The sequence below is a fragment of the Hydrogenophaga sp. genome (assembly GCF_026125825.1).
Classification (GTDB): Bacteria; Pseudomonadota; Gammaproteobacteria; order Burkholderiales; family Burkholderiaceae_C; genus Hydrogenophaga.
The window spans coordinates 1-86350 of record NZ_JAHCKK010000008.1 but is presented as its reverse complement, the minus strand read 5'-3'; the positions used below and the strand labels follow the sequence as shown (position 1 = coordinate 86350).

Sequence of the window (86350 nt, the reverse complement as noted above, 5' to 3'; positions counted from 1 at the left end):
CGCCGGCTACGGCGCCTTCCTCGTGCTGCGCGGCATCCGGCTCGACATCCAGCCCGGCCTCACCGTCGTGCTCGGCCCCAACGGCGCGGGCAAGACCACGCTGCTCAAGGCGCTCAACGGCCTCATCCCGCGCAGCGGCACCGTGCTGCTCGACGGCCAGGAACTCGCCGAGAAAACCCACGAAATCGTGCAGGCCGGCGTGGCCCTGGTGCCCGAAGGCCGGCAGCTCTTCCCGCAGATGACCGTGACGGAAAACCTCGAACTCGGCGGCTGGCTCTGCCCCAAGGCCGAGCGCGCCCAGCGGCTCCAACGGGCCTTTGCCGACTTCCCCAAGCTCAAGGAACGCGCCACGCAACTGGCCGGCACCATGAGCGGCGGCGAGCAGCAAATGGTCGCCGTGGCCCGCGCCATGATGTGCGCGCCGCGCCTGCTCATGCTCGACGAACCCTCGCTCGGCCTGGCGCCGCGCATGGTCGACGAACTGCTCGCCATCGTGCGCCGCATCGCCGACGCCGGCACCACCGTGCTCATGGTCGAGCAAAACGTCAAGAAAGCCCTGGCCGTGGCCGACCGCGGCTACGTGCTCGAACGCGGCACCCTGGTCGCCAGCGGGCCGGCCCGGCTGCTCGCCCGTTCCACCGTCATCCGCGAAGCCTACCTCGGCGCCGACAAAGACCCCGCCAGTGGCACCACCAGCGCGGCCGACGCCGTGCAGCGGCGCAAGCCCGTCGCTACCCACTGAACACCCCAAGCAACCCAGGAGAAACCCCGATGTCCGACTTGTCCATGCTCATCAACGGCCTCAAGGTCACGGCCGAAAAAGGCGCCACCTTCGAGCGCCGCAACCCCCTCGACGGCAGCGTGGCCACCCGCGCCCCTGCCGCCAGCCCGGCCGACGCCGTGATGGCCGTCGAAGCCGCCGCCGAAGCCTTCAAGACCTGGAGCGAAACCGGCCCCAACGAGCGCCGCGCCCTGCTGCTCAAGGCCGCCGACGCCCTCGAAGCCAAACTGCCCCAATTCATCGAAGCCGTGGCCGCCGAAACCGGCGCCACCGGCATGTGGGCCGGCTTCAATACCATGCTCGCCGCCAGCATGATCCGCGAGGCCGCCTCCCTCACCACGCAGGTGGCCGGTGAAGTCATTCCGTCTGATGTGCCCGGTTCGCTCGCCATGGGCGTGCGCCAGGCCGCTGGCGTGGTGCTCGGCATCGCGCCCTGGAACGCGCCCATCATCCTGGGCGTGCGCGCCATCTGCGTGCCCCTGGCCTGCGGCAACACCGTCATCTTCAAAGGCAGCGAAAACTGCCCGCGCACCCACCAGCTCATCGTCGAAGCCTTCCAGGACGCGGGCTTCCCGCCCGGCGTGGTGAACTACATCACCAATGCCCCGGCCGATGCCGGCGCCGTGGTCGAGGCCATGGTGGCCCACCCCGCGGTGCGCCGCGTGAACTTCACCGGCTCCACCAAGGTCGGCAAGATCATCGCCATGACCTGCGCGAAATACTTGAAGCCCGTGGTGCTGGAGCTCGGTGGCAAGGCGCCCATGGTCATCCTGGACGACGCCAACATCGAAGACGCCGTCAACGGCGCGGCCTTCGGCTGCTTCGCCAACAGCGGCCAGATCTGCATGAGCACCGAGCGCCTCGTGGTCGACCAGAAAATCGCCGACGAATTCGTGAAGAAATTCAGCGACAAAGCCAGGGCCCTGCCGCTGGGCGACCCGCGCAAGCCCGAGCCCGTGGTGCTCGGCTCCGTCATCGGGCAGGGCACCGTGGACCACTGCAACGCCCTCATCGACGACGCGCTCGCCAAAGGCGCCAAGCTGCTCTGCGGCGGCAAGGCCGACAGCACCCTCATGCCCGCCACCGTGCTCGACCACGTCACGCCCGCCATGCGCATCTACCACGAAGAAACCTTCGGCCCCGTGAAATGCGTGGTGCGCGTGAACGGCGTGGAAGAAGCGATTGCCTGCGCCAACGACAACGAGTACGGCCTGTCCTCCGCCGTGTTCGGCGGCGACATGGCGCGCGCCTTCAACGTGGCGCGCAAGATCGACAGCGGCATCTGCCACGTCAATGGCCCCACCGTGCACGACGAGGCGCAAATGCCTTTCGGCGGCGTGAAGGGCTCGGGCATCGGCCGCTTTGGTGGCAAGGCCGGCATCAACGAATTCACCGAGCTGCGGTGGATCACGATGCAGACCACGCCGCGCCACTATCCGTTCTGAGTCGCCTCCAGCAGGTCGGGCGCCGCGCAAGGCCAGATTCGGCATAGCAGCGCGGCCCCGCCCACATTGGCCTTGCGCGCCGTGGCCCCACGCTCCCCGGGGTGGTGCCCATCGCCGGGCCGTTCCCGGCGCAGGCCCGGCCGGCCTCAGAAACGCCGGCTCGCGGCCGCTTCGTCTTCCGCGAACGCTTCCCGCCACGCCTGCCGCACCCGCGCGCGAGCGGCCTTCAGGGCCGCGAGCTGGCTGCAGATCTTGTCGCGGTCGTCCAGACCAATGTCAAAGCCAGAATCGCGAAACTGGCTCTCGGCGGCCTCGAGTTCTCGCTCGGCCAATCTCCAGGCTTCAATCTTCGGCGATCGCGTCGACAAACAGGCACTCCTTTCAGGTGCGCCAGCCAAGGTCCTTTTTCCACAGCATGCATCCATGGGCGATCGCGGCACCACGGCGATCTGCAAGGCACAAGCCCCATCTTCGCCACGCCCGCGTGCTCTGCGGGTAGGACAGGGCGACGGCTTCAAACGTTTACAAATGGGGAGGACACCGCCTACACCGCCGCTGCGCGCGGGCCTACATGGCTTCGGCCACCACGACGACGGCTCGCCAGCCCACCCGGGCTCACACTGGGTGGCCGGACAGATCACCTGTCCCCACGCATCGGAGCCCCCCATGAACCACCCCCTCAACCAGATCGCACCCGACCCTCCGGGCCAGACCCCCGGCAAGCCCCTGGCCCCACCGCCACCCGGCGACCCCCGCCCGCCCGCCCCCCCGCCAGACCATCCCGATCGCGCGCCGCAGACCCGCCCGGGCGACACACCGGGGCCTGGTGTTGCGGCGGCGGCGAAGAGGTGATGCAATCGACACCCGCGTGAAGCCGCCTGACCCCGTTCGCAGAACTCACCATGTGCTACTCGGCCCAGATCTGGGCGGACTATCGAAGGTACAAGCGGGCCTACGGCGCGGAGATCGACCTCGCCACCTTCGCCGCGCTCTTCTGGTCGCGCCTGGCCCACCCGGCCATCCACATCCCCAAAGCCGTCGAGGCCTCGTTCGAGCATCCCGCGAGCGACGAGGAGCAGCGCATCCAGGCCCTCATCCAGCAGCACAGGGCCGCGCAGGCCATGGCCATCGAGCAGGAGCTGTTCAAGCAGAAGGCACGCCTGGCCGATGCCCAGCGCAAACTCGCCAGCCGGCCCAGCCATGCGGCGCGCGAGAGCGAGCGCATCGCCCTGGACAAGATCGCGCGCGGCCACAACCGCCTCAAAGACCTCAGCCGAGCCGAGCTGCAACCGCGCGACTCGCGCATCTTCCCCGGCCACTGGGCGCCGGTGATGGTCATGGAAAACGGGCGCAAGCAGATCCGGCTCATGCGCTACCAATGCCGGCCCGCCGGCATGCCCGCGGCCTCCGACCAGAAGTACCCCGGCACCTACAACGCGCGCAAGACCAGCCTCACGGGCTTCTGGCGGGAGCAGTTCGGCCACACGCACGCGCTGATGGTGGTGGACATGTTCTATGAAAACGTGAGCAGGCCCGAGGGCCATGTGGTGCTCGAATTTCACCCTGAACCGGCCGAGCCGATGCTGGTGGCCTGTCTGTGGTCCCGATGGACGGCACCCGGCCAGGACGACCTGCTCTCCTTCGCCGCCATCACCGACGACCCGCCGCCCGAGGTGGCCGAGGCCGGGCATGACCGCTGCATCGTTGCCATCAAGCCCGAAAACGTCGATCGCTGGCTGCAGCCGGACGCGGCGCGCCTGGACGAGCAGATGGCCATCCTGGAAGATCCGCAGCGGCCCTACTACGCGCACCGGCTGGCTGCATAGGCGCTGCGGCGCGGCTCACCAACCCAGCTTTCGTCTCGGGCATTCGGGCCGGGAAACCCGGGCAGGGCGAGGTCGGTGCCCAATAACGAAGCGCTCGGTGTCCGGGTTAACTTGAATGCTTTCGGGTTAATGCCATGGCTATACTCCGCCGTCGCGCCAAAAAAAGGCGCGGCCTGGTTTGACGGCCAGAAAGAAACCGATGCGGCGCGAGTCGCGTTTTTTCGGCGCAGCCGAGCGACTTGTCGTCCGTGCCCGTTTTATGGCGGCTCGGATGGGGAGCCGCGAGGCTCGCCGGTTTTTTCCGCATGCGGTTTCCCGGTCCGTCAACCCGTCCGAGCTGCCGCCCTCATGACCAGTGAAGGGCGGCGGTGGTGTACACCCAACCGAACGCAGCGAGCCCCCGTCATGGACCGACCCACCAAAGCCAAAGCCGCCCGCCCTTCCTCCCGTCGCCTCAAGAACGAAGGCCTCCTCACCCACCTCCTTGTGCTTGCCGTGCAGGCCAACGAGCAGATGGGCCAGCTCGCGCTGCTCATGGACACCCGCTCTTCGCTGGACGATGCCCTGGCGACCCCGGCAGAGCAGGGCGTGCTGGACACCGCGTCCCCGGTGGTGCAGCGCGCTGTGCTCAAGCACACGCTCAATGGTGAAATGCGCCGTCAGCTTCGCGTGCTCTCGCACACGGTGGACGCGCTGTACGACTGCGCGGACCAGCTCACGAGCCCGGCCAGCTGATCGCGCGGGCCAGGGCGCCGCGTTCGCCGGCGGCGCAGCGCGCTGTCCTACACGGCGGCATGGCGCACGCTGACAGGCCAGAGGCTCCAGGCTCCCTACGATGGGGCATCGTCACAAGGAGCACACTCATGAACACCATCATCTACATCGTGGGCCTGGTCGTCGTCATTGGCGTCATCCTGAGTTTCTTCGGCCTGCGCTGAAGCGGCCGCAACCAGCCACGTGCGGGCGCTTGCGCGAGGCTGTAGGACAAGACCGCGCTGGCCTGCGGCCCGGGGCGACCTGCTACCGTGTGGCCATCCGATTGCTCCGAAAGCCCGCCATGCGCCCCTGCCTCGCCCCCAGCCTCCTGCTGCTCGCCGCCGCCCTCACCACGGCCACCCATGCCGAAGAGATCGGCTCGGTGGACACCGTGTTCAAGTTCATCGGGCCGGACCACAAGATCGTGGTGGAGGCCTACGACGACCCGGGTGTGGCAGGCGTGGCCTGCTACATCTCGCGCGCCAAGACCGGCGGCATCAAGGGCGCCTTCGGCCTGGCCGAGGACAAGTCCGAGGCGTCCATCGCGTGCCGGCAGGTCGGCCCCATTGCCATTGCCAAGCCCATCAAGGAACAGGAGGAGATCTTCAGCGAGCGCACCAGCCTGATCTTCAAGCGCCTGCGCATCGTGCGCATGGTGGACGCCAAGCGGCATTCGTTGGTCTACCTCACGTACTCCGACCGCGTGATCGAAGGCTCGCCGCAGAACTCGGTGGCGGTGGTGGCGGTGGATCGGGCGACCCCCATCCCGGTGAGGTGAGGGGGGGTTATCCTTGGTCGCATGACTGCTGAGACCCAAGACCCCATTCACGAAGCCCGCGTCTGGAGCGACGAGCACTGGACGGCCCGCGTCGTCAAGAACGAAGACGATGACGGCTGGGCCGTCGCCATGTACCTGGACAACGGGGCCGAGCCAGCCCTGGTGGGCCCCTGGACGATGGGGCGCGACAAGAAGAACCCCAAGCCGCTGGACCCCGCGGCTTTCAACACCCTGGTGAAGACCGCCAAAGAGGTGATCCGCCGCTCCGAGCAGCAGCGGCACGCAGAGCTGAACAAGAACGTGACGGTGACGGTGGACGGGCAGCGCATCCGCGTGGCCCTGGCCATCGTGCCGGACGAAGAGGGCGCCACCGCCACCTTGCGCGCGCTCGATGAGTTCGATGCCGAGCTGGCCTGCGTGCCGGTGCCGCCGACCTTCAAGCTGAACGTGGACAGCGCGCAGGCCTGGATCGCCGCCGGGTTCGAGAGGCCCGCGCGATGATCGACGGCCTGGTCGCTGGCCGCCTCATGGGCGAGGCCTCGCGCCGCGTGGACAAGGCCGGGCGCGGCTACATCGTCGCCCGCGTGCTGGCCCGCAACCGGGCAGACGAGGAGTTCATCGTCAATGTGATCGCGTTCGACGAGGCGGCCGGCCAGGCGCTGGTGGCCTTGCGCGACGGCGAGTCGCTCAGCCTCTCGGGCGGGCTCACGCCCAAGGTCTGGACGGACAAGCAGGGCATCGTGCGCCCCAGCCTGGACATGGTGGCCACCCACGTGCTCTCGGCGCACCTGGCCGGCGGGGGTTGACCCCGCGTTCCCCAAGGGCGCGCGCCTCTGCGAAAATCGCCCGGATGAACGCGACCAACACCACCGAACTCATGAACACCCTGGGGCTGCAGGCCAAGGCGGCCTCGGCGCTCATGGCCAAGGCCAGCGCGGCCACCAAGATCGCGGCTTTGCGCGGCCTGGCCGCGCTGCTGCGGGCCAACGTGGACGCGCTGCAGGTGGAGAACGCGAAGGACCTGGAGCGCGCCCGCGCCAACGGCCTGAGCGAGCCCATGGTGGACCGGCTCAAGCTCACGCCCAAGGTCATCGAGACCTGTGCCCAGGGCTGCGAGCAGCTCGCGGCCATGCCCGACATCATTGGCGACATCAGCGGCATGAAGCAGATGCCCAGCGGCATCCGCGTGGGCCAGATGCGCGTGCCCATCGGTGTGTTCGGCATGGTCTACGAGAGCCGGCCCAACGTGACGATCGAGGCGGCCTCGCTGTCCATCAAGAGCGGCAACGCCGCCATCCTGCGCGGCGGCTCGGAGGCCATCGAATCCAACCGCGCGCTGGCCGCCCTGGTGCAGCGCGCGCTGACCGACGCGGGCCTGCCGGCCGATGCGGTGCAACTGGTGCCGACGACGGACCGCGCCGCCGTGGGCCAGCTCATCACCATGCCGCAGTACGTGGACGTGATCATCCCGCGCGGTGGCAAGGGGCTGATCGAGCGCATCAGCGCCGAGGCCAAGGTGCCGGTCATCAAGCACCTGGACGGCAACTGCCACACCTACGTGGACGACCCCTGCGACATCGCGCTGGCGGTGAAGGTGACGGACAACGCCAAGACGCAGAAGTACAGCCCCTGCAACGCCACGGAAAGCCTGCTGGTGGCGCGCGGCGTGGCGGCCGCGTTCCTGCCGAAGATCGGCGCCATCTTCGCGGCCAAGGGCGTGGAAATGCGCGCCTGTGCCGAGAGCCGGGCGATCCTGGCGGCGGTGCCGGGCGCGAACCTGAAGGAGGCGACCGAGGCCGACTGGTCGGAGGAATACCTCGCGCCGGTCATCAGCATCAAGCTGGTGGCGGGCGTGGACGAGGCCATCGCCCACATCAACCGCTACAGCAGCCACCACACGGACGCCATCATCACCACCGACCACGTGCACGCGCAACGCTTCCTGCGGGAAGTGGACTCGGCCAGCGTCATGGTGAATGCGAGCACCCGCTTCGCGGATGGATTCGAGTTCGGCCTGGGGGCTGAAATCGGCATTTCCACCGACAAGTTCCACGCCCGCGGCCCGGTGGGGGTGGAGGGCCTGACCTCGCTCAAGTACGTGGTGCTCGGCGAAGGCGAAGTGCGCGGCTGAGACCGGCGGCACACCGGCGCAGCCTGGGCGGCAGCTGGCGCCGGCAACGGCTTGAAATCGGGGTCATGCGCCCCCATTACACTGGTTGCCTCCCCCAGCCGCCAATACCCCTGCCCCTATGGTCCCGCACCTCGTCACCGCCCTGACCGGCCCCATCAACGAGCTCGAGCAGCGCATCCTCGAGTCCACCCCGGTGATCGAGCGCTGGTTCCGGCTCGAGTGGATGGAGCACACGCCGCCGTTCTACACCTCGGTGGACGTGCGCAACGCGGGCTTCAAGCTGGCGCCGGTGGACACCAACCTGTATCCCGGTGGCTGGAACCACCTCACGCCGGAGATGCTGCCGCTGGCGGTGCAGGCCGCGATGGCGGCGATCGAGAAGATCTGCCCCGAGGCCAAAAACCTGCTGCTGGTGCCCGAGAGCACCACCGACATCTTCTACCTGAGCAATCTGGCGCAGCTGCAGCGCATTTTCTACATGGCCGGGCTCAACGTGCGCCTGGGCTCCCTCTCCAACGACATCAAGGCGCCCACGACGATCGAGCTGCCCGGCGGCGACAAGGTGGTGCTGGAGCCGCTGCTGCGCAGCAAGCGCCGCCTGGGCCTGAAGAATTTCGATCCCTGCACCATCCTGCTCAACAACGACCTGAGCGCGGGGGTGCCCGGGATTCTGGAAGACCTGCACGAGCAGTACCTGCTGCCGCCGCTGCATGGCGGCTGGGGCACGCGGCGCAAGAGCCACCACTTCAAGGCGTATGAGGAGGTGTCCAAGCGCTTTGGCAAGCTGCTGGGCATGGACCACTGGCTCATCAACCCGATGTTCAACCAGTGCGGGCAGGTGGATTTCAACGAGGACGCCGGGCTGGAATGCCTGCGCAGCAACACCGATGCGCTGCTGGGCAAGATCCGCCGCAAGTACAAGGAATACGGGATCAACGAAAAGCCGTTCGTGGTGGTCAAGGCCGACAACGGCACGGGCGGCATGGGCATCCTGACGGTGCGCGACGCCAAGGACATCGACAACCTCTCGGCCAAGACCAAGGCCCGCATGGCCGTGGGCCAGGCCGGCCAGGAGGTGCACGAGGTCATCATCCAGGAAGGCGTGCTGACCAACGAGCGCATCAACAGCGCAGTGGCCGAGCCGGTGGTCTACATGATGGACCGCTACGTGGTGGGGGGCTTCTACCGCGTCCACGCCGACCGGGGCGTGGACGAGAACCTCAACGCGCCGGGTTCCAGCTATGTGCCGCTGGCCTTCGAGCAGAGCGCGCAGCTGCCGCAGCCCGGTCAGAAGCCCGGCGCGAGCGTGCCCAACCGGTTCTACATGTACGGCGTGATCGGCCGCCTGGCCATGCTGGCGGCGAGCTACGAGCTGGAAGCCACCGACCCGGATGCCGAGGTCTACGAGTGAGTTGCTGCGGCGCAACATTTCTCCGGGGCGCCGCCGTTTAGAGCGCTGAGCCGGCAGACAAGGCCCGGCCGGCGGGCGCACAATCGCGTTCCCTCGACAACCGAACCCCGTGTCCAAAGGCCGGGGTTGTTTTGTGTCCGCTTCCAAATCGTCCCTGGCTGCGCTCACCCTCGGCGCCATTGGTGTGGTGTATGGCGATATCGGCACCAGCGTGCTGTACGCCGTCAAGGAGGTCTTCGGCTCCGGCCACGTGCCTTTCACCCACGCGAACGTCTACGGCATCCTGTCCATCCTGTTCTGGACGCTGACCGTCATCGTCTCCCTGAAGTACGTGGTGCTGGTGCTTCGCGCCGACAACAACGGCGAAGGCGGCCTGATCGCGATGCTGGCGCTGGCCTCGATGGCGGTGAAGGAGCGGCCGGCCCTGCGCCAGACGCTGCTGGCCATCGGCATCTTCGGCACCGCGCTGTTCTATGGGGACGGGGTCATCACACCGGCGATCTCGGTGCTCTCGGCGGTGGAGGGGCTGGAGGTGATCTCGCCGCACTTCAAGCACTACGTGGTGCCGATCACCCTGCTGGTGCTGTTCGTGCTGTTTGCGGTGCAGAAGCGCGGTACGAGCGGCATCGGCCGCTTTTTCGGCCCGATCACCCTGGCGTGGTTCCTCACCATCGCCGCGCTCGGCGTGTCGAAGATCGTGGGCCACCCCGAGATTCTGGGCGCGCTCAACCCCTTGCATGCGCTGCGCTTCATGTGGGGCCAGCCCGGCACGGCCTTCATCATCCTGGGCGCGGTGGTGCTGTGCGTGACCGGTGCCGAGGCGCTCTACGCCGACCTCGGCCACTTCGGCAAGCGGCCGATCCGCCTGGCCTGGTTCTCGGTTGTCATGCCTTGCCTCACGCTGAACTATTTCGGGCAGGGCGCGCTGCTGCTGGAAGACCCGTCGGCGGTGAAGAACCCGTTCTTCAACATGGCTCCCGAGTGGCTGTTGCTGCCGCTGGTGATCATGGCCACGATGGCCACGGTCATTGCTTCTCAGGCCCTGATCACCGGGGCTTTCAGCGTGACCAAGCAGGCGATCCAGCTCGGGTACCTGCCGCGCCTGAAGGTGCAGCACACCAGCGTGAAGCACACCGGCCAGATCTACATGCCGTTCGTGAACTGGAGCCTGTTCACCGCCATTGTGCTGGCGGTGGTGATGTTCAAGTCGTCGTCCAACCTCGCGGCGGCCTACGGCATCGCGGTCACGCTGGACATGCTCATCACCACGGTGCTCACGTTCTTCGTGATCCGCTACAGCTGGAAGTACCCGCTGTGGCTGTGCGCGCTGGCCACCGGTTTCTTCTTCGTGGTGGACCTCGCTTTCTTCAGCTCCAACCTGCTCAAGCTGTTCGCGGGCGGCTGGTTCCCGCTGCTGATCGGCGGCGCGGTGTTCACGCTGATGATGACCTGGAAGCGTGGCCGCTCGCTCATGACCGCGGCGCAGCATGCGGAGTCGATCGAGCTGGGCGGTTTCCTGGACGCGCTTTTCATCGCTCCGCCGGTGCGCGTGGAGGGCACGGCGGTGTTCCTCACGGCCGACATCGGCACCGTGCCCAACGCCATGCTGCACAACCTCAAGCACAACAAGGTGCTGCACCAGCAGAACCTCTTCGTGACCGTGCGCAGCCAGGAGGTGCCTTGGATCGGGCTGAACAAGCGGCTGGAGATCGAGCCGCTGGGGCATGACTGCTGGCAGGTGGTGGTGAACTACGGCTTCAAGAACGACCTGGACCTGCCGGAGGCGCTGTCGGCCATGCGCGGGCGCGGCTGCGACATGGGCCCCATGACCACCAGCTACTTCCTCTCGCGCGATGTCGTGGTGCCCACCATCGGCAGCGGCATGGCGCCCTGGCGCGAGAAGCTGTTCGCCCAGATGCACCACAACGCGAGCGCGGCGGCAGAGTTCCTCAACCTGCCGAGCAACGCGGTGATCGAGCTCGGCTCCAAAGTCGAGATTTGAGCGTCAGCCCTTGCCGCGGCCGACGTCGGTTGTCAGGGCCTTCATGGACGCCTGGTTGTCCGAGAGGATCTTGTCCAGCTGCTTCATTCGCTTGGTCTGCTGGGCCTCGGCCTGCGCGGTGTCCTCGGGCTTGTTGCGCGGCACATGGGGCGGGTAAGTGCCGGAGGCGTTGTCGGGCGAGAGGGACCAGTGGTACGCCAGGGCCAGGAAGGAGCCTTCGTCGGCAATGACTCCCTCGTCGCGTGTGTACCGGTAGCCCCGGTCGTCCATGATGTCCGCGATATTGGGTACCGTGCAAGGCATGAGGCCGGCCTCAAGCAGAAGTTTGGCCACCTCGCTCAACCTCAGCTCGCTGACCGGTTCGCGCAGGGTCGGCAGGTCTGTGCAGCCGCCGGCCTGCAGGCAGCGAAGGGTGTAGGTCGCGCAGTTGTTGGTCCATGCCCCGGCGCTGGAGGGGTTGTGCTCGCCGGGCGGAAGCATCAGGGGTTCGTGCGGGAAGCGCCGGCCGGGCACGAGCGGGGTGTGCGTCTGGCCGTGCAGGAACGCGCCCTTTTTCTCCAGCAGGTGCTGGTCGGGGTCGGTGCCGTAGATCAACGCCTTGGCGTTCACGAAGCTCTCGTGCGCGGTGCGGTCGTTGAAGTCGCGCAGGGCGGTGTGGTTGGTGAGGTGGGTGAACTGCACCATGGGTGGGCCGGAGCGGTTGTAGGAGTTCCGGATCGGCAGCGTGCTCGGCATGTCCTTTTGCTCGCCCAGCACCCGCTTGTGAAGGGATAAGGTGTCGTAGGTGTTGGACGGCACCCCGACATGGCTGGGCATCAGGTTGCTCAAGTTGGTGTTTCGGGACACCTGGATGGACTCGTGGTGGCAGACCGATACCTGGCCATCCGGGGCAAACGCCATCATGGACACGTGGGTGACGTTGCCCGGGTAGGTGTTCTGGTGGTAGCAGATGGCCGCCACGGCCTCGTTCGGCTGGCACGCCCGCAGCCGCTGGCCGAGCCCGCCGAAGAAGCTGGTCCCCCAGGCCTCGTCGCGCTCGAACACCTCGCCGAAGATCAGGCCCTTGGCCGAGAGCTCGTCGCACATCGTGTCAAAGACCTCGCGGGACAGCCCGGACGCTTCCAGGAACTTGCCGTACAGCGGCTTAAGCGACAGGGGCTGGGGGGTGGGCCCGCTCGTGCCCGGCACAAACCGCATGGTGCCCTGCTCGTCCGCGCGAAAGTGCGCCGTGGCCAGCGCTTGGACGTTCTGGGTAAAGCGGCAATCGGCCAGAGCGGCGGCGAAATGCATCACGGCCTCGGGCGTGGCCTGCAGTCGGGCCCATGCCAACAGGACCGCCTTGAGGAAGTCGACGCAGTTGGGGGCGTGCCGGGGCGCCTGGCCAAGGGTCAGGAAGGCCCGCAGGTCTTCGGCGGTGAGCGACTCAGGCTTGATGGGCTTGTCGCCTTGCAGGGAGTACACGTCGAACGACCCGTCCTGCGCGACCCGCGCCAGCGCCTCGAGGTGCTGCGGCGTCAGTTCCCCGAGGTCATCGGTCCGGGGCCTGTCATTGAACGCCTGGGGGGCCCACCGGTCCAGCGCGGGCCAAGTGGTGTTGAGGTATTCGAAGGGCTTGCCCTCGTATTCGGATTGAATGTCGTCGCTGCGAATCTCCGGCAATTTGCGGTTCGGCTGATGGCCGAGTTGCTTCGGCGTGTCGCCGTCGGGGAGGGGGCCGATCAAGGGCATTAACCCGTCGCCTTCTTTGGCGCTCAGTTGCAAGGCGATGTGGCCGGGCTTCAGGTAGCCAGTCTGGCTGAGGCCTGTGGCGACATGCAGGACCTTGACAAAAGGTTTGGAATGGGTGTTGATGAATGCGCCGCCGATAGAGGGGCGGCCGACGGCGAAGAGGTGCTTGAGGCTGGAGTTGAGGGAGTTCACGGCGCTTGTGCGGTTGGGGTTGGGGTTGGCGTTGGGGGATCAGGCGCAGGCCGGCTCGGCCCACCATGGGGTAGTGCAAGGCTTGTCGATTCGGTTCGGTCGGCTCCATGGCGCTGTGTGGCCTTGGTGTGGCGGTTGGTTCCAGCGGCGCCCGCTGCCTTGCGTTCTGGGGCAATTGGGGGTGGCGCCCGCGGGGCGGCCCGTCGAACGGCACAATCGCCCGATGCCTTCTCCCGCGCGCCCCTCTTTCTTTCGAGATGTGAACCTCTCGGCGGCCACCGCCGGCTTCGTGGCCGTGCTGGTGGGCTTCACCAGTTCGGTGGCCATCGTTTTCCAGGCCGCGCAGGCCTTTGGCGCCACGCCCGCGCAGATCACCTCGTGGATGTGGGCGCTGGGCCTGGGCATGGGCCTGTGTTCTGCCATTCCCTCGCTGGTGCTGCGCCAGCCGGTCATGATCGCCTGGAGCACGCCGGGCGCGGCGGTGCTGGCCACGGCCGGGCTGGCCGGCGGTTTCACCATGGCCGATGCCGTGGGGGCCTTTCTCATCAGCGCCGCGCTCATCGTGCTGGTGGGCGCCACCGGCTGGTTCGAGCGCGTGATGAACAGGATTCCCATGGCGATCGCCTCGGCCCTGCTGGCCGGTGTGCTGGCGCGCTTTGGCCTGCAGGCCTTCGCCGCCGCGCAGACGGCGCTGCCGCTGGTGGTGCTGATGCTGCTGGCCTATCTGGTGGGGCGGCGCCTGCTGCCGCGCTATGCCGTGCCGCTCACGCTGGCGGTGGCCATTGCCTACGTGGTGGCGCGGGGCCAGTTCAACGGCGCGGCGGTGAGTTTCGAGCTCGCCATGCCGGTGTTCACCCTGCCTGCCTTCAGCCTGGCCGCGTTCACCAGCCTGGCGCTGCCACTCTTCGTCGTCACCATGGCTTCGCAAAACCTGCCGGGCGTGGCCGCGATCCGTGCGGCGGGGTACGACATGCCGATCTCGAGGATCATCACACTCAGCGGCGCGGCCACACTGGTGCTCGCGCCCTTCGGTGCCTTTGCGTTGAACCTCAGCGCCATCACCGCCGCCATCTGCATGGGCCCCGAAGCCCACGCCGACCCGAAGAAGCGCTACACCGCCGCCGTGGTGTGCGGTGGCATCTATGTGCTGATCGGGCTTTTTGGCGCGGCCATCACCGGCCTGCTGATCGCGTTCCCGCGCGAGCTGGTCATGGCCATCGCCGGCATCGCGCTGCTGGGCAGCATCGGCGGTGGCCTGCATGCCGCCCTCAAGGACGATGCGCACCGCGAGGCCGCGCTCATCACCTTCCTCGTCACGCTCAGCGGCGTGGTCATCGGCGGTATCGGCTCGGCCTTCTGGGGCGTGGTGGCCGGCGCCATCGCGCTGCTTGTGCAACAGTACGGACTCATCTCGAAAAAGCCCTGAACGAACCACGCCATGAAAAAAATCCTCGTCGTCGCCGATCCGCTCGAAGCCTTCAAGATTTACAAGGACACCACCTTCGCCATGATGCGCGAGCTGCAGCGGCGTGGCCACACGCTGGCGGCCTGCGAGCCCGAGCACCTGCAGTGGCAAAGCGGCCAGCCGGTGACGGCGCAGGTGCGCCACGTCTCGCTCACCGGCGACGCCGAGGCCTGGTTCACCACCACGCGCGAGGGCCGCGAGCCGCTGCACAGCTTTGACGCGGTGCTCATGCGCAAAGACCCCCCTTTCGACAGCGAGTTCTTCTACGCCACGCACCTGCTGGAGCAGGCCGAGCGCGAAGGCGCTCGCGTGTTCAACAGCCCGCGCGCGCTGCGCGATCACCCGGAAAAGCTGGCGCTGATGGAGTTCGCGCAGTTCGCGCCGGCCACGCTGGTGACGCGCCGGCCCGAGGCCATCCGCGCCTTTCACAACGAGCACAAGGACATCATCCTCAAGCCGCTCGACGGCATGGGCGGCATGGGCATCTTCCGGGTCGGTCCCGATGGCATGAACCTGGGCTCCATCATCGAGACGCTGAACCAAGGCGGCGCCACCAGCGTGATGGTGCAGCGCTACCTGCCCGACATCGTGCTGGGCGACAAGCGCCTGCTGCTGATCGGTGGCAAGGTCGCGCCCTTCGTGCTCGCGCGCATCCCGCAGGGCAGCGAGGTGCGCGGCAACCTCGCGGCCGGCGGCAAGGGCGTGGCCCAGCCGCTGAGCGACACCGATCGCGCCGTGGCCGAGGCCATCGCCCCCACGCTGGCCGCGCGCGGCCTGCTGCTGGTGGGGCTGGACATGATCGGCGACAAGGTGACCGAGATCAACGTCACCAGCCCCACCTGCTTCCAGGAGATCCAGCAGCAGACCGGCTTTGACGTGCCCGCGATGTTCGTCGACGCGCTGGAGGCAGCGCTCGCATGACGGCCGATGCACCGGGCCCGGGCGCCCCGGTACCGCAGCAACAGCCGCGCAACCCGCTGCACGGCCTCACGCTGGAGGCGATCCTCACCGCGCTGGTGGACCACTACGGCTGGGACGGCCTGGGCGAGCGCATCCCGGTGCGCTGCTTCAACATCGATCCGAGCATTCCGTCCAGCCTGCGCTTCCTGCGCAAGACGCCATGGGCGCGCGAGAAGGTGGAGGGGCTCTACCTCTTCATGCTGCGCGAGGAGCGGCGCGCGGGGCGCTGAAGGGCATCGGCGGGTTGCCGATGCGCCTCACCCGCCGGCCATGACCTTGCGCACCGCCGCGCGCTCGCCCACGGCCTTGAGCCAGCGATCGGTCGCCGGCGTCTCGCCCAGCGCGCCGTTCGACAAGTCCTTCACCCGCCGCAACCAGCCCGCCGTGGAGCAGAACGCCGGGATGTCGGCGATGGAGTAGGCGCCTGCGAGGAACTCCACTTCGCTCAGGCGTTTTTCCTGCACCTTGAACATGCGCACGCAGTCGCTGGTGAAGCGCTCGATCGCCGAGGGCAGCTTCTCGGGCGCGTCCACGAAGTGGTGCAGCTGCGGCAACGCGCCACCCAGGCTGCTGGTGCCCCAGATCAGCCACGCCATGGTGTTGGCGCGCTCGGCCGGCTCTTCGGGCAGCAGGCGCCCGGACGACTCGGCCAGGTAGAGCAGGATCGCGGCGGTCTCGAACACCGCCACCGGCCCGGCGGGCGTGTGGTCCACGATGGCCGGTATCTTGTTGTTGGGCGAGATCTTCAGGAAGGAGGGCGCGAACTGTTCGCCCTTCGTGATGTCCACGGAGCGAACGGTGTAGTCGGCGCCGGCCTCCTCCAGCATGATCTGGGCTTTGCGGCTGTTGGGCCCCGGGTAGGTGTAGAAGTCGATCATGGCGGCGTCCTTCAGGCCGCCACGGTCTTGGCGTCGATCAGTTCGATCTTGTAGCCGTCCGGGTCCTGCAGGAACGCGAGGTGCAATGTGTCGTTCTTCATCGGGCCGGCCTCGCGGATGATCTTCGCGCCCTGTGACTTGAGGCCCTCGCAGACCGCGTAGATGTCTTCCACCGCGATGGCGATGTGGCCATAGCCGTTGCCGATCTCGTAGTCGGTGGGCTGGTCCCAGTTGTGGGTGAGTTCGATCACGGCGTGGTTGATTTCCGGGCCGTAGCCCACGAAGGCCAGCGAGAAGCGTCCTTCAGGGTAGTCCTTGCGGCGCAGCAGCTTCATGCCCAGCAGGCGCGTGTAGAAGTCCAGGGATTTGTCGAGATCGCGCACACGGATCATGGTGTGCATCACGCGGTGGGGAGTGGTCATGGTGGTCTCCAGGCAGGGTTCGTGTTGAATCGGTGATTGCTTTTGAGTTGCAGTATCAACTCAAAGACTATCGGCCAACGGTTGCAATGTCAACAGTATTTCGACTGACTTGTTATTTGTGGTTGCTATGTCAACAATGGAATCTTTCTTGTGTCCGAAAGAGGAGATTCCATGACGCCATCCGAACGGTTCCAGATCGAAGTGCCTCAGGCCACGCTCGACCGCATCGCGCAGCGCCTGGCCGACTTTCCGTGGCCGCAGCTGCCCCAGGGCGAGCCCTGGAAACTGGGCATGGACGAGGCCGGCCTGCGCACGCTGGTGGATCACTGGCTGCACCGCTTCGACATGGCGGGCCAGCTCCGGCGCCTGAACGGGCAGCCGCAGTACCGCGCCCAGGCCGCTGGCCTGGGCCTGCATTTCGTGCACCACCGCAGCGGGGGCGCTTCGGCCCTGCCGCTCGTGCTGATGCACGGCTGGCCGAGCAGCTACCTGGAGTACTTGGATGCGGCTGCCTCGCTGGCCCAGGGGCGCGATGTGGTGGTGGTCTCCCTGCCCAACTGCGGCTTCTCCGACAAGTCCACCACCTTGCTGGGGCCGCGCGCCATGGCGCACGCGGTGCATGCCCTCATGACCGAGGTGCTGGGCTACCCGCGCTATGTGGCGCACGGGTCGGACTGGGGGGCCATCCTCGCCAGCTGGCTGGGCAATGATTTCCCCGGACCGGTTGCGGGCATCCACATGAGCATGATCAGTCCCCGCTTTGTGGCTGGCGCGGTGCAGGGCCCCGAGGAACAGCAATGGCTGGCGGGATTCCGTGAGCGCTTTGAGGACGATGGCGCTTACTTCCGCCAGCAGACCTCGCGGCCGCACACGCTGGCCTTCCTGCTCGCCGACAGCCCGGTGGGATTGCTGGCCTGGCAGGCCGAGAAGTTCATGGCCTGGTCCGACCCGGCGCTGGGCAGCCCGGGCGAGAAGATCGGTCAACCCGAGTGGCAGGACCGCCTGGTGCTCAACACCTTGTTGCAGCTGGTCAGCGGCACGGCCGCGTCGTCCACGCTGATCTACCGCGGGCTGGCCGTGGAGGGCGCACCGGGCTTTCCGGCCGGCGGACGCGTGAGTGTGCCGGTCGCCGTGGCCGCGATGCGCGACCCCGCGTTCCCCGCGCCGCCTCGCTCGCTGGTGGAGCGCGTGTACCGCGTCGAGCGCTGGACCGAATACGCGCACGGCGGCCACTTTCCCGGGTACGAGGCGCCCGATCTGCTGTGCGCCGATCTCGCCGCCTTTGCCCAGTCGCTGTAGCGCGCCCGGGCAGCGGGCCCTGCGTGGGGGGAAGGTACAGTACGGCCTTGGTTCAATCACGCGGAAAGTGGATTCACGATGGCGACTCGGCGCGGCAACACGGTGGTGCGACAAGGGCGCAAGGTGCTCAACCTCTCCGGTTACGTCACCTTCTATTTCACGGTGCTCGCCAACAAGCTCTCCAGCGGGGCTTCGCGGCTGTACCTCAAGCGTTACGACATCGGCATCATCGAATGGCGTGTGATGGCCATGCTGGCGGTCGAGCCCCGCATTTCGCCCGTGCGAATCTGCCAGATCATCGGTCTGGACAAAGGCGCTGTCAGCCGCGAGATGCGCAAGCTCGAGGCCAAGGGCTACCTCACGGTGGAGGAAGACCCCGAAAGCACCCGCCGGCGCACGCTGGAGCTCACGCCCCAGGGCTACACCATCCACGACGAGATCATCCGCACCGCGCTGGAGCGCGAGCGCCGCCTGCTCAAGGGCCTGTCGGCCGAGGAGGTGGAAACGCTGCTGGGGTTGCTGGTGCGCACCACCGCCAACATTCCTTACGTGAACGAATACGATCCACCGCTGGACAGCCCCAGCCCGGCCGCTTCGCGCAAGAAGAAGACCGCCTGAGGGCCTACGCGAGCAGGTGCCTGGCAAAGAGCGCATGCAGGCGGCTCCAGTGCCGCTCGGCGGCGATGGCGTCGTAGATGCCGGTGCGCAGGGGGAACACGAAGCCATGCTGCGTGCCCTCATACCACTCCACCTGGTGCGGTGCGCCGCTTTGCCTGAGCCCGTCCTCCAGCTGGGCAATCACCTCGGGGGCCGCCCATTTGTCGTTCGTGGCGCAGCCCACGTAGACCTCGCACCGCAACTTGCTTGCCAGCCGATGGGGTGAGTCGGCCTCGTCGGTGACGAGCTTGGCGCCATGGATGGCCGCGATGCAGGCCAGTGAGTCCGCAAAGGCCGCGGCGGCGGCGATGACGAATGGGCCGCTCATGCAGTAGCCGACAGCGCCCACGCGCGTGGCGATGGCGTCGGCCTGCGACGGCAGCCAGTCGAGCACCGCACCGGTGTCGCGGGTGACCCCGGCGTTCGTGAGGTGGCCCATCATGTCAAACAGCCGGGCCATCCCCTCGGGCGAACTGTCGGTGGCGAAGTGGGGCGTTCGGCGGTAGTAGAGGTTGGGCGCCACCACGAAGTACCCGGCCGAGGCCAGGCGCCGCACCATCTCGTAGAGCTCCTCGCGCAGCCCGAACGCGTCCATGTAGAACAGCACGGTCGGGAACGGCCCACCGACACCCGGGCGGGCCGTGAAGGTGTTCATGCGGCCCTCGGGCGTGGCGACCTCGAACCAGCGATCGAGAACCCTCACCGCGTCACCGCGATGGGAATCTCGTGGCGCGTGGGCGCACTGACGGGGGCGGACTGGGTCTGTTCCTCGTCGTACATGCGCTTGATGATGCGGCGCAGCTGCACGCGCGTGGCGTCGGAGACGATGTCCACCAGGTGCTTCTCGCCGCGCTCATGGATGCGCGCCTGCTGGCCTTCACAGAAGATCTTGTCTTCCATGAACGCCTCGGCGATGTGGTCGAACAGCAGCTCGGTGGCTTGCGGGTCGTCCTGCTTGTAGCCATTGGCCGGCGTGAAGAAGTAGAAGCAGGTGTCGTCGGTCTCGGGTGTGAGGCCGTGAAAGATGCGCAGCGAAAAGCCGCCGTCGCGGTGGCCGTGCTCGCGCGCGCCGGTACCGGTCTTCACCGCGCCGCTCCATTGCAGGATGTTGCTGGGGGCGGAGAACGCGAACTCCTGCCAGCGGTCCACGTTGCTGCCGCCGAAATCCACCGCCTTGGTGTAGGTGGGGGGCGGCACGGAGTTGATCATCCAGCGCACGTACTTCAGGCTCTTTTCGTCGCGCGTCACGTCCATCTCGGCCTTGACGTGCGTCATCGGGTTGCCGCCAATGGTGGTCTTGTGCACGTAGCCCAGGTGGGTGAGGTCCATCAGGTTGTCCACCATCAGCATGTAGCCTGCCTTGATGTGATAGAAGCCGTGCTTGTGGGGCCAGTTCTGGTGGTCGTCGTTGTACGGGTAGTCGACGATCTGGCGCTCGTCGGCCAGGGCCGGGTCGCCCATCCAGATCCAGATGAACTCGTTTTTTTCCACCACGGGGTAGGCGCGCACCTTGGCCTTTTCGGGGATGCGGTCCTGTCCCGGGATGTGCACGCACTTGCCGGAGCAGTCGTGCACCACGCCGTGGTAGCCGCACTCGATGCCCTCTTCGACCACCGTGCCCAGCGACAGCGGCGCGCCGCGGTGGCAGCACATGTCGGCGAGCGCGGCGATCTTGCCCGATTGCTTGTCGCGGAAGAAGACGATGGCCTCGTTGCAGATGCGGCGGGGGAAGGGTTTGTCGGTCACATCTTCCGCCCATGCGGCGATGTACCAGGTGTTGAGGACGAACATGGCTTTCTCCTGTCTCGTGGGGGGCGGGGGGCGTCAGGCGCCGCTCTTGGAATGCTTGGCGATGAGGCTCTTGGCGGAGGCCAGCAGCCTGGGGCCGTCGTAGCCGCGCTTGGTCATGTCGGCGGCCCATGCCTCTTCGACGTGCGAGGACTGCTTGATGAACTCCTGCGTCTCGGCCGCTCCGATGGTGATGATGGTGTTGCCGCGGTCCTTGGCGGCCTTCAGGCCGATGGCATCGCTGTCCTGCGTGATCTTGCCGAACAGCGCCGAGGTCTCGATGCCGGAGTTCGCGTCGATCACCTGCTTGAGGTCGGGCGGCAGGCTGTCGTATTTGGCGCGGTTCATCGCCATCACGAAGGTGCCGGTGTACAGCGCCGGGCTGGTGGCCGGGAACTCGCTGTGGAACTTGGTCAGCTCGTGCACCTTGACCGAGGGCACCACGTCCCACGGCATGGCCAGGCCGGTGATGACGCCCTTGGAGAGGGCGTCGGGCGTGGCCGGCAGGGGCAGGGGCACTGGCGTGGCACCGAGCGAGGCCAGCATGCTCGTCACCGGGCGGCTGGGCGCGCGCACCTTCATGCCCTTGAGGTCGGCCGGGGACCGGATCTGCTTGTCGGCCGTGTGGAACACACCCCGGCCATGCACGTGCAGGGCGAGCACCTTGGTGTCCTTGAATTCGTCGGGTGCGTTGGTCTGGATGTACTCCCAGTAAGCCCGCGACGTGGCCTTGGCCTCGGTCATCATGAAAGGCATCTCGAACACCTCGCCGCGCGGGAAGCGGCCGGCCGAGTAGCCCGGCAGTGTCCAGATGATGTCGGCCACGCCGTCGCGGGCCTGGTCGTAGAGCTGCGGCGGCGTGCCGCCCAGCTGCATGGCCGGGTACACCTCAAACTTGATCCGGCCGTTGGAATCCTTCTCCACCTTCTCCATCCAGGGTTTGAGCATCAGGGTCCAGACGTTGGACGTGGGCGCCATGAAGGTGTGGAACTTGAGCGTGACCACCTGCTGGGCATGGGAGAGGAAAGCAGGGGCGCCCAAGGCCATGGCGGTGCCGGTCTTGAGCAGGGTGCGTCGTTGAATCATGTCGGTCTCCTGGGGTGGATGAAACGGTGTCGTCGAACCGGTCGCACCGCATTCGCTTCTCTGAGAAATGTCGGTGCTAGATGGTTGCAATAGCAACTCAATTCGGACAATGCCAGTATTGAGTTGATGTTGCAACATGTCGGAACCTCGCTTGACGCGATGCCGGTGCGGTGCTATTTGTCATGCCGCTTCGGGAACGGATTGCGCTCCCACGTCGACCGACAGCGCGTCGTACTCGAACAGCCAGTCGTATCGGGCGCGCACTTTGTCGGCCGCCCATTCGGTTTCGATGTAGGTCTGCGCCCCCTCGGCCGATGCCAGGGCCGGGTTGTGGAAGCGCCGGGTGTTCTCGGCCGACTTGAGCACGATGGCCGACGTGCGCGCGTGGCGCAGCCGCTCGTAACGGCGCAGCGCGGTGGCCGGATCGTCGGGGCAACCATCGAGGCAGCGCGCGAGGACCACGCCGTCTTCGATGGCCATCATGGCGCCCTGGGCCAGGAAGGGCAGTGTCGGGTGGCAGGCATCGCCCAGGAGCGTCACGCGCCCGCGCCCCCATTGGGCCAGCGGCGTGCGCCCCATCAGCGCCCATTTGAAAGGGGTGCCGAGGCGCTCCACCAGGGTCAGCACGTCGCCGTGCCAGCCCTGGAAGTCGGCGCGGCATTCGTCGACCGTGCCTTGTTCGGTCCACGACTCCTTCTGCCAGGTGGTGCGCTCGACGATGCCGACGAAGTTCATCAGCTCGCCATTGCGCAGCGGGTAGGTGATGACGTGCGCGCCCGGGCCGACCCAGTTGGTGCCGACAGGGCGGCGCAGGTGCTCCGGCAGGGTGGCCGCAGGGATCACGCCGCGCCAGGCCATGCAGCCGGTGTAGCGCGGGTCGTCGTCGCCATGCAGCACCTGCCGCACGCGGGAATGCACGCCGTCGGCGCCGATCAGGGCATCGGCGCGGCGCACCGAACCGTCTTCCAGTCGAAGCTCCACGCCGTCGCCGTCCTGCGTGAGTTCAAGGAGCCGCGCGCCCAGGTGCAGGGCTTCGGGCCGGATCGCCCGGATGGCGCGCACCAGCACGGCGTGCAGGTCGGCGCGGTGCATCATCAGGTAGGGTGAGCCGTAGCGCTGCACGGACTCTGCGCCCAGGTCGAACAGGCGCCATGTGTTGCCTGTGCTCCAGTGGCGGATCTCCTTGGCGCTGGGCTGGCTGGCGCTGCGCAGCACGTCCTGCTGCAGCCCGAGCGCAAAAAGGCAGCGCGTGCCATTGGCGCTGAGCTGGATGCCCGCGCCCACCTCGCCAAACACGCTGGCCTGCTCGTAGACCTCCACCTGGAAGCCGCGTTGCAGCAGGGCCAGCGCGGCGGTGAGTCCGCCGATGCCGGCGCCGGAGATGGCGATGCGGGTTTTTCGGTCCATGGGGCGGCGTCTTTCTTGGTAAGGTTGCAACATCAACTGAATTGCATCACCATGCGCTCCGTGTGTGAAGTTTGTTTGTGAAATGGATTGATAGGCATCTCTTATGAATGTGAGTACCCGTCAATTGCAGGCCTTCGTGGCGGTGGCGCAGCTGCTGAACGTGACGCGCGCGGCCGAGCGGATCCATCTCTCCCAGGCGGGGCTGAGTCTGCTGCTGCGCGAGATGGAGTCGCAGCTGGGCGTGCGGTTGTTCGACCGCACCACGCGCTCGGTGACGCTCACCGAGGGTGGCCGCCAGCTGGTGCCGGTGGCCGAGCGGATGCTGCGCGAGTGGGCCGAGGTCTCCGACCGGTTGCACAGGCTTTCGGTTGACGTGGCGCGCTCGCTCTCCGTGGCCGCCACGCCGCTGGTGTGCTCCAGTGTGATGCCGGTGGTGCTCCAGGCGCTCAAGCGCACGCACCCGGACATCGAGGTGGTGGTGCGCGACGTGGAGCGGAGCCAGATCGAGGCCATGGTGCTCTCGGGTGAGGTCGACATGGCGCTGGGCATCCTGTTCAAGGCCGGCTCGGGCATCCGGCGCCAGCGGCTGCTGTCGCTGCCGCTGGTGTGCGTGAGCCCGCGCGAGTGGCCCACCGGGGCGGGCAGGTCCCGCCGCCTGCCGCGTGGCCGCGTGAGCTGGGCCGACCTGGCCGAGCTGCCGCTCATCGGCCTGCCGGTGGCCAACCCGATCCAGCAGCTGATCGACCAGCGGCTGCGCGACATGGGTCGCGCCGGCGAGGCCCGCACCACGTTCAACAACTTGCACAGCGTGGTGGCCATGGTGGAGGCCGGATATGGCGCGGCGGTGATGCCGGCCTTCGTGCAGGGCGCCTGCAGCCGCTACGCGGTGAACGTGGCCGTGATGACAGGCCCAGAGGTCCCGCTTGATTTCTTTTCCATCACCCGCCAGGGCACGCAGGCCGGTGATGCGGCCCGCGCATTCCTCTCGGCGTTCACCGCCCAGCTTCGTGAATACCCCCAACTCGACACCTGAGGAGATCCTTTTGAGCCAGAGCCCCATCCTGCACAGCGAACGCACCGAAGGCACCGGCCTGCCGCTGATGCTGGTGCACCCCATCGGCGCTTCGCTGCGGTTCTGGGACGCATTGCGGCCCCACCTGGACATGCCGCTGCTGTGCGCCGACCTGCGCGGCCATGGCGGCAGCGCGGCGCCCGGGGGCGACTACCGCATCGACGAGCTGGCCGACGACCTCCTTGCGCTGGCCGACGCGCTGGGCGTGGCGCGCTTCGATGTGTGCGGCGTGTCCCTCGGCGGCATGGCTGCCCTGGCGCTGGCCGAGCGCGCCGGGGACCGCGTGCATCGCGTGGCGGTGAGTTCCACCGCACCGCGCGTGGCGCCGCCGCCCACGGGCTGGGACGCCAGGCGCGATGCCGCCCTGCGCGACGGCATGGCGCCGTTGGCCGGCCCGATGGTGGAGCGCATGTTCAGCGCCGGGTTTCGGGCGACGGGCGATCCGGTCATCGGCACGCTCAGAACCGTGTTCGAGACCATGGACCCTGTGGGCTACGCGGGCGCGGTGGCGGTGCTGCGCGACGCGGACCTGGGCGAGCGCCTGGCCCGGGTGCATGCGCCCACGCTGGTGATGGCGGGTCAGCAGGACCCGCTGTGCCCCTTGGAGGCGCAGCAGGCCCTGGCTCGGGCGCTGCCGCAAGGGCGGATGGTGGCGCTGGATTGCGGCCACTTCCCGCCGGTGGAGCGGCCGGGCGAATTCGCGCGCCTGCTCAGGGCGCACCTCAAGGGCTGAGCGCCCGATCAGCCCCTGGTGCGTGCCTCGTCGCTTTCGGCCGGCCGGGGGACGACGTGGCTGAGCGAGGGCGGAATCTCGCCCTCGCCGGGGTTGCCGATGCGGCGGCGGAACAGCTCGGTGCGCGCCAGCAGGATGGTGGTGACCGGCACCGTGAGCGAGAGGAAGATGATGATCAGCCAGGCGTGCAGCGAGAGCCGCTCGTCCTGGGCCGAGAAATAGACGATGCTGGCCAGCGTCACGCACCAGGCCGAGAAGCTGAACGCCAGCGCGGGCGGGTGCATGCGCTGGAAGAAGGTCTTGAAGCGCACCACGCCGATGGCGGCGGTGAGCGTGAAGATGCCGCTGAGGATCAGCAGCAGCGCCACCGGGATTTCGGCCCAGAGCGAGACACCGGCGGGCATCATCATTCGATCACCTCGCCGCGCAGCAGGAACTTGGCCATGGCGGCCGAACTCACGAAGCCGAAGACGGCGATCAGCAGCGCGGCCTCGAAGTACATGGCGCTGCGGTAGCGGATCGCCAGCACCATGAGCACCAGCATGCCGATGGTGTAGATCAGGTCCATGGCAAGCACGCGGTCCTGTGCGGTGGGGCCGCGGTACAGGCGCAGCAGGCCCAGCGCCATGGCGAGCACATAGCAGGCCAGCGTGAAGACGATGGCACCGAAGAGGAAGGGACTCATTCAAAGATCTCCATCAGGGGACGCTCGTAGCGCTGCTTGATCAGCGCGATCTCGTGCGCCGCGTCCTTGAGGTCGAAGATGTGCACCAGCAGCGCACTGCGGTCCAGCGCGATCTCGGACCAGATGGTGCCCGGGATCACGCACATGATGGCGGCCAGCACCGCCAGGCCGTTGGGGTCGCGCAGGTCCAGCGGCACGGTGATGAAGCCGCCCTGGGGCATGCGCTCGCCGCGGCCCAGCGTGCCGCGCAGCACGCGCCAGTTCCACTCGATCACGTCCACGCCCACGCGCAGGAACAGCTTGAAGGCCACCCAGGGGTGTCTGAAGCGCACGGGCGTGGGGCGCAGCGATTGCGTGAGCAGCGGCACCGCGAAGCCCAGCACCAGGGCCATGAGCCAGTGGCCCAGGCTGTAGGGGTTGTTGAGCACCAGCCACAGCGCAACCAGCGCCAGCGACAGCAGAGGGGCGGGAAACAGGCGCCGCATCATGGCTGCTTCTCCGGCACGGGCACGCCCAGGCGCTCGGCGTTGGTGGCGGTGGGCAGCGGCCTGGCCGAGAACACGGCGTCGATGTAGCCGCGCGGGTGGTAGAGCGAGCTGGCCGTGGCAGCGGCGTAGCGCATCACCGCCTCGCCGCGCACCGTGAACAGCACGCACAGGCCGATCAGCACGGCGATGGGCACGTACTCGGCCACACGCAGCATGTGCCCGCCACGCTCCATCGGCGCCCAGAAGAAGCGAATGCCGGTGCGCGAGAGCGCCACCAGCGCGAACAGGCCGGAGGTGATGACCAGCACCATCAGCGTCCAGCTGGCCGCGCTCACGGCCGGGGTGCCGCTTTGCAGCGGGAGCAGCGCCGAGAGCATGGCGAACTTGCCGATGAAGCCCGAGAGCGGCGGCAATCCGGCCACGAGCACCGTGCAGCAGATGAAGGCCAGGCCGAGCAGCGCGGTGGTCGCGGGAATCGCGCGACCGATCAGCACCTCCTCGTCCTCGTCGAGGTTGGCGGTCCGGGCGATCTCCAGGTCGGCCAGGGCGAACGGCAGGTGGTCCTCTTCATCTTCCGGCGCGCGCTGGCTCGCCGGGTCGGTGCGCGAGCGGTCCATCAGTTCGGCCAGCAGGAAGAAGGCCGCGACCGCCAGGGTGGAGCTGGGCAGGTAATACAGCGCGCTGGCGGTGAGTTCGGGCCGCGCGAAGCCCAGCACCGCGAGCAAGGTCCCGGAGGACACGATCACCGAGAAGCCCGCCAGCCGCGCGGGCCGTTGCGAGGCCAGCATGCCGATGGCGCCAAAGGCCAGCGTGGCCATGCCGCCCCAGGCCAGCCACTCGCTGCCAAAGCCCGCCGAATGGCCGGCCTCGGGCGAGAAGAGCAGGGTCGAGAGCCGCAGCAAGACGTAGATGCCCACCTTGGTGAGCAGCGCGAACATCGCCGCCGAGGGGGCGCTGGCGCTGGAGTAGGCGGGCACCAGCCAGAAGTTGAGCGGCCACATCGCGGCCTTGGCGAGGAAGGCCACCGCCAGGATGGCGCAGGCGGCGTGCAGCAGCGCGCGGTCGGCCGAGGCCACGTCGGGAATGCGCGCGGCCAGGTCGGCCATGTTGAGCGTGCCGGTGACGCCGTAGATCATCGAGGCGCCCACCAGGAACAGCGAGGAGGCGGCCAGGTTGATCGAGATGTACTGCAAGCCGGCCTTCACGCGCGAAGGCCCCGAACCGTGCAGCAGCAGGCCGTAGGACGCGGCCAGCATGACCTCGAAGAACACGAAGAGGTTGAAGAGGTCGCCCGTGAGGAAGGCGCCGTTCAGGCCCATGATCTGGATCTGGAACAGCGGATGGAAATGCGCTCCGGCCTTGTGCCAGCGCGCCAGCGCGAAGAGCAGCGCCATCAGGGCCACCATCGCCGCCAGCAGCAGCATGAGGCCCGAGAGGCGGTCGAGCACGAGCACGATGCCGTAGGGCACGTCCCAGTTGCCCGGCAGGTAGACGCCGAACGCGCTGGGCCCCTCGCCCTGCTTGCTCCAGACCAGCAGCGCCACGGCCACCGCCAGGTTGATGACCGTGGCGCTCAGGCTGATGGTGGCCTTGGTGCGGTGCTGGCGATCGCGCAGGAACAGCAGCACGCAGGCCGTGACCAGGGGCAGCAGAATGGGCGCGATCATCAAATGCGGCATGAGCGCCGCGGTGATCGCCTGGATCGGTCCTCCCGTCACTCCGCGTCCCCCTGTCCGTCCACGTGGTCATTGCCGAAGAAGCCGCGCTGCGCAAGCAGCACGACCAGGAACAGTGCGGTCATGGCGAAGCCGATCACGATGGCGGTGAGCACCAGGGCCTGCGGCATCGGGTCGTCGTACTGCAGCAGCGTGGCTTCCAGCCCGGGTGTGAGCACGGGTTCGCTGTCCACGGAGAGCCGGCCCATGCTGAAGATGAACAGGTTGACGCCATAGCCGAGCAGGCACAGGCCCATGATGACCTGGTAGGTGCGCGGGCGCAGCATCAGCCACACGCCGCAGGTGGTGAGGGCGCCGATGGCGATGGCCATGACGAGTTCCATCAGGGGGCTCCTTCTTGCTGGGTTTCCTGCTCGGCGACTTTGGCCTGGCGGTGGCCGCGCACCGACTGGTGGCCCAGCGCGGTGAGGATGAGCAGGGTGGCGCCCACCACCAGGGTGAAAACGCCGATGTCGTAGAACAGCGCGCTGGCGACGTGGATTTCGCCCAGCAGCGGCAGGTGCAGGTGGGCCGTGTGCGTGGTCAGGAACGGGTAGCCGAACCAGAACGAGCCCAGGCCGGTGGCGGTGGCGGTGAGCAGGCCGGCGGCGATCCAGCGCTGCGGCATGAGCTGCATGTGGGCCTCGACCCACTGCGTGCCCGAGACGATGTACTGCAGGATGAAGGCGGTGGAGAGCACCAGCCCGGCCACGAAGCCGCCGCCGGGCTCGTTGTGGCCGCGCATGAAGAGGTAGACCGCGATCACCGCCGCGATCGGCAGCAGCAGGCGCACCAGCACCGCCGGCACCATGAGGTAGCCCTTGGCGGTGTCTTCGGCCAGCTGGGGGTTCACCAGGTCGGTGTCCAGGTCGGCCGGCAGGGCCAGTTGTTGCGGTGGCAGCTCGGTGCTCTCCGGCGCGGGCCGGAAGCGCCGCAGCAGCGCGTACACCGTGAGCGCCACGATGCCCAGCACGGTGATCTCGCCCAGCGTGTCGAAGCCCCGGAAGTCCACCAGCATCACATTGACGACGTTGGTTCCACCGCCTTCGGGCAGCGCGCGTTCCAGGAAGAAGGGCGAGATGCTCTGCGGGAAGTCGCGCGTCATCACCGCGTAGGACAGGCCACTCATGCCGGCGCCTGCGGCCAGCGCCAGCAGCAGGTCGCGCGAGCGCCGCGCCCGGGCCTTGGTGCGTTCCCACAGCGGTTCGCTGTGGTCCTGCACCTCCAGCCGCTTGGGCAGCCAGCGCAGGCCGAGCAGGATCAGCACCGTGGTCACCGCTTCGACCGAGAGCTGCGTGAGCGCGAGGTCGGGCGCGGAGAACCAGGCGAAGGTGATCACCGTGGTCAGGCCCGACACGCTCATGAGCGCCAGCGCGGTGAGCCGGTGGTACTTGGCCTGCCAGACCGCACCGACGGCCGCGCCCACGCCCACCACCCACAGCAGGGCGAACATGGGCGAGAACGGCAGCAGCGTGCGCTCGCCAGGCGACAGCACCGGGTTGGGCACCGCCATGCGAAAGGCGGCCACCGCGCCGGCCACGGTCACCAGCACCAGCAGGAACAGCTGGGGCTGCAGGCGCCGCGTGCCCAGCAGGCGCAGGGCGCTGCGGGCGGCGGCGGTGAGCCGGGCCATGGTGTGGTGGAACAGGCGCTTGCCATTGAACAGGCCCACCAGCGGCGCGCGCCGGATGCGCCCGCTCTGCAGGGGCCTGCGCAGCAGCAGGTACAGCGCGATGCCGCCGGCCAGCGCGAGCAGGCTCATCCACAGCGGCAGGTTGAAGCCATGCCAGACGGCGAGGTCGAACTCGGGCAGCGCGCCGCCCACCACGGGCGAGGCGGCCGTGCCCAGGATGTGCTGGATGGACCATTGCGGCACGATGCCCACCACCAGGCAGGCCAGCACCAGCACCTCGATCGGCACGCGCATCCAGTGTGGCGGCTCGTGCGGCACGCGCGGCAGGCTCGCGCAGGTGTCGGGGCCGAAGAACACGCGCGCCGTGAAGCGCAGCGAATAGGCCACGCTGAACATGCCGGCGATCACCGCCGCCGTGGGCAGCACGCGCTGGAACCAGGGCGCTGCGCTCACGAAGACGGCCTCGGTGAAGAACATCTCCTTGGAGATGAAGCCATTGAGCAGCGGCACGCCGGCCATGGCCGCGCCGGCCACCACGGTGAGCGTGGCGGTCACCGGCATGTAGCGGGCCAGGCCCGAGAGGCGCCGCATGTCGCGCGTGCCGGCCTCGTGGTCGACGATGCCCACCGCCATGAACAGCGAGGCCTTGAACGTGGCGTGGTTGATGATGTGGAACACGGCGGCCACCGCGGCCAGCGGGCTGTTCATCCCGAGCAGGGTGGTGATCAGGCCCAGGTGCGAAATCGTCGAGTAGGCCAGCAGGCCTTTGAGGTCGTTCTGGAAGATGGCCGCGAAGCCGCCGATCAGCAGCGTGATCAGGCCCGAGCAGGTGACGATCCAGAACCACTCGTCGGTGCCCGCGAGCACCGGCCAAAGCCGGGCCAGCAGGAACACGCCGGCCTTGACCATGGTGGCTGAGTGCAGGTAGGCCGAGACCGGGGTGGGCGCGGCCATGGCGTGCGGCAGCCAGAACTGGAACGGAAACTGGGCGCTCTTGGTGAACGCGCCCAGCAGGATGAGGATGAGCGCTGTGCTGTACAGCGGATGGGCGCGCACCACGTCGCCGGCCAGCAGCACCACGTCCAGGTCGTAGCTGCCCACGATGTGGCCCAGCACCAGCACGCCGGCCAGCAGGCACAGGCCACCCGCGCCGGTCACGGTGAGGGCCATGCGCGCCCCGCGGCGCGCGTCTCGGCGGTGGTGCCAGTAACCGATGAGCAGGAAGGAGAAGAGGCTGGTGAGTTCCCAGAAGAGGACCAGCTGGACCAGGTTGCCCGAGAGAACCACGCCGCTCATGGCGCCCATGAAGGCGAGCAGGAAGGAGAAGAAGCGCGGCACCGGGTCGTCGGGCGACATGTAATAGCGCGCATACAGCACCACCAGGGAGCCGATGCCGAGCACGAGCATGGAGAACATCCAGGCGAAGCCGTCCATGCGCAGCACGAAGTTCAGGCCGAGCGAGGGCAGCCAGACGAACTCCTGCCGGATCACGCCACCGGCGGCGACTTCAGGGAAGTACATCGCGGCCTGCACGGTGCAGAAGAGGGCGATGGCGCCAGCCAGTGTGGACTCGGTGTTGCGCGCGTTCGCGGGCAGCAGCGCGGCGAGCAGGCTGCCCAGGAAGGGGAGGGCGACGAGGAAGATCAGGGAGACGTGCATGGGCCTTTGAGTTTAGTGGCATGAGTTTGCAGTGCCTCCAGGGTTCCTCTCCCCGGGACTTGTCTCGCGGTTTTTTCTCTTTTCGGTGTCGCGGCGGGCCGGGGGTGGGGCAGCAACAGATCGGCGCACTCCAGCCTCGCGTGCGCCCGGTGAGCCGGGCGCGAGCGGCCAGCGACCGAATGACCGGCGCACCCGACCTCGCCGCCCCAGTGGCCAGAGGCTTTGTGGCACCATGCCCGGTTGCCTTTCGCCAAGACCCAGACCCATGACCGCCCCCCGCCACGGCGCCCTGATCGCCAACCTCGTCGCGCAACTCGCCTTTGGCCTGCTGGCCATGACCATCTGCATCCCGTCCATGCAGGGGTGGGGCGCGATCTTCGGCTCCAACCAGGCCGCGGTGCAGCTCACCTTCAGCGGCTACGTGGTGGCGTATGGCGGGCTGCAACTGCTGTACGGTCCCTTGTCCGATCGGCTCGGGCGCAAGAAGATCCTGCTGCTCGGCATTGCCCTGGGCGGGCTGGGCTCGCTGCTGGCCGCGCTCGCGGGCGATCTGCTCATGCTCACCGCTGCGCGGGTGCTGCAGGGCGCCGGCTGCGCGGCCGGGATGGTGGTGGGCCGCGCCATGGTGCAGGACCTGTTCGACGGCCCCGAGCGCACCCGTGTGATGGCCTACATCGGCATGGCCATGGGCCTGGTCCCGCCCCTGGCCACCATCATCGGCGGGCAACTCCACGTGCGCCTGGGCTGGCAGGCCAACTTCGTGCTGCTGACGGGGCTGGCCCTCGTGCTGTTCGTCGCTGCCTGGCGCGGCCTGCCCGATCACACCGCCCCGGCCGATGCGCAGCAGACGCACTGGCTGCGCGACATGGCTTCGTCCTACGCGCAACTGGCGCGCGCGCCAGGCTTCCTGCTTTACGTGGCCCTGCTCTCCATGACCACCGCCACCTTCTACGCCTTCCTTGCGGGCGCCCCCATCGTGCTCGGCAGCTACGGTGTGGGCCCGGCGGGCATCGGCTACCACATCATGATGGTGCCGCTGGCCTACATCGTCGGCAATTACCTCACCACCCACCTGGTGCACCGCATCGGCGAACGCACGGTGATGCGGCTGGGCCAGGGCAGCTCGTTGCTGGGCATCGGCCTCATGCTCGCGCTCGCGCTGGCCGGGGTGGACACGCCGCTGGCGCTCTCGTTGCCCCTGCTGCTGCTGGGCATGGGACACGGCCTGCTGGTGCCGCCCACGCTCATCGGCACCGTGGGCCTGCTGCCGGCCCTGGCGGGTGCGGCCGCCGCCGTGGCCGGCCTGATGCAGCAGCTCATGGGCGCGGTGGGCGGCTTCGTGGTGGGCCTGGTGCCGCACGACGGCGCCGTGAACCTGGGCTGGCTGATGTTGGCGCTCTCGGCCTGCGCCGCCCTGGCCATGGCACGGTTGCAGCACGGCCAGGCCGCGCGCCGCGCTGCGGCCCGCTGACCACACGTTCGGGCAAGTGCGCCGGTATACTGGCCCGACCATGCGCCCTTGGCTTGCCGCCGTCTTCGCCCTGCACCTCTTCCTGAGTGCGGGTGCGTGGGCATTCGGGCCTTCGCATGGGGGGGAGGCCCTCGAGGCCGCCCACGCGCAAAGCCTGGTGATCGAGGCGGCCGCCGCCGCCGCCCAACCGGCGACCGACGAGGGCCTGAGCGCCGATCACTGGCCTGAGCATGGCCTGGCCGACGCCCAGGCCGACCTGCCCGAATGCCTGGACGTGCCCATTGCCACGTCCGCCCCGGGCGAACACCTGCGCACGCCTTCGCCGCCCGCGGCGCAAGACCTCACGCCGCCCGTGCTCGACGGGCTTCAGCGCCCGCCCCGCGGCCTGCCCGCCCTCGCCTGACCGTTTCCGCCGCGCGGCCCTGAGGCCGCTGCGGCACCCAGGTGTCCCTTTTCCGCCAGACCGCTGGCGCCCCGTTCCATGGAACTGCTCTCCGACCCCAACGTCTGGATCGCGTTTGCGATGCTCACCGCGCTCGACATCGTGTTCTCGCTCGACTCGGTCATCACCGCCGTGGGCATGGTCGACCAGATCAGCGTGATGGTGGCCGCCGTGGTCACCTCGGTCGGCGTGATGCTGGTGGCGGCGCGGCCGATCGGCAATTTCGTGGATGCCCCCCCCTCCGTCGAGGTGCTGGCCCTGGCCTTCCTGGTGATGGTCGGCATGGCGCTCACCGCCGAAGCCTTCGACCGCGAAGTGCCCAAGGGCTACATCTGCGCCGCCATGGCTTTCTCGCTGGCGGTCGAGGGGCTCAACATCCGCGCCCGGGCCAGGCGGCAGGCCCTGGTGGCCCGCCCGGGCGCCTGATCCCGCTTTCTCTTTCTTTCAACCACCCTTTGTTTTTTCAAGGACTCCCATGAACCCGCATTTCGACCTTTCTTCTCCCGCCGCCGCTGGGCAGGCCGTGGCCGTAGAACGCAACCGCGTGCTGCGCAACACCTACTGGCTGCTCGCGCTGTCCATGATCCCCACCGTGCTGGGGGCCTGGCTGGGCGTCGTCACCGGCATCACCGCGCCGCTCACCGGCTTCCTGGGCATCGCGGTCTTCCTGGGGGGCGCCTTCGCCTTCATGTTCGCGATCGAAAAGACCAAAAACTCCGCCGCCGGCGTGCCCGTGCTGCTGGCCTTCACCTTCTTCATGGGCCTGATGCTCTCGCGCCTGATCGGCTCGGTGCTGGGCCTGGCCAACGGTGCGGGCCTGATCATGACCGCCTTCGCCGGCACCGGTGCGATCTTCCTCGGCATGGCCACGCTGTCCACCGTCATCAAGCGCGACCTGGGCAACATGGGCAAGTTCCTGTTCATCGGCATGATCATGCTGATCGTGGCTGGCATCGCCAACGTGTTCATCCAGTCCAGCGCGCTCATGATCACGCTCTCGGTGCTGGCCATCGGCATCTTTTCGGCCTTCATCCTCTATGACCTCAAGCGCGTGCGCGACGGCGAGGAGACCAACTACATCACCGCCACCCTGGGCGTGTACCTGAGCCTGTTCAACATCTTCCAGAGCCTCTTGGCCCTGCTGGGCATCGCCGGCGGCCGCGAAGAGTGAGGCGGGGGCTGCTGCTGGCGCTGGCTGCGCTGCTGGTGGCCTGCGCCGACGGCTACCCCAGCGAAGATGGCGCGCTCCATCTCAGCCACGACATGGCGCTGGACAAGGCCCTGGGCGCCATGCACCACCTGGGCCACCGGCGCCAGCTCGACCACCACTGGCATTACGAGCTGCTGCCGGGCTGCGTGCTGCAGGCGCAAGCCCGGCGTTTCCTGCGCGACCGCGAGCCGGTGCAGGTGGCGTTGCAGCGTTCTGCGGCCGTGGTGGAGAAGGACGCCACCACCGGCAACCACGCGGTGCGCGTGGCGCCTGCCGGGGACGCGCAGGGCGTGCTGGTGCTCGATGGCGTGGACGCGCACGACGCCGTGCAGATGAAGTGGCTGGTGGACTTCCTGCCGCGGCACTGCGCGGCAGGCGCCTGAGCGCCTGGCTCAGGCGTCGAGGATCACCTCGAAGCCCCGGAAGATCATGCGCTGGCCAGCGGCGTCTCTATTTGGGTGTGCGGCAGCCCTTCGGTGATCGGGGTGCGTCTCGTTGCCTGGAGTGGGCGGTTCGTTCTCATTGCTGGTCACCACGGATAGACATCTTCCTCGTTGCCCGCGCAAGGCGAATACTTGCCGGATGATGAAAAGTGCCAATCTCTCTGCTTCGAATTTAAACCCGGTCGCTAGCGCTGCCCCGAAGGGGGTGAATCCTGGTGCCCGGCTGACACCGCCTGAGCTGGGCGTCGGCACCGTGTACAAAGCATCCACGGATCAAAAGGCCGCCTATCTCAGGCAATTCCCTGACCTGGGCGCGGTGCTGGAAGCCTTTGCGTCCGGCAGGAAGGATGAAGCCGTCAAGCGCTTGGCGGACCACCGACCACCCGTCAAGATTGTTTTCCTCGCGCTCGACGCACACGGGGTCATTCAGAGCACCACGACCGTGGCGTACTCGGCCGAGAAGGGACGGCTTGTGGCGGAGGTGGCCGACCAACACGGGTTCCAGTCCATTGACGATGTCACGGCCGATCGGTTCTTTGAGTGGTCGAGCTGGATGCGGGATTGGCTGCACGCTCAGCACGAGCCACTGTCGTCGACGAACGTGGCCTTGGTCCAGGACGTGGATTGACGTCTCCCGTGGCTCAGGCGCGCGCCAGGTTGCTCGACCAGGATGTCGAGCCAGTCTGGGGCCGCATGCCCCGGCACGGGGGCGAACGCGGGTCGCGCTACTTCTTCTGCTTCGCGACGGCCCGCCCGAAGTCGACGGACATCTTGTCCATGTGATCCAGCGCGGCCTTGTGCTGCTCGGCATGGAACTGCATCAGTTTCTCGAACTGATCGGCGGCCACCTCGAACGGCAAGCCCACCCCTCGCATGGAGTCGAGCAGCGCCTTCTGGGATTTCAGCACCATCCACCACGCCTCATGGGCCTGCTGGGCAGCCGCCTTGGACTGGTCCCAGAGTGTTTTGGCCATGTCGGCCTGAGCCTTGTCGATCATGTGGGTCTCCTGCGTGGTTGTCGGGAAAGGCGGGCGGGCGGCGGCAGTGCCGGGCCCTGACGAAGAATATAGGCAATGCCGCGCGCTGGATACCCTCGCGCGCCTGGCGGGTCAGCTGGCTCGCCCCGTCCACATCGCCCAGATGTCTTCCGAGAGGGGGAGGTAGCGCTCGCGTGGGCCGGCCGTCTCGGCGCCAAACCAGCGCACGAACTCTTCGTGCAGCACGTTGGCCACTTCCCCGGCCGACGCACAGTCCTTCAGCCTGGGGATCACCGTGCCCGCTTCCGCGTCGTATTCGTCGGTGTTGAAGTGGTAGTTGATCTCGACCGGATCGCGGTGGAACATGGCCGCCGACACAGCGGCGAAGAGCTCGGGATGCGCCTGCCGCAGGCGCTCGCGCTCGGCCTGCGTCTGCCGGATGGCCTGCACCAGCTCGGGTGGGATCTGGTCGGCGCTGCTGTGGTCCACCATGGTGCAGTCCCTCCCGTTGGATGGCGGTCATGCCAGTCTATGCGCGACGGCCCGCAGACCGATGCACAGATGGGGGAGGTGCCGGGGTCAGGCGTGCGCGTCGAACACGAACTCCGGCAGCATCAGCTGCGCGGCGATGCGCCAGCCTTCCTGCGCGCGCACGAAGCGCGTGTGCACGACCGAGAACTTGTGTGGCCCGGGGATGCGCCAGGGGGGCGCCTGGTCGGCGGGGTCGTCGAAACGGTAGGCGGTGAGGTAGTGGGAGGTGAACACGCTGTCGTGGGCAGCCCCGATGGCCAGCGCCTCGGCATGGGCCTGCCACACGGGGTCCCGTTCGTCGTCGTCGCACACGACGTTGGTCACCGCGTGGCGCACGCGCATGCCGGCATGGCGGCCCTGCAGGGTCTGCAGCGCCTGCTCGCGCCCCCGCAGCGGCTGGCCCTGGCGCAGCCAGTAGGCGTCGGGCGTCATCAGGTCGAGCAGGCGGTCGTAGCGGCGTGCGTCCAGGAAATGGAAGAAGCGCACGAGTTGCTGTTCGGGCGTGTGCGGCATGCGGCGCTCAGTCCATGCGGATGTGGTTCTGCCGGATCACGGCGGCATATTTGCCGATGTCCGTGCGCAGCATGGCCGTGACCTGTTCGGGCGTCATGGCCTTGCTGGTCACGCCCAGCGAGAGCAGGCGTTCGTTGAGCTCGGGCTTGCGCAGCACCTCGTTGAGCGTTTCGTTGAGTTGCGCGGTGATGGCTTTGGGCAGGTTGGCCGGGCCCATCAGCGTGTACCAGATGGACACGTCGAAGTCCTTCACGCCGAGCTCCTGCATGGTGGGCACCTCGGGCAGTTGCGGGTTGCGCTCGCGGGTGGTCACGGCAAGGGGTTGCATGCGGCCTTCCTTGATGTAGCCGGTGACGGAGGTCATGGCATCGAAGTTCATCGAGACCTGGCCGCCCAGCAGGTCGGTGATGGCAGGGCCGCTGCCCCGGTAAGGCACGTGCGTCATCGAGATCTTCGCGGCGTTCATGAACATCACGCCCGCGATCTGGTTGGCGCTGCCCACGCCGGGCGAGGCGAAGGTGAGTTCGCCGGGCTTGGCCCGGGCGAGTTCGGTGAGTTCCTTCAAGGTCTTCACCGGCGTGACCTTGGGGTTCACCACCAGCACGTTGGGCGCGAAGCCGATGTAGCCGATGGCGGTGAAGTCCTTGAGGGCGTCGTAGGGTGGCTTGGACGAGGCCGGTGGTGCGATGGCCAGCGCATTCACATGCCCCAGCAGGAGGGTGTAGCCGTCGGCCGGTGCCTGCGCGACGGCCGACCCGGCGATGAAGCCGGATGCACCCCCCTTGTTCTCGATCACGAAGGGCTGGCCCAGGGCCGCGCTCATGTGCGTGCCGATCAGGCGGGCCACCACGTCGGCACCGCCGCCGGGTGGAAAGCCCACCACCAGCTTGACCGGCTTGGAGGGGTACTTGTCCTGCGCCATGGCGCCGGTGGCCAGCAAGGCAAGGGTGGCGAGTGCGATTGCTCGAACCAGTTTCATGGAGGTCTCCTGTTGTTGTGGAATGAAAGAACGAAGGGCGGGCGTGGGTCAGAAGCCGTACAGCCGCGCGGGATTGGCCACCAGGATCCGATGCCGGGTGGCTTCGTCGGGCACCCAGCGCGCGAGCATGTCGGCCAGGTCCCCGTCGTTGGGCATCTGGTGGCGCGCGCTGGGGTGCGGCCAGTCGGTCCCCCAGAGCAGGCGATCGGGAGCGAGGGCCACCATGGCCCGGGCCAGCGCGTCCACGTCGGCGTGCTGCGGGAAATCGCTGGAAATGAAATACGGCCCCATCAGCTTGGCCCAGCAGTGGGGCCGGGCGAGCAACGCCAGCAAGGCCCGCGCGGCCGGCGACTCCAAGCCGCCGCTGGCGGGCACCTTGCCGAAGTGGTCGATCACGATGGGGATGTCCAGGTCGGCGAGTTGTTCGGCCAGCTCGGGCTGGCGCTGGAAGTCGACGAAGAACTGCAGGTGCCAGCCAAGAGGGCGGATGCGATCGGCCAGGGTGGGCACGTGCCGCAGCTGCAGGCCGGGCGTGGCGGAGGCGGTATTGACGCGCACGCCGCGAAAGCCCTGGTCGTGCATGACCTGCAACTCGGCCGTGGAGATGCCGGGATCGACGACGGCCACGCCGCGCAGCTCGAAGCCGGGGTGGCGCAGCGCCTGGGCGATCAGCGAGTGGTCGGTGCCGTACACGCTGGGTTGCACCAGCACCGCGCGGTGCACGCCGAGCACGCGCAGCATGCGCAGGTAGTCGGGCAGCGGACATTCGTGAGGCCGGAAATGCGTCTGGGGCAGCAGGCGCGCCCATTCGGGCGGGCCGAAGACGTGGGCATGGCAATCGCAGGCGCCGTCGGGCAGTCGCACGCGGGGCGATCGGGTGGCGGCGATGGGGGGCGCAATGTCGGGCACGAAGCGCGCGCCCTGGTCGTCGGTGGCTGAGGTCACCTCTGCCGTCTCCTGGTGTGGGGTGGTGTGTCCGGGGGTACCGTGCGCAATGTAGAGACGAAACGGGGCCTCGATCGACGCCGAAGTTAAGGCGCCGTTAACCCCAGCGACACAATCGCGCCGGGCAGCCCTCAGGTGGTGGGTTTGCTGCGCCCGCTCGCGATCTGCTGAGAGAAGGAGAGGGTGACGAAGTCGACAAACGCGCGCACGCGCGCGGCCAGCTGGTGGCGCTGGGGGTAGACCGCGTGGATGGAGGCGTCGGGCGTGAAGTACTGCGGCAATACCTGCACCAGCCGTCCGTTGCGCAGGTAGCGCTCGATGTCCCATTCGGCGCGCATCAGGATGCCATGGCCATCCAGCGCCCAGTTGACGGCGATTTCGCCGTCGTTGGTGGTCAGGTTGCCGCGCGTCTTCACGGCCTCGGTGGTCACGCTCTTGCCGCGCCCGCTCGACAGGCGCCACACGCCATAGGCCTCCTCGCCCTGGCGGATGCCGATGCAGTTGTGCCGGGTGAGGTCGTTCGGCACCTTGGGCAGCCCGTGCCGGGCCAAGTAGGCCGGCGAGGCGCAGAGCAGGCGCCGGTTGGGTGCGATCTGGCGCGCGATCATGCGCGAGTCGGGCGGCGCGCCGAAGCGGATGCAGACGTCGAAGGCGTCCTCGGTGAGGGGCGGCGGGTTCACCGAGAGCTGCAGCTGCACTTCCACCTGCGGGTGCTTGCGCACGAAGCGCGAGATGAGCGGCGCCACATGGCTGCGGCCAAAGCCCAGCGTGGCGTTGACGCGCAGCAGGCCGGTGGGGGTGGAGCGCGAGACCCCCAGCAGCTCTTGCATGTCGTCGATCTCGCCGAGGATGCGGCGCGCATGCTGCAGATACACCTCGCCCTCGGGCGTGAGGCTCATGCGCCGCGTGGTGCGGTTGAGCAGGGCCACGCCCACGCGCGCTTCCATCTGAGCCAGGTGCTTGCTCACCGCCGGCGTGGTGATGCCGAGTTCGCGCGCGGCAGCGCTCAGGCTGCCGGCGCTGGCGAGCACCGAGAAGAAGCCGAGGTCGGCGGGCTGGATGGCGGAACTCATGGGACGCTCACTGTTGAATGCAGGTTAACGATGGATTCACTTTAGCGGTGTTTCGTCGAACCGTCGATTCCCTACAGTCCCTGCATCGACCCCACCCACCTGAGAAAGAGCCATGAAAACCTACGCGATCGCGACCATTCCCGGCGACGGCATCGGCAAGGAAGTCGTGCCCGCCGGCCAGCAGGTGCTGCAGGCGCTGGCCGCCACCAGCCATGCCTTCCGATTCCAGTTCGAGGACTTCGATTGGGGCGGGGACTACTACCGCCAGCACGGCGAGATGATGCCGGCCAATGGCCTGGACGCGCTGCGCGAGAAGGACGCGATCCTGTTCGGCTCGGCGGGCGATCCGCACATTCCGGACCACATCACGCTCTGGGGCCTGCGCCTGAAGATCTGCCAGGGCTTCGACCAATACGCCAACGTGCGGCCCACCCGCATCCTGCCCGGCATTGACGCGCCGCTCAAGCGCTGCAAGGCGCAAGACCTGAACTGGGTGATCGTGCGCGAGAACTCCGAAGGCGAGTACGCCGGCGTGGGCGGCCGCGTGCACCAGGGCCACCCCATCGAAGCCGCCACCGACGTGAGCATGATGACCCGCGTGGGCGTGGAGCGCATCATGCGCTTCGCATTCAAGCTGGCGCAGTCGCGCCCCCGCAAGCTGCTGACCGTGATCACCAAGAGCAACGCCCAGCGCCATGCCATGGTGATGTGGGACGAGATCGCGCTGCAGATCGCCCAGGAGTTTCCGGACGTGACCTGGGACAAGGAACTGGTGGACGCGGCCACCGCCCGCATGGTGAACCGCCCCGCCACGCTGGACACCATCGTCGCCACCAACCTGCACGCCGACATTCTGAGCGACCTGGCCGCCGCGCTGGCCGGCAGCCTGGGCATCGCGCCCACCGGCAACATCGACCCCGAGCACCGCTATCCCTCGATGTTCGAGCCCATCCACGGCTCGGCCTTCGACATCATGGGCAAGGGCCTGGCCAACCCGGTGGGCACCTTCTGGAGTTGCGTGATGCTGCTCGAGCACCTGGGCGAATTCGACGCCGCGCAACGCCTCATGCAGGCGATCGAGCAGGTCACGGCCAACCCCGCGCTGCACACCGGCGACCTGGGCGGCAAGGCCACCACGGCACAAGTGACCCAGGCCGTGTGTGAGCTGCTGGGCGCCAGCCTGCAGCGCAAGGCCGCCTGAGGTGGGCGCCCCCTGCGCCGCTGCGCGATCGCTGAGCGGTGCATGGGATCTCTGGCTTGATTTCGCGCATCCCGCGCAACGACCTGGCGGTTCGCCCGGCGACACACAGGCACACAGTGCCAACAGGAGACCGACATGACATTCCTTCGCCCCTTCTCGCGCCGACGACTCATGCAGGGCGTGGCCCTGGCTGCCACGCTGAGCGCGACGGGCGCCATGGCCCAGGCCTGGCCCGCCCGCCCGATCACGCTCATCGTGCCGTTTCCGGCCGGCGGCACCACCGACGTGCTGGCCCGTGCGCTGGGCGAGCGGCTGCAGCAGAGCCTGGGGCAGCCGGTGGTGATCGAGAGCAAGCCGGGCGCGGGCGCCACCATCGGCGCCGATTTCGTGGCCAAGTCCCGCCCCGATGGCTACACGCTGCTGGTGGGCGCGGTGCATCACACCATCGCGACCAGCGTCTACAAGAAGCTGCCCTACGACTTCCAAAAAGACCTGGCGCCCCTCACCACCATCGCCATGGTGCCCAATGTGCTGGTGGTCAACGCCACCACGCCGGTGAAGAACGTGAACGAACTCGTGGCCCTGCTCAAGGCCGACCCCGCGAAGGCGAACTACGGCTCCAACGGCAACGGCACCGCCCAGCATCTGATCGGCACCCAGTTCCAGAACAACACCGGCGCCAAGCTCACGCACATCGCCTACAAGGGCAGCGGCCCGCTGGCGACGGACTTGCTGGGCGGCCAGATCCTGATGACGTTCGACACCATCACGCCGGTGCTGCCCCACATCAAGGCGGGCAAGCTGCGCCCGCTGGCCGTGACCACCGCGACGCGCTCACCCGCGCTGCCCGATGTGCCGACGCTGGACGAGGCCGGGCTCAAGGGGTTCAACATCGGCACCTGGTTCGGCGTGCTGGCCCCGGCGGCCACGCCCAAGGACATTCAGGCACGACTGAACAGCGAGATGGTGAAAATCATCAAGTCGCCCGAGTTCCGCCAGCGCATGGCCGACATTGGCGCCGACCCGATCGGCGACACCCAGGAGCAGATGGCGCAGACCATCAAGGCCGAAACCGAGAAGTTCGGCAAGCTGGTCAAGGACGCGAACGTCGTGATCGACTGATCGGTGCTGGCGCCACGCGGATGGACTCCACCGTGCCGCCGTAGCGCGCCAGGCCCGCAAGCAGCACCTGCGCTGCCTCGGGGCCAATGTCTTTGAGCAGCTCCCGCTCGGCCTTTTTCACCGCCAGGCCGAAGGCCTTGAGCCACTCGCGGCCCGCCTCGGTGAAGCGCACCGTGCGGGCGCGCTTGTCGGCCGGGTCGGCCTCGCGCACCACCAGTCCCATGCGTTCGCACTGGTCGATCAACTCGGTCATGGCCGCGTTGGTCATGCGCGCGCGGCGCGCCAGCTCGGTGATGCGCGTGCCCGCCAGATCGAGGTGGCGGGTCAGGTTCACGTGCGAGAGCCGCGTGTCGGCATGGCCGGCGGCGGCCATGAGTTCGAGCACGCGCGACTCGAAGCGCGTGACGGCATTGCCCAGCACGCGGCCCGCGTTGTCCAGGCGCCAGGCATCGGGCGTGCGTCGCCCAGGTGGAGGATTCTCGGTTTTCATTCGTACAATGGATTTGCTTAGGTTACCTAATTAAATCGACGATGGAGACAGGCGTGGCGGATCAATTGACATTGGAGCAGGCGCAGGCCGACGGGGGTGAACTGCGGGTGGATGTGCTGATCGCGGGCGCGGGGCCGTGCGGGCTGATGCTGGCCAACGAACTGGGCTTGCGCAATGTACCGTGCCTGGTGGTGGACCCCAAGGCCACCACGGCCTTCAACCCGCAGGCCAACGCCACGCAGGCACGGACCATGGAGCATTTCCGCCGCATTGGCCTGTCGCGGCAGATCCGCGCGCTGGGCCTGCCGGGCGATCACCCGACCGACATCGCGTACTTCACCCGCTTCGCGCGGCACGAACTCGCGCGCCTGCGCCTGCCCACCGCCGCGCAGGCCACGGAGCAGATCAAGCGCCTGGCCGGTTCTTGGAGCGCGGCCGAGTTGCCGCACCGTGTGTCTCAGAAGTACGTGGAAGGCGTGCTGCGCGAGCACGCCGAGCAGCGCACCGGCCGGCGCATCGGTTTTGGCTGGCGGCTGCAATCCTTCGATGACACCGGCGACGAGGTGCTGGCGCGGGTGGCGCCCGCGGCGGGCGGCGAGGCGGTCACGGTGCGTGCGCGCTACCTGGTGGGGGCCGATGGTGCACGCAGCGGCGTGCGCGGCGCGCTGGGCATCGAGATGGGCGGCGCCACCGGCCTGCAGCGCCAGTTCATGGGCGGCAAGATGTTCGCCATCTACCTGCGTGCGCCGGCCTTCTATGAGCGGTATCCGCACGACATCGCCTGGATGTACGTCTCGGTGAACCACGAGCGCCGCGTGTTCATGGCCTCGGTGGACGGGCGCGGTGAGTTCGCCTTTCACGCGGCCGTGCACCCGCACGAGACGCCGGAGGACTGGACGCACGACGACGCGCGCCGCATCTTCGCCGAGGCCAGCGGCATGGACATCGACTTCGAGGTGCTGTCCACTGGCGTGTGGATCGCCGGCCATTCGCTGGTGGCCGAGCGCTACCAGCACGGGCGCGTGTTCATCGCCGGCGATGCCGCCCACCTCTTCACGCCCACGGGTGGCCTGGGCTACAACACGGCGGTGGGTGACGCCGTGAACCTGGGCTGGAAACTCGCGGCCGTGGTCAAGGGCCAGGCGCATGCCTCCCTGCTGGACACCTACGAGCAGGAGCGCCGCCCCATTGGCTTGCGCAACACGGCCTATGCGCGCGAGTTCGCCGACTCGGTGGGCCTGTTCGAGGTGACGCCGGCGCTGGAGGCCGAGGGCGCCACCGGCGATGCCCTGCGCGCGCAGGCCAGCGAGGTGCTGGGTGCGCACGTGCGGCGCGAGTTCAACATCCCTGGCGTCACCTTCGGCGAGCGGGTGGACGCCTCGCCCATCGTGTTCGGCGACCCGGATCGGGTGCCGCCCGACCAGGCCAACGCCTACCACCCGTCCACCCAGCCGGGCGGGCGCCTGCCGCACCGCTGGCTGCGCGGCGAGCGCTCGCTGTACGACCTGCTGGGCTTCGAGTGGACGGTGCTGACCCCGGCCCACGCGGTGGCCGAGGCGCAGCGCCTGGCCGAGGTGGGCCGCGCGGCGGGCCTGCCGGTGGCCGTGCTGCCGCTGGCGGAGGACGAAGCCGGTGATCTGCTGGACGAGGGCCTGCTGCTGGTGCGGCCCGATCAGGTGATCGCCTGGCGCGGCGCGAACGTGCCCGAGAACGCCGCCGCCATCTGGGCCCGCGTGGCACGCGCCTGAGCCTTGGCAAGCGTTGCCCGACCAGTGGCAGGGCCAAGGTCGCCTGGGCGACTGGCACCGGGTATTCACTATGGGGCCGGGCGATCTCCAGTCGCATAACCGACTCCCTGCTCCGCCATGCGCGGGCAGGCATCGGTTCCCAACAACGACAGGAGACAAGCTTGAAAACACCTATCAGACTTCGTTTGGCGGTTTTGGCGGGCACGGCATGGCTCGCGGCGTGTGGTGGCGGAGGCGGCGGCAGCGAGCCCGCGCCGCCGGTGCCGGTGCCCGTGGTTCCGGAAGAAACCCGTGCCCAGGACAGCAAGGTCTACACGCCGGCCGCGCCGGGCGCCACCACCTTTGCGGTGATGCCCGGGGTGGTGGCCGGGACCGACCGTTGGGCCGGTGTGCTCAATGGGGCGGCCTACCAGATCGAGGTGCCGGCCACGTGGAACGGCAAGCTGGTGATGTACGCGCATGGGTATGCGGGCGAGGGTGCGACGCTCAACGTGGGAGCGCCCTCCATCCGGCGCTACCTGATCGAGAACGGCTACGCCTGGGCCGCGTCGAGCTACTCGAAGAACTCCTACGACGTGCGCGCGGGCGTGGAAGACACCAACGCACTCGCGCTCGCCTTCAACCAGATCGCCGCGGCGCGGGGCCGCCCGCTGCCGGCCCCCACCAAGCTCTACATCACCGGTCACTCCATGGGCGGGCACATCACCGGCGCCGCGATCGAGGACGAGACCTACGCCACCGCGAACAACAAGGTGCGCTACCACGGGGCCGTGCCCATGTGCGGCGTGATGGGCGACGTCCAGCTCTTCAACCGCTTTGCGGCCATGCAGGTCACCGCGCAGGCGCTCGCCGGGGTGCCCAGCTACCCGACCAACAAGTGGTCGGAGATCCAGGCGCTGGTGACCAACACCCTGTTCACCACGTTTCCGTCGGCACCCACCGCCACGGGCTTCAAGTACCTCTCGGTGGTGAAGAACCTCACCGGCGGCGAGCGGCCCATGTTCAACGAGGGCATCGCCTTTGGTGGCAGCTTTCCTTCGGCCTACGGCACCTTCGGCAGCGACGGCACGGTCAATGGCATCCTGAACCGCAACGTGCTCGACACCAACGCCTTCACCTACGTCATCGACGGCGATGTGCCCGGCTCGGCCACGCTCAACGCATCGGCGCAGAAGCTCACGGCCACGCCCGATGCCAACCGCCTGCGCCGCGACGGTTTGCGCTGGATTCCGGTGATCAACGGCGAGTTCAAGATCCCGGTGGTGTCGATCCACACGCTTGGCGACCTGTTCGTGCCGTTCAGCATGCAGCAGATCTACCAGCAGCGCGCGACCGCCAAGGGCAACGGCAACTGGCTCGTGCAACGCGCGATCCGTGGGGCAAGCCATTGCGACTTCACCGTGGCCGAACAGGTGCAGGCGTTCAGCGACATGGTGGCGTGGGCCGAAGGCGGAGTCAAACCCGCGGGCGATGACGTGACCACGCCGGCGACGGTGGCCGCCGCCTCCTACGGTTGCACCTTCACCAACAACACGCTGGGCGCGGACGATGGGGGGACGGTGACCGCCCTGCGCGCGGGCATTGCCGCCAACCCGGCCAACACCTGCCCGCCCTGAGGACCCCACGCCCCGGCCTCGGTGCGTCATCGCACAGACGGCCGGGGCGTGCCCGAAAAATGATGCCCTCTCTGTTTTGAGAGAGGCATCAGATGAACATCAACCTGAGCGTCGGCCCGCTGGTCGCCCTCATCGCGGGCATCCTCATCCTCGTGATGCCGCGCATGCTGAACTACATCGTCGCGATCTACCTGATCGTCATCGGGGTGATCGGGCTGTTGGGCAACCGCCTGTGAGCCCGGGGCCGCTCAACCGGCCTGGCTGGACCGATGAGCGGTTGAATTCGCGCGCCCGGTGAAGACATACCAGGCGGGGTGACTCGATAGGATGGAACGTGGGGACGCACCGGGTGCGATGCCCCTCGCTCGACACCGATCCATGGAGCCCCCCTATGCAGCCGTCCCCGCCCACGTCCGGCCTCTCGCGCCGCCAATTCCATGGCCTTGTGGCCGGTGCCGCCCTGCTGGGCGCACCCGCCTTGCGCGCGCAGTCGGGCAACCGCATCGTGCTCGGCCAGTCGGCCGCGTTCACCGGCGCGGCGGCGCAGCTGGGCATCCAGTTCCATGCCGGGGCCAAGCTGTTCTTCGACCAGATCAACGCCCAGGGCGGCGTGAACGGGCAGCGCATCGAAATCGTGCAGCTCGATGACGGCTACGAGCCCGACCGCTGCGCCGAGAACACCACCAAGCTGCTCGCCAGCGAAGTGTTCGCCCTGTTCGGCTACATCGGCACGCCCACCAGCCTGGCCGCGCTGCCGCTGGCCACCAAGGCGCAGACCCCGTTCTTCGCCCCCTTCACCGGTGCCATGGGCCTGCGCCAGCCGTTCAACCGCCTCGCCTTCCACCTGCGCGCCTCGTACAACGACGAGACCGCGCTGATCGTGCGCCAACTCACCAACCTCGGCCTGAACAAGGTGGCGGTGTTCCACCAGAACGACGCCTACGGCAAGGCCGGCCTGGATGGCACGGTGCTTGCGCTGGCCGCGCGCAACCTCAAGCCCGTGGCCACGGCCACCGTCGAGCGCAACTCGGTGGACGTGGCCCAGGCCGTGGCCACCATCAACGCAGCCAAGCCCGACGCGGTGGTGCAGATCAGCGCCTACAAGTCGTGCGCGGCCTACATCCGCGCAGCGCGCGCGGCCGGGTATGGCGGCACCTTCTACAACGTGTCCTTCGTGGGCACCCAGGCGCTGGCCGACGAGCTCGGCAAGGACGGCGCAGGCGTGGTGGTGTCGCAAGTCGTGCCCACGCCGTACAGCGCGTCGCGCCCCATCACGCGCGAATTCATCGAGGCCATTGGCAAGGGCGGCAACAAGGTGCAGCCCAACTTCTCCAGCATGGAGGGTTTTCTGGCCGCGAAGTTGTTCAGCGAAGGCCTGCGGCGTGCGGGCTCGCGGGTCACGCGAGACAGCTTCATCAACGGCATGGAAGCCATCGGCGAACAATCCTTTGGCGGCTTCCAGGTCTCGCTGGGCCCCAACGACCACGTGGCCTCCAGCTTCGCGGAGCTGTCCATGCTCACCGGCGACGGCAAGGTGCGGACCTGAGCCCTGCTCAGCGGATCGCCGCGTAGCGCTGTTCCATTTCCTGGCGCATGGTCTTGCGCAGCGTGGCCGCCGCGTGCCGGCGGTGCTCGTCGGGGGTGCCGGGCTCCAGCGGCGGCACGGCCTGCGGCTTGCCATGGTCGTCCACCGCGATCATGGTGAAAAAACAGCTGTTGACATGCCGCTGCGCCTGGGTGCGGATGTTCTCGGCGATCACCTTGATGCCCACTTCCATCGACGAGGTGCCGGTGTGGTTCACGGCCGCGAGGAAGGTCAGCAGCTCCCCGACGTGGATCGGCTGGCGGAACATGACCTGGTCCACGCTGAGCGTGACCACATAGGACGCGGCGTAGCGGCTGGCGCAGGCGAAGGCCACCTGGTCGAGCAGCTTGAGCACGGTGTCGCCGTGCACCTTGCCTGAAAAATTGGCGGTGTCCGGGGTCATCAGCACCGTCATGCTGAGTTGGTGTCGAGGAAGTTCCATGGGTCGGTCCGTGGGTCGTTGGGCGTGGGTGCAGGCGGTCGATTTTGCCGGCACTCAAGAAGCAGTTTCGAATATCCGGATTTTCAAGTTAATCTCGGGCTCCCCCACTGACGCAGGAGCGCATCATCAACCCCCGACTTGTCCCCCTGGCGCTCGCCGCCGTGCTGAGCACCGCCGCCTGGGCTGGCCCCCAGGACCCTTCGCCCTTCGACGGCACGCGTTACGCGCCGCAGAAGGCGCTCTACGACTTCAACTTCGCCAAGCCCCTCGAAGGCAAGGCGGCGTTCGGCTACATCAAGAACCACCTGCGCGCGATCAAGGAATACGGTGATCCGGCCCAGTCGCACATCGTGATCGTGGCCCACGGCAACGAGCTGCACGCCTTCTCGCGCCTGAACCGCGCGGCCTACCCGGACATGTACGAGGAGCTCAAGGCGCTGAAGGACGCGGGTGTGACCATCCGGGTCTGCAGCAACGCGGCGCGCTCGCGCGGCTACAAGCCCGATGAGTTCTACGACGTGATCACCGTGGTGCCGGCGGCGGTGATCGACCTGGCCAAGTGGCAGAACGAAGGCTACAGCTACATGTACGCCGAGAGTTTCCCGCGCCTCACGCGCGAGGAACTCGTGAAGCAGACGGTCGAGCTGCAGTAAGCCAAGTAAGCCACCGCCGGCTCAGGCCGGGGCGGCGTCCTCTGCGGCGGGGGGCGCCGGTGTCAGCGCGTCGGCCGCGCGCAGCCCGTCGGCCTCGGTGCGGTAGAGGTGCAGTCGCGGTCCCGCTTCGAGGTGCCCGGCCAGGCGCAGCACGTTTTCCACCGGCAGCTTGATGCCAACCAGGTGCAGTTCGATGCGCTGGTCGTCGAGCTGCTCGCGCAGCCGCCCGAAGGCTTCGGCGCCGGTGGCGTCGATCCAGTTGATCGGGTGAGCGATCAGCATCACGTGGCGCGTCTCGGGGTGGGCGGCGATGTGTTCGGACACCGCGCGCTCAAAGCCGTTGGCGGTGGCGAAGTCCAATGCCGCGTCCATGCGCAGCGCGTACAGGTTCGGTGCCAGCGGTGGCAGTTTCCAGAGGTGGCGGTCGCGCAGGCTGCCGTCGGGGTGCAGGCCCACTTCGATGATGCGCGGGTGCAGCCGCAGGTAGAGGAAGTGCGACAGCGCCATGAGCACGCCCGCCAGCACGCCCCAGTACAGCCGCGGCGCGGCCAGCACCGTCACCGCAAAGGTGATGCCAGCGATCACCGTCTCCACGCGCGAGAGCTTCCACAGCTGGCTGAAGGCGCGCGGCTTGATCAGGCCCATCACCGCCACCAGCACGATGGACGCCAGCACCGCCAGCGGCACATGGTGCAGCAGCGGAATGAACAGCAGCAAGGTGATCAGCACCACGATCACCGAGAAGATGGTGGCCCAGCCGGTCTTGGCGCCCGCATACAGGTTGAGCGCCGAGCGCGAGAACGAGGAGCTGGTGGGGAAGGCACCGCTCAGGCCCGAGGCCAGCTTGGCCAGGCCCTGGCCGATGAGGTCCTGGTCCTGGTCCCAGCGCTGGCCGCGCTGCCCGTTGTCCACCTTGGCGCTGGACGCGGTTTCCAGAAAGCTCACCAGGGTGATCACCAGCGTGGGCACCACCAGCTGGCCCAGCGTGGCCCAGCCAGGCCAGCCGGGCCAGTACGGTGCGGGCAGGCCTTTGGGCAAGGCGCCGATGACCGAGCCGCCCAGCGCCTCGAAGCCCACGGCGTAGCTGATGGCCGCGCTCGCCACCACCACGGTGAGCACGGTGGGAAAGCCCGGCCGCCAGCGGCGCGCCAGCACCAGCAGCGCGAAGCTGGCCACCCCGAAGGCCAGAGACGGCCCGTGCACATGGGGCTGGGTGAAGAGCGTGTCCCAGGCGGCGAAACCCAGCAGCGCGGGCAGTTGCGAGGCAATGATGAGCACCGCCGCGGCCTGCGTGAAGGCCATGAGCACGGGCGAATTCACGAGGTTGAGCAGCCAGCCAAAGCGCGCAAAGCCCAGCGCGATCTGCAGCAGGCCCGAGAGCAGGGCGAGCCACACCGCCAGCGCCACCCATTGCGCGCTGCCGGGTTCGGCCAGCCCGCTGAGCGAGGCGCCCACCAGCAAACAGGTCAGGGCGGTGGGGCCGACGGAGAGCCGAGGCGAGGCGCTGAACAGCACCGCGATCAGCGCCGGCAACAGCGAGGCGTAGATGCCCGTGACGAGTGGCATGCCTGCCAGCGCGGCGTAGGCCACGCCCTGGGGGATCACCATGAGGCCGACCGTCAGGCCGGCCAGCGCTTCGCCGCGCAACAGAGCGGCGCTCGGGCGGGGCCAGCGGAGGAAGGGGAACAGGCGGTGCGAACGTGACATGCCCCGATCCTACTGAATCGACCTTGGCCCGCCAGCGGACCGGGAGAGGTTCGTGCACGCCATCCCTCGGTTCGTTCCCGATTGGGTGCGGACGGACACACGGCGCGAACCCCGGCGTGAGGGTGGGTCACTCCATCGCTGTCCTATCGACTTGCCCCAAGGAGGCGCGTCATGCTGTCCCTCATCGCTGATCTCATTCACGGCGCCTTCGTGCGCACTGAAGCCAGGGTCGATCCTGCCGCCGGCTTGAGTCAGCGCCTGGCGTGTGCGCCAGCGCATCAAACCGAGGCCCTCACGGCCAACGACCACCTGCGAGGTTTTCTGACGGCGGTGATGCGGCACCGCGACGAAGGCCGCATTGCAGACCGCGAGTGGACGGCGGTCGCCCTCTACTTGACGGGCCGGCGCGAAGCGCTGCCCGGCTCGGTGGCGCACCTGGGATCTCAGTGGCCCCGCGCCCGCGAAACCTCGTCGGTGCTGGCCGAACTTCTCCCGTCCGAGCAGGAGGAGGCGCACGGATCGCCCGAGAGCACCAGGGCCCGGCTCCATGCCTTGCTGGCTTATCTGAAAGAGCGGGCGCAAGGCGAATCGTGGTTGTCGCATGGGTTCAAGGTGGAATTCCAGGACCTGTGCCGCGACCCGGCCATCGGCCCGCTGGACCGCATCGAGGTGGTGGACGTCGTGGAGCTCAAACTCGGCCCGCTGGATGGCGAACAGCTTCGGGACTGCGTGCAGCGCATTGCCCGCCTCCAGGCCCTGCTGCCTGCGGATGCGTACCCTTGCATTCACGACGTGTTGACCCGGATCGCCAATGAGGCGAGCTGGCAGCTGGATCTGTTCAGCCGGCCGGACGATCCCTCGATGCCGGGTCAACGCTGCGGCATGTCCTTGGCGGAGTAACCCAGGCTCACTGTCGCGTCCGCCGGAATCGGCGGCACGCTGGCATCCCAGGCCACCCACTGTTGGCGCATGCGCGCCAGCCGGTCGGGTTCGCGCGCGGCGAGGTTGGCGCGTTCGCGCTCGTCCTTGCCGATGTTGAACAGGTACTCGTGGCCGTCCACCTGCAGGTACTTCCAGTCGCCCTCGCGCAGCGCGCGCTGGCCACGGTGGTTCATCCGCCAGTAGAGCGGGCGCTCGAAATGCTGGGTGGGGTCTCGCAGCACCTGGAGCAGGCTCACGCCGTCCAGGGGCCAGTCCGGGTCGGCCTGGCCGCCGCCGGCTTCGAGCATCGTGGCCGACCAGTCCATGGTCATGCAATGCTGGGTGCTCACCGTGCCGGCCGGGATGGCGGCGGGCCAGTGCGCGATCCAGGGTACGCGGATGCCGCCTTCGGTCAGGTCCATCTTGCCGCCAACGAGCGGCCAGTTGTCCGAGAAGCGCTCGCCGCCGTTGTCGCTGGTGAAGACGATCAGGGTGTTTTCTTCCAGCCCCTCTTCGCGCAGCGCGGCCATCAGGCGGCCGATGCCTTCGTCCATGTGGTGGATCATGCGGCGGTAGGTCTGCACGTCGCCGCCGTGCAGGTGGAACAGGTTCTTCGCCACGTCCGGGGCCACATGCGCGTCGTCGCGCGTTTCCCAGGGCCAGTGCGGCGCGGTGTAGTGCAGGCTGAGCAGGAAGGGCCTGCCGGCCCTGGCGTCGGCCGCGCGCTGGTGCACGTGGTCGACCGCGCGCTGCGAGAGCACGTCGGTGAGGTAGCCCACCTCGTGGTGTTCCTGTTCGTCAATGTAGAGGTCGTGTTCGCCGCTGGACGAGCAATGGGTGAAGTAGTCCACGCCGCCGGCCATGATGCCGAAGAACTCGTCGTAGCCCGAACGGCGCGGGCCGAACGAGGGCGGGTAGCCCAGGTGCCACTTGCCGATGAGGGCGGTGTGGTAGCCGGCCTTCTTCAGCAGCGAGGGCAGGGTGGGCACCTCGGGCGGCAGCCCCAGGGTGGTGCTGCCCTTGCTGCGGCTGTTGATGGGCTCTTCCATCGCGCCGCGCAGCCGGTACTGGTAGCGCATGGTGATGAGCGCGAAGCGCGTGGGCGAGCACACCGGCGAGTTGGCATAGCCCTGGGTGAACTTCACGCCGCCAGCGGCCAGGCGGTCGATGTGCGGCGAGACCGGGCCGAAGTCGGCCTCGCGCCCACCGTAGCAGCCGAGGTCGGCGTAGCCGAGGTCGTCGCAGACGATGTAGATGAGGTTGGGGCGTTGGGGGGCGGGTGCCATGGTGTGCTCACTCCACCTTCATGCCGGTGGCTTTGACGATGGGGCCGTAGCGGTTGTACAGCGCATCCAGGCGCTGGCTGGCCTGCGCGCCGGTCAGGCCTTCGAAGAACAGGTCCAGGTTGGCCATGCGGGCCTGCACGTCGGGGCGCTTGAGCGCGTCCACGATGCCCTTCTGCAGCGTTTGCGCCACCGCATCGGGCGTGGCGGCCGGCACCATGACGATGTAGAGCACCTCCTGCTCCAGGCTCTTGAGGCCGGCTTCGGCCACCGTGGGCAGCTCGGGCGCCAGGCGCGAGCGCTGGCGGCTGGTGACGGCCAGCGCGGTGATCTTGCCGGTCTGCACGTGGGGCAGCATGCCGGGCGTGGCGAGCACGCCCCCATCCACTTCGCCCGCCAGCACGGCGGTGACCGCCGGGGTGTTGCCGCGGTAGGGCACATGGGTGAGCTTGGCCTGGGTGGCTTCCTTGATGACTTCGATGGCGAGGTGGCCCGGGCTGCCGCTGCCGGCCGAGCTGAAGTTCAGGCCCCGGTTCTTGCCGGCCTCCACCATGCCGGCCAGCGTCTTGATGCCCGTGGCCGGGTTCACGCCCACCAGCAGTCCCGAGGAGGCCATCACCACCAGTGGCTTGAGCTCGCCGCGCTTGAACGGCATGTTACCGTAGAGGTGCGGATTGACGGTGAAGGTGGTGTCGATGCCGAACAGCACGGTGTGGCCGTCGGCCGGGGCTCGCGCCACCTCGGCTGCGCCGATGTTGCCGGCCACGCCGGCTTTGTTCTCCACCACGAAGGGCTGCTTGAGCGTTTCCTGCAGCACGGCGGCGACCGAGCGCGCCAGCAGGTCCGAGGGACCGCCGGCGGGGAAGTTGTTGACAAAGCGCACGGGCTTGTTCGGGTAGACGTCCTGGGCGGCGGCAAAGGGAACGGCCGTGGCCGTGAGCAGAGCGAGGGCGAGGCGAAAGGAGGTGATCTTCATGGGACCAATCAAGAAAAGGAAGTGGGTTTTGTCACCCTGCTGGATGAGCAGAAGCGGCGCAGGGGGTGTTTCATGTCTTCACGGCTGGTAGCCCGACTTCTGGACCACGGGGGCCCATTGCGCGCGGTAGGCCGCGAGCATGCGGCGGGTCTGTTCGGGTGTGCTGGCCACCGGGCCCAGGCGCGCGTCGTTGAAACGGCGCACGGTCTCGGGGTCCTGCATGACCTCGAGAATCGCCTGGCCGAACTGCGCCACGCGCGCGGCGGGCATGCTGGCGGGCGCAAAGAAGGTGTTCCACCCTTCGGCGCCGAGGTCCAGCCCGGCTTCCCTGAAAGTGGGAATGGCGGGCGCAAAGGCGGAGCGCCTGTCGCTGGAGACGGCGAGGATGCGGATCTTGCCGGCCTCGTGCTGCGGCAGCAAGGTGTCAAAGGTGTCGAAGGCCACGGGCACCTGGCCGCCCATCAGGTCGGCCAGCAGCGGGCCTGAGCCCCTGTAGCCCACCACCTGCGCTTTCACGCCGGCCTTCTCGCCCACCATGAGGCCGAAGAAGTGCGGCAGGCTGCCGGTGGCGGGCACGCCGAAGTTGGCCTGTTCGGGGTTGGCGCGCAGCCAGGCGAGCAGGTGGTTGAGTTCGCGCACCGGCACGCCCGCGCCCACTGCCACCGCGAATTCGTAGCGGCTGGCCTGCGACACCGGCTGGAAGTCCTTGTCGGGGTCGTAGCCCGCGTCCTTGAACACCAGGGGTGCGACCAGCATGAGCGCCGGGTTGGCCAGCAGCAGCACGTTCTGCTGGGCTGGCGTGGCCTTGAGTTGCTGCGCCGCGATGCGCCCGCCGCCGCCGGTGCGGTTCTCCACCACCACCGTCACGCCCAGCTTGGGGCCCAGTTTGTCGGCCACCAGCCGCGCCACGCGGTCGGACGAACCGCCCGGCGCGTAAGGAACCACCACCCGCAAGGGGCCTTCGATGGCCTGGGCGTGCGCCGGGGAGGCGATGGAGGTGGTCAGCGCGGCGGTGAGGGCGAACAGCAACTGGCGGCGGTTGGTCATGGTCGGGCTCCTGTGGGGGAAGTTCCCCGTGCAAACTGGCATCCTATGCAGCGACAATCAATTGCAGAAATCAATCATTGCGGGTGTTTTCCCTGATGAGCAACCGACTCACGGCGCCGCAGCGACAGGCCGACCTGCTGCTGTACCGGCTCTACCGCATCCACACCACCGCTGGGCGGCTGGTGGTGCACATGTGCGAGAGCGAGTTCGGCATCACGCGCCGCGAGTGGCGCATCCTCTCCTTCCTGGCCGAGCGCGAGGGCGCGCTGTCGTCCCAGCTGGCCGAGCACGCCATGCTCGATCGCGCGCGCACCTCGCGCACGCTGAGCACGCTGGCCGCCAAGAAGCTCGTGGTGCGCCAGCCCCGCCCATCGGACCGGCGCGAGGTGCACGTCTTCCTGACCGACGAGGGCCGGCGGCTGTATGGTGAGATCTATCCGCGCGTGGCGGCGATCAACCGCGAGCTGGTGGCCGGCCTCGACGCCGCCCAGCATGAGCAGCTCGATGCCATGGTGGATGCCTTGCAGGCCCAGGCCAGCCGCATGGTGGCGGCCCGGCCGCAAACCCCGATACCGCAGGACGGTGGAGATTGAGGAGGAACTTCCCATGCAACTGATCGCTTCAGCGGGTGTGATCCTGGCCATCGTCCTGTGGGGCGTCGTCGCTCCCGATGCGCTGGACGCCGCGTTCGCGACCGCCCTGGCGGTCATCACGCGCGACTTCGGCTGGCTCTACCTGTGGGTGGTGCTGGGCCTGGTGTTGTTCGCCCTGGTGCTGGCGTTCAGCCGCTACGGCGATCTCAAGCTCGGTGGCGAGGACGACGAGCCCGAGTTCTCGGTCGGCAGCTGGTTCGCCATGCTGTTCGCGGCCGGCATGGGCATCGGCCTGGTGTTCTGGGGCGTGGCCGAACCGATTTCCCACTACGGCTCGCCACCGCCGGGCATCGCGGCCCGCACGCCGGAGGCGGCCAACGCCGCCATGCGCTACAGCTTCTTCCACTGGGGCCTGCACCCCTGGGCGGTCTACAGCATCGTCGCGCTGTCGATCGCCTTCTTCCAGTTCCGCAAGGGCGGCAGCGCGCTGGTGAGCACGGCGGTGCAGGCACTGCCCTGGGCACCCATGCAGCACCTCGGGCCGGTGGTGAATGTGCTTGCGGTGATCGCGACCGCGTTCGGCGTGGCGGCGTCGCTCGGCATGGGTGCGCTGCAGATCAACAGCGGCCTGCACGCTTTGCTCGGCCTGCCTGTGGGTGAGGCGCAGCAGGTCGGCATCATCGTGGTGACCACCGTGCTGTTCCTGGTCTCTGCCGTCAGCGGCGTCACCAAGGGCATCAAGTGGCTCTCCAACATCAACCTCGTCCTCGCGGCCTTGCTGGCGCTGGTGGTGTTCGTGGTCGGCCCCACGGTGGTCATCATCGATGCCTTCACGTCCACGCTGGGCAGCTATGTGAGCGAACTGGTGCGCATGAGCCTGCGCATGACGCCGTTTCGCGACAGCACCTGGGTCGGGGGCTGGACCATCTTCTACTGGGCCTGGTGGGTGAGCTGGTCACCCTTCGTGGGGCTGTTCATCGCGCGCGTCTCGCGCGGCCGCACGATCCGCGAATTCATCTTGGGCACCATGCTCGCGCCCAGCCTGGCGGCCTTTGTCTGGTTCTCGGTGTTTGGCGGCACCGCGCTCCATCTTGAGATCATGCAGGGCGTGCCGGTGGCCGACGCGGTGCGTGCCGACGTCTCCACCGCGCTGTTCGAGATGTTCGAGGCGCTGCCCCTGGCCGCGCTGATGTCGGGCGTGGCCACGGTGCTGGTGCTGCTGTTCTTCGTCACCTCGGGCGACTCGGCCACCCTGGTGCTGGGCATGATGAGCACCGGTGGGCAGGAGAACCCCAGCGCGCGCGTGAAGATCGCGTGGGGCCTGCTCATCTCGGGCGTTGCCATCAGCCTGCTGCTGGCTGGCGGTCTCAAGGCCGTGCAGACCGCCACCATCGTGTTCGCCCTGCCTTTCACCCTGGTGATCGTGCTGATGGCGATCGCGCTGTGGCGTGGCGTGCGCGAGGACTGGCACGAGGAGCAGCGGCGCGAGCGAGCGCTGCGCCGGCGCCTGCGCGAAGTGTTGAAATGAACCATGACCCTTGAATTCGCCCTGGCCTTTGGAAAGAGCTTTCTCTTCGTCTTCGCCGCCATCCTGCCGATCCTGAACCCGGCGGCCACCGCGCCCATCTTCCTCGGCCTGACCGAGGGCGCTTCCCCTTCCACGCGCGCGCTGCTGGCGCGGCGCATCGCGCGCAACATGTTTGCGCTCATGGTCGGCTCCATGCTGGTGGGCTCGTACGTGCTCGATTTCTTCGGCATCTCCCTGCCGATCGTGCGCGTGGGCGGCGGCCTCATCGTGGCGGCCTCGGCCTGGCGCCTGCTCAATGCCAGCCACCCCAGCGAAGACAGCCGCACCGAGCTGGCCGAAGCCTTCACGCCCGAGCAGGCGCGCCGGCAGGCCTTCTACCCGCTGACGTTTCCCATCAGTTGCGGCCCGGGCTCCATTGCGGCGGCCATCACCGTGGGCGTGGCCCTGAACGACCAGCGCTTTGCGCTTTCGCTCGCTCGCATGGGTGGCGGCGTGCTCGCGCTGTTCGTCATCGGCGTGCTGCTGTATTTGGCGTTCCGGTACGCCGAGCGGTTGCTCAAGCCCCTGGGTGAAGCCGGCACCGTGATCTTCCTTCGGCTCTCGGCCTTCATCCTGCTGTGCCTGGGCGTGCAGATCGTGTGGGACGGCGTCAGCGAGTTGCTGCGGGGCTTGCTGGCGGCGGCATGAGCACCGGCGGTGCCGGGAATCGCGTCGCCTGGCCACTCGGCAGCTTGGCCATCGCTGCGGTGAAGAGCGGGTGCGACAACCAGCCGGCCAGCCAGGCCTTGAGCGCTGGCAGGGGGAGCTGAGCCTCGAACCAGGCCGGGTCCACCGCGGCGAACTGGCGCACAAACGGAAACAGGGCGAGGTCGGTGGCGCACGGCAGGTCCCCGCCCAGCTGGGCGGATGCCTGCAACTGCGCGTCCAGGGGCCGCAGCAGCACGTCCACCGCCTGCGCCCGGTGCCAGGCCGGGTCGGCACCCTCGAAGCGTTCGGGGTACTTGGTGCGGTCCAGGTGGTGCTTGAAAGGGCCGTCGCACAGGGACAGCAGCGCCAGGTGGGCCGCGCTTTGCGCGCGCGGCCACCAGCCCGCGGGATCGCTCACCGAGAAGGCCCAGCGCATGATGTCCAGGCTTTGCTCCAGCACCTCGCCGCCGGGCAGGGCGAGCACCGGCACCGTGCCCTTGGGCGAAAGCGCCAGCATCGCGGCGGGCTTGTCGCGCAACACGATCTCGTGCGCGTCGAATCCGATGCCCGCCACCAGCAACGCCATGCGTGCCCGCATCGCGTAGGGGCAGCGGCGGTAGGTGTAGAGCAGCGGCGGTACCGGTGCCATCAGCTCCGCAGCACGTCGCGGATCGACGCATCCTTGTCGAACTGCGCTTTGGCGAACGGGCACAGCGCGATCACCTTCGTGTCGGTCGCGCGCACCCAGGCCACCAGTGCATCCAGCAGTTGGCGGCCCACGCCCTGGCCCTTGAGGCTTTCGCCGACCTCGGTGTGATCGATGATGATCAGCGACGGGCTGGTCCGGCTGTAGGTCATCTCGGCGATGCGCTGGCCGCCCTGCTCGACGTAGAAGGCGCCTTTGGAATCCTGTTCCTGGCGCTGGATGGTGTGTGGTGCCATGGGATGAAGCGAGGTAAGTGAAAAGAAAGGGGGCTCAGGCCAGCACGTCGCGAATCGCGGGGTCGCGATCGAACTGCACCTTCACGTACGAACAAAGCGGCACGACCTTGGTGCCGGTGTCGCGCGCCCAGGCCACCAGGGCGTCCTGCAGATGCTGCGCCACGCCCTGGCCCCGCAGGCTAGGGTCCACGTAGGTGTGGTCCACCACCACCAGCGAGGGGTTGGTGCGGCTGTACGTCATTTCACCGACGCGCCGGGCGCCCTGCAGGAGGTGAAAAGCGCCACGCGCGCCGCGTTCTTCGTGTTCGATGGCATGTTCCATGACGGTGCTCCGGTGAGAGAGGAAGGGGCAGGCTACCACCGCCGGCCGGGGCAAGCGGCGTGCCGGGTTACTCGTCGGTGCCCGGCTTCAGTCGTCGATCATCACCGGTCCGAGGTCCAGCGTGCTGCGCTGGCCCAGGTCTTTGCGGTGCGCGTGCAGCCAGCGGTCCGCCGCTTCGCGCCCCATGGCATGCAGGTTCGACAGGAAGGCCCACTGCGTGTTGGTCTTGCTGCCCGCGCCCAGCGCGGCGAGCGACTCGCCGCCTTCGATGAGGTGGACCCGCAGCCGCTGCACGCGCTGGAACAGCGCAGGGCTGTGGGGCGAGCGTTGCTCGCCGATGACCTGTTTGAGCAGCGCCAAGGTGCGCAGTTCTTTCACCAGGCTGGCATTGAAGGTCACTTCGTTGATGCGGTCGAGAATGTCGCGCGCGGTGGTGGGCACGCTCTCGCGCTGTGTGGGGTTGATCTGCACCAGCAGCAGGTCGTCGGCGCAGGCCTCGTTCACCAGCGGCAGCAGCGTGGGATTGCCGGCGTAGCCACCGTCCCAGTAGGCCTCGCCCTCGATGTCCACCGCCTGGAACAGCAGCGGCAGGCAGGCCGAGGCCAGCACCATGTCGGCCGTGAGTTCGTGCTGGGCGAACACGCGCAGGGCGCCGGTGCGCACCTGGGTGGCGGCGATGAAGAGTTGCGTCTTGTGGCAACGGCGCGCGCGGTCGAAGTCGATGGTGTCGACCAGGATGTCGCGCAAGGGGTTGAGGTTGAGGGGGTTGAGCTGGTAGGGCGAGAGCGTGTGGCCGAAGGCGTCGGCAGCCTGCTGCAGCGGTTCGGTCCAGGGCTTGAGCCAGGGCGCCAGCCAGTCGGTGGCCGGCCCCATGAGCACGCCCATCGGGCTGGTCTGCAGCCGGTGGAAGGGCGAGAGCTCGGCCACACGGGTCCAGAACTGGCGCAGCACGCGCTGCGCGCCCTCACGCCCGCCGTCCATGAGGCCCGAGGCGAGGGCCACGGCGTTCATGGCCCCGGCGCTGGTGCCGCTGATGGCGGCGATCTCCAGGGTTTCGTCTTCGAGCAGGCGGTCGAGCACGCCCCAGGTGAAGGCGCCGTGCGAGCCGCCGCCCTGCAGCGCGAGGTCGATCGGGAGTTTGCCGGGGCGGGAGGTCTGGGACATGGCTGGCATTGTCGGGGGGCAGGGTGGTGCATTGCACCATGGCCCGATGACACCCGGCCCGGTCTGGGACAATCGGCGTTTGCTTTCGCGTCCGCATGTCCACCCCCACCCTTGAGCCCTCTTCTGCCAATACCGGCGCACCCGCCGCGCCGGTGGCCGGCCCGCTGGCGCGCGAGGCGATCGCGCTGGCCGCGTTCGATCACGTCGTGGCCCACGCGCCAGGCTACCGCGCGCGGCCGGGCCAGCGCGAGATGGCTGCGCACATCGCGCACACGCTCTCGGGCGTGAGTCTGGGCGACGGTGCGGTGGCGAGCGACGCGGCCCTGCCCGCGCGCGGCATCGCGGTGGTGCAGGCGGGCACCGGCGTGGGCAAGTCGGCGGCCTACGCCTCCACGGTGATCCCGCTGGCGCTGGCGCAGCAAAAGCGCGTGATCATCAGCACCGCCACGGTGGCGCTGCAGGAGCAGCTGATCGCCAAGGACCTCCCCGCGCTGGCCGCCACGCTGCCGCAACCCTTCAGCTTCGCGCTGGCCAAGGGGCGCGGGCGCTACGTGTGCCGCCTCAAGCTCGACCAGCTCAGCGGGGGCGACGCGGCGAGTGCCGACCTGTTCGAAAGCGACGACGCTGGCGGCGACACCAGCGCCGCGGGCATGGCGGCGCAGGCGGTGGCCTCGGCCGCCGCCGCGGCGCGCTGGCAGGAGCGCGGCGTGCAGTACACGGCCTGGGCCCACGCGCTGGATGGGGGCAGCTGGGACGGCGACCGCGACCGCCTCGACGATCCCCCCGATGGCAGCCTGTGGGCGCCCGTGGCGGCCGAGCGCCACACCTGCACCGCGCGCCATTGCCCCAGCTACAACAGCTGCAGCTACTACCAGGCGCGCGCCCGGCTGGCGCAGGCGCAGGTCATCGTCGTCAACCACGACCTGCTGCTCTCCACCCTGGGCCTGCACGCGCTGCCCGCGCCGCAGGACTGCTACCTCGTGTTCGACGAGGCGCACCACCTGGGCTCGGTGGCGCAGGGGCAGTTCACCGCGTCCATGGACCTGATGCGCGGCCACTGGCTGGACAAGCTGCCGCGCGCGGTGGACGAGGTGGCCTCCGCGATCGATCACCAGCCCACCATCGACGTGGCCGCGTTCGCGAAGGAGCTCAAGAGCGCGCAGACCGAGCTGGCTCGGCTGGCCATGCAGCGCATCGGCACGCTGCCGGCCTGGCTGGACCTCACCGGTCGTTCTGCGGGCCGCTCGCCCGCGCGCACCGGCGGCGGCTTCAACGACGCCGGTGCGCCGGTGGTGGACCGCTTCGAAGGCGGCGTGTTGCCCGCCGATTGGCTGGAGGTGGTGGGCAAACTGCACGCCAACGCCAGCAGCCTGCTCAAGGTGTTCGAGTCGCTGGCCACCCAGCTCAAGGCCACGGCGCGCGAAAACCCGGGCGACGCGGCGCGCTGCGCCAAGCTCTACAGCCGCCTGGGCGTGCTCGCACCGCGCCTGCAGAGCGCCCAGGAGACGGCGAGCTACTGGCAGCAGGCGGCGGGCGACGGGCAGCCGCCCCTGGCCAAGTGGCTGGAGGCGGGGGTGAGCCACGGCCTGGTCACGCTGACCGCGCACGCCTGCCCGCTGCAACCCGGCAGCCTGCTGCGCAACCACCTTTGGAACCAGGTGCGGGCGGCGGTGGTCACCTCCGCCTCGCTCACCACCTGCGGCAGTTTCGATCACTTCCTGCACGAGTCGGGCCTGGCCTGGGATGGTGCGGTGGCCACGCGCGAGGTGCAGAGTCCGTTCGACCATGCGCGCCAGGGCCGCCTGGTGGTGGTGCAGACCACCGCCGATCCCAAGGACGTGGACGGCTACACGCGCGAGATGCTGGCCTTGCTGATGGCCGACCTGCGCGAGGTGGAGCGTGGCGCGCTGGTGCTGTTCACCTCGCGCGCGCAGATGCGCCAGGCGCAAGGCCTGCTGGAGCGCGGCGAACACGCGGCGCTGCGCGATCGCGTGCTGGTGCAGGGCGAGGCCTCGCGCACCGTGCTGCTGCGTCGGCATGCCGAGCGCGTGGCCGAGGGCAAGCCCTCCGTGCTGTTCGGCCTGCAGTCGTTTGGCGAGGGGCTGGACCTGCCGGGCGAGTTGTGCGAGTGGGTGTTCATCACCAAGCTGCCCTTTGCCTCGCCGAGCGATCCGGTGGGCCAGGCGCGGGCCGATTGGCTCAAGAGCCAGGGCCGCGACCCGTTCAGCGAACTTGTGGTGCCCGCCACCGGCGCGCGCCTGCTGCAGTGGACCGGTCGCGCGCTGCGCACCGAGGCCGACGAGGCGGTGGTCGTTTGTTACGATGCCCGCTTGCTGCGCCAGTCCTACGGACGGCGCATGCTCAAGGGCCTGCCGCCCTACCGGCTGCAGCGCCGCGTGGACGGCGTGCTGACCGAAGCCTGACCTTCTCCACAGAAAGCCCCGCGCATGATCTTCTCCGCTCTCAAACTCGTCCACGTGCTGGCCGTCATCCTGTGGGTGGGCGGCATGGCTTTCGCGCACTTCTTCCTTCGCCCCTCGGTGCAGGCGCTGGAGCCGCCGGTGCGCCTGCGCCTGCTGCACGCCGTGATGAAGCGCTTTTTCTCGGTGGTGCTGTGGGCCTCGCTGGTGGTGCTGGCCACGGGCCTGTGGATGATCGGGCGCACGGCCAAGGAAACGGTGCAGGCCGGCCTGGCCTTCAACATGCCGCTGGACTGGACCATCATGGCCACGCTGGGCATCGTCATGATCCTGATCTTCGGCCACATCCGCTTCGCGCTGTTCAAACGGTTCACGCGCGCCGTGGCCGCCAGCGAGTGGCCGGCGGCGGGCGCGGCCATGGCATCGATCCGCAGCTGGGTGTTCGTCAACCTGTGCATCGGCATCGCCATCGTCTGCGTGACGCTGCTGATGGGCTGAGCGCCCGACGCGCCTTCCTGAGCGTGCCTTGCATGGGATTCTTCAAGCGAGGCGGCTGGATGATGGCGTTGCTGGCGGCCGTGCTGCAGGGCTGTGCCCTGCCTCCGCTGGAAGGCCGCACCGAATCGCGCGCGCTGGCGCCAGCCGACGCCGCGGCCACGGCGCTGGGTCGCGCGCTCACGCCGCAGGCACATGCCCATCCCGGCGAGTCCGGCATCCTGCCACTGGCCGATCCGCTGGCGTCTTTTGCGGCGCGCGTGCTGCTGGTGCGCGCGGCCGAGCGAACGCTGGACGTGCAGTACTACATCTGGCGCGACGACACCACCGGCAACCTGTTGCTCGATGCGCTGCGCGAAGCGGCCGATCGCGGTGTGCGCGTGCGCCTGCTGCTGGACGACAACGGCGTGGCCATGGACAGCAAGCTGCTGGCGTTCGACCGGCACCCGGCCGCCGAGGTGCGCCTGTTCAACCCGTTCTCCATCCGCCAGCCCAAGGCGCTGGGCTACCTCACGCATTTCAGCCGTGCCAACCGGCGCATGCACAACAAGGCGCTGGTGGCCGACAGCCAGGCGGCCATCATGGGTGGGCGCAACGTGGGCGACGAGTACTTCGGCGCCACCGACGGCGTGCTGTTTGCCGACCTCGACGTGCTGGCCATCGGCCAGGTGGTGCCCGAGCTGTCGGCGGATTTCGACCGTTACTGGGCCAGCGCCTCGGCCTATCCGGTCGATCGCGTCGTCGCGGCCGGGACGGCGGGGGCGGCTGCGGACGCGGCGGGTTTGGCCGAACGCGATCCTCGCGCCGCGCGCTACCTGCAGGCGCTGCGCGAGTCGAGCTTCGTGTCCGATCTGCTCACCGGCGCCATCGCCGCACAGTGGGGCCGGGTGGAGATGGTCAGCGACGACCCCCGCAAGGGCCTGGGGCAGGCGGGGAGGGAGGGGCTCGTGACCCACCAGCTGGCCCAGGTGCTGGCGCGCCCGCCCGCGCGCTCGCTGGATCTCATCTCGCCCTACTTCGTGCCCACTGCGGCGGGCGTGGCGGTCTTCGAGCGCCTGGCGGCCAGGGGCGTGCGCGTTCGCATCCTCACCAACGCGCTGGAGGCGACCGACGTCTCGGCCGTGCACTCGGGTTACGCGCGCTACCGCTCGGACCTCCTGCGCAGCGGCGTCGAGTTGTATGAGATGCGTCGCGGCGCGATGGTGACGGGCCGCACCAACGTGTTCGGCAGCTCGGGCTCCAGCCTGCACGCCAAGACCTTCGCGATCGACGGCGAGCGGGTGTTCGTCGGGTCGATGAATTTCGACCCGCGCTCGGCCCACCTGAACACCGAGCTGGGCTTCATCATCGACAGCCCCGCCCTGGCGCGCTCGGTGGGCGAGGCTTTTGACCGCCAGGTGCCGGCCACGTCGTACGCGGTGCGGCTGGACGAGAAGGGCGGGCTGGTGTGGATCGAACGCCGCGATGGCCAGGAGATCCGCCACACGCGCGAGCCGGGCAGTTCGCTGGGGCAGCGCGCCTGGATCGGCTTGCTCTCGGTGCTGCCGATCGAGTGGCTGCTCTGATCGAGCGACCTGCGCCGGGCAGGCCCGTCGATCGGGTCGTCGCCTGCCGCTATTCCGCCTCGGCGAAGAGCGTGGTGGACAGCTCCCGCAGCATGTGGATGGTGACTTTCATCGCCGGGGTGATGGGGCGGTTGCGCGCGGTGGCCAGCACTGTCCGCACGCGGAAGTCCGCGCCCAGCGAGCGCTCGATGACGCTCCCGTCGGCCAGCTCCCGGTGGATCGACAGTCGCGAGACGATGGCGGCCGCGCGGCCCGTGGCGATGATCTCCTTGGTCACGTCGATGTCGTCGATCTCATAGGCGACGTTGAGCGTGATGCCGTGCCGCGCCGCCCAGAGGTCGATCTGGCGGCGCAGGCCTTGCCCGGGGCTGGGCAGTCGCAGCGGCACATTGCTGAGGTCGGGCGGCGTGCCGCGCTCGGGTGGCATTGGAAAGTCCGGGTGTGCGGCGAGCACCGCACGCGCGAAACCCAGTTCTTCGAGCAGCAGCTGCGATGACATGCCCACGTCGCTGAGCACGCCGATGTCAACCTGCGCGTGCAGCACCCATTCGTAGACGTAGCGGGAATTGCCACTCACCAGGCGAAGGCGAACGTCCGGGTACTCGGCCGCCATCGCATCGACCAGGCGCAGACCCACGGCCCGGATGAACGACGGCGACAAGGCCAGATCGACCGGGCCGGCAGGCTTGCGATCCTGCTCGGCTGCGTTTTCCAGCGCGTCCTGGAGTTGCGTCAGCAAGGGGCGCACGGTGTCGCGCATTCGCTCCCCGGCCATCGTCAGGCGCACGCCCCGGCCATGGCGGTAAAGCAGCGCGGCGCCACAGGCGTCCTCGAGCTGCTTCACATGCCGGCTGACTTGCGACTGCGGCACACCCAGGATGCTCGCGGCGCTCGACAAGCCGCCGGACTCGGCCACCAGCAGAAAGGTTTCAAGGATTCGAGTGTCCATCGGTGAGGCCGTTCGCGTCTTCGCAGCGCACCATCATAGGACGGCGGGCGGCTGCCAGCCCGCCGTTCAGTGGCCGTCGCACGCCCAGGCGGCATCGAGCCCGCTGGAGAAATCGGCCCACAGGTCCTGCGCGCACTCCAGGCCTGCGTGGATGCGCAGCAGGGGGCCTTCGAGGTGCAGCGGCCGGATGGTGCGCGACGGTGTGTCGACCGGCAGCGCCAGGCTTTCGTAGCCGCCCCAGGACAGGCCGATGCCAAACAGCTGCAGGCGCGCGAAGAGGACCGACATGGCCTGCGCCGACATCGGCTTGAGCACAAGGCCGAAGAGGCCGCTGGCGCCGCGGAAATCGCGCGCCCAGATCGCGTGGCCCGGGTCGCCGGGCAGGGCCGGGTGCAGCACGCGAGCCACCGCGCGGTGGCTGGACAATGCGTCGGCAAGGAACACGCCGGTCTCCTGGTGGCGCCGAAGCCGCACCGCCAGTGTGCGCAGACCCCGCAGTGCAAGATAGATATCGTCCGGTCCGGCGATCTGCCCGAAATTCTGCGCGCCGGCCTGCAACAGCGGCCACGCGCGCGGGTTGGCCGTGGCCACCCCCAGCAAGGCGTCGGAGTGGCCGACGATGTACTTGGTGGCGGCCTGCACCGAGATGTCGACGCCGTGCGCAAACGGGTTGAAGTAGAGCGGCGATGCCCAGGTGTTGTCCATGATCACATAGGCATCCCCCCGATGCGCCTCCTGCGCGATCGCGGCGATGTCCTGCACCTCGAACGTCAGGGAGCCGGGCGACTCGACGTACACCGCGCGGGTGTTGGGCCGGATGCGCTCGCGGATGGCGCCACCGACCAGGGGGTCGTAGTACTCCACCTCGATGTTCATGGCGGCCAGCACGCGGTTGGCGAACTGGCGTGTGGGGCCATAGACGCTGTCCGAGATCAGCACGTGGTCTCCATGGCGCACGACGGCCATGATGGCGTGGGTGCAGGCGGCCAGGCCCGAGGGGAAAACGATGGAGGCCGCACCGCCTTCCAGTTCGGCGATGGCGCTCTCGAAAGCCTTGGTGGTCGCCGTGCCGAACCGGCCGTAGCTGGCCATGGGGTTGTTGGGCTGCTTGCGCGATTCCCATTCCTCCAGCGAGTTGGACAGGATCGTGGAGCCCCGGCACACAGGCGTGTTGACCAGGCCGCCGAAGGCATCGGTCGCGCGACCGGTGTGCGCCAGCATGGTGTCGCCCCAGGGGGCGTGGGAAGCCGGCAGCGCCGTCAGCGAGCGGGGAGGGATCAAGGCGTTCATCTCGGTCATGGCGGGCAAGGCGTTCATCGGTTGGTGTTCACGCGCGTCAGCAATCCGTTGACGGATTCAGCGGGCAGGCGCAAGGCAAAGATCAGGTCGTTGGCGGCCGCGAAGTCCTCGCCTGCCACCAGGCTCGCCATGGCGGCGGTGGCCTCTGTGGCCGGCGTGGGGATCTGCGCCACGTGGCTGAGGGCGATGGTGAAGACCAGGCCGTAGGGAATGTCTTCCGACAGGAATCGCGTTCGGATGTCCGTCGGTCCGGGCGGTCCGCCGCGCTTGTCGTGCAGCTCGGCCGCGATGTCGGCCAGCCGCAGCGACTCGGTGTTGAAAGACTGGGCGAAGTGGCGCTCGATGCTCCTGACCTGCAGGCCAAAGGCTTGCGCGACGCAGCGGCGTTCGGCATCCAGCTGCTCGATCACGGCCGCCACGCGCGGTGTCATGAAGTGGTACTGGGGCCACGCCTCGGCTCGCTCGATGCGGGTCCAGTTGAACAGCGCGAGCGGGCCATGCGCCACGGGGTTGATGTTGGTCAGCGCGGTCGACAGCGCGTTTTCATCGGCTGTGAAGCCCTCGCCGAACAGCGCTTCGCAGACCGCCAGCGCAGACGCCTGGCTGGACATGGGCAGACAGGACACCCCCAGCGAAGTGCGCCGCGTCATGATGTGCACGGTATCCGCCGACCTGCGGCGCGCGGTCAGCGCCGTGGTGCCGAAGCTGGCCACCGAGAGCGGGATGCCGCGCGCAAGCGCCGCCTCGTACAGGTACAGCGCCGACAAAGACCCCATGGAACTCACGATGACGAGCTGGCCCGCGCGCATGTGCGGGAGCAGTGCATCCATCACCCTGCGGTGGCCGTTCAGGGGAACGGCGATCAGCAGCACATCGGCAAACTCCGACAGCTCCGCGGCATGGGTGGCCAGCCTGGCGTTGACGGTGGTTTCAAGCTGGCCGGTGGCGCGCAGCGACACCTGGCCAGCGGCGGGGGGTTCACCGCGTGGCGACCACAGCATGACTTCGTGGCCGCGGTGCGCGGTCCACACGGCGCTGGCCAGCCCGATGCCGCCAGCACCCACAATTCCGATCCTCATGGTGGGCAGCCTCTTACTCGGCTTTGATGTTGCCGCGCTGGATCACGCGCTTCCAGCGCTGCGAGTCCTCGGCGATCACACGGTCGAAATCGGCGGTGCCCGCACAGGCGGCCTGCGCGCCCGATTCCAGCAGGCGTTTCTGTGTCTCGGGCATCTGGCAGATCGCCATCAGCTCGGCCGAGAGGCGCTGCACGAAGGCCGGCGGGGTTTTGGCGGGTGCCATGAACCCCACCCAGACCGGCACCACAAGACCAGCCTCTCCGGTGGCCTGCTGCACGGTCGGCACGCCCGCGAGGTGGGGAATGGGGGCGGCGGTGAAGGTGGCCAGCACCCGCATCTTGCCCCCGGCCACCATGGTTTCGAGCGAGGCCGCGCTGGTGACGATGGACTCGATCTGGCCGCTGGCGACGTCGACGATGGCCGGCGCGGCGCCTCGATACGGCACGTGCGACAGCTTGATCCCCACGGCCTGGGCGAACAATTCGCCGGTGAGGTGGGAAACCGTGCCGTTGCCGGTGGAGGCATAGGTGATCTGCTCTGGCTGCGCCTTCGCGGCCTTCACCAGGTCGGGCAGCGTGCGGTAGGGGCTGGACGTGCGGACGGCCACCGCCATGGGCGTATCAGCCACCATGGCGATGGACACGAAATCCTGCCTGGCCTGGTAGGGCATCTTCGACATCAGGTGGGGCGCAATCGAAATGGCGCCGCCGGTGGCGAGGAAGAGCGTCGTGCCGTCAGGCGTGGCCTTGGCGACCTGGTCTGCCGCGATCACGCCTCCCGCGCCGGTCTTGTTCTCGACGATGAAGCTCAGGCCCATGCGGTTCGTGAGCTGGTTCGCGAAGTAGCGGCCGATGCCGTCCTGCCCGCCACCGGGGGCGAACGGTATCACCACCTTGATCGGCTTGGACGCGGTCTGGGCCGCCACCGGCGCGAGGGGCGCACAGGCCAGGGCGAACAGGCCCCATGACAGCTTGCGCCGCAGGAGGCTGGGGATCATCTGGAGGAGTGGGTTCATGAAAAATGCCTGCTGGGTTGTGTGTCAGGCAAGTATTCATGGGGGCCCATGCGAGAACAAGATCGGTCCGTGGATGTCAGCTATCCAGGCGCCGCGACAGGGCACGGGCGTGCCACGCAGCCTGGTGGCAGGGAGGGTTCACCGAGCAGGCGGCGCCACAGGCTGGGCAAGGCGGTGGCGAGGTCCGGGCGCGAGCCGTCCAGCGTCGGCCGGTGTCCACCGTTGGCGCGTGCGGCTTCGGTGCCCAGATGGAAGCGGAAGGTGTAGTGCGGCTCCTGCCCCATGCGCAGGTCGGTCACGAACAGATGGCCATCGCTGGCCGAGACGCTGTAGAAGCCATGGGTGAAGGCCGCCATGCGCGCGACGTAGGGTTCGTTGCGGTGTTGTGCGATCAGGTCCGCGCCGCGATCGTGCACCGTCCAGGTGACATGCGCCCCGTCGTCCAGCAGCGAGTAGAAGCCCTCGCGGTACTCGGTGGGCGTGGTGGCCACGAGCCGCCAGAGCACGGTGTTGAACGGCGAGGGCGTGACCAGCAGGCGCTCGGCCGCGATGCCCTCGGCCTGGAGCGACGCCCGAGCCACTCGCGTGACGTGCTGCTGCGCGCCCACGCTCCAGGCCAGGTAGAGCGTGCTCAGCACCAGCCCGGCGGTGTTCCAGGCCAGGCCGCGAGCGGACTTCAGGCGCAGTGCCGCGACCACGCCAACGATCAGCGGCAGGGTGTAGGCCAGGTCGATGATGAAGACGCTGCCCACGGCGAATGGGTAGTCGCTGAAGGGCTGGAGCAGCTGCGTGCCGTAGACCGTCATGGTGTCGAGCAGCGGGTGGGTGATGAGCACCAGCCACATCGCCAGCCACCAGCGCCGGAACAGCGCGGCCTCGCCGTGCACGCGCGAGACGATCCAGGCCAGCGCCGGCGCAGCCAGCGTCAGCACGAAGAGCGCGTGGCTCTCGGCGCGATGCCGCGTCATGTTGAGGATGGCGTCGCCGTGGTTGATGAAGGCGTCGAGGTCGGGCAGGGTGCCGCCGATGGCGCCCCACAGCGCGGCCTTCCATGGGGCCGTGCGCCGGCCCATCACGGCCACGCCCACGGCCGAGCCGAGGGCAATCTGGGTCAATGAATCCATGCGGCGAGCTTAGCCGCCCGGCTTCAAGCCTGCACGACGATGGGGAAGGTGGCGCGCAGGCCGTCGCTGCCCGGGGTGAAGGGCACGGTGACGGCGGCGCGGGCCTCTTCATTCATGCGCCGCCACAAGCCGTCGCGCTCGTTGCCTGGCTCGCCCGCCACGTACAGCTGCGTGGTCAGCAGCTCCTGGCGGTCCAGGCGCACCTTCACATGGATGTGGGGCGTGCGGCCGGTGTAAGGCACGGGCTTGAGGGTCCGGAAGCGGTAGCGCCCGTCGCGGCCGACCGTGACCTGGCCGAAGCCCTGGAACGCCGGGTCGGCCTTGCCGCCATCGCCGGGGTGGTGGTAGCGGCCCGCGTGGTCGCACTGCCAGATCTCCACCACCGCGCCTGCCACGGGCACGCCCGCCAGGTCGATCACCGTGCCCTCGACCCAGGCCGCCTGGCCTTTGCGGTAGATGGCCTGGCCGTTGTTGAGCAGATCGGCATCGGTGTCGGCCGGCAGCGTGACCGGATAGAACGGGCCTTCGGTCTGGCGCGGCGTGGGGCGCAGGGGCTTGCCCTGCGCCAGTGCGGGCGAAAGCCAGGCCGGGGCGGCCACGGCCGCGGCGGCGCTGGCGATGAGGAGGCGGCGGCGGGGCAGGATCGGCATGGCGGTCTCCAGGAGAATGCACGCGGTTGGAAGGTCCGTTGGCGTGCAAGTTCCGCGATCCAGAACGCTGCAGGACTGCCTTTGCCCGGCCGCCGGTGCGGCTCCCCCCGGCTGTGACGCCAGCGGGCGCGGGGGCTTACTTCGCGCTCATCCAGGCCAGCAGCGAGGCGCGCATCGCCTCTTCCACCGACATGTCGATCGGTGTGGTCCAGCTGCGCGGCACGAACACGGTGTACCCGCCGATCATGTAGCCCATGGGCAGGTAGACCGCCACGTGGTCCAGCTCGGCCAGCCCGGGCGGCAGGCCGGCCATGTTCTGGCGCGTCACCAGGCCGACGATGGTCATCTCGTGGTCCGGCATCTTCAGCATCACCACCTGCTGCTGCGCGTCCTTCTTGTTGGGCGCGAAGTAGTCGGCGAAGCTCTTGAGCGAGGAGTAAATGCTTTTGACGACCGGCAGGTTGGTGAACGGCAGCTCCACCCAGGAGAGCATGCGCGCGGTCACGGGCTGCGAGATCAGGAAACCCAGGCCGACGATCATGGCCGCCCCGATCACGATGCCCAGGCCGGGCAGGTAGAAGTCGCCGACGAGCGGCCGGATCGCCCACATGGCGATGGTTTCCACCCAGACAATGAAAAGGTACAGCACGTAGACCGTGAGTGCCACCGGCAGGAAGGTGATCAGGCCGCGGAAGAAGTACTGGTAGAACGGTTTCACACGTGGGAGCATACCGCGAGGCGACTTGCAAACGGCCGGAATGCCCCCATCTGCTGACTGTTTGCCCCATGCCGGGCGGCACGTGCCTGGTGTTCGCGCCAGTTCAGGAACTCCCTTGGGGCCAGGAGGCTCTCTCATCCATGAACGGACTCTTCGATTTCTTCGGCCGCGTGCTGCGCGGCGTGATCCGGCTGGCGCTGGCCCTGGCCGCCCTGGTCTTCGTGCTCAGCCTGCTGCTGGCATCCCTGGTGGTGGTGGTGGGTGTCTCGCTCTGGGCGCTGGTGACCGGCCGCAAGCCCTCACCGGCGGTGGTGTTCAGCCGTTTCCGGCAGACCTCGCAGCGCTACACGCAGGGCGTGTGGCCCGGCGGTGCGGGTGGCGCGCGTCGGCCGATGGGCGACGTGGTCGATGTCGAGGCCACCGAGGTGCCCGAGGCACCGGCCCCTTCGCGCGAGCCAGGTGCCCGATCGGGCACCGACCACACCGCCCGTGTGATCTACTGATCTGCCCGCCGGGCCAGCGCGGCCTCGTAGAGCGCGTTGCGCGGCTGGCCGGTGATCTCCGCGCACAGGCGCACGGCGGTTTTCAGGGGCAGTTCGGCCAGCAGCAGGTCCAGCGTGCGCAGTGCTGCCGCGTCCACCGCGCCCGCGTCGGCCGCCTCGGCGACCAGTGGGTGCACCATCAACACAAACTCGCCGCGCGTGCGGTGCGCGCCGGCCTGCAGCCAGCCGGGCAGGGCCTCGGCGGGCATGGGCGCGATCTCCTCGAACTGCTTGGTCAGCTCGCGCCCGACGGTGAGCGTGCGCTGGCCCAGCGTGGCCAGGTCCCTGGCCAGGGCCTCGATGCGGTGGGGCGCCTCCAGCAGCACGCAGGCGCGCGCATCGGCGCCCATCTGCTGCACTTCGCGCTGGCGCTCGGCCGCCTTGGGAGAGAGAAAGCCGGCGAACACGAAGCGCCCGTCCCACCCGCTGTGTCCGGTCACGCTGAGTAGCGCGGTGATGCTGCTGGCGCCCGGGATGGGCAGGCAGCGCAGGCCAGCTGCGGCCACGGCGGCGACCAGGCGCGCGCCTGGATCGCTCACACCCGGCGTACCGGCGTCGCTCACGTAGGCGATGCGCTGGCCTTCCTGCAGGCGCTGCACCACGGTCTGCGCGGCCTCGGCCTCGTTGTGTTCGTGCAGCGCCAGCAAGGGCTTGTGCAGGCCGTAGCCCTGCAGCAGGGCAGCCGTGTGGCGCGTGTCCTCGCAGGCCACCGTGTCCACGAGTGAGAGCACCTGCAGCGCGCGCAGCCCGATGTCGGCCAGGTTGCCGATGGGCGTGGCGACCATGTAGAGCGCGCCCTGCGGATAATGCTGGTGCCCCGCCGCGTCGCGGGCGGCGGCCAACAGGGATGGAGTGCTTGCAGACAATGTGGACATCCAGAAAACAGACGGCGCCCACCAGGGGCGGCGCGGCGAAACAGACCTCCAAGGACCAGGGCGATGCCGCAGAGGATGCGGCCCTGGCCCACCTTCGGTGCCATGGCCTGGCGCTGGTGCAGCGCAACTTCAGGACCCCGGGCCGGGGCGGTGGCGAAGTCGATTTGATTATGCGCGAGCCCGATGGCACGCTGGTCTTCGTGGAAGTGCGCCAGCGCGCCAGCCAGCGCCAGGGCGGCGCGGGCGCGAGCATCACCGGGGCGAAGCAGCGGCGCATCGTGTTCGCGGCGCGGCACTTTTTGCTGCGGCTGGGCTCAGAGCCTGCATGCCGCTTCGATGTGGTGCTGATCGATGGCGCGCTGGACGCGCCAGCGCCGGCTTGCATCGAATGGCTGCGAGCCGCCTTCGATGCCTCCGTGGCAGGTTGAGCAATTTGATACACCCCTCACCGCTATGATCGCGCCATGCTTCTGCAACGCATCCAGCAACAGTTCATCGACAGCGCCGACCTGAAGTACCAGTGCGCCCAATCTCTGGCGCCGACGGTGGAGTCGGCCATCGCGGCCGTGCTGGCCAGCGTCACCGGGGGTGGCAAGGTGCTGGCCTGTGGCAATGGAGCGTCGGCTGCGGCCGCCCAGCACTTCGCGGCCAGTTTCATGGGGCGCTACGAACGCGAGCGGCCCGAGCTGGCGGCGTTTTCGCTCTCGTCCGACGCGGCGGTGCTCACCGGCATTGCCAACGATTTCGATGCCCGCGCCGTGTTCGCCCGCCAGGTGCGCGCGCTGGGCCAGGCCGGCGATGTGCTGCTGGCGCTGTCCACCAGCGGCAATTCGGCCAATGTGCTGGCGGCGGTGGAGGCCGCGCACGAGCGCGAGATGGTCGTGGTGGCGCTCACTGGCGCGCGCGGCGGCCGCCTCTCGATGCAACTGCGCGACACCGACGTGCATCTGTGCGTGCCGCACGAACTTCCGGCCCGCATCCTCGAAGTGCATCACCTCGTGCTGCACTGCATTTGCGACGGCGTGGACGCCCAGCTGCTGGGCCTGCCCGACGAGTCCAATACCCCTATGGAGAGTGCCTCATGACCCAGATCAACCACAACCCTTCCTATCACCGCATTGCCGCGGCTGCGCTCGCCGTGGCCGCCCTGGGCGCCACGCTGAGCGCGTGCGCGCCGCTGGTGGTCGGTGGCGCGGCCGTGACCGCGCTGGTGGCGGTGGACCGCCGCACCTCTGGTGCGCAGCTCGACGACCAGGGCATCGAGCTCAGGGCGTCCAACCGCCTGAAAGACGAGCTCGGCGATGCGCATGCGCGCTACAACCTCTCCAGCTACAACCGCCGCGTGCTGATCACCGGCGAGGCTTCCAGCGAAGCGGTCAAGACCAAGGTCACGCAGATGGTGTCCGGCGTGGAGAACGTGCGCGAGGTCATCAACGAGCTGGGCGTGACCAACAGCCCCTCGCTGAAGGAACGCGCAAGCGATACGTTGATCACCGGCCGGGTGAAGGCCTCGCTGGTGGACGCCAAGGACCTCTCGGCCAGCGCCTTCAAGGTGGTGACCGAACGTGGCACCGTGTACCTGATGGGCCGTGTGACACAGCGCGAGGCCGACCGCGCGACCGACATCGCGCGCAACACGCAGAACGTGTCGCGCGTGGTGCGCGTGTTCGAGATCATCTCCGAGCAGGAGCTCGCCAGCATCGGCGCTGCCAAGCAGCAGCCTGCACCCGCGAATCCGGCGAAGTAAGCCGGCTCCCGGGGGGCTTACCTCAGGCGCTTGATGAGGCTGGACGTGTCCCAACGCTGGCCGCCCATGGCCTGCACGTCGGCGTAGAACTGGTCCACCAGCGCCGTGACCGGCAGGCGCGCGCCGTTGCGCTTGGCTTCGTCCAGCACCAGGCCGAGGTCCTTGCGCATCCAGTCCACGGCGAAGCCGAAGTCGAACTTGTCGGCCACCATGGTCTTGCCCCGGTTGTCCATCTGCCAGCTCTGCGCCGCCCCTTTTCCAATCACGTCCAGCACCTGGGCCATGTCCAGGCCGGCTTTCTGACCGAAGGCAATCGCTTCGGACAGGCCTTGCACCAGGCCGGCGATGCAAATCTGGTTGACCATCTTGGTGAGCTGGCCGGCGCCGCTCTCGCCCATGCGGGTGAACGCGCGCGAAAAGGCCATGGCGACCGGCCTGGCCGCGTCGAACGCGGCGGCCTCACCACCGCACATCACGGTCAGTGCGCCGTTCTGCGCACCGGCCTGGCCACCCGAGACCGGCGCGTCCACGAACGCGATGCCCAATGCCTTGCCTGCGCCGTGCAGCTCGCGCGCCACGTCGGCCGAGGCGGTGGTGTGATCCACGAACACGGCGCCCGGTGACATGCCGGCAAAAGCACCATCGGCGCCCAGCACGATGGAGCGCAGGTCGTCGTCGTTGCCCACGCAGGCGAAGACGATGTCGGCACCCTGGGCCGCCTCGCGCGGCGTCGGCTTGTGCGCCCCGCCGAACTCGGCCACCCAAGCGGCCGCCTTGGCGCCGGAGCGGTTGTAGACCGTGACGGCGTGGCCGGCGCGCGCCAGGTGCCCGGCCATGGGATAGCCCATGACACCCAGACCGATGAACGCGACCTTGCGCGCAGGGGTGGATTCGTAGGTGCGTTCGGCGATGCTGCTCATGTGAAGATGCTTCCAGTACAAGAAATGTCGTGGAACCGGCGTTGCCGGGCCGCAGACGTTGTTCCCCTGAGGGGGTGACGCGCGCCAGCGCGGCGCGGGGTGTTTTTACACGATCGTGAGATGCTCTGTGCCCGCCGCCAGGTCCAGCGACTTGGCGCGCTGGCTGTTGAGCTTGATCTGCAGGCGCAGGTCGTTGAGCGAATCCGCATTGCGCAGCGCGTCTTCGAGGGTGATGAGGTTGGCCTCGAAGGCGTTGAACAGCGCCTGATCGAAGGTCTGCATGCCCATCTGGGTGCTCTTCTTCATGATCTCCTTGATCTCGGCGACGTCGCCCTTGAAGATCAGGTCGGAGATCAGCGGTGAGTTCAGCATGATCTCCACCGCTGCGTGCCGGCCCTTGTTGTCCTGGCGCGGGACCAGGCGCTGCGAGATCAGCGCGCGAAGGTTCAGCGACAGGTCCATCAGCAGCTGGGCGCGGCGCTCTTCGGGGAAGAAGTTGATGATGCGGTCCAGCGCCTGGTTGGCGCTGTTGGCGTGCAGCGTGGCCAGGCAAAGGTGGCCGGTCTCCGAGAACTGGATCGCATGCTCCATGGTTTCGCGGTCGCGGATCTCGCCCATCAGGATCACGTCGGGCGCCTGGCGCAGCGTGTTCTTCAGCGCGGCCTCCCAGCTGTCGGTGTCCAGGCCCACTTCGCGCTGCGTGACCACACAGTTCTTGTGCGGGTGCACGAACTCGATCGGGTCTTCCACCGTGATGATGTGGCCGTGGGTGTTCTCGTTGCGCCAGTCGACCATGGCCGCGAGCGATGTGGATTTGCCCGAGCCGGTGGCGCCGACCAGGATGCACAGCCCGCGCTTGGAAAGCGCCACATCCTTGAGCACCTGGGGAAGGCCGAGCTTGTCGATGGTGGGCAGCACGGCGGGAATCGTGCGCAGCACCATGCCGACCTTGCCTTGCTGGATGAAGGCGTTGACGCGGAAGCGGCCGATGGCGGGGGGCGAGATCGCGAAGTTGCACTCCTTGGTGCGTTCGAACTCGGCCGCCTGCTTGTCGTTCATGATGGCGCGCGCCAGCGCCAGCGTGTGCGTGGCGTTCAGGGGCTGGGGCGACACCTTGACGACCGATCCATCGACCTTGATCGCCGGGGGGAAATCAGCCGTGAGGAACAGGTCGCTGCCCGAGCGGCTGAGCATGAGGCGCAGCAGGTCGTTGATGAACTTGGATGCCTGGTCGCGTTCCATGAGAAATCACCTTCTTTGCAGTGAACGCCGCGCCACCGGCTTGGACAGGGCGCGGGCGTGGACCTCTTGCGGGAGGATGTGGCGGGGCGCAGCGGGCACGCGACGGACATGGTCCATGTCTAGCCCGGGAAGTTCTCGGGGATCTTGGCCTTGCCGCGGGCCTCGGCCGGGCTGATGACGTTGCGCTTGACGAGTTCCGAGAGGTTCTGGTCGAGCGTCTGCATGCCCACGCTGTTGCCGGTCTGGATGGCCGAGTACATCTGCGCCACCTTGGCCTCGCGGATCAGGTTGCGGATCGCACTGGTGCCCAGCATGATCTCGTGCGCTGCGACGCGACCCGAGCCGTCCTTGGTCTTGCACAGCGTCTGCGAGATCACCGCAACCAGCGATTCGGAGAGCATCGCGCGCACCATGTCTTTTTCCTCGGCCGGGAACACGTCGATGATGCGGTCGATCGTCTTGGCCGCGCTGGAGGTGTGCAGCGTGCCAAACACCAGGTGGCCGGTCTCGGCGGCGGTCATCGCCAGGCGGATGGTTTCCAGGTCGCGCATTTCGCCGACCAGGATCGCGTCCGGGTCTTCGCGCAGCGCCGAACGCAGCGCGTTGGCAAAGCTCAGCGTGTGCGGGCCGACTTCGCGCTGGTTGACCAGGCATTTCTTGGACTCGTGCACGAACTCCACCGGGTCTTCCACCGTGAGGATGTGGCCGTACTCGGTTTCATTGAGGTGGTTGACCATGCCGGCCAGCGTGGTGGACTTGCCCGAGCCCGTGGGGCCGGTCACCAGCACCAGGCCGCGCGGGCGCAGCGCGAGATCGCCGAAGATCTTGGGCGCGTTGAGCTGCTCCAGGGTGAGGATCTTGCTCGGGATGGTCCGGAACACCGCGCCAGCGCCACGGTTGTGGTTGAAGGCGTTGACGCGAAAGCGCGCCAGGCCCTCGATCTCGAACGAGAAGTCGCACTCGAGGAACTCTTCGTACTGCTTGCGCTGACTGTCGTTCATGATGTCGTACACCATGCCGTGGACCTGCTTGTGGTCCAGCGGTTCGACGTTGATGCGTCGCACATCACCATGCACCCGTATCATGGGTGGAAGACCGGCCGAGAGATGAAGATCGGATGCTTTGTTCTTGACGCTGAAAGCCAGCAGTTGGGTGATATCCATCCCGGGGTCCCGTGCGGTGTTGAGGTATGACGGCAGATTATGACGACCATTGAACGCAATCTCCAAGGGCTGAAAGAGCGCATTTCGCGTGCTTGTTCACACGCCGGACGCCCCGTGGATGCGGTGGTTTTGCTGGCGGTTTCCAAGACCTTCGGCGCGGACGCCGTTCGTCAGGCGCAGGCCGCCGGTCAGCGGTGTTTTGGCGAGAACTACGTGCAGGAAGGCGTCGAGAAGATCCTCGCGCTGCGCGCACCGTCTGTTGCGCCGATGCCAACGGAATGGCACTGCATCGGTCCATTGCAAAGCAACAAGACCCGGCTGGTGGCCGCGCATTTCGACTGGGTGCAATCGGTGGACCGGCTCAAGATCGCCGAGCGCCTGAGCGAACAGCGGCCCGAAGGCCTGCCGCCGCTGCAGGTGTGTCTGCAGGTGAACGTGGACGGCGGACTCACGAAAGCCGGCGTGGCGCCTGCCGATCTGCACGAGCTGGCGCAGGCGGTGGCGCGCCTGCCCAGGCTGAAGCTGCGCGGCCTCATGTGCATTCCCGAACCGGCGCCCACCTTCGAGGCGCAGCGCGCGGTGTTCCTGCAGGCCAAGGCCTTGTTTGATCAACTCAACCGGGCTGGCTTCGCGCTCGACACGCTATCGATGGGCATGAGCGACGACCTCGAAGCCGCCATCGCCGCCGGCTCGACCATGGTGCGTGTGGGGCGCGCTGTCTTCGGTGATCGCGCCGCCAAACCCGCGGCGTTGGCATGACCACCCCAATCAGGCAGGCGGCGTCGCCGCTGAGCTGATCACAAGGGTAGCCGCGAGCTGTTCTTCACCTCTTCCATCACCGCATACGTGCGCGTCTCGCGCACGCCTGGCAACTGCCACAGCACGCTGCCGGCAAAGTCGCGGTAGGCGGCCATGTCGGCCATGCGCGTCTTGAGCAGGTAGTCAAAGCCGCCGGCGACCATGTGGCATTCCATGATCTCGTCGCGCACTTGCACGGCGGCCTTGAATTCGTTGAACACGTTGGGCGTGGTCCGGTCGAGCAGCACCTCGACGAAGACCATCATCCCGCGCCCGAGCTTGAGCGGATTCAGCCGCGCCTCGTAGCCCAGGATGTAGCCGTCGCGTTGCAGTCGCTGGGTGCGTGCGAGCACGGCAGTGGGCGACAGGGCCACTGCCTCGGCCAGCTTGAGGTTGGTGAGCCGGCCATCGGCCTGCAGGAGCTGCAGGATCTTCAGATCGATGCGGTCGGGTTCCTGGGTGTCGGACATGGCCGTCGATTATCCGGTCGAATGGTTGTTTTTTGGTGAAAAACTCGGATGAATCGGCGGCAACATGCGTGGATTCACCGTTCGTCTGCCTTGTGGAGTGTTTCATGCCCCGTGCCCAAGACCGCCTGCCGTTTCCCTACCGTCCCGAGCCGGGCGTGCTGGCCCATCGCCTGAGCGCCTTGCGCGGCGCCCTGGATTGGGCGTCGGCGGCCGACGACGCGGCGCCCTGGGTGCGCGCCGTGCGCGAGAACCCGCCGCCGTTCTGGGCCATGGAAAGCCTGCTCAAGGAGTACCCCATCTCCAGCGCCGAGGGCCTGGCCCTGATGCGGCTGGCCGAGGCGCTGCTGCGCGTGCCGGACGCCGAGACCGCGATCGCCCTCACCGCCGACCAGCTCGGCCGCGCCGACTTCGATGGCGCGGCCGACTCGACCCTGGCGCGCCTGTCGTCCACGGCCATTGCGATGTCCAAGCATTTCCTGCCGGACGCGGGCAGCGAGCCCGGCCTGATGGCCAAGCTGGGCGCGCGGACCGTGGTGGCTGCCACACTGCGCGCGGTGCAGTTGCTGGGTCGCCAGTTCGTGTTGGGGCAGACCATCGAAGAGGGCATGAAAGAGGCCGTTGCGGCGCGCAGGCGCCAGGCCAACCTGCGCTTCAGTTTCGACATGCTGGGCGAGGGCGCCCGCACCGATGAAGACGCCTTGCGCTACCTCGCGAGCTACCGCAACGCCATCGAGGCCATCGCGCGCAGCGCCGACCCGGCGCGGCACCCGGGCCAGAACGACGGCATCTCCATCAAGCTCAGCGCGCTGCACCCGCGCTATGAGGACGCGCAACACGATCGCGTGATGCGCGAGCTGGTGCCGCGCGTGTGGACCCTGTGCGAAGCGGCCGCCGCCGCCAACCTCAACCTCACCATCGACGCCGAAGAGGTGGACCGGCTCGAACTTTCGCTGGCCGTGTTCGAGGCGCTGGCGAAGCAGGTCGCGCAGCACTGCCCGCGGTGGCAGGGTTTTGGTTTGGCGCTGCAGGCGTACCAGACCCGGGCCGTGGAGCTGATCGAGCATGTGGCGGGGCTGGCGCGGCAACACGGGTTGAAATTCATGTGCCGCCTGGTCAAGGGCGCCTACTGGGATGCCGAGATCAAGCGCGCGCAGGAGCTTGGCCTGCCGGCCTACCCCGTGTTCACGCAAAAGCCGCACACCGACGTGAGCTACCTGGCCTGCGCGCGCGCCCTGCTGGCGGCGCACGATGCGATCCACCCGCAGTTCGCCACGCACAACGCGGGCACCATCGCGGCGATTCTGCAGATGGCGGCAAAGCAGGGCACGCCTTTCGAGCTGCAGCGCCTGCACGGCATGGGCGAAGGCATCTACCGCGAGGTGTTGAAGAACCCGATGGTCTCGTGCCGCGTCTATGCGCCGGTGGGCGCGCACCGCGATCTGCTGGCCTACCTGGTGCGCCGCCTGCTGGAGAACGGCGCGAACTCTTCGTTCGTCCACCAGCTGGCCGACGAGTCGGTGGGCATGGACGAGCTGCTGGTGTCGCCGCTGTCGCGGTCCCGCCCGGGTGAGAGCGCCTGCGTGCTGCCCTTGCCGCCCGATCTGTACGGCCTGGCGCGCCCCAACAGCCAGGGCCTGGACCTCGCGGTGGTCGCACACCGCGAACCGTTGCTGGCGGCGCATGCGGCGCTGGTCGTGCCTGCGGTGGCCGAGGCCCGCGCCGGTGACGCACCGGGCGCGGTCGATGGGGCCGTGAGGGCCTTTGCCGGCTGGAACCACACGCCACTGGCCGAGCGCGCGGCCACGCTGCGCCGCGCGGCCGATGCCATGCAGCAGCAGATGCCGCGCCTGTGCGCACTGCTGGTGAAGGAAGCGCGCAAGGGCTGGAACGACGCGGTGTCCGAGGTGCGCGAGGCCATCGACTTTCTGCGCTACTACGCGAACGACGCCGAGCGGGTGATGGCACCCCAGGTCCTGCCAGGGCCCACCGGCGAGAGCAACACGCTGCGCCTGGAAGGGCGCGGCGCCTGGGTCTGCATCAGCCCCTGGAACTTCCCGCTGGCGATCTTCACCGGCCAGGTGGCCGCGGCGCTGGTCACGGGCAACACCGTGCTGGCCAAGCCCGCCGAGCAGACGCCTGCCATCGCGCTCGAAGCCGTGAAGCTGCTGCACGCCGCGGGCGTGCCCGCCGATGCGCTGCAACTGTTGCACGGCCCGGGCGAGACCGTGGGCGCGGCGCTGGTGGCGCAGCCCGGCGTGGCCGGCGTGGTGTTCACCGGGTCGACCCAGGTGGCCAAGCTGATCCAGCGCGCGCTGGCCCAGAAGGAGGGGCCTATCGTGCCCCTGATCGCCGAGACTGGGGGCATCAATGCCATGCTGGTGGACAGCACCGCCTTGCCCGAACAGGTGGCCGACGCCGTGGTGCAGAGCGCGTTCCGCAGCGCGGGCCAGCGCTGTTCGGCGCTGCGCCTGCTGTGCGTGCACGAGGCCGTGGCCGATGGCGTGATCGCGATGATCCAGGGCGCGGCGCGCGAGCTGGTGGCGGGGGACCCGGCCGAGCTCGCGACCGACCTCGGCCCGGTGATCGACGCCGAGGCCTTCCAAGGCATCGATCGGCACCTGCAGCGCCTCGATGGCCATGCCAGGCCGCTCCTCGACGCGAACCGCTCGCCAGCCCTGCCGCAGCTGGTCGGGCCGAGCATGTACGAGGTGGGCCACATCGCCGAGGTGACGCAGGAGATCTTCGGTCCGGTGCTGCAGGTGGTGCGCTGGCGCGGCGATCCGATGGCCGTCATCCAGCAGGTCAACGCGCTGGGCTATGGCCTCACGCTCGGCATCCAGACGCGCATCGACAGCCGGGCCCTGGCCCTGGCGGGCGCCGCGCGCGTGGGCAACGTCTACGTGAACCGCAACATGATCGGCGCCGTCGTGGGCGTGCAGCCCTTCGGGGGCGAAGGCCTCAGCGGCACCGGTCCCAAAGCGGGCGGCCCGCACTACCTGCAACGCTTCTGCGCCGAGCAGACGCTGACCATCAACACCACGGCAGCCGGCGGCAACGTGGCGCTGTTCACCGGCTAGGCGGCGCAGGGCGGTGAGATACTGGTGGCCGCATGAGCCCGCCCACCATTCCCGCCGCACCCAGGCCCCTGGAGGCGGCCCCGTTTCGCCCGCTCGACGCGGGCTGGCTGCAATGGATCGCCGAGAACCGGCTGCGCCATTGCACGCCCGAGTCCATGCTGCTCGCGATGACGCAAGCGGGCCTGGACCCGGCCGAGTGCGAGCCCGCGATCCGGGCGATGGACAGTGACCCGGTGTTCCTCGCCGCGCGCAAGTTCCAGCAACTTCAGACCAAGCTCGAATCGGTGATGGCCAACCAGCAGAAGCTGCTGGAGCTCCACCCGCGCTACGGCCAGGTGGAGAAGCGCGAGGCTGTGCCGCTGGCCGAATTCGTCGAGAAGTACGTGGTGGGCAGCCGCCCGGTGGTGCTCACTGACGTGGCGCGCGACTGGCCTGCCCTGCGGCGATGGTCGCCGCAGGACCTGCGCGCGCGCTTTGGCCACCTCGATGTCGAGATCCAGGCCGAGCGCAGTGCCGACCCGAACTACGAGGTCAACAAACTGGACCACAAGCGCCGCGTGCGGCTTGCGAACTTTGTCGATCAGGTGCTGGCTGGCGGCACCACCAACGACTACTACCTGACGGCCAACAACGAGATGCTGGCCCGGCCCGAGTTCGCGCCCATCCTGGCCGACATCGGCAGCCTGCCCGCTTTCTGCGATCCCGCGCAACTGGCGCGCCGCGCCTCGTTCTGGTTCGGCCCGGCGGGCACGGTCACACCGCTGCACCACGACACGCTCATGCTGTGCCACACCCAGATCGTGGGCCGCAAGCGCTGGCGCTTCATCTCGCCGCTGCAGACGCCGCTGCTGTACAACCACTTCGAGGTCTACAGCCCGGTCGATCTCGACCGGCCGGACCTGGCGCGGTATCCCCTTTTCGAACAGGCAACCGTGCTGGAGGTGATCGCGGAGCCCGGCGAGACGGTGTTCCTGCCCCTGGGCTGGTGGCACCAGGTGACGGCGCTGGACGTGAGCCTGTCGTTCTCGTTTTCCAACCTCGCCCTGCCCAACCACTACAGTTTCCAGAACCCCTCCATCACCGGCTGGTGAGGGAGCCGCTCAGGACAGCACCAGCATGCCTGCGGTGGGGTTCTGCAGCAGGGCGTCGAGCGACTCGATGGGCAGGGGCTTGGCGAACAGGTGGCCCTGGAACTGGTCGCATCCCTGGTAGGCCAGGAAGTCGCGCTGCTCCTGGGTTTCCACACCTTCGGCCACCACCTGAAGGCTCAGGCTCTGCGCCAGCGCGATGATGGCGCGCGAGATCGCGGCGTCGTTCGGGTCGGTGAGCACGTCGGCCACGAAGCCCTTGTCGATCTTGAGCTGGTCCAGGGGCAGGCGCTTGAGGACGGAGAGCGATGAGTAGCCCACGCCGAAGTCGTCGAGCGAGAGCGTCACGCCCAGGGCCTTGAGCATGCCCATCTTGTCGATGGTGATTTCCATGCGGTCGGCCAGCAGGCTTTCGGTGAGTTCGAGCTTGAGCTTGTGCGGGCGGATGCCGGTGCGTGTGATCGCGGCCATCACCATGTCCACGAAGTCGGGGTGGCGGAACTGGCGCACGCTCACGTTCACCGCGATGCTCAGGTTGGCCGTCTGGGGCCGGTCGGCCCAGGCCGCGAGCTGTTCGCACGATTTCTCCAGCACCCACTGGCCCAGCGGCAGAATCAGGCCGGTGTCTTCGGCCACGGGGATGAAGTCGGCCGGGAACATCAGGCCGCGCTGCGGGTGCTGCCACCGCACCAGGGCCTCCACGCCAGTGATGACGCCTACACGGTCCACCTGCGGCTGGTAGTGCACCACGAACTGCTGCTCGCTCAGCGCCACACGAAGGTCGGAGCTCACGGTGGCGTTGGCGCTCACGGTGGCCTGCATGTTGGGGTCGAAGAAGCACAGCGTGTTGCGGCCCAGGGACTTGGCCTGGTACATGGCCAGGTCCGCCTGCTTGAGCAGTTCGCCCACGTCGCTCTGCTGGCCGTTGAACGAGGTGACGCCGATGCTGGGCGTGGCGAAATGCTGGTGGCCGTTGAGCTGGAACGGCTCGCGCAGGGTGTTGAGCACCTTCTCGGCCAGCGCCGTGGCCTTGAAGGCCGCGGCGTCGGGGTCGGTGCTCAGGTCATCGACCATCACCACGAACTCGTCGCCGCCCAGGCGCGCGACCATGTCGGTCTTGCGCACGCTGCGGGTCAGGCGTGCGGCCACCTTCTGCAGCAGCTGGTCGCCCATGTGGTGGCCCAGCGTGTCGTTGAGGATCTTGAAGTTGTCCAGGTCGATGAACATCAGGGCACCGTGCTGGCCCGAGCGCGCGCTCGCCGCCAGGGCCTGCTGCAGCCGGTCGAGCAGCAACTGGCGGTTGGGCAGGTCGGTCAGCGCGTCGTAGAACGCCAGGTGGCGGATCATGTCCTCGGCGGTCTTGCGCTGCGTGATGTCGCGCCCCACCGCCACCCAGTGCGTCACCTCTTCGGCGGTGGCCTGGACCGAGACCACTTCGAGCTCCACCCAGAACATGGCCCCGTTCTTGCGGCGCACCATCAGTTCGGTGCGCGCCTGTTGCGTCTGCTGCAGCCCCTGCGCGAGTTCGCGCAGCTTGGGGATGGCCGGGTCGAGTTCGAGCAGCATGCGCGGCGTCTGCCCGAGCACTTCGGCGCGGCTGTAGCCGGTGTGCTGCTCGAAGGCGTCGTTCACGAAGACGATGTGCGGCTCCTGGTCGTCGCTGCCGGCGCCCGTTTCCGCGATCACGACGATGTCGTTGAGCCGCGAGACGCTGGTTTCCAGCAGCATCAGCTGTTCCTGAGAGCGTCGGCGTTCGGTGACGTCGCGGAAGTACACCGCCAGGCCTTCGGCAAAGGGGTAGGCCCGCACCTCCAGCCATTTGCCCAGCGTGGGGAAGAAGTCCTCCAGCTCCACCCGGCGATTGGTGTTGAGCGATTTGGTGAGCTGGTCCTTCAGGCGCTGCGAGAGGCCGGCGCTGAAACCCTGCCAGACCTCCAGCCCCAGCAGGTCGGCGGTGGTCTTCTGCAGCAGCCGTTCGCTTTCCTGGTTGAGGTAGGTGAAGCAGCACTGCCGGTCGAGCGTGACGAAGGCTTCCGTGATGCTGGCCAGCGTGGTGGTCAGGCGCATCGCCAGGCGCAGCGTGTCCTGCTGGGCCTGCTTTTGCGCCGAGATGTCCTGGATCGCGCCCTGGATGCGCACGATCTGGCCGTTGGCGCGACGCACCGCCGTGCCCACGGTGCGCACCCACTTGGGCGCACTGCCCTCGACCATGATCTGGATTTCCTCGTCGAAGCCTTCGCCGTACTGCGCGCAGCGCTCCAGGCGCTGGCGAATGCCGTTGCGCCATTCGGGCGAATAGCGCTGCACCATGTCTTCGAGGTTGCGCACCTGATGGTGATCGGCCAGCCCGAGGATGGTGGCGAATTCGTCCGAGTGAACCACCTCGCGGGTGGAGAGTTGCAGCGACCAACTGCCCGCGCCAGCGGTGTGCTCGGTCAGGTTGAGCCGGCTCTCGCTTTCGCGCAGCACGTTGGCGTTGTACTGCTCGCTTTGCTCGCAGCGCCGCGCCAGGGCCAGCACGTCGGCCGCGTGTTGGGCGAGCAGCTGCAGTGGGGGCTTGGCCGCGGCTTGCGGCTCGCAGGCCGCGTGGCTGAGCAGCAGCAGGCCGGTCTGCCCCACCGCGTCGAACACCGGAAGCCAATGCCCCTGGCCGAAGGGCGCGGTGGCCTCGCCGGGCAGCGATCGCTCCAGGTCCGCGCGCTCGCGCAGCAGCGGGGCACAGGCTTGCAGCAGCCCGGCCACCAGGTCCGGCTCCAGCCCGTGTGCCCCCAGGGCTTCGGGCGGCACATGGGACAGGTCCAGCAACAGCGCGGCGTCCGTGCCCGCGAGTTGCGCGCCCAACTGGGCCAGGCGGTCCAGTTCGCTGCGCTGGTGCGGCACGGCCCAGGCGCCAGTGCGCTCCATCGCGGTGTCGGCGACCAAAGGGGGGCGGTTGTCGGATCCAGGGCGCATGAGAGAGGAATTCGGTGGTCGGGGGTGCAGCATACAGACGGTCTGTCATCTGCCCCACACATGGTGGGCGCAAGCTCGCCACAGGCGTGTGAACTTCCGCACGGCCTCCCCAAATGTGGGGAATTTTTGTAACGTAAATGTGAGATTTTGTTGCTTATGTTTTAACATGGGCCCCATCGCCGATGCCAAGCCTCTGTTACCCAACACTTTTGCGCCACCCGCATCACCACGCCGATTCGAACTTTGATTGAGGGAGTTGATTGTGAGCACACTCGCAGAACTCAGGCAATACAGCGACGTTTCCAGCCTGAAATCCGCACTGCACCAGCTGTGCAGTGAGTTCGGGCGCATCACGCGGCTTGACATCCTGACCGCCATGCACGAAGGCACCAAACAGGCCATCTGCTTTCTGCGCATGGAGCGACCCGAGCAGGAGCAGGTGCTCATGAAAAGCCTGGGCGTGGGCCGCTTCGGGGGAGAGGTCGTGTTCGTGTTGAACCTCAACGTGCCTGTGACGGCCGAGGACGGCCCTTCGTCTCAGTGGGCCGACTCCG

The 86350-nt window shown here is 68.3% G+C and carries 89 protein-coding genes; 46 read left to right on the top strand and 43 right to left on the bottom strand.

Annotated features, from left to right (window positions below; genetic code table 11):
• Both KIT86_RS05450 and KIT86_RS05445 read left to right on the top strand, forming a co-directional pair.
• Positions 1-742: ABC transporter ATP-binding protein (locus KIT86_RS05450; protein WP_297395755.1), on the top strand; the 742-nt coding region annotated here is incomplete at its 5' end.
• A 29-nt stretch (positions 743-771) separates the two neighbouring features.
• On the top strand, positions 772-2226 hold the full coding sequence (locus tag KIT86_RS05445; RefSeq protein WP_297395753.1) for an aldehyde dehydrogenase: 1455 nt from the start codon (positions 772-774) through the stop codon (positions 2224-2226).
• A 146-nt stretch (positions 2227-2372) separates the two neighbouring features.
• Here KIT86_RS05445 and KIT86_RS05440 read toward each other — a convergent pair whose 3' ends face one another.
• Entirely contained in the window at positions 2373-2594 is a 222-nt protein-coding gene (locus KIT86_RS05440; protein ID WP_297395750.1) for a hypothetical protein, read from the bottom strand.
• Positions 2595-3128: 534 nt separating this feature from the next.
• Between KIT86_RS05440 and KIT86_RS05435 the strand changes: the two genes are divergently transcribed.
• From KIT86_RS05435 to KIT86_RS05395, 9 genes are all read left to right on the top strand, one after another.
• Positions 3129-4052: an SOS response-associated peptidase family protein gene (locus tag KIT86_RS05435; RefSeq protein ID WP_297395747.1), complete on the top strand. Its 924-nt coding sequence runs from the start codon at positions 3129-3131 to the stop codon at positions 4050-4052.
• Between the two features lie 405 nt (positions 4053-4457).
• Positions 4458-4787 (top strand): hypothetical protein, encoded by a 330-nt coding sequence (locus tag KIT86_RS05430; RefSeq protein WP_297395744.1) that lies wholly within the window; start codon positions 4458-4460, stop codon positions 4785-4787.
• 59 nt (positions 4788-4846) lie between these two features.
• A complete protein-coding gene (locus tag KIT86_RS05425; protein WP_297395743.1) occupies positions 4847-4990 on the top strand; it encodes a hypothetical protein in 144 nt (47 codons plus the stop codon).
• 119 nt (positions 4991-5109) lie between these two features.
• Positions 5110-5586, top strand: coding sequence for a CreA family protein (locus tag KIT86_RS05420; protein WP_297395740.1), 477 nt, complete (start codon positions 5110-5112; stop codon positions 5584-5586).
• A gap of 21 nt (positions 5587-5607) precedes the next feature.
• Positions 5608-6087 carry a hypothetical protein gene (locus KIT86_RS05415; protein ID WP_297395738.1) on the top strand — a complete coding sequence of 160 codons (480 nt, stop codon included), beginning with the start codon at positions 5608-5610 and terminating at the stop codon, positions 6085-6087.
• Positions 6084-6392 (top strand): single-stranded DNA-binding protein, encoded by a 309-nt coding sequence (locus KIT86_RS05410; RefSeq protein WP_297395735.1) that lies wholly within the window; start codon positions 6084-6086, stop codon positions 6390-6392. The genes KIT86_RS05415 and KIT86_RS05410 overlap by 4 nt, the downstream gene beginning before the upstream one ends.
• 44 nt (positions 6393-6436) lie before the next feature.
• The gene (locus KIT86_RS05405) at positions 6437-7717 is read left to right on the top strand and encodes a glutamate-5-semialdehyde dehydrogenase (RefSeq protein ID WP_297395733.1); all 1281 of its coding nucleotides are present in this window, start codon (positions 6437-6439) and stop codon (positions 7715-7717) included.
• 118 nt (positions 7718-7835) lie between these two features.
• Positions 7836-9128 carry a glutamate--cysteine ligase gene (gene gshA, locus KIT86_RS05400; RefSeq protein ID WP_291113779.1) on the top strand — a complete coding sequence of 431 codons (1293 nt, stop codon included), beginning with the start codon at positions 7836-7838 and terminating at the stop codon, positions 9126-9128.
• Between the two features lie 133 nt (positions 9129-9261).
• Positions 9262-11130, top strand: a complete 1869-nt coding sequence (locus KIT86_RS05395) for a potassium transporter Kup (RefSeq protein ID WP_297395727.1) — start codon at positions 9262-9264, stop codon at positions 11128-11130.
• A gap of 3 nt (positions 11131-11133) precedes the next feature.
• Here KIT86_RS05395 and KIT86_RS05390 read toward each other — a convergent pair whose 3' ends face one another.
• Positions 11134-13050, bottom strand: coding sequence for a hypothetical protein (locus tag KIT86_RS05390; RefSeq protein WP_297395724.1), 1917 nt, complete (start codon positions 13048-13050; stop codon positions 11134-11136).
• Between the two features lie 223 nt (positions 13051-13273).
• Between KIT86_RS05390 and KIT86_RS05385 the strand changes: the two genes are divergently transcribed.
• Genes KIT86_RS05385 through KIT86_RS05375 form a run of 3 tightly spaced genes read left to right on the top strand, consistent with a single transcriptional unit; the run spans position 13274 to position 15705 of the window.
• Positions 13274-14476, top strand: coding sequence for a benzoate/H(+) symporter BenE family transporter (locus tag KIT86_RS05385; RefSeq protein ID WP_297395723.1), 1203 nt, complete (start codon positions 13274-13276; stop codon positions 14474-14476).
• Between the two features lie 12 nt (positions 14477-14488).
• The gene (gshB, locus tag KIT86_RS05380; RefSeq protein ID WP_297395720.1) at positions 14489-15436 is read left to right on the top strand and encodes a glutathione synthase; all 948 of its coding nucleotides are present in this window, start codon (positions 14489-14491) and stop codon (positions 15434-15436) included.
• Positions 15433-15705 carry a VF530 family protein gene (locus KIT86_RS05375; protein WP_297395717.1) on the top strand — a complete coding sequence of 91 codons (273 nt, stop codon included), beginning with the start codon at positions 15433-15435 and terminating at the stop codon, positions 15703-15705. The genes gshB and KIT86_RS05375 overlap by 4 nt, the downstream gene beginning before the upstream one ends.
• Before the next feature lie 27 nt (positions 15706-15732).
• On the opposite strand, the gene KIT86_RS05370 is transcribed toward KIT86_RS05375, so the two are convergent.
• Both KIT86_RS05370 and gloA read right to left on the bottom strand, forming a co-directional pair.
• Complete coding sequence (locus KIT86_RS05370; protein WP_297395714.1) at positions 15733-16353, bottom strand: glutathione S-transferase N-terminal domain-containing protein; 621 nt, start codon at positions 16351-16353, stop codon at positions 15733-15735.
• A gap of 11 nt (positions 16354-16364) precedes the next feature.
• Positions 16365-16775, bottom strand: coding sequence for a lactoylglutathione lyase (gloA, locus tag KIT86_RS05365; protein WP_297395712.1), 411 nt, complete (start codon positions 16773-16775; stop codon positions 16365-16367).
• 171 nt (positions 16776-16946) lie between these two features.
• Between gloA and KIT86_RS05360 the strand changes: the two genes are divergently transcribed.
• Both KIT86_RS05360 and KIT86_RS05355 read left to right on the top strand, forming a co-directional pair.
• Positions 16947-18074 (top strand): epoxide hydrolase family protein, encoded by a 1128-nt coding sequence (locus KIT86_RS05360; protein WP_297395709.1) that lies wholly within the window; start codon positions 16947-16949, stop codon positions 18072-18074.
• Between the two features lie 78 nt (positions 18075-18152).
• Entirely contained in the window at positions 18153-18692 is a 540-nt protein-coding gene (locus KIT86_RS05355; RefSeq protein ID WP_297395706.1) for a MarR family transcriptional regulator, read from the top strand.
• A 4-nt stretch (positions 18693-18696) separates the two neighbouring features.
• Here the strand turns inward: KIT86_RS05355 and KIT86_RS05350 are convergent, their stop codons facing one another.
• The 4 genes from KIT86_RS05350 to KIT86_RS05335 form a co-directional block, all read right to left on the bottom strand.
• On the bottom strand, positions 18697-19434 hold the full coding sequence (locus tag KIT86_RS05350) for a dienelactone hydrolase family protein (RefSeq protein ID WP_297395703.1): 738 nt from the start codon (positions 19432-19434) through the stop codon (positions 18697-18699).
• Positions 19431-20522 carry an aromatic ring-hydroxylating dioxygenase subunit alpha gene (locus tag KIT86_RS05345; protein ID WP_297395700.1) on the bottom strand — a complete coding sequence of 364 codons (1092 nt, stop codon included), beginning with the start codon at positions 20520-20522 and terminating at the stop codon, positions 19431-19433. Before KIT86_RS05345 ends, KIT86_RS05350 begins: the two co-directional genes overlap by 4 nt.
• A gap of 33 nt (positions 20523-20555) precedes the next feature.
• The gene (locus tag KIT86_RS05340; protein ID WP_297395698.1) at positions 20556-21605 is read right to left on the bottom strand and encodes a TRAP transporter substrate-binding protein; all 1050 of its coding nucleotides are present in this window, start codon (positions 21603-21605) and stop codon (positions 20556-20558) included.
• A 180-nt stretch (positions 21606-21785) separates the two neighbouring features.
• Positions 21786-23012 carry an FAD-dependent monooxygenase gene (locus KIT86_RS05335; protein WP_297395695.1) on the bottom strand — a complete coding sequence of 409 codons (1227 nt, stop codon included), beginning with the start codon at positions 23010-23012 and terminating at the stop codon, positions 21786-21788.
• A 103-nt stretch (positions 23013-23115) separates the two neighbouring features.
• On the opposite strand from KIT86_RS05335, the gene KIT86_RS05330 reads away from it, so the two are divergent.
• Both KIT86_RS05330 and KIT86_RS05325 read left to right on the top strand, forming a co-directional pair.
• Positions 23116-24045, top strand: a complete 930-nt coding sequence (locus KIT86_RS05330; protein WP_297395692.1) for a LysR family transcriptional regulator — start codon at positions 23116-23118, stop codon at positions 24043-24045.
• Positions 24046-24055: 10 nt separating this feature from the next.
• Positions 24056-24817, top strand: a complete 762-nt coding sequence (locus tag KIT86_RS05325; protein ID WP_297395690.1) for an alpha/beta fold hydrolase — start codon at positions 24056-24058, stop codon at positions 24815-24817.
• A gap of 8 nt (positions 24818-24825) precedes the next feature.
• Here the strand turns inward: KIT86_RS05325 and KIT86_RS05320 are convergent, their stop codons facing one another.
• The 6 genes from KIT86_RS05320 to KIT86_RS05295 are packed head-to-tail and all read right to left on the bottom strand — an operon-like array spanning position 24826 to position 30997.
• Complete coding sequence (locus KIT86_RS05320; RefSeq protein WP_297395688.1) at positions 24826-25227, bottom strand: Na+/H+ antiporter subunit G; 402 nt, start codon at positions 25225-25227, stop codon at positions 24826-24828.
• The gene (locus KIT86_RS05315) at positions 25224-25502 is read right to left on the bottom strand and encodes a K+/H+ antiporter subunit F (RefSeq protein WP_297395686.1); all 279 of its coding nucleotides are present in this window, start codon (positions 25500-25502) and stop codon (positions 25224-25226) included. The genes KIT86_RS05320 and KIT86_RS05315 overlap by 4 nt, the downstream gene beginning before the upstream one ends.
• On the bottom strand, positions 25499-25990 hold the full coding sequence (locus KIT86_RS05310) for a Na+/H+ antiporter subunit E (protein WP_297395684.1): 492 nt from the start codon (positions 25988-25990) through the stop codon (positions 25499-25501). Before KIT86_RS05310 ends, KIT86_RS05315 begins: the two co-directional genes overlap by 4 nt.
• A complete protein-coding gene (locus KIT86_RS05305) occupies positions 25987-27657 on the bottom strand; it encodes a monovalent cation/H+ antiporter subunit D (RefSeq protein ID WP_297395682.1) in 1671 nt (556 codons plus the stop codon). Before KIT86_RS05305 ends, KIT86_RS05310 begins: the two co-directional genes overlap by 4 nt.
• Positions 27658-27704: 47 nt before the next feature.
• Positions 27705-28049: a Na+/H+ antiporter subunit C gene (locus KIT86_RS05300; protein ID WP_291116838.1), complete on the bottom strand. Its 345-nt coding sequence runs from the start codon at positions 28047-28049 to the stop codon at positions 27705-27707.
• The gene (locus tag KIT86_RS05295) at positions 28049-30997 is read right to left on the bottom strand and encodes a monovalent cation/H+ antiporter subunit A (protein WP_297395680.1); all 2949 of its coding nucleotides are present in this window, start codon (positions 30995-30997) and stop codon (positions 28049-28051) included. Before KIT86_RS05295 ends, KIT86_RS05300 begins: the two co-directional genes overlap by 1 nt.
• Before the next feature lie 265 nt (positions 30998-31262).
• On the opposite strand from KIT86_RS05295, the gene KIT86_RS05290 reads away from it, so the two are divergent.
• The 6 genes from KIT86_RS05290 to KIT86_RS05265 all read left to right on the top strand — a co-directional run bounded on the left by KIT86_RS05290 (position 31263) and on the right by KIT86_RS05265 (position 35191).
• A complete protein-coding gene (locus KIT86_RS05290) occupies positions 31263-32468 on the top strand; it encodes a Bcr/CflA family efflux MFS transporter (protein ID WP_297395678.1) in 1206 nt (401 codons plus the stop codon).
• Positions 32469-32508: 40 nt separating this feature from the next.
• A complete protein-coding gene (locus tag KIT86_RS05285; protein ID WP_297395676.1) occupies positions 32509-32871 on the top strand; it encodes a hypothetical protein in 363 nt (120 codons plus the stop codon).
• A 78-nt stretch (positions 32872-32949) separates the two neighbouring features.
• On the top strand, positions 32950-33336 hold the full coding sequence (locus KIT86_RS05280) for a hypothetical protein (RefSeq protein ID WP_297395675.1): 387 nt from the start codon (positions 32950-32952) through the stop codon (positions 33334-33336).
• A 49-nt stretch (positions 33337-33385) separates the two neighbouring features.
• On the top strand, positions 33386-34081 hold the full coding sequence (locus KIT86_RS05275) for a Bax inhibitor-1 family protein (protein ID WP_297395674.1): 696 nt from the start codon (positions 33386-33388) through the stop codon (positions 34079-34081).
• Positions 34078-34503 (top strand): hypothetical protein, encoded by a 426-nt coding sequence (locus KIT86_RS05270; protein ID WP_297395673.1) that lies wholly within the window; start codon positions 34078-34080, stop codon positions 34501-34503. Before KIT86_RS05275 ends, KIT86_RS05270 begins: the two co-directional genes overlap by 4 nt.
• 199 nt (positions 34504-34702) lie before the next feature.
• The gene (locus KIT86_RS05265) at positions 34703-35191 is read left to right on the top strand and encodes a hypothetical protein (protein ID WP_297395671.1); all 489 of its coding nucleotides are present in this window, start codon (positions 34703-34705) and stop codon (positions 35189-35191) included.
• 97 nt (positions 35192-35288) lie between these two features.
• On the opposite strand, the gene KIT86_RS05260 is transcribed toward KIT86_RS05265, so the two are convergent.
• The 6 genes from KIT86_RS05260 to KIT86_RS05235 all read right to left on the bottom strand — a co-directional run bounded on the left by KIT86_RS05260 (position 35289) and on the right by KIT86_RS05235 (position 39581).
• Positions 35289-35561, bottom strand: coding sequence for a hypothetical protein (locus KIT86_RS05260; protein WP_297395670.1), 273 nt, complete (start codon positions 35559-35561; stop codon positions 35289-35291).
• 111 nt (positions 35562-35672) lie between these two features.
• Positions 35673-36032, bottom strand: coding sequence for a hypothetical protein (locus tag KIT86_RS05255; protein WP_297395668.1), 360 nt, complete (start codon positions 36030-36032; stop codon positions 35673-35675).
• An 87-nt stretch (positions 36033-36119) separates the two neighbouring features.
• Positions 36120-36584 (bottom strand): nuclear transport factor 2 family protein, encoded by a 465-nt coding sequence (locus KIT86_RS05250; RefSeq protein WP_297395666.1) that lies wholly within the window; start codon positions 36582-36584, stop codon positions 36120-36122.
• A 7-nt stretch (positions 36585-36591) separates the two neighbouring features.
• Complete coding sequence (locus tag KIT86_RS05245; protein WP_297395664.1) at positions 36592-37563, bottom strand: tripartite tricarboxylate transporter substrate binding protein; 972 nt, start codon at positions 37561-37563, stop codon at positions 36592-36594.
• A 48-nt stretch (positions 37564-37611) separates the two neighbouring features.
• Positions 37612-38508: an amidohydrolase gene (locus KIT86_RS05240; RefSeq protein WP_297395662.1), complete on the bottom strand. Its 897-nt coding sequence runs from the start codon at positions 38506-38508 to the stop codon at positions 37612-37614.
• 131 nt (positions 38509-38639) lie between these two features.
• On the bottom strand, positions 38640-39581 hold the full coding sequence (locus KIT86_RS05235) for a LysR substrate-binding domain-containing protein (protein WP_297395660.1): 942 nt from the start codon (positions 39579-39581) through the stop codon (positions 38640-38642).
• 112 nt (positions 39582-39693) lie between these two features.
• Here KIT86_RS05235 and KIT86_RS05230 point away from each other — a divergent pair, with 112 nt between their 5' ends.
• Positions 39694-40782 carry a tartrate dehydrogenase gene (locus KIT86_RS05230; RefSeq protein WP_297395657.1) on the top strand — a complete coding sequence of 363 codons (1089 nt, stop codon included), beginning with the start codon at positions 39694-39696 and terminating at the stop codon, positions 40780-40782.
• A gap of 135 nt (positions 40783-40917) precedes the next feature.
• A complete protein-coding gene (locus KIT86_RS05225; protein WP_297395655.1) occupies positions 40918-41904 on the top strand; it encodes a tripartite tricarboxylate transporter substrate binding protein in 987 nt (328 codons plus the stop codon).
• On the opposite strand, the gene KIT86_RS05220 is transcribed toward KIT86_RS05225, so the two are convergent.
• On the bottom strand, positions 41876-42394 hold the full coding sequence (locus KIT86_RS05220; RefSeq protein ID WP_297395654.1) for a MarR family transcriptional regulator: 519 nt from the start codon (positions 42392-42394) through the stop codon (positions 41876-41878). The two genes, KIT86_RS05225 and KIT86_RS05220, sit on opposite strands and share 29 nt — an antisense overlap.
• Before the next feature lie 53 nt (positions 42395-42447).
• On the opposite strand from KIT86_RS05220, the gene KIT86_RS05215 reads away from it, so the two are divergent.
• From KIT86_RS05215 to KIT86_RS05200, 4 genes are all read left to right on the top strand, one after another.
• Positions 42448-44142, top strand: coding sequence for an FAD-dependent oxidoreductase (locus tag KIT86_RS05215; RefSeq protein ID WP_297395652.1), 1695 nt, complete (start codon positions 42448-42450; stop codon positions 44140-44142).
• A gap of 161 nt (positions 44143-44303) precedes the next feature.
• Positions 44304-45758 (top strand): alpha/beta hydrolase, encoded by a 1455-nt coding sequence (locus KIT86_RS05210; RefSeq protein ID WP_297395651.1) that lies wholly within the window; start codon positions 44304-44306, stop codon positions 45756-45758.
• Positions 45759-45850: 92 nt separating this feature from the next.
• Positions 45851-45994, top strand: a complete 144-nt coding sequence (locus KIT86_RS05205) for a DUF3096 domain-containing protein (protein ID WP_297395649.1) — start codon at positions 45851-45853, stop codon at positions 45992-45994.
• Between the two features lie 155 nt (positions 45995-46149).
• Complete coding sequence (locus KIT86_RS05200; RefSeq protein WP_297395647.1) at positions 46150-47304, top strand: ABC transporter substrate-binding protein; 1155 nt, start codon at positions 46150-46152, stop codon at positions 47302-47304.
• A 7-nt stretch (positions 47305-47311) separates the two neighbouring features.
• Here the strand turns inward: KIT86_RS05200 and KIT86_RS05195 are convergent, their stop codons facing one another.
• Positions 47312-47785, bottom strand: coding sequence for an acyl-CoA thioesterase (locus KIT86_RS05195; RefSeq protein WP_297395645.1), 474 nt, complete (start codon positions 47783-47785; stop codon positions 47312-47314).
• Between the two features lie 161 nt (positions 47786-47946).
• Between KIT86_RS05195 and KIT86_RS05190 the strand changes: the two genes are divergently transcribed.
• A complete protein-coding gene (locus tag KIT86_RS05190; RefSeq protein ID WP_297395643.1) occupies positions 47947-48438 on the top strand; it encodes a DsrE family protein in 492 nt (163 codons plus the stop codon).
• Positions 48439-48459: 21 nt separating this feature from the next.
• Here the strand turns inward: KIT86_RS05190 and KIT86_RS05185 are convergent, their stop codons facing one another.
• On the bottom strand, positions 48460-50145 hold the full coding sequence (locus KIT86_RS05185) for a SulP family inorganic anion transporter (protein WP_297395641.1): 1686 nt from the start codon (positions 50143-50145) through the stop codon (positions 48460-48462).
• A 171-nt stretch (positions 50146-50316) separates the two neighbouring features.
• Between KIT86_RS05185 and KIT86_RS05180 the strand changes: the two genes are divergently transcribed.
• Positions 50317-51045, top strand: coding sequence for a hypothetical protein (locus KIT86_RS05180; protein ID WP_297395640.1), 729 nt, complete (start codon positions 50317-50319; stop codon positions 51043-51045).
• On the opposite strand, the gene KIT86_RS05175 is transcribed toward KIT86_RS05180, so the two are convergent.
• The 3 genes from KIT86_RS05175 to KIT86_RS05165 all read right to left on the bottom strand — a co-directional run bounded on the left by KIT86_RS05175 (position 51015) and on the right by KIT86_RS05165 (position 54372).
• Positions 51015-52352, bottom strand: a complete 1338-nt coding sequence (locus tag KIT86_RS05175) for a sulfatase-like hydrolase/transferase (RefSeq protein ID WP_297395638.1) — start codon at positions 52350-52352, stop codon at positions 51015-51017. The genes KIT86_RS05180 and KIT86_RS05175 overlap by 31 nt on opposite strands.
• A gap of 7 nt (positions 52353-52359) precedes the next feature.
• On the bottom strand, positions 52360-53325 hold the full coding sequence (locus tag KIT86_RS05170) for a tripartite tricarboxylate transporter substrate binding protein (protein ID WP_297395636.1): 966 nt from the start codon (positions 53323-53325) through the stop codon (positions 52360-52362).
• Between the two features lie 78 nt (positions 53326-53403).
• On the bottom strand, positions 53404-54372 hold the full coding sequence (locus KIT86_RS05165) for a Bug family tripartite tricarboxylate transporter substrate binding protein (protein WP_297395634.1): 969 nt from the start codon (positions 54370-54372) through the stop codon (positions 53404-53406).
• A 95-nt stretch (positions 54373-54467) separates the two neighbouring features.
• Here KIT86_RS05165 and KIT86_RS05160 point away from each other — a divergent pair, with 95 nt between their 5' ends.
• Genes KIT86_RS05160 through KIT86_RS05150 form a run of 3 tightly spaced genes read left to right on the top strand, consistent with a single transcriptional unit; the run spans position 54468 to position 57180 of the window.
• Positions 54468-54965, top strand: a complete 498-nt coding sequence (locus KIT86_RS05160) for a MarR family winged helix-turn-helix transcriptional regulator (protein WP_297395632.1) — start codon at positions 54468-54470, stop codon at positions 54963-54965.
• Between the two features lie 13 nt (positions 54966-54978).
• Complete coding sequence (locus KIT86_RS05155; protein ID WP_297395630.1) at positions 54979-56493, top strand: BCCT family transporter; 1515 nt, start codon at positions 54979-54981, stop codon at positions 56491-56493.
• 3 nt (positions 56494-56496) lie between these two features.
• Entirely contained in the window at positions 56497-57180 is a 684-nt protein-coding gene (locus KIT86_RS05150) for a MarC family protein (RefSeq protein ID WP_297395627.1), read from the top strand.
• Here KIT86_RS05150 and KIT86_RS05145 read toward each other — a convergent pair.
• From KIT86_RS05145 to KIT86_RS05130, 4 genes are all read right to left on the bottom strand, one after another.
• Positions 57143-57829: a glutathione S-transferase gene (locus tag KIT86_RS05145; RefSeq protein ID WP_297395625.1), complete on the bottom strand. Its 687-nt coding sequence runs from the start codon at positions 57827-57829 to the stop codon at positions 57143-57145. The genes KIT86_RS05150 and KIT86_RS05145 overlap by 38 nt on opposite strands.
• Positions 57829-58122, bottom strand: a complete 294-nt coding sequence (locus KIT86_RS05140) for a GNAT family N-acetyltransferase (RefSeq protein WP_297395623.1) — start codon at positions 58120-58122, stop codon at positions 57829-57831. The genes KIT86_RS05145 and KIT86_RS05140 overlap by 1 nt, the downstream gene beginning before the upstream one ends.
• A 34-nt stretch (positions 58123-58156) precedes the next feature.
• On the bottom strand, positions 58157-58444 hold the full coding sequence (locus KIT86_RS05135) for a GNAT family N-acetyltransferase (protein WP_297395621.1): 288 nt from the start codon (positions 58442-58444) through the stop codon (positions 58157-58159).
• Positions 58445-58531: 87 nt separating this feature from the next.
• A complete protein-coding gene (locus tag KIT86_RS05130) occupies positions 58532-59608 on the bottom strand; it encodes a patatin-like phospholipase family protein (protein ID WP_297395618.1) in 1077 nt (358 codons plus the stop codon).
• A 95-nt stretch (positions 59609-59703) separates the two neighbouring features.
• Between KIT86_RS05130 and dinG the strand changes: the two genes are divergently transcribed.
• Genes dinG through KIT86_RS05115 form a run of 3 tightly spaced genes read left to right on the top strand, consistent with a single transcriptional unit; the run spans position 59704 to position 64088 of the window.
• Positions 59704-62031 (top strand): ATP-dependent DNA helicase DinG, encoded by a 2328-nt coding sequence (gene dinG, locus KIT86_RS05125; protein ID WP_297395616.1) that lies wholly within the window; start codon positions 59704-59706, stop codon positions 62029-62031.
• A 24-nt stretch (positions 62032-62055) separates the two neighbouring features.
• Positions 62056-62526, top strand: a complete 471-nt coding sequence (locus KIT86_RS05120; RefSeq protein ID WP_297395614.1) for a CopD family protein — start codon at positions 62056-62058, stop codon at positions 62524-62526.
• A 32-nt stretch (positions 62527-62558) separates the two neighbouring features.
• Complete coding sequence (locus KIT86_RS05115; protein ID WP_297395612.1) at positions 62559-64088, top strand: phospholipase D family protein; 1530 nt, start codon at positions 62559-62561, stop codon at positions 64086-64088.
• A 49-nt stretch (positions 64089-64137) separates the two neighbouring features.
• Here the strand turns inward: KIT86_RS05115 and KIT86_RS05110 are convergent, their stop codons facing one another.
• The 7 genes from KIT86_RS05110 to KIT86_RS05080 all read right to left on the bottom strand — a co-directional run bounded on the left by KIT86_RS05110 (position 64138) and on the right by KIT86_RS05080 (position 70934).
• Positions 64138-65037, bottom strand: a complete 900-nt coding sequence (locus tag KIT86_RS05110) for a LysR family transcriptional regulator (protein ID WP_297395611.1) — start codon at positions 65035-65037, stop codon at positions 64138-64140.
• 66 nt (positions 65038-65103) lie between these two features.
• On the bottom strand, positions 65104-66354 hold the full coding sequence (gene metC / locus KIT86_RS05105) for a cystathionine beta-lyase (RefSeq protein WP_297395609.1): 1251 nt from the start codon (positions 66352-66354) through the stop codon (positions 65104-65106).
• Entirely contained in the window at positions 66351-67415 is a 1065-nt protein-coding gene (locus tag KIT86_RS05100) for an NAD/NADP octopine/nopaline dehydrogenase family protein (protein ID WP_297395607.1), read from the bottom strand. The genes metC and KIT86_RS05100 overlap by 4 nt, the downstream gene beginning before the upstream one ends.
• Positions 67416-67428: 13 nt before the next feature.
• On the bottom strand, positions 67429-68430 hold the full coding sequence (locus tag KIT86_RS05095; protein WP_297395605.1) for a tripartite tricarboxylate transporter substrate binding protein: 1002 nt from the start codon (positions 68428-68430) through the stop codon (positions 67429-67431).
• A gap of 80 nt (positions 68431-68510) precedes the next feature.
• Positions 68511-69554, bottom strand: coding sequence for a metal-dependent hydrolase (locus tag KIT86_RS05090; protein ID WP_297395603.1), 1044 nt, complete (start codon positions 69552-69554; stop codon positions 68511-68513).
• Positions 69555-69577: 23 nt separating this feature from the next.
• A complete protein-coding gene (locus KIT86_RS05085; protein ID WP_297395602.1) occupies positions 69578-70204 on the bottom strand; it encodes a protocatechuate 3,4-dioxygenase in 627 nt (208 codons plus the stop codon).
• Between the two features lie 136 nt (positions 70205-70340).
• Positions 70341-70934 (bottom strand): DUF502 domain-containing protein, encoded by a 594-nt coding sequence (locus KIT86_RS05080; protein WP_297395601.1) that lies wholly within the window; start codon positions 70932-70934, stop codon positions 70341-70343.
• Positions 70935-71062: 128 nt separating this feature from the next.
• On the opposite strand from KIT86_RS05080, the gene KIT86_RS05075 reads away from it, so the two are divergent.
• Entirely contained in the window at positions 71063-71425 is a 363-nt protein-coding gene (locus KIT86_RS05075) for a hypothetical protein (RefSeq protein WP_297395599.1), read from the top strand.
• Here KIT86_RS05075 and rsmI read toward each other — a convergent pair.
• Positions 71419-72339 (bottom strand): 16S rRNA (cytidine(1402)-2'-O)-methyltransferase, encoded by a 921-nt coding sequence (rsmI, locus tag KIT86_RS05070; protein WP_297395598.1) that lies wholly within the window; start codon positions 72337-72339, stop codon positions 71419-71421. The genes KIT86_RS05075 and rsmI overlap by 7 nt on opposite strands.
• Between rsmI and KIT86_RS05065 the strand changes: the two genes are divergently transcribed.
• From KIT86_RS05065 to KIT86_RS05055, 3 genes are read left to right on the top strand one after another with little or no spacing between them, the layout of a single operon-like run.
• On the top strand, positions 72330-72767 hold the full coding sequence (locus KIT86_RS05065) for a YraN family protein (RefSeq protein ID WP_297395597.1): 438 nt from the start codon (positions 72330-72332) through the stop codon (positions 72765-72767). The two genes, rsmI and KIT86_RS05065, sit on opposite strands and share 10 nt — an antisense overlap.
• Before the next feature lie 36 nt (positions 72768-72803).
• On the top strand, positions 72804-73424 hold the full coding sequence (locus tag KIT86_RS05060) for an SIS domain-containing protein (protein WP_297395596.1): 621 nt from the start codon (positions 72804-72806) through the stop codon (positions 73422-73424).
• Entirely contained in the window at positions 73421-74086 is a 666-nt protein-coding gene (locus KIT86_RS05055; RefSeq protein WP_297395595.1) for a BON domain-containing protein, read from the top strand. The genes KIT86_RS05060 and KIT86_RS05055 overlap by 4 nt, the downstream gene beginning before the upstream one ends.
• A gap of 17 nt (positions 74087-74103) precedes the next feature.
• On the opposite strand, the gene KIT86_RS05050 is transcribed toward KIT86_RS05055, so the two are convergent.
• The 3 genes from KIT86_RS05050 to KIT86_RS05040 form a co-directional block, all read right to left on the bottom strand.
• The gene (locus tag KIT86_RS05050) at positions 74104-75006 is read right to left on the bottom strand and encodes an NAD(P)-dependent oxidoreductase (protein ID WP_297395593.1); all 903 of its coding nucleotides are present in this window, start codon (positions 75004-75006) and stop codon (positions 74104-74106) included.
• A 105-nt stretch (positions 75007-75111) separates the two neighbouring features.
• Complete coding sequence (locus KIT86_RS05045) at positions 75112-76248, bottom strand: PilT/PilU family type 4a pilus ATPase (RefSeq protein ID WP_297395591.1); 1137 nt, start codon at positions 76246-76248, stop codon at positions 75112-75114.
• A gap of 119 nt (positions 76249-76367) precedes the next feature.
• Complete coding sequence (locus KIT86_RS05040; protein WP_297395589.1) at positions 76368-77411, bottom strand: type IV pilus twitching motility protein PilT; 1044 nt, start codon at positions 77409-77411, stop codon at positions 76368-76370.
• A 39-nt stretch (positions 77412-77450) separates the two neighbouring features.
• Here KIT86_RS05040 and KIT86_RS05035 point away from each other — a divergent pair, with 39 nt between their 5' ends.
• Entirely contained in the window at positions 77451-78170 is a 720-nt protein-coding gene (locus tag KIT86_RS05035) for a YggS family pyridoxal phosphate-dependent enzyme (RefSeq protein ID WP_297395588.1), read from the top strand.
• A gap of 38 nt (positions 78171-78208) precedes the next feature.
• Here KIT86_RS05035 and KIT86_RS05030 read toward each other — a convergent pair whose 3' ends face one another.
• Positions 78209-78679, bottom strand: a complete 471-nt coding sequence (locus tag KIT86_RS05030) for an Lrp/AsnC ligand binding domain-containing protein (RefSeq protein WP_297395587.1) — start codon at positions 78677-78679, stop codon at positions 78209-78211.
• 104 nt (positions 78680-78783) lie between these two features.
• On the opposite strand from KIT86_RS05030, the gene KIT86_RS05025 reads away from it, so the two are divergent.
• Together KIT86_RS05025 and KIT86_RS05020 are read left to right on the top strand one after the other, a co-directional pair.
• Positions 78784-81756, top strand: coding sequence for an L-glutamate gamma-semialdehyde dehydrogenase (locus tag KIT86_RS05025; RefSeq protein ID WP_297395585.1), 2973 nt, complete (start codon positions 78784-78786; stop codon positions 81754-81756).
• A gap of 32 nt (positions 81757-81788) precedes the next feature.
• Complete coding sequence (locus KIT86_RS05020; protein ID WP_297395583.1) at positions 81789-82847, top strand: cupin-like domain-containing protein; 1059 nt, start codon at positions 81789-81791, stop codon at positions 82845-82847.
• Positions 82848-82856: 9 nt separating this feature from the next.
• Here KIT86_RS05020 and KIT86_RS05015 read toward each other — a convergent pair whose 3' ends face one another.
• Complete coding sequence (locus KIT86_RS05015) at positions 82857-85796, bottom strand: EAL domain-containing protein (protein WP_297395582.1); 2940 nt, start codon at positions 85794-85796, stop codon at positions 82857-82859.
• Between the two features lie 262 nt (positions 85797-86058).
• On the opposite strand from KIT86_RS05015, the gene KIT86_RS05010 reads away from it, so the two are divergent.
• On the top strand, positions 86059-86350 hold a 292-nt coding region (locus KIT86_RS05010), incomplete at its 3' end, for an RNA-binding protein (protein WP_297395581.1).

Bases quoted from the DNA above. Each gene is read 5' to 3' on its own strand.
- KIT86_RS05445 (WP_297395753.1), top strand. From the start codon at position 772: ATGTCCGACTTGTCCATGCTCATCAACGGCCTCAAGGTCACGGCCGAA.
- KIT86_RS05435 (WP_297395747.1), top strand. From the start codon at position 3,129: ATGTGCTACTCGGCCCAGATCTGGGCGGACTATCGAAGGTACAAGCGG.
- KIT86_RS05430 (WP_297395744.1), top strand. From the start codon at position 4,458: ATGGACCGACCCACCAAAGCCAAAGCCGCCCGCCCTTCCTCCCGTCGC.
- KIT86_RS05425 (WP_297395743.1), top strand. From the start codon at position 4,847: ATGGCGCACGCTGACAGGCCAGAGGCTCCAGGCTCCCTACGATGGGGC.
- KIT86_RS05420 (WP_297395740.1), top strand. From the start codon at position 5,110: ATGCGCCCCTGCCTCGCCCCCAGCCTCCTGCTGCTCGCCGCCGCCCTC.
- KIT86_RS05415 (WP_297395738.1), top strand. From the start codon at position 5,608: ATGACTGCTGAGACCCAAGACCCCATTCACGAAGCCCGCGTCTGGAGC.
- KIT86_RS05410 (WP_297395735.1), top strand. From the start codon at position 6,084: ATGATCGACGGCCTGGTCGCTGGCCGCCTCATGGGCGAGGCCTCGCGC.
- KIT86_RS05405 (WP_297395733.1), top strand. From the start codon at position 6,437: ATGAACGCGACCAACACCACCGAACTCATGAACACCCTGGGGCTGCAG.
- gshA (WP_291113779.1), top strand. From the start codon at position 7,836: ATGGTCCCGCACCTCGTCACCGCCCTGACCGGCCCCATCAACGAGCTC.
- KIT86_RS05385 (WP_297395723.1), top strand. From the start codon at position 13,274: ATGCCTTCTCCCGCGCGCCCCTCTTTCTTTCGAGATGTGAACCTCTCG.
- gshB (WP_297395720.1), top strand. From the start codon at position 14,489: ATGAAAAAAATCCTCGTCGTCGCCGATCCGCTCGAAGCCTTCAAGATT.
- KIT86_RS05375 (WP_297395717.1), top strand. From the start codon at position 15,433: ATGACGGCCGATGCACCGGGCCCGGGCGCCCCGGTACCGCAGCAACAG.
- KIT86_RS05370 (WP_297395714.1), bottom strand. From the start codon at position 16,353: ATGATCGACTTCTACACCTACCCGGGGCCCAACAGCCGCAAAGCCCAG.
- gloA (WP_297395712.1), bottom strand. From the start codon at position 16,775: ATGACCACTCCCCACCGCGTGATGCACACCATGATCCGTGTGCGCGAT.
- KIT86_RS05360 (WP_297395709.1), top strand. From the start codon at position 16,947: ATGACGCCATCCGAACGGTTCCAGATCGAAGTGCCTCAGGCCACGCTC.
- KIT86_RS05355 (WP_297395706.1), top strand. From the start codon at position 18,153: ATGGCGACTCGGCGCGGCAACACGGTGGTGCGACAAGGGCGCAAGGTG.
- KIT86_RS05345 (WP_297395700.1), bottom strand. From the start codon at position 20,522: ATGTTCGTCCTCAACACCTGGTACATCGCCGCATGGGCGGAAGATGTG.
- KIT86_RS05340 (WP_297395698.1), bottom strand. From the start codon at position 21,605: ATGATTCAACGACGCACCCTGCTCAAGACCGGCACCGCCATGGCCTTG.
- KIT86_RS05335 (WP_297395695.1), bottom strand. From the start codon at position 23,012: ATGGACCGAAAAACCCGCATCGCCATCTCCGGCGCCGGCATCGGCGGA.
- KIT86_RS05330 (WP_297395692.1), top strand. From the start codon at position 23,116: ATGAATGTGAGTACCCGTCAATTGCAGGCCTTCGTGGCGGTGGCGCAG.
- KIT86_RS05320 (WP_297395688.1), bottom strand. From the start codon at position 25,227: ATGATGATGCCCGCCGGTGTCTCGCTCTGGGCCGAAATCCCGGTGGCG.
- KIT86_RS05315 (WP_297395686.1), bottom strand. From the start codon at position 25,502: ATGAGTCCCTTCCTCTTCGGTGCCATCGTCTTCACGCTGGCCTGCTAT.
- KIT86_RS05310 (WP_297395684.1), bottom strand. From the start codon at position 25,990: ATGATGCGGCGCCTGTTTCCCGCCCCTCTGCTGTCGCTGGCGCTGGTT.
- KIT86_RS05305 (WP_297395682.1), bottom strand. From the start codon at position 27,657: ATGATCGCGCCCATTCTGCTGCCCCTGGTCACGGCCTGCGTGCTGCTG.
- KIT86_RS05300 (WP_291116838.1), bottom strand. From the start codon at position 28,049: ATGGAACTCGTCATGGCCATCGCCATCGGCGCCCTCACCACCTGCGGC.
- KIT86_RS05295 (WP_297395680.1), bottom strand. From the start codon at position 30,997: ATGCACGTCTCCCTGATCTTCCTCGTCGCCCTCCCCTTCCTGGGCAGC.
- KIT86_RS05290 (WP_297395678.1), top strand. From the start codon at position 31,263: ATGACCGCCCCCCGCCACGGCGCCCTGATCGCCAACCTCGTCGCGCAA.
- KIT86_RS05285 (WP_297395676.1), top strand. From the start codon at position 32,509: ATGCGCCCTTGGCTTGCCGCCGTCTTCGCCCTGCACCTCTTCCTGAGT.
- KIT86_RS05280 (WP_297395675.1), top strand. From the start codon at position 32,950: ATGGAACTGCTCTCCGACCCCAACGTCTGGATCGCGTTTGCGATGCTC.
- KIT86_RS05275 (WP_297395674.1), top strand. From the start codon at position 33,386: ATGAACCCGCATTTCGACCTTTCTTCTCCCGCCGCCGCTGGGCAGGCC.
- KIT86_RS05265 (WP_297395671.1), top strand. From the start codon at position 34,703: ATGATGAAAAGTGCCAATCTCTCTGCTTCGAATTTAAACCCGGTCGCT.
- KIT86_RS05260 (WP_297395670.1), bottom strand. From the start codon at position 35,561: ATGATCGACAAGGCTCAGGCCGACATGGCCAAAACACTCTGGGACCAG.
- KIT86_RS05255 (WP_297395668.1), bottom strand. From the start codon at position 36,032: ATGGTGGACCACAGCAGCGCCGACCAGATCCCACCCGAGCTGGTGCAG.
- KIT86_RS05250 (WP_297395666.1), bottom strand. From the start codon at position 36,584: ATGCCGCACACGCCCGAACAGCAACTCGTGCGCTTCTTCCATTTCCTG.
- KIT86_RS05245 (WP_297395664.1), bottom strand. From the start codon at position 37,563: ATGAAACTGGTTCGAGCAATCGCACTCGCCACCCTTGCCTTGCTGGCC.
- KIT86_RS05235 (WP_297395660.1), bottom strand. From the start codon at position 39,581: ATGAGTTCCGCCATCCAGCCCGCCGACCTCGGCTTCTTCTCGGTGCTC.
- KIT86_RS05230 (WP_297395657.1), top strand. From the start codon at position 39,694: ATGAAAACCTACGCGATCGCGACCATTCCCGGCGACGGCATCGGCAAG.
- KIT86_RS05225 (WP_297395655.1), top strand. From the start codon at position 40,918: ATGACATTCCTTCGCCCCTTCTCGCGCCGACGACTCATGCAGGGCGTG.
- KIT86_RS05220 (WP_297395654.1), bottom strand. From the start codon at position 42,394: ATGAAAACCGAGAATCCTCCACCTGGGCGACGCACGCCCGATGCCTGG.
- KIT86_RS05205 (WP_297395649.1), top strand. From the start codon at position 45,851: ATGAACATCAACCTGAGCGTCGGCCCGCTGGTCGCCCTCATCGCGGGC.
- KIT86_RS05200 (WP_297395647.1), top strand. From the start codon at position 46,150: ATGCAGCCGTCCCCGCCCACGTCCGGCCTCTCGCGCCGCCAATTCCAT.
- KIT86_RS05195 (WP_297395645.1), bottom strand. From the start codon at position 47,785: ATGGAACTTCCTCGACACCAACTCAGCATGACGGTGCTGATGACCCCG.
- KIT86_RS05185 (WP_297395641.1), bottom strand. From the start codon at position 50,145: ATGTCACGTTCGCACCGCCTGTTCCCCTTCCTCCGCTGGCCCCGCCCG.
- KIT86_RS05180 (WP_297395640.1), top strand. From the start codon at position 50,317: ATGCTGTCCCTCATCGCTGATCTCATTCACGGCGCCTTCGTGCGCACT.
- KIT86_RS05175 (WP_297395638.1), bottom strand. From the start codon at position 52,352: ATGGCACCCGCCCCCCAACGCCCCAACCTCATCTACATCGTCTGCGAC.
- KIT86_RS05170 (WP_297395636.1), bottom strand. From the start codon at position 53,325: ATGAAGATCACCTCCTTTCGCCTCGCCCTCGCTCTGCTCACGGCCACG.
- KIT86_RS05165 (WP_297395634.1), bottom strand. From the start codon at position 54,372: ATGACCAACCGCCGCCAGTTGCTGTTCGCCCTCACCGCCGCGCTGACC.
- KIT86_RS05160 (WP_297395632.1), top strand. From the start codon at position 54,468: ATGAGCAACCGACTCACGGCGCCGCAGCGACAGGCCGACCTGCTGCTG.
- KIT86_RS05155 (WP_297395630.1), top strand. From the start codon at position 54,979: ATGCAACTGATCGCTTCAGCGGGTGTGATCCTGGCCATCGTCCTGTGG.
- KIT86_RS05150 (WP_297395627.1), top strand. From the start codon at position 56,497: ATGACCCTTGAATTCGCCCTGGCCTTTGGAAAGAGCTTTCTCTTCGTC.
- KIT86_RS05145 (WP_297395625.1), bottom strand. From the start codon at position 57,829: ATGGCACCGGTACCGCCGCTGCTCTACACCTACCGCCGCTGCCCCTAC.
- KIT86_RS05140 (WP_297395623.1), bottom strand. From the start codon at position 58,122: ATGGCACCACACACCATCCAGCGCCAGGAACAGGATTCCAAAGGCGCC.
- KIT86_RS05135 (WP_297395621.1), bottom strand. From the start codon at position 58,444: ATGGAACATGCCATCGAACACGAAGAACGCGGCGCGCGTGGCGCTTTT.
- KIT86_RS05130 (WP_297395618.1), bottom strand. From the start codon at position 59,608: ATGTCCCAGACCTCCCGCCCCGGCAAACTCCCGATCGACCTCGCGCTG.
- dinG (WP_297395616.1), top strand. From the start codon at position 59,704: ATGTCCACCCCCACCCTTGAGCCCTCTTCTGCCAATACCGGCGCACCC.
- KIT86_RS05120 (WP_297395614.1), top strand. From the start codon at position 62,056: ATGATCTTCTCCGCTCTCAAACTCGTCCACGTGCTGGCCGTCATCCTG.
- KIT86_RS05115 (WP_297395612.1), top strand. From the start codon at position 62,559: ATGGGATTCTTCAAGCGAGGCGGCTGGATGATGGCGTTGCTGGCGGCC.
- KIT86_RS05110 (WP_297395611.1), bottom strand. From the start codon at position 65,037: ATGGACACTCGAATCCTTGAAACCTTTCTGCTGGTGGCCGAGTCCGGC.
- metC (WP_297395609.1), bottom strand. From the start codon at position 66,354: ATGAACGCCTTGCCCGCCATGACCGAGATGAACGCCTTGATCCCTCCC.
- KIT86_RS05100 (WP_297395607.1), bottom strand. From the start codon at position 67,415: ATGAGGATCGGAATTGTGGGTGCTGGCGGCATCGGGCTGGCCAGCGCC.
- KIT86_RS05095 (WP_297395605.1), bottom strand. From the start codon at position 68,430: ATGAACCCACTCCTCCAGATGATCCCCAGCCTCCTGCGGCGCAAGCTG.
- KIT86_RS05090 (WP_297395603.1), bottom strand. From the start codon at position 69,554: ATGGATTCATTGACCCAGATTGCCCTCGGCTCGGCCGTGGGCGTGGCC.
- KIT86_RS05085 (WP_297395602.1), bottom strand. From the start codon at position 70,204: ATGCCGATCCTGCCCCGCCGCCGCCTCCTCATCGCCAGCGCCGCCGCG.
- KIT86_RS05080 (WP_297395601.1), bottom strand. From the start codon at position 70,934: ATGCTCCCACGTGTGAAACCGTTCTACCAGTACTTCTTCCGCGGCCTG.
- KIT86_RS05075 (WP_297395599.1), top strand. From the start codon at position 71,063: ATGAACGGACTCTTCGATTTCTTCGGCCGCGTGCTGCGCGGCGTGATC.
- KIT86_RS05065 (WP_297395597.1), top strand. From the start codon at position 72,330: ATGTGGACATCCAGAAAACAGACGGCGCCCACCAGGGGCGGCGCGGCG.
- rsmI (WP_297395598.1), bottom strand. From the start codon at position 72,339: ATGTCCACATTGTCTGCAAGCACTCCATCCCTGTTGGCCGCCGCCCGC.
- KIT86_RS05060 (WP_297395596.1), top strand. From the start codon at position 72,804: ATGCTTCTGCAACGCATCCAGCAACAGTTCATCGACAGCGCCGACCTG.
- KIT86_RS05055 (WP_297395595.1), top strand. From the start codon at position 73,421: ATGACCCAGATCAACCACAACCCTTCCTATCACCGCATTGCCGCGGCT.
- KIT86_RS05050 (WP_297395593.1), bottom strand. From the start codon at position 75,006: ATGAGCAGCATCGCCGAACGCACCTACGAATCCACCCCTGCGCGCAAG.
- KIT86_RS05045 (WP_297395591.1), bottom strand. From the start codon at position 76,248: ATGGAACGCGACCAGGCATCCAAGTTCATCAACGACCTGCTGCGCCTC.
- KIT86_RS05040 (WP_297395589.1), bottom strand. From the start codon at position 77,411: ATGGATATCACCCAACTGCTGGCTTTCAGCGTCAAGAACAAAGCATCC.
- KIT86_RS05035 (WP_297395588.1), top strand. From the start codon at position 77,451: ATGACGACCATTGAACGCAATCTCCAAGGGCTGAAAGAGCGCATTTCG.
- KIT86_RS05030 (WP_297395587.1), bottom strand. From the start codon at position 78,679: ATGTCCGACACCCAGGAACCCGACCGCATCGATCTGAAGATCCTGCAG.
- KIT86_RS05025 (WP_297395585.1), top strand. From the start codon at position 78,784: ATGCCCCGTGCCCAAGACCGCCTGCCGTTTCCCTACCGTCCCGAGCCG.
- KIT86_RS05020 (WP_297395583.1), top strand. From the start codon at position 81,789: ATGAGCCCGCCCACCATTCCCGCCGCACCCAGGCCCCTGGAGGCGGCC.
- KIT86_RS05015 (WP_297395582.1), bottom strand. From the start codon at position 85,796: ATGCGCCCTGGATCCGACAACCGCCCCCCTTTGGTCGCCGACACCGCG.